The organism is Agromyces sp. PvR057 (assembly GCF_040547485.1).
GTDB lineage: Bacteria > Actinomycetota > Actinomycetes > Actinomycetales > Microbacteriaceae > Agromyces.
The window spans coordinates 1-110,940 of sequence record NZ_JBEPPT010000003.1; the positions used below are offsets into that span (position 1 = coordinate 1).

General features: G+C 71.4%; 108 protein-coding genes, 1 tRNA gene and 1 pseudogene (1 of these 110 only partly in view). 35 read left to right on the plus strand and 75 right to left on the minus strand.

Annotated features, from left to right (window positions below; all coding sequences use genetic code 11):
* The first annotated feature begins 660 nt into the window (after positions 1-660).
* A complete protein-coding gene (locus ABIC29_RS12680) occupies positions 661-1,254 on the plus strand; it encodes a nitroreductase family protein (protein ID WP_116079943.1) in 594 nt (197 codons plus the stop codon).
* A gap of 84 nt (positions 1,255-1,338) precedes the next feature.
* On the opposite strand, the gene ABIC29_RS12685 is transcribed toward ABIC29_RS12680, so the two are convergent.
* Positions 1,339-2,739 carry an MFS transporter gene (locus ABIC29_RS12685; RefSeq protein ID WP_354245875.1) on the minus strand — a complete coding sequence of 467 codons (1,401 nt, stop codon included), beginning with the start codon at positions 2,737-2,739 and terminating at the stop codon, positions 1,339-1,341.
* Positions 2,740-2,881: 142 nt separating this feature from the next.
* Between ABIC29_RS12685 and ABIC29_RS12690 the strand changes: the two genes are divergently transcribed.
* Entirely contained in the window at positions 2,882-3,388 is a 507-nt protein-coding gene (locus tag ABIC29_RS12690) for a MarR family winged helix-turn-helix transcriptional regulator (RefSeq protein WP_116079945.1), read from the plus strand.
* Between the two features lie 50 nt (positions 3,389-3,438).
* Here ABIC29_RS12690 and ABIC29_RS12695 read toward each other — a convergent pair whose 3' ends face one another.
* The 3 genes from ABIC29_RS12695 to ABIC29_RS12705 all read right to left on the minus strand — a co-directional run bounded on the left by ABIC29_RS12695 (position 3,439) and on the right by ABIC29_RS12705 (position 6,734).
* Positions 3,439-4,488 (minus strand): zinc-dependent alcohol dehydrogenase family protein, encoded by a 1,050-nt coding sequence (locus ABIC29_RS12695; protein WP_116079946.1) that lies wholly within the window; start codon positions 4,486-4,488, stop codon positions 3,439-3,441.
* Positions 4,489-4,538: 50 nt separating this feature from the next.
* The gene (locus ABIC29_RS12700; RefSeq protein WP_116079947.1) at positions 4,539-5,033 is read right to left on the minus strand and encodes an aromatic ring-opening dioxygenase LigA; all 495 of its coding nucleotides are present in this window, start codon (positions 5,031-5,033) and stop codon (positions 4,539-4,541) included.
* An 87-nt stretch (positions 5,034-5,120) separates the two neighbouring features.
* Positions 5,121-6,734, minus strand: coding sequence for a carboxylesterase/lipase family protein (locus ABIC29_RS12705; protein ID WP_354245880.1), 1,614 nt, complete (start codon positions 6,732-6,734; stop codon positions 5,121-5,123).
* Positions 6,735-6,817: 83 nt separating this feature from the next.
* Between ABIC29_RS12705 and ABIC29_RS12710 the strand changes: the two genes are divergently transcribed.
* Positions 6,818-8,080: an MFS transporter gene (locus tag ABIC29_RS12710; RefSeq protein WP_354245883.1), complete on the plus strand. Its 1,263-nt coding sequence runs from the start codon at positions 6,818-6,820 to the stop codon at positions 8,078-8,080.
* 63 nt (positions 8,081-8,143) lie between these two features.
* Here the strand turns inward: ABIC29_RS12710 and ABIC29_RS12715 are convergent, their stop codons facing one another.
* The 5 genes from ABIC29_RS12715 to ABIC29_RS12735 all read right to left on the minus strand — a co-directional run bounded on the left by ABIC29_RS12715 (position 8,144) and on the right by ABIC29_RS12735 (position 13,366).
* Entirely contained in the window at positions 8,144-9,349 is a 1,206-nt protein-coding gene (locus ABIC29_RS12715) for an RNA polymerase sigma factor (protein WP_199471130.1), read from the minus strand.
* Positions 9,350-9,520: 171 nt separating this feature from the next.
* Positions 9,521-9,943: a YciI family protein gene (locus ABIC29_RS12720; RefSeq protein ID WP_354245887.1), complete on the minus strand. Its 423-nt coding sequence runs from the start codon at positions 9,941-9,943 to the stop codon at positions 9,521-9,523.
* 136 nt (positions 9,944-10,079) lie between these two features.
* Positions 10,080-12,242 carry an ATP-dependent Clp protease ATP-binding subunit gene (locus ABIC29_RS12725; RefSeq protein WP_199471148.1) on the minus strand — a complete coding sequence of 721 codons (2,163 nt, stop codon included), beginning with the start codon at positions 12,240-12,242 and terminating at the stop codon, positions 10,080-10,082.
* 120 nt (positions 12,243-12,362) lie between these two features.
* Entirely contained in the window at positions 12,363-12,848 is a 486-nt protein-coding gene (locus ABIC29_RS12730; RefSeq protein ID WP_199471152.1) for a MarR family winged helix-turn-helix transcriptional regulator, read from the minus strand.
* Entirely contained in the window at positions 12,845-13,366 is a 522-nt protein-coding gene (locus ABIC29_RS12735) for a nuclear transport factor 2 family protein (RefSeq protein ID WP_158551702.1), read from the minus strand. The genes ABIC29_RS12730 and ABIC29_RS12735 overlap by 4 nt, the downstream gene beginning before the upstream one ends.
* 143 nt (positions 13,367-13,509) lie before the next feature.
* Between ABIC29_RS12735 and ABIC29_RS12740 the strand changes: the two genes are divergently transcribed.
* The 4 genes from ABIC29_RS12740 (at position 13,510) to ABIC29_RS12755 (ending at position 16,519) form a co-directional block, all read left to right on the plus strand.
* The gene (locus ABIC29_RS12740; RefSeq protein WP_116079952.1) at positions 13,510-14,538 is read left to right on the plus strand and encodes an LLM class flavin-dependent oxidoreductase; all 1,029 of its coding nucleotides are present in this window, start codon (positions 13,510-13,512) and stop codon (positions 14,536-14,538) included.
* 70 nt (positions 14,539-14,608) lie between these two features.
* A complete protein-coding gene (locus tag ABIC29_RS12745) occupies positions 14,609-15,028 on the plus strand; it encodes a pyridoxamine 5'-phosphate oxidase family protein (protein ID WP_116079953.1) in 420 nt (139 codons plus the stop codon).
* Between the two features lie 259 nt (positions 15,029-15,287).
* Positions 15,288-15,998, plus strand: a complete 711-nt coding sequence (locus ABIC29_RS12750) for a YceI family protein (RefSeq protein WP_116079954.1) — start codon at positions 15,288-15,290, stop codon at positions 15,996-15,998.
* An 80-nt stretch (positions 15,999-16,078) separates the two neighbouring features.
* Positions 16,079-16,519, plus strand: coding sequence for a nitroreductase family deazaflavin-dependent oxidoreductase (locus tag ABIC29_RS12755; protein WP_354245894.1), 441 nt, complete (start codon positions 16,079-16,081; stop codon positions 16,517-16,519).
* A 55-nt stretch (positions 16,520-16,574) separates the two neighbouring features.
* On the opposite strand, the gene ABIC29_RS12760 is transcribed toward ABIC29_RS12755, so the two are convergent.
* The 6 genes from ABIC29_RS12760 to ABIC29_RS12785 form a co-directional block, all read right to left on the minus strand.
* Positions 16,575-17,771 carry an FAD-dependent oxidoreductase gene (locus ABIC29_RS12760; RefSeq protein WP_354245897.1) on the minus strand — a complete coding sequence of 399 codons (1,197 nt, stop codon included), beginning with the start codon at positions 17,769-17,771 and terminating at the stop codon, positions 16,575-16,577.
* A complete protein-coding gene (locus ABIC29_RS12765; protein ID WP_354245900.1) occupies positions 17,764-18,501 on the minus strand; it encodes a methyltransferase domain-containing protein in 738 nt (245 codons plus the stop codon). Before ABIC29_RS12765 ends, ABIC29_RS12760 begins: the two co-directional genes overlap by 8 nt.
* Positions 18,502-18,541: 40 nt before the next feature.
* Complete coding sequence (locus tag ABIC29_RS12770; protein WP_116079958.1) at positions 18,542-19,684, minus strand: type III polyketide synthase; 1,143 nt, start codon at positions 19,682-19,684, stop codon at positions 18,542-18,544.
* 180 nt (positions 19,685-19,864) lie between these two features.
* Positions 19,865-20,233 (minus strand): SHOCT domain-containing protein, encoded by a 369-nt coding sequence (locus tag ABIC29_RS12775; RefSeq protein WP_354245903.1) that lies wholly within the window; start codon positions 20,231-20,233, stop codon positions 19,865-19,867.
* Positions 20,230-20,658, minus strand: a complete 429-nt coding sequence (locus ABIC29_RS12780; RefSeq protein WP_116079960.1) for a DUF6325 family protein — start codon at positions 20,656-20,658, stop codon at positions 20,230-20,232. The genes ABIC29_RS12775 and ABIC29_RS12780 overlap by 4 nt, the downstream gene beginning before the upstream one ends.
* 30 nt (positions 20,659-20,688) lie before the next feature.
* The gene (locus ABIC29_RS12785) at positions 20,689-21,789 is read right to left on the minus strand and encodes an AI-2E family transporter (RefSeq protein ID WP_116079961.1); all 1,101 of its coding nucleotides are present in this window, start codon (positions 21,787-21,789) and stop codon (positions 20,689-20,691) included.
* Between the two features lie 152 nt (positions 21,790-21,941).
* Here ABIC29_RS12785 and ABIC29_RS12790 point away from each other — a divergent pair, with 152 nt between their 5' ends.
* The gene (locus ABIC29_RS12790) at positions 21,942-22,343 is read left to right on the plus strand and encodes an SHOCT domain-containing protein (RefSeq protein ID WP_116079962.1); all 402 of its coding nucleotides are present in this window, start codon (positions 21,942-21,944) and stop codon (positions 22,341-22,343) included.
* Between the two features lie 88 nt (positions 22,344-22,431).
* On the opposite strand, the gene ABIC29_RS12795 is transcribed toward ABIC29_RS12790, so the two are convergent.
* From ABIC29_RS12795 to ABIC29_RS12810, 4 genes are all read right to left on the minus strand, one after another.
* Positions 22,432-23,562, minus strand: coding sequence for a DUF998 domain-containing protein (locus tag ABIC29_RS12795; RefSeq protein ID WP_354245908.1), 1,131 nt, complete (start codon positions 23,560-23,562; stop codon positions 22,432-22,434).
* Between the two features lie 163 nt (positions 23,563-23,725).
* Complete coding sequence (locus ABIC29_RS12800; RefSeq protein ID WP_116079963.1) at positions 23,726-24,217, minus strand: DUF2017 family protein; 492 nt, start codon at positions 24,215-24,217, stop codon at positions 23,726-23,728.
* Positions 24,214-24,504 carry an ATP-dependent Clp protease adapter ClpS gene (gene clpS, locus ABIC29_RS12805; protein ID WP_116079964.1) on the minus strand — a complete coding sequence of 97 codons (291 nt, stop codon included), beginning with the start codon at positions 24,502-24,504 and terminating at the stop codon, positions 24,214-24,216. Before clpS ends, ABIC29_RS12800 begins: the two co-directional genes overlap by 4 nt.
* 55 nt (positions 24,505-24,559) lie before the next feature.
* Positions 24,560-25,699: a class I SAM-dependent methyltransferase gene (locus tag ABIC29_RS12810; RefSeq protein ID WP_354246496.1), complete on the minus strand. Its 1,140-nt coding sequence runs from the start codon at positions 25,697-25,699 to the stop codon at positions 24,560-24,562.
* Positions 25,700-25,795: 96 nt separating this feature from the next.
* Here ABIC29_RS12810 and ABIC29_RS12815 point away from each other — a divergent pair, with 96 nt between their 5' ends.
* The gene (locus tag ABIC29_RS12815) at positions 25,796-26,506 is read left to right on the plus strand and encodes a hypothetical protein (RefSeq protein ID WP_116079966.1); all 711 of its coding nucleotides are present in this window, start codon (positions 25,796-25,798) and stop codon (positions 26,504-26,506) included.
* Between the two features lie 30 nt (positions 26,507-26,536).
* Here the strand turns inward: ABIC29_RS12815 and ABIC29_RS12820 are convergent, their stop codons facing one another.
* The 4 genes from ABIC29_RS12820 to dnaK all read right to left on the minus strand — a co-directional run bounded on the left by ABIC29_RS12820 (position 26,537) and on the right by dnaK (position 30,495).
* Complete coding sequence (locus ABIC29_RS12820; RefSeq protein ID WP_116079967.1) at positions 26,537-26,953, minus strand: heat shock protein transcriptional repressor HspR; 417 nt, start codon at positions 26,951-26,953, stop codon at positions 26,537-26,539.
* Positions 26,954-26,955: 2 nt separating this feature from the next.
* Positions 26,956-27,957 (minus strand): DnaJ C-terminal domain-containing protein, encoded by a 1,002-nt coding sequence (locus ABIC29_RS12825; RefSeq protein ID WP_116079968.1) that lies wholly within the window; start codon positions 27,955-27,957, stop codon positions 26,956-26,958.
* Between the two features lie 79 nt (positions 27,958-28,036).
* On the minus strand, positions 28,037-28,621 hold the full coding sequence (locus ABIC29_RS12830; RefSeq protein ID WP_116079969.1) for a nucleotide exchange factor GrpE: 585 nt from the start codon (positions 28,619-28,621) through the stop codon (positions 28,037-28,039).
* A gap of 8 nt (positions 28,622-28,629) precedes the next feature.
* Entirely contained in the window at positions 28,630-30,495 is a 1,866-nt protein-coding gene (gene dnaK, locus ABIC29_RS12835; RefSeq protein ID WP_116079970.1) for a molecular chaperone DnaK, read from the minus strand.
* 304 nt (positions 30,496-30,799) lie between these two features.
* Between dnaK and ABIC29_RS12840 the strand changes: the two genes are divergently transcribed.
* Together ABIC29_RS12840 and ABIC29_RS12845 are read left to right on the plus strand one after the other, a co-directional pair.
* Positions 30,800-31,993, plus strand: coding sequence for a GTP pyrophosphokinase (locus ABIC29_RS12840; RefSeq protein ID WP_354245915.1), 1,194 nt, complete (start codon positions 30,800-30,802; stop codon positions 31,991-31,993).
* Between the two features lie 90 nt (positions 31,994-32,083).
* Positions 32,084-32,842 carry a sulfite exporter TauE/SafE family protein gene (locus ABIC29_RS12845; protein WP_116079972.1) on the plus strand — a complete coding sequence of 253 codons (759 nt, stop codon included), beginning with the start codon at positions 32,084-32,086 and terminating at the stop codon, positions 32,840-32,842.
* 16 nt (positions 32,843-32,858) lie between these two features.
* Here the strand turns inward: ABIC29_RS12845 and ABIC29_RS12850 are convergent, their stop codons facing one another.
* A complete protein-coding gene (locus ABIC29_RS12850; protein WP_354245918.1) occupies positions 32,859-34,442 on the minus strand; it encodes an MFS transporter in 1,584 nt (527 codons plus the stop codon).
* Between the two features lie 66 nt (positions 34,443-34,508).
* Positions 34,509-35,249: a septum formation family protein gene (locus ABIC29_RS12855; protein WP_354245920.1), complete on the minus strand. Its 741-nt coding sequence runs from the start codon at positions 35,247-35,249 to the stop codon at positions 34,509-34,511.
* A 110-nt stretch (positions 35,250-35,359) separates the two neighbouring features.
* Here ABIC29_RS12855 and ABIC29_RS12860 point away from each other — a divergent pair, with 110 nt between their 5' ends.
* Positions 35,360-36,238 (plus strand): serine protein kinase RIO, encoded by an 879-nt coding sequence (locus tag ABIC29_RS12860; RefSeq protein ID WP_354245922.1) that lies wholly within the window; start codon positions 35,360-35,362, stop codon positions 36,236-36,238.
* A 314-nt stretch (positions 36,239-36,552) separates the two neighbouring features.
* On the plus strand, positions 36,553-37,947 hold the full coding sequence (locus tag ABIC29_RS12865; RefSeq protein WP_354245925.1) for an MFS transporter: 1,395 nt from the start codon (positions 36,553-36,555) through the stop codon (positions 37,945-37,947).
* A gap of 107 nt (positions 37,948-38,054) precedes the next feature.
* On the opposite strand, the gene ABIC29_RS12870 is transcribed toward ABIC29_RS12865, so the two are convergent.
* The 6 genes from ABIC29_RS12870 to ABIC29_RS12895 all read right to left on the minus strand — a co-directional run bounded on the left by ABIC29_RS12870 (position 38,055) and on the right by ABIC29_RS12895 (position 46,737).
* A complete protein-coding gene (locus ABIC29_RS12870) occupies positions 38,055-39,188 on the minus strand; it encodes an ABC transporter ATP-binding protein (RefSeq protein WP_116079976.1) in 1,134 nt (377 codons plus the stop codon).
* Positions 39,185-40,216: an ABC transporter permease gene (locus ABIC29_RS12875; RefSeq protein WP_116079977.1), complete on the minus strand. Its 1,032-nt coding sequence runs from the start codon at positions 40,214-40,216 to the stop codon at positions 39,185-39,187. The genes ABIC29_RS12870 and ABIC29_RS12875 overlap by 4 nt, the downstream gene beginning before the upstream one ends.
* A 1-nt stretch (position 40,217) precedes the next feature.
* Positions 40,218-41,198: an ABC transporter permease gene (locus ABIC29_RS12880; RefSeq protein ID WP_116079978.1), complete on the minus strand. Its 981-nt coding sequence runs from the start codon at positions 41,196-41,198 to the stop codon at positions 40,218-40,220.
* A complete protein-coding gene (locus ABIC29_RS12885; protein WP_354245930.1) occupies positions 41,195-42,331 on the minus strand; it encodes an ABC transporter ATP-binding protein in 1,137 nt (378 codons plus the stop codon). The genes ABIC29_RS12880 and ABIC29_RS12885 overlap by 4 nt, the downstream gene beginning before the upstream one ends.
* A gap of 146 nt (positions 42,332-42,477) precedes the next feature.
* A complete protein-coding gene (locus tag ABIC29_RS12890; RefSeq protein ID WP_354245933.1) occupies positions 42,478-44,133 on the minus strand; it encodes an ABC transporter substrate-binding protein in 1,656 nt (551 codons plus the stop codon).
* 48 nt (positions 44,134-44,181) lie between these two features.
* Positions 44,182-46,737 (minus strand): beta-glucosidase family protein, encoded by a 2,556-nt coding sequence (locus ABIC29_RS12895; protein WP_354245936.1) that lies wholly within the window; start codon positions 46,735-46,737, stop codon positions 44,182-44,184.
* 219 nt (positions 46,738-46,956) lie between these two features.
* Here ABIC29_RS12895 and ABIC29_RS12900 point away from each other — a divergent pair, with 219 nt between their 5' ends.
* From ABIC29_RS12900 to fdxA, 9 genes are all read left to right on the plus strand, one after another.
* Positions 46,957-47,595 (plus strand): TetR/AcrR family transcriptional regulator, encoded by a 639-nt coding sequence (locus ABIC29_RS12900; protein ID WP_158551703.1) that lies wholly within the window; start codon positions 46,957-46,959, stop codon positions 47,593-47,595.
* Positions 47,596-47,675: 80 nt separating this feature from the next.
* Positions 47,676-48,524, plus strand: coding sequence for a sirohydrochlorin chelatase (locus ABIC29_RS12905; RefSeq protein WP_354245940.1), 849 nt, complete (start codon positions 47,676-47,678; stop codon positions 48,522-48,524).
* A 157-nt stretch (positions 48,525-48,681) separates the two neighbouring features.
* Positions 48,682-50,475, plus strand: coding sequence for a nitrite/sulfite reductase (locus tag ABIC29_RS12910; RefSeq protein ID WP_116079983.1), 1,794 nt, complete (start codon positions 48,682-48,684; stop codon positions 50,473-50,475).
* Positions 50,472-51,215, plus strand: coding sequence for a phosphoadenylyl-sulfate reductase (locus ABIC29_RS12915; protein ID WP_116079984.1), 744 nt, complete (start codon positions 50,472-50,474; stop codon positions 51,213-51,215). The genes ABIC29_RS12910 and ABIC29_RS12915 overlap by 4 nt, the downstream gene beginning before the upstream one ends.
* Positions 51,212-52,135 carry a sulfate adenylyltransferase subunit CysD gene (gene cysD / locus ABIC29_RS12920; RefSeq protein ID WP_354245944.1) on the plus strand — a complete coding sequence of 308 codons (924 nt, stop codon included), beginning with the start codon at positions 51,212-51,214 and terminating at the stop codon, positions 52,133-52,135. The genes ABIC29_RS12915 and cysD overlap by 4 nt, the downstream gene beginning before the upstream one ends.
* On the plus strand, positions 52,135-53,487 hold the full coding sequence (locus tag ABIC29_RS12925) for a sulfate adenylyltransferase subunit 1 (RefSeq protein WP_354245947.1): 1,353 nt from the start codon (positions 52,135-52,137) through the stop codon (positions 53,485-53,487). Before cysD ends, ABIC29_RS12925 begins: the two co-directional genes overlap by 1 nt.
* 103 nt (positions 53,488-53,590) lie before the next feature.
* Positions 53,591-54,469, plus strand: a complete 879-nt coding sequence (cobA, locus tag ABIC29_RS12930; RefSeq protein ID WP_354245950.1) for a uroporphyrinogen-III C-methyltransferase — start codon at positions 53,591-53,593, stop codon at positions 54,467-54,469.
* Positions 54,466-55,893 carry an FAD-dependent oxidoreductase gene (locus ABIC29_RS12935; protein ID WP_354245953.1) on the plus strand — a complete coding sequence of 476 codons (1,428 nt, stop codon included), beginning with the start codon at positions 54,466-54,468 and terminating at the stop codon, positions 55,891-55,893. The genes cobA and ABIC29_RS12935 overlap by 4 nt, the downstream gene beginning before the upstream one ends.
* On the plus strand, positions 55,890-56,210 hold the full coding sequence (gene fdxA, locus ABIC29_RS12940; RefSeq protein WP_055853876.1) for a ferredoxin: 321 nt from the start codon (positions 55,890-55,892) through the stop codon (positions 56,208-56,210). Before ABIC29_RS12935 ends, fdxA begins: the two co-directional genes overlap by 4 nt.
* Here the strand turns inward: fdxA and ABIC29_RS12945 are convergent.
* Complete coding sequence (locus ABIC29_RS12945) at positions 56,179-57,558, minus strand: aminotransferase-like domain-containing protein (RefSeq protein WP_354245956.1); 1,380 nt, start codon at positions 57,556-57,558, stop codon at positions 56,179-56,181. The two genes, fdxA and ABIC29_RS12945, sit on opposite strands and share 32 nt — an antisense overlap.
* A 135-nt stretch (positions 57,559-57,693) precedes the next feature.
* Here ABIC29_RS12945 and ABIC29_RS12950 point away from each other — a divergent pair, with 135 nt between their 5' ends.
* Together ABIC29_RS12950 and ABIC29_RS12955 are read left to right on the plus strand one after the other, a co-directional pair.
* The gene (locus ABIC29_RS12950; protein WP_199471155.1) at positions 57,694-58,347 is read left to right on the plus strand and encodes a LysE family translocator; all 654 of its coding nucleotides are present in this window, start codon (positions 57,694-57,696) and stop codon (positions 58,345-58,347) included.
* A gap of 37 nt (positions 58,348-58,384) precedes the next feature.
* Entirely contained in the window at positions 58,385-58,633 is a 249-nt protein-coding gene (locus tag ABIC29_RS12955) for a hypothetical protein (RefSeq protein WP_116079990.1), read from the plus strand.
* Positions 58,634-58,684: 51 nt separating this feature from the next.
* On the opposite strand, the gene ABIC29_RS12960 is transcribed toward ABIC29_RS12955, so the two are convergent.
* The 5 genes from ABIC29_RS12960 to ABIC29_RS12980 form a co-directional block, all read right to left on the minus strand.
* Positions 58,685-59,509: an alpha/beta fold hydrolase gene (locus ABIC29_RS12960; protein ID WP_354245960.1), complete on the minus strand. Its 825-nt coding sequence runs from the start codon at positions 59,507-59,509 to the stop codon at positions 58,685-58,687.
* A 56-nt stretch (positions 59,510-59,565) separates the two neighbouring features.
* Positions 59,566-60,366, minus strand: a complete 801-nt coding sequence (locus ABIC29_RS12965) for an ABC transporter permease (protein ID WP_354245963.1) — start codon at positions 60,364-60,366, stop codon at positions 59,566-59,568.
* A 9-nt stretch (positions 60,367-60,375) separates the two neighbouring features.
* Positions 60,376-61,278, minus strand: coding sequence for an ABC transporter permease (locus ABIC29_RS12970; protein WP_116079992.1), 903 nt, complete (start codon positions 61,276-61,278; stop codon positions 60,376-60,378).
* Positions 61,278-62,459 (minus strand): ABC transporter substrate-binding protein, encoded by a 1,182-nt coding sequence (locus ABIC29_RS12975; RefSeq protein ID WP_116079993.1) that lies wholly within the window; start codon positions 62,457-62,459, stop codon positions 61,278-61,280. The genes ABIC29_RS12970 and ABIC29_RS12975 overlap by 1 nt, the downstream gene beginning before the upstream one ends.
* A gap of 70 nt (positions 62,460-62,529) precedes the next feature.
* Positions 62,530-63,597, minus strand: coding sequence for an ABC transporter ATP-binding protein (locus tag ABIC29_RS12980; protein WP_354245967.1), 1,068 nt, complete (start codon positions 63,595-63,597; stop codon positions 62,530-62,532).
* Positions 63,598-63,708: 111 nt separating this feature from the next.
* On the opposite strand from ABIC29_RS12980, the gene ABIC29_RS12985 reads away from it, so the two are divergent.
* Positions 63,709-64,518 (plus strand): FadR/GntR family transcriptional regulator, encoded by an 810-nt coding sequence (locus ABIC29_RS12985; RefSeq protein WP_116079995.1) that lies wholly within the window; start codon positions 63,709-63,711, stop codon positions 64,516-64,518.
* A complete protein-coding gene (locus ABIC29_RS12990) occupies positions 64,515-65,333 on the plus strand; it encodes a PDC sensor domain-containing protein (protein ID WP_116079996.1) in 819 nt (272 codons plus the stop codon). The genes ABIC29_RS12985 and ABIC29_RS12990 overlap by 4 nt, the downstream gene beginning before the upstream one ends.
* On the opposite strand, the gene ABIC29_RS12995 is transcribed toward ABIC29_RS12990, so the two are convergent.
* Complete coding sequence (locus ABIC29_RS12995) at positions 65,330-65,995, minus strand: TetR/AcrR family transcriptional regulator (RefSeq protein ID WP_354245971.1); 666 nt, start codon at positions 65,993-65,995, stop codon at positions 65,330-65,332. The two genes, ABIC29_RS12990 and ABIC29_RS12995, sit on opposite strands and share 4 nt — an antisense overlap.
* A 71-nt stretch (positions 65,996-66,066) precedes the next feature.
* On the opposite strand from ABIC29_RS12995, the gene ABIC29_RS13000 reads away from it, so the two are divergent.
* Positions 66,067-67,032: an alpha/beta hydrolase family protein gene (locus ABIC29_RS13000; protein WP_354245974.1), complete on the plus strand. Its 966-nt coding sequence runs from the start codon at positions 66,067-66,069 to the stop codon at positions 67,030-67,032.
* A gap of 43 nt (positions 67,033-67,075) precedes the next feature.
* Here the strand turns inward: ABIC29_RS13000 and ABIC29_RS13005 are convergent, their stop codons facing one another.
* The 8 genes from ABIC29_RS13005 to dcd form a co-directional block, all read right to left on the minus strand.
* Positions 67,076-67,636: a hypothetical protein gene (locus tag ABIC29_RS13005; protein WP_147309076.1), complete on the minus strand. Its 561-nt coding sequence runs from the start codon at positions 67,634-67,636 to the stop codon at positions 67,076-67,078.
* Positions 67,637-67,730: 94 nt separating this feature from the next.
* Entirely contained in the window at positions 67,731-68,570 is an 840-nt protein-coding gene (locus tag ABIC29_RS13010) for a PfkB family carbohydrate kinase (protein WP_354245977.1), read from the minus strand.
* Positions 68,571-68,623: 53 nt separating this feature from the next.
* Complete coding sequence (locus tag ABIC29_RS13015) at positions 68,624-70,183, minus strand: FAD-dependent oxidoreductase (RefSeq protein WP_354245980.1); 1,560 nt, start codon at positions 70,181-70,183, stop codon at positions 68,624-68,626.
* An 84-nt stretch (positions 70,184-70,267) separates the two neighbouring features.
* The gene (locus tag ABIC29_RS13020) at positions 70,268-71,224 is read right to left on the minus strand and encodes a DUF389 domain-containing protein (protein ID WP_116080002.1); all 957 of its coding nucleotides are present in this window, start codon (positions 71,222-71,224) and stop codon (positions 70,268-70,270) included.
* Positions 71,225-71,357: 133 nt separating this feature from the next.
* Positions 71,358-72,386: a helix-turn-helix domain-containing protein gene (locus tag ABIC29_RS13025; RefSeq protein ID WP_354245984.1), complete on the minus strand. Its 1,029-nt coding sequence runs from the start codon at positions 72,384-72,386 to the stop codon at positions 71,358-71,360.
* 150 nt (positions 72,387-72,536) lie between these two features.
* On the minus strand, positions 72,537-73,505 hold the full coding sequence (locus tag ABIC29_RS13030) for an alpha/beta hydrolase (protein ID WP_354245987.1): 969 nt from the start codon (positions 73,503-73,505) through the stop codon (positions 72,537-72,539).
* Between the two features lie 104 nt (positions 73,506-73,609).
* Positions 73,610-74,758, minus strand: coding sequence for a carboxylate-amine ligase (locus ABIC29_RS13035; RefSeq protein WP_354245990.1), 1,149 nt, complete (start codon positions 74,756-74,758; stop codon positions 73,610-73,612).
* Between the two features lie 82 nt (positions 74,759-74,840).
* Positions 74,841-75,446 (minus strand): dCTP deaminase, encoded by a 606-nt coding sequence (dcd, locus tag ABIC29_RS13040; RefSeq protein WP_116080006.1) that lies wholly within the window; start codon positions 75,444-75,446, stop codon positions 74,841-74,843.
* Positions 75,447-75,570: 124 nt separating this feature from the next.
* Between dcd and ABIC29_RS13045 the strand changes: the two genes are divergently transcribed.
* Together ABIC29_RS13045 and ABIC29_RS13050 are read left to right on the plus strand one after the other, a co-directional pair.
* A tRNA-Gly gene (locus tag ABIC29_RS13045) sits at positions 75,571-75,641 on the plus strand.
* An 82-nt stretch (positions 75,642-75,723) separates the two neighbouring features.
* Positions 75,724-76,020 (plus strand): hypothetical protein, encoded by a 297-nt coding sequence (locus ABIC29_RS13050; protein ID WP_116080007.1) that lies wholly within the window; start codon positions 75,724-75,726, stop codon positions 76,018-76,020.
* 33 nt (positions 76,021-76,053) lie between these two features.
* Here ABIC29_RS13050 and ABIC29_RS13055 read toward each other — a convergent pair.
* From ABIC29_RS13055 to ABIC29_RS13095, 9 genes and pseudogenes are all read right to left on the minus strand, one after another.
* Positions 76,054-76,461, minus strand: a pseudogene (locus ABIC29_RS13055) (RraA family protein); the annotation flags it as partial.
* Between the two features lie 293 nt (positions 76,462-76,754).
* The gene (locus ABIC29_RS13060; protein WP_354245994.1) at positions 76,755-77,696 is read right to left on the minus strand and encodes a hypothetical protein; all 942 of its coding nucleotides are present in this window, start codon (positions 77,694-77,696) and stop codon (positions 76,755-76,757) included.
* The gene (locus tag ABIC29_RS13065; RefSeq protein WP_354245997.1) at positions 77,693-78,193 is read right to left on the minus strand and encodes a hypothetical protein; all 501 of its coding nucleotides are present in this window, start codon (positions 78,191-78,193) and stop codon (positions 77,693-77,695) included. The genes ABIC29_RS13060 and ABIC29_RS13065 overlap by 4 nt, the downstream gene beginning before the upstream one ends.
* 121 nt (positions 78,194-78,314) lie before the next feature.
* A complete protein-coding gene (locus ABIC29_RS13070; RefSeq protein ID WP_116080011.1) occupies positions 78,315-79,463 on the minus strand; it encodes an alcohol dehydrogenase catalytic domain-containing protein in 1,149 nt (382 codons plus the stop codon).
* Between the two features lie 5 nt (positions 79,464-79,468).
* Positions 79,469-80,200, minus strand: a complete 732-nt coding sequence (locus tag ABIC29_RS13075; protein WP_116080012.1) for an HAD family hydrolase — start codon at positions 80,198-80,200, stop codon at positions 79,469-79,471.
* Positions 80,197-81,357, minus strand: coding sequence for a TIGR03364 family FAD-dependent oxidoreductase (locus ABIC29_RS13080; protein ID WP_354246001.1), 1,161 nt, complete (start codon positions 81,355-81,357; stop codon positions 80,197-80,199). Before ABIC29_RS13080 ends, ABIC29_RS13075 begins: the two co-directional genes overlap by 4 nt.
* Positions 81,354-83,165, minus strand: coding sequence for a PhnE/PtxC family ABC transporter permease (locus tag ABIC29_RS13085; RefSeq protein WP_354246004.1), 1,812 nt, complete (start codon positions 83,163-83,165; stop codon positions 81,354-81,356). Before ABIC29_RS13085 ends, ABIC29_RS13080 begins: the two co-directional genes overlap by 4 nt.
* Positions 83,162-83,992, minus strand: coding sequence for a phosphonate ABC transporter ATP-binding protein (gene phnC, locus ABIC29_RS13090; protein WP_116080014.1), 831 nt, complete (start codon positions 83,990-83,992; stop codon positions 83,162-83,164). Before phnC ends, ABIC29_RS13085 begins: the two co-directional genes overlap by 4 nt.
* Before the next feature lie 65 nt (positions 83,993-84,057).
* Positions 84,058-84,984 carry a phosphate/phosphite/phosphonate ABC transporter substrate-binding protein gene (locus ABIC29_RS13095; protein WP_116080015.1) on the minus strand — a complete coding sequence of 309 codons (927 nt, stop codon included), beginning with the start codon at positions 84,982-84,984 and terminating at the stop codon, positions 84,058-84,060.
* A 172-nt stretch (positions 84,985-85,156) separates the two neighbouring features.
* Here ABIC29_RS13095 and ABIC29_RS13100 point away from each other — a divergent pair, with 172 nt between their 5' ends.
* The gene (locus tag ABIC29_RS13100) at positions 85,157-85,906 is read left to right on the plus strand and encodes a GntR family transcriptional regulator (protein WP_354246008.1); all 750 of its coding nucleotides are present in this window, start codon (positions 85,157-85,159) and stop codon (positions 85,904-85,906) included.
* A 12-nt stretch (positions 85,907-85,918) separates the two neighbouring features.
* On the opposite strand, the gene ABIC29_RS13105 is transcribed toward ABIC29_RS13100, so the two are convergent.
* The 5 genes from ABIC29_RS13105 to ABIC29_RS13125 form a co-directional block, all read right to left on the minus strand.
* Positions 85,919-86,797 (minus strand): EamA family transporter, encoded by an 879-nt coding sequence (locus ABIC29_RS13105; RefSeq protein WP_116080017.1) that lies wholly within the window; start codon positions 86,795-86,797, stop codon positions 85,919-85,921.
* Between the two features lie 298 nt (positions 86,798-87,095).
* The gene (locus ABIC29_RS13110; RefSeq protein WP_116080018.1) at positions 87,096-89,414 is read right to left on the minus strand and encodes a heavy metal translocating P-type ATPase; all 2,319 of its coding nucleotides are present in this window, start codon (positions 89,412-89,414) and stop codon (positions 87,096-87,098) included.
* Positions 89,411-89,656, minus strand: coding sequence for a heavy-metal-associated domain-containing protein (locus ABIC29_RS13115; protein WP_116080019.1), 246 nt, complete (start codon positions 89,654-89,656; stop codon positions 89,411-89,413). The genes ABIC29_RS13110 and ABIC29_RS13115 overlap by 4 nt, the downstream gene beginning before the upstream one ends.
* Before the next feature lie 105 nt (positions 89,657-89,761).
* Positions 89,762-90,991, minus strand: coding sequence for a serine hydrolase domain-containing protein (locus tag ABIC29_RS13120; protein WP_158551704.1), 1,230 nt, complete (start codon positions 90,989-90,991; stop codon positions 89,762-89,764).
* Between the two features lie 113 nt (positions 90,992-91,104).
* Positions 91,105-92,406, minus strand: coding sequence for an ATP-dependent DNA helicase (locus ABIC29_RS13125; protein ID WP_354246011.1), 1,302 nt, complete (start codon positions 92,404-92,406; stop codon positions 91,105-91,107).
* A 235-nt stretch (positions 92,407-92,641) separates the two neighbouring features.
* On the opposite strand from ABIC29_RS13125, the gene ABIC29_RS13130 reads away from it, so the two are divergent.
* A complete protein-coding gene (locus ABIC29_RS13130) occupies positions 92,642-93,697 on the plus strand; it encodes a hypothetical protein (protein WP_354246014.1) in 1,056 nt (351 codons plus the stop codon).
* 102 nt (positions 93,698-93,799) lie between these two features.
* On the opposite strand, the gene ABIC29_RS13135 is transcribed toward ABIC29_RS13130, so the two are convergent.
* From ABIC29_RS13135 to ABIC29_RS13160, 6 genes are all read right to left on the minus strand, one after another.
* Positions 93,800-95,794 (minus strand): bifunctional copper resistance protein CopD/cytochrome c oxidase assembly protein, encoded by a 1,995-nt coding sequence (locus ABIC29_RS13135; RefSeq protein WP_199471158.1) that lies wholly within the window; start codon positions 95,792-95,794, stop codon positions 93,800-93,802.
* 173 nt (positions 95,795-95,967) lie between these two features.
* The gene (locus tag ABIC29_RS13140; RefSeq protein WP_055853964.1) at positions 95,968-96,255 is read right to left on the minus strand and encodes an HU family DNA-binding protein; all 288 of its coding nucleotides are present in this window, start codon (positions 96,253-96,255) and stop codon (positions 95,968-95,970) included.
* 317 nt (positions 96,256-96,572) lie between these two features.
* Positions 96,573-96,878, minus strand: a complete 306-nt coding sequence (gene rpsN / locus ABIC29_RS13145) for a 30S ribosomal protein S14 (protein WP_055853966.1) — start codon at positions 96,876-96,878, stop codon at positions 96,573-96,575.
* A gap of 2 nt (positions 96,879-96,880) precedes the next feature.
* Entirely contained in the window at positions 96,881-97,048 is a 168-nt protein-coding gene (gene rpmG, locus ABIC29_RS13150) for a 50S ribosomal protein L33 (protein ID WP_055853968.1), read from the minus strand.
* Complete coding sequence (gene rpmB, locus ABIC29_RS13155) at positions 97,048-97,284, minus strand: 50S ribosomal protein L28 (protein WP_116080025.1); 237 nt, start codon at positions 97,282-97,284, stop codon at positions 97,048-97,050. Before rpmB ends, rpmG begins: the two co-directional genes overlap by 1 nt.
* A gap of 224 nt (positions 97,285-97,508) precedes the next feature.
* Entirely contained in the window at positions 97,509-98,192 is a 684-nt protein-coding gene (locus tag ABIC29_RS13160; protein WP_354246019.1) for a YrhK family protein, read from the minus strand.
* A 260-nt stretch (positions 98,193-98,452) separates the two neighbouring features.
* Here ABIC29_RS13160 and gad point away from each other — a divergent pair, with 260 nt between their 5' ends.
* On the plus strand, positions 98,453-99,895 hold the full coding sequence (gad, locus tag ABIC29_RS13165; protein WP_116080027.1) for a glutamate decarboxylase: 1,443 nt from the start codon (positions 98,453-98,455) through the stop codon (positions 99,893-99,895).
* Between the two features lie 104 nt (positions 99,896-99,999).
* On the opposite strand, the gene ABIC29_RS13170 is transcribed toward gad, so the two are convergent.
* From ABIC29_RS13170 to ABIC29_RS13180, 3 genes are read right to left on the minus strand one after another with little or no spacing between them, the layout of a single operon-like run.
* Positions 100,000-100,893, minus strand: coding sequence for a glycine betaine ABC transporter substrate-binding protein (locus tag ABIC29_RS13170; RefSeq protein WP_116080028.1), 894 nt, complete (start codon positions 100,891-100,893; stop codon positions 100,000-100,002).
* Positions 100,894-100,945: 52 nt separating this feature from the next.
* Positions 100,946-101,914 carry an ABC transporter permease gene (locus tag ABIC29_RS13175; protein ID WP_354246023.1) on the minus strand — a complete coding sequence of 323 codons (969 nt, stop codon included), beginning with the start codon at positions 101,912-101,914 and terminating at the stop codon, positions 100,946-100,948.
* Positions 101,911-103,236 carry a quaternary amine ABC transporter ATP-binding protein gene (locus ABIC29_RS13180; RefSeq protein WP_116081994.1) on the minus strand — a complete coding sequence of 442 codons (1,326 nt, stop codon included), beginning with the start codon at positions 103,234-103,236 and terminating at the stop codon, positions 101,911-101,913. The genes ABIC29_RS13175 and ABIC29_RS13180 overlap by 4 nt, the downstream gene beginning before the upstream one ends.
* A gap of 664 nt (positions 103,237-103,900) precedes the next feature.
* Between ABIC29_RS13180 and ABIC29_RS13185 the strand changes: the two genes are divergently transcribed.
* Both ABIC29_RS13185 and ABIC29_RS13190 read left to right on the plus strand, forming a co-directional pair.
* A complete protein-coding gene (locus ABIC29_RS13185) occupies positions 103,901-104,671 on the plus strand; it encodes a phosphatase PAP2 family protein (RefSeq protein ID WP_116080030.1) in 771 nt (256 codons plus the stop codon).
* Between the two features lie 5 nt (positions 104,672-104,676).
* Positions 104,677-105,447 carry a phosphatase PAP2 family protein gene (locus ABIC29_RS13190; RefSeq protein ID WP_116080031.1) on the plus strand — a complete coding sequence of 257 codons (771 nt, stop codon included), beginning with the start codon at positions 104,677-104,679 and terminating at the stop codon, positions 105,445-105,447.
* A gap of 19 nt (positions 105,448-105,466) precedes the next feature.
* Here the strand turns inward: ABIC29_RS13190 and ABIC29_RS13195 are convergent, their stop codons facing one another.
* Genes ABIC29_RS13195 through ABIC29_RS13215 form a run of 5 tightly spaced genes read right to left on the minus strand, consistent with a single transcriptional unit; the run spans position 105,467 to position 109,531 of the window.
* Entirely contained in the window at positions 105,467-105,865 is a 399-nt protein-coding gene (locus tag ABIC29_RS13195) for a Fur family transcriptional regulator (protein ID WP_116080032.1), read from the minus strand.
* Positions 105,862-106,704, minus strand: coding sequence for a metal ABC transporter permease (locus ABIC29_RS13200; RefSeq protein ID WP_354246028.1), 843 nt, complete (start codon positions 106,702-106,704; stop codon positions 105,862-105,864). Before ABIC29_RS13200 ends, ABIC29_RS13195 begins: the two co-directional genes overlap by 4 nt.
* Positions 106,701-107,621 carry a metal ABC transporter permease gene (locus ABIC29_RS13205; protein ID WP_116080034.1) on the minus strand — a complete coding sequence of 307 codons (921 nt, stop codon included), beginning with the start codon at positions 107,619-107,621 and terminating at the stop codon, positions 106,701-106,703. The genes ABIC29_RS13200 and ABIC29_RS13205 overlap by 4 nt, the downstream gene beginning before the upstream one ends.
* A 49-nt stretch (positions 107,622-107,670) precedes the next feature.
* On the minus strand, positions 107,671-108,483 hold the full coding sequence (locus tag ABIC29_RS13210) for a metal ABC transporter ATP-binding protein (protein WP_354246031.1): 813 nt from the start codon (positions 108,481-108,483) through the stop codon (positions 107,671-107,673).
* 4 nt (positions 108,484-108,487) lie between these two features.
* Complete coding sequence (locus ABIC29_RS13215) at positions 108,488-109,531, minus strand: metal ABC transporter substrate-binding protein (protein WP_354246034.1); 1,044 nt, start codon at positions 109,529-109,531, stop codon at positions 108,488-108,490.
* 117 nt (positions 109,532-109,648) lie between these two features.
* On the opposite strand from ABIC29_RS13215, the gene ABIC29_RS13220 reads away from it, so the two are divergent.
* On the plus strand, positions 109,649-110,143 hold the full coding sequence (locus tag ABIC29_RS13220) for a GNAT family N-acetyltransferase (RefSeq protein ID WP_354246037.1): 495 nt from the start codon (positions 109,649-109,651) through the stop codon (positions 110,141-110,143).
* Between the two features lie 104 nt (positions 110,144-110,247).
* Here ABIC29_RS13220 and ABIC29_RS13225 read toward each other — a convergent pair whose 3' ends face one another.
* Positions 110,248-110,940: the 3' end of a dihydrolipoamide acetyltransferase family protein gene (locus ABIC29_RS13225; RefSeq protein WP_354246040.1), read on the minus strand. Its footprint extends 762 nt past the window's final position; 693 of the gene's 1,455 nt are visible here — the last part of the coding sequence; its start codon lies beyond the right edge, outside the window; it ends in the stop codon at positions 110,248-110,250.

The following is a 110,940-nucleotide window of genomic DNA, read 5'->3' on the forward strand; positions in this document are numbered from 1 at the left end:
ACGCTGTTGAGTTCTCAAGAAACGGACGCACCCGAACTCCCAACCCACAACCGTGAGCCACTCATTCAGGGCAACCTGTCAACCATACCACCACACGAAACCGCATCAGAACACAAGGCCCCGAACTACGATCACACTCCCAGAAACCAGCCCGAAGACCAGCAACAAGAAGAAGGTGGAGATCCGATCCTAGACTTGAAATCACCGAGTCGCAAACGCGCCTACGAGGTTATTTGGCTAGAACCTTCACCCGACAACCAACCAGAACCCGAAGCCCTACCTGGCCGCCGCGGCGACAAGAGAAAATCTACAATCCCCCACCCACCACACACAAATCCACCCCACACCCCGGGCGTGTCGCACCCCACCCAGCACCCCGACACGCGCGGAATCATCCCGGCCACGGGGCGTCCGTCCACCACTCCCGAAGACGAGCGAGCGTCGGAGCCACCCGCCGGCGACATCCACGGCCTCACCGTCGAGCAGCTGAGCCGCGCCGCCGGCCCTCGAACGACGTCAGCGTTTCCGAATGCGTCGAATGTGTCGCCGCGCTGCGTGCATTTCAAGGGCACGCGGAATACCTCCAGCGTCCATGCGTTTGAATGCACTGGGACGAAGGCGCCCCGGCATGTGTTCCCCCACGAAGAAAGCTGGTCCGCCATGACGCTCGTCACCGATCTCACGTCCCGCAAGGCCGACACCTCGGCCGCACTCATCGACCCCCTGGTCGACCGCTGGAGTCCCCGCGCGTTCGACCCGAACGCCGTCGTCGAGCCCGAGGCGCTGCGCACGATCCTCGAGGCCGCCCGCTGGGCACCCTCCGCCAACAACTCGCAGCCGTGGCGCTTCGTCGTCGCGCACCGTGGCACCCCCGAGTTCACGACCACGCACGACGCGATGCTGGGCTTCAACCAGGCCTGGGCCGACTCGGCCGCCGTGCTCATCGTCAACGTCGCCGAGATCGCCGACGCCGAGGGCAAGACCCGCCCGTGGGCGCGGTACGACCTCGGCCAGGCCGTCGCGCACCTCACGGTGCAGGCGCAGCACGAGGGCCTGCACACCCACCAGATGGGCGGCTTCGACGCCGCGAAGCTCCACGACGCGTTCGGCCTGGCAGACAACCTCGAGGTCGTCTCGGTCACCGCGATCGGCGTGCTCGGCGACGTCGACTCGCTGCCCGACGTGCTCCGCGAGCGCGAGGTCGCCCCGCGCGAGCGCAAGACGCTCGACGAGCTGGTGCTCGCCGGCGCGTAATCGCGGCACTCAGCAGGAACGGATGCCCCGGGGTCCAACCCCGGGGCATCCTGCGTCTCCGGCCGGAACGCCCGCGTGCTCCGGCTACGTGCGGACGAGGTCGACGGGCGTCGTCGGCGGCTCCTCGCGGGTGCGCGCGGCGTTCGTCACGACATCCGGGATCTCGCTGCTCGCCGAGGCGACCGCCATCGCGCGCTTGACCCGCCATGCGGCGAACACCGCGAGCACGCTCACGGCGAGGTGCATGCCGAGGAACACGTCGGTCAGGCCCGCGCCGAGCAGCACTCCGGCCACGAGCGGGCCGGCCGCCGAGAAGGCGGTCTGCAGTGCGGCGACGGTTCCGAGCGTCTGGCCGACCATGCCCTTCGGCGCGAGCTGCGCCGTCAGCGGGTTGAGCACCGGACTGTAGATCGTCTCGCCGACGGCGAAGATGCCGTAGGTCGTGACGAACAGCGCCGTGGCGATGGCGGGCGAGAGCTGCGCCGCCGACAGGATGAGCCAGGACACGACCCAGATGCCGCCGACCCCCATGAGCAGCACGGGTGCACTGCGCTTGGCCGTGAGCTTCACGACGATCACCTGCAGCGCCACGATGACGACGCAGTTGATCGCCGCCGCGAGGCCGATCGCCGACGGGTCGACGTCGAGCACGGTGATGCCGTAGGCGGGCAGCCCGGACTCGAACTGGGCGTAGAAGCCGAGGGCGAGCGCGATCGTGACGACGGCCGTCCAGCGCATCGCGGGCTGGGCGAAGATCACGCGGAGGGCGCCGCGCGAGCGCGCCGGGCCGTCGGGGCGTCCGTCGCCGTCCAGGTCGACCACGGCGATCGCGCCGGTCGCCGCATCGACGGCCCCGAAGGCGCCCGTGCCCGCTGGGACGTCGGAGGCCGCGGCGTCGGCCACCCGGGCGGCGGGCATGGCAGCAGCGCGTGCCAGCGGCATCCGCCCGGCGAGCGCGATGATCGCCGATGACAGGACGAACCCGCCCGCGGCCATCAGGAATCCGATGTCGAGCCCGTCGGCCCGGTCGAGGTCGACCACGAGTCCGGCGAGGAAGGCGCCGGCCGCCATGCCGAGCGCCTCGCCCGTGAACTTGTAGGCGAACACCTTGCGACGGTCGTCGCTCGACGACCAGGTCAGCGCGAGCACCTGCTTCGCCGGCACTGCAGCCGAGAGGCCGAGCCCGAAGACGAGCATGCCGGCGAGGAAGAGCGCCGGAACGTCGGCGAAGACGAGCGAGGCGACGCCGGCCGCGCCGATCAGCTGGGCGAGCACCGCCACGCGCACCGGGTCGAAGCGGTCGGCGAGGCGACCCGCGAGGGGTGCCGCCACGAGCGCGCCGATCGAGAAGAGCGATGAGGCGCCCGCGGCGACGAGTGCGCCCCAGTCCCGGGTGTCGGCTGCGTAGGCGTACTGGTACGGCAGCACGGCCCCCCAGCCGAGCGAGCCGATCGAGCTCGCGAGGATGAGCAGTTTCGCGCGCATGCATGCGCTCCTCTCATGAGTCGTCGTCGGAGCGACGGATGCCGCAGATCGACGTCGGCCGCGAGGCATCCGGAGTCCTTCGAACGTGAAGTATTCGATATCGAAATATTAGCAACCGAATGATGCGTGCGAGAATTCCCGTATGGCGAACCGCACCCCGAGCGCGCAGGAGCTCCATCGCCGCGCCGTCGCGACCTATGTCAAGGCCGGCGGCGAGGAGTCGGTGCAGCGGGTGATCACCGCCGTGCAGAGCCTCACCAAGAAGCTCGACCAGTGGTACGCCAGGCAGCTCGTCGACCTCGAGGTCACCGCGGGCGAATGGGCCGTGCTCACCTCGCTCGCGAAGGCCGGCGAAGCACTCACGCCCAGCCAGCTCGCCGAGCTGACGAACGTCGCCCCCTCGTCGATGACGCACCGCATCGACAAGCTCGTCGAACGGGGGCTCGTCGAGCGCACGCCCGACCCCGAGAACCGCACCCGGATCCACGTGAGCCTGACGGATGCCGGCTGGCAGCTGTTCAGCGTCGCCATCCGCGGCTCCGACGTCGTCGAGTCCGACGTGCTGCAGGACCTTAGCGATGCCGAGCGCGGCGAGCTCGCACGACTGCTCGAGGTCGTCATCGCGCGGCTCGACGACGTGGAGGCGTAGCCGGGGCTGGTCTCGGTACGGCGCGGGCGCCTACTCGACCGGCATGGTCGCTACGGCTGCAGCATCACCTTGATGGCGCGGCGCTCGTCCATGGCCGCGTAGGCCTCGGCCGCCTCCGCGAGGGGGAGCTTCAGGTCGAAGACCCGCCCGGGCTCGATCGCGCCGGAGAGCACGTCGGGCAGCAGCTCCTCGATGTACCCGCGCACGGGTGCGACGCCGCCGTTGACCCCGACGTTGCGGTTGAACAGGGGGCGCACCGGCAGCTCGGGCCCGCCGTTCGGCACGCCGACGTAGCCGACCATGCCGCCGGGGCGGGCCGATCGGATCGCCTGGTCCATCGACTCCTTGGTGCCGACGCACTCGAGCACGCGGTCGGCGCCGATGCCGCCGGTGAGCTCCTTGACGGCCGCGACCCCCTCGTCGCCGCGCTCGGCCACGAGGTGGGTGGCACCGAACGCCGTCGCGAGCTCCTGCCGGGCGGCGTGGCGGGACATCGCGATGATCGTCGTGGCGCCGAGGCGCTTCGCGGCGATGATCGCGCAGAGGCCGACCGCGCCGTCGCCGACCACGACCACGGATTCGCCGGGCTGCACCCCGGCCGAGACGGCCGCGTGGTGGCCCGTGCCCATCACGTCGCTGAGGGTGAGGAGCCCGGGCACCATGTCGGCGGTGACCTCTTCACGAACGGGGACGAGGGTGCCGTCGGCGATCGGCACGCGCACGCGCTCGCCCTGGCCGCCGTCGGCGAAGCCGCCGACGCGATCGTCACTTCCCCACCAACCGCCGTTCCTGCACGAGGTGCTGACGCCGTTGCGGCAGTTCACGCACGTGTTGTCGCACACGTAGAACGGTGCGATCACGAAGTCGCCCACGTCGACGAGGCTCACGTCGTCGCCGACGGCCTCGACCACGCCCACGAACTCGTGGCCGATGCGGTGCGGCTCCTCGGTCGGCGTGACCCCGCGGTACGGCCACAGGTCGGACCCGCAGACGCACGCGGCCACGACGCGCACGATCGCGTCGCCGCCGGTCGACAGCACCGGGTCGGGCACGGTCTCGACGCGGATGTCGCGGGCGGCGTGGATGACGGTGGCAAGCATGCGATCGAGCCTACGCCCGGCCGCCACCCACGCGAAGGATGGGCTCCGGGTCAGGCGGTCGTGCGCCGGACCGCCGGTTGCGCCTTGCCGAGCGCCGGGACGAGAATGCGGATCGCCCACCCGAACAGGATGAAGATCACCCCGACGCCCGCGGCGAACAACGCGACGCCGAACGACACCACCGAGGTGAACAGCGACGCCCGCAGGAACGACGCGTCCATGACGGTCGCGCGCACCGGGTCGTCCATGTCCATCTCGGCGTAGGTCTTGCCGTCGGCCATCTCGAGGGCGTGCGTGTTGATGACGCTCGCCTGCACGTACGCGTCGATCGGGCCATCGACCTGCTGGCCCGCGAGGATGGGCGCATCGTCGGAGATGGTGATGTTCTCCGCCCGCAACTGGGCCGAGACCGCCATCCACGCGATCACCGCGACGATGATCAGCAACGCCCCGCCGATGATGCCCGCGAGGCCGATCAACCGCAGTCCGCGATCCTGGCCCCTCGTCAGCACGACCGCCCCAGCTTCAACCACTGAATCCGACATGACGTCCCCCCGCCTTCGTTGCCCCCAGCGTAGTGATGCGCGAGAGCGGGCGACAAGAGCCCCGCCGCACGCATCGGGACGACTGCGTCACACATGCGGCACGAACTCCTGCCACGCGAGTCGCTTCTCGCGGCGCGGGTCGGCCTCGACGCGGTCGGCGGCGTCGAAGACGAGGGTGCGCCGCATCCGCTCGTCGTATCGCGGCCAGCCGTCGAGCGGCGCGCCGGATGCCGCGAACGCCGCCCAGTGCGACTGCATCCGCCGCCCGGTCGAGCGGAACATGCGCCGCCCGCCGAGCAACGTGAGCGCGGCGCCGACGGGCGTGTCGAACTTCTCGAAGAGCGCGAAGAGCTCGAGGCCGTGGGTCGCATCGAGCCCGAGCAGCCTGGCCGTGCGCGGAGCCGCGTCGAAGCGGTAGAACCAGGTCGGCGCGGACCGGGAGTGCCGCTCGCCGGCCTTCACGCTCGGGAACCAGAACGTGAAGTCACCGGCGAAGTCGGCGGCCGGCCGCCGCTCCGGGAGGTCGGGATACTGCCGCTTGATCGCCTTGCGCGACTTCTTGCGCGTGTTCGCGAAGATCGCCCGAATGCGCGGCTTCGTCGTCGGCAGGATGTCGATGCGCCCCTCGAACAGCGACCCCTCGCGGTCGTTCGTGCCGATGATCAGCGGCACCCGGTGCGCCGTGCCGTCCCGGAACGCGTCGAGCGGGCGCACGGGCAGGACGTCCCCGTCGATGACCGGCGCGAGGCTGATCGTGCCGGGGTTCTCGTCGGGCGTGCGCACGGTCAACTCGGTCGTCGCCCTCGCCAGCACCGACGGATCGGCCGCACGGAGCATCGCCGCCGCATCCTCGACCCCCTCGCTCTCGAGGTCGTCGTCGTCGACGAGCCGGCTGAGGATCGACACGTACTCGCCCGCCCACGTCGCGGCCATCTCGGGCAGGTACACGGCGTTCGCCGGGGAGCTCTGCGCGATCGCCCGCGCGAACAGGCCCTCGGCGCTCGGCACCGCCATGAGCGTCGTGACCGAGTTCGCGCCGGCCGACTCCCCGAAGAGCGTCACGCGGTCTGGGTCGCCGCCGAACGCCGCGATGTTGCGCCGCACCCACTCGAGCGCGGCGACCTGGTCGCGCAGGCCGACGTTCGCGTCGAACGGATGCCGCGGTCCGGCGTACGCGCGGAAGTCCAGCCAGCCGAGTGCTCCGAGCCGGTAGTTCAGGCTCACGTAGAGCACGCCGTGCCGGCGAACGAGCCGCTCTCCCTGCCTCGGATACTCCCGCGAGGAGCCCACGCTGTACGCGCCGCCGTGCACGAACACCATGACGGGAAGGCCGCCGCCGGCCACCGCACGAGCGGGCCGGGCGGCGTGCGTGGCGCCCGGGGCATCCGCTCGATCGCCGGGCCGGTCGGGGGCGATGACGTTGAGGCTCAGGCAGTCCTCGCTGCGGGGGAGGTGCGACGCGGCGCCGATGAACTGGCCGTGGCGGTTCTGCGGTGCGACCGGGCCGAAGCGGGATGCATCGCGCACGCCGCCCCACCCTTCGGCGGGCGCGGGCGCGAGGAACCGTCGCGGTCCGACCGGCGGCGCCGCGTAGGGGATGCCGCGCCAGGCCCGGACGCCGCGCTCGCGCACCCCGCGCACGGCGCCGAGATCGGTCTCGACGACCAGGTCGTCGACGCGGACGCCACCCCCCACGAGCATGCGGGGAGCCTACCCGCCGACGGTGAACGCTGCGCCTCCGGAGCACGAACACGGATGTCGGCGGCATGCGACAGGATGCTCTGGTGAACGGAATCCGCGGCTTCTGGCGCGCCCTGCCCACCGAGGGCCGGTGGCTGCTCTCGACCGTCGCGATCCAGACGCTCGGGCGCGGCCTGACGCTGCCGTTCACGATCATCTACCTGCACGAGGTGCGCGGGTTCGACCTCGGACTCGCCGGCACGCTCATGGGGCTCATCGCGGTCGTCGGGCTCATCGTCACCGGGCCGGGCGGCAGCCTCATCGACCGCTACGGCGCCCGCACGATCCTCATCATCGGGCTCGGCGCGATGATCGTCGGCTGCACGCTGCTCGCGTTCGCGACGGATCCAACGGTCGCCGCCGTCGGGCTCGTGCTCATCGGCGTGAACTTCGGCGTCTCGTGGCCCGGGTTCAACGCGCTCATCGCGAGAGTCGTCAGCGGCGACCTGCGACAGCAGTACTTCGGCGTGAACTTCGCGCTCGTGAACCTCGGCATCGGCATCGGCGGGGTCATCGGCGGCTTCTACGTGAACGTCGAGACGCCAGAGACGTTCACCGTGATCTTCCTCGTCGACGCCGCGAGCTGCCTCATCCCCATGGCGCTGCTGCTCGGGCCGCTCCGCCACGTGCGCACCCAGTCCGAGCCCTCGGCGGATGCCCCCACCACCGGCGGCTACCGGCAGATCCTCCGTCGGCCCGCCGTGATCTGGGTGACCCTGCTCACGTTCGTCGCGATGTTCGTCGGATACGGGCAGATGGAGGCGGGCTTCCCCGCATTCGCCCGCCAGGTCGCCGAGGTCTCGACCCGCACGGTCGGGTTCGCGTTCGCCGTCAACACGCTCGTCATCGTGCTCTTCCAGTTCGCCGTGCTGCGGTGGATCTCCGGCAAGCGGCGCACGCGCGTCATGTGGATCATGGCGCTCGTGTGGGCCGCGGCCTGGCTGCTGCTCGGCGCCACCGGGCTCGTGCCCGACACGATCGCCGCCGCCATCGGCGTCATCGCGTTCATGGGCGTCTTCGCGTTCGGCGAGACGCTGCTGCAGCCCACCGTGCCCGCGGTCTACAACGACCTCGCCTCCGACCACAACCGCGGTCGCTACAACGCGATCAACTCGGCGGCGTTCCAGGGCGGCGCGATCGCCGGGCCCGTCGCGGCCGGCATCCTGCTCGACCACGACCTGTCTGGCGTGTTCATCGGCCTCATGGTGGTCTGCTGCCTCGGCATCGGCGTCATGGCGGTCGCGCTCGAGCGCCGCATCCCGGCGAGCGCCAACGGCATCGTCGAGCCGCAGCCGGCGGCCGACTGACGGCGGGGCCGGCGGCGGCTCCGGTCTGCGGCTCCGGTCTGCGGCGCGCTCGGACTCAGGCGCTCAGAGCTTCGCGGCCTTCGCAAGCAGGCTGTCGCGCTCGCGCTCGTTGCCCGTCATGCGGGCGGCCCGCTCGAGTTCGACCCGCGCCTCGTCGACGCGCCCGAGGCGGGCGAGCAGCTCTCCGCGCACGGCCGGCAGCCCGGAGTAGCCGGCGAGGCGGCCCGCGGCCGCGAGCTCGTCGACGAGGAGCAGCGCCGACGCGGGCCCGGTCGACATCGCGACCGCCACCGCCCGATTGAGATCGACCACGGGCGAGGGCGCGATGCGTCCGAGCGCCTCGTAGAGCACGACGATGTGCGCCCAGTCGGTCGCGTCGACCGACGGTGCGATCGCGTGCTGCCCGGCGATCGCGGCCTGGAGCCCGTAGGTTCCGCGACCCCGGCCGAGGCGGTCGGCCGTGGCGAGCGCGTCGCGCCCGCGGCCGATCTGGGCCCGGTCCCAACGGGTGCGGTCCTGCTCGTCGAGCGGGATCGCCGATCCGTCGGGCGCCGTGCGGGCCGGGAACCGCGCCGCCGTGAACTCCATGAGCGCGACGAGCGACCACGCCTCGGGCTCGCGCGGCATGAGTCCCGCGACCACCCTGGCCATGCGCAGGGCCTCGTTCGAGACATCCGCCCGCACCCATTCGGCACCCGACGCGGGCAGGTACCCCTCGTTGAACACGAGGTAGAGCACGTGCAGCACCGACGCGAGCCTGGCCGGGTACTCGTTCGGCTCCGGTACCTCGAACGGCACGTTCGCGGCCGCGAGGGTCTTCTTCGCCCGCACGATGCGCTGCTGGATCGTCGCGGTCGGCACGAGGAACGCGCGCGCGATCTCCTCGCTCGACAGGCCGCCGACGATGCGCAGCGTGAGCGCGATCTGCGCCTCGCGCGACAGCACCGGGTGGCACGACACGAAGATCAGCCGCAGCATGTCGTCGTCGATCGTGTCGGGGTCCCAGAAGACGTCGGATGCCGCGCCGCCCCGCTCCTCGAGGTCGCGCGCCATGGCCGCGTACCGCTCGTCGAGCCGCTCGCGGCGCCGCCACCCGTCGATCGCGCGACGCTTAGCGACGGTGGTGAGCCAGGCGCCCGGATTGCCGGGTACGCCGTCGACCGGCCACTGCCGGAGAGCCTCGACGATGGCCTCCTGCGCGAGGTCCTCGGCCTGTCCGACGTCGCCGACGAACCGGGTCAGGGTCGCGACGATCCGTGCGGACTCCATGTGCCAGACGGCCGCGACCGCGCGACGGGCGCGAACGTCGGCGTCTCGCGCCGAGCCGGTCGCGTCCGTCGCGTCGGCCGCGCCCGTCGCGTCTGATGCGTCTGATGCGTTGGCAGCATGCGGAAGGCCTGCGGCTGCGGGTGAGCCCGCGGCATCCGTCGAGCCCATGGCTCAGCCGGCCCGGTTCTCGAACTCCTCGCGCCAGCCGGCCTCCTTCTGGATCCACTCGTTGTCCTGCGGGAAGTCCTCGAGTTCGTTCACGCGACGCACCTCGAGCTTCGAGCCCGGGCCCAGCGGGCAGCGCTTCGCCCACTCGGCGGCCTCTTCGGGGCTCGAGGCCTGGATGATCCAGAACCCGTTGAACAGCTCCTTCGTCTCGCCGTAGGGGCCGTCGGTGACGACCGGGGGCGTGGTCTCGAAGTCGACGACGAAGCCCTCCTTCGCATCGGAGAGCCCCTCGCCCGCGAGCAGCACGCCGGCCTTGATGAGCGACTCGTTGTAGGCGCCCATCGCGGCGATGACCTCGGCGAAGTCGAGGCTCTCGTAGGCCTCGACGGCCGCGTCGTTCGAGCGCATGATCAGCATGTACTTCATGGTGTTCTCCTCGTTCGGGTGCTTCATCGAGGGGGCCGAAGTGCCCGCCTCACTCAGGCGTCGAACGAGCGGATGCCGGATCGACACGTGGTCGAGAATTTCTCCGGCGATCCGCTCGGTCCGACCTTCGCGGCAGCTACCGCTCGGCCCGCTGCACCGTCAGTGCCTCGCCCGAGGGGTCGAGCGCCACGACGACGGCATCGCCGTCTCTGATGCCGCCCGCGAGCAGAGCCCTGGCGAGCCGGTCGTCGATCTCGCGCTGCATGAGGCGGCGCAGCGGCCGCGCGCCGTAGAGCGGGTCGTAGCCGCGCTCGGCGAGCCAGGCCCTGGCGTCGGGCGTCACGGCGAGCTCGAGGCGCCGCTCGTGCAGCCGCGCCGACAGGCGATCGACGTAGAGGTTCACGATCTCGGCGAGCTCCTCCTGGGTGAGGGCGGAGAACACGACGAGGTCGTCGAGCCGGTTGACGAACTCGGGCTTGAACGACTGCCGCACGGCCTGCATGACCGCCTCCTCCTTCTGCGCCCAGGAGAGGGTGGGGTCGACGAGGTACTGCGACCCGAGGTTGGAGGTGAGGATCATGATGACGTTGCGGAAGTCGACCGTGCGGCCCTGGCCGTCGGTCAGGCGCCCGTCGTCGAGCACCTGCAGCAGCACGTCGAAGACCTCGGGATGCGCCTTCTCGACCTCGTCGAAGAGCACGACGGAGTACGGACGGCGTCGGACGGCCTCGGTCAGCTGCCCGCCCTGGTCGTAGCCGACGTAGCCCGGGGGTGCACCGACGAGTCGCGAGACCGAGAACTTCTCGCCGTACTCCGACATGTCGATGCGCACCATGGCGCGCTCGTCATCGAAGAGGAACTCGGCGAGCGCCCTGGCGAGCTCGGTCTTGCCGACGCCGGTGGGGCCGAGGAAGAGGAACGACCCGGTCGGGCGGTTCGGGTCGCTGATGCCCGCGCGCGTGCGACGCACGGCATCGGCGACGGCCGCGACGGCGCGCTTCTGGCCGATGAGCCGCTTGCCGAGTTCGGCCTCGAGGTGCAGCAGCTTCTCGGTCTCGCCCTGCAGCAGTCGCCCGACCGGAATGCCGGTCCACGCGGCGATCACGGCGGCGATGTCCTCATCGGTGACCTGCTCGTTGACCATGCGCGGCTCGTCGGTCGCGACCGACTCTGCCCGCTCGGCCTCGACGAGGTCGCGCTGCAGGCGTGCGATCGTCTCGTACTCCAGGCGCGACGCGGTTGCGTAGTCGGCCTCGCGCATGGCGCGGTCGCGGGCGGTCACGGCCTCGTCGAGCTGCTTCTTCAGGTCGCCGACGCGGTTCAGCGACATCCGCTCGCGGGTCCACCGCGCCTCGAGGTCGGCGAGCTCGCGCTCCTTGCCGACGAGCGTCTCGCGCAGCTTCGCGAGCCGCTCCTTCGACGCGTCGTCCTTCTCCTTCTTGAGGGCGAGCTCCTCGATCTTCATGCGGTCGACCTCGCGCTTGAGCTGGTCGATCTCGATCGGGCTCGAGTCGATCTCCATCTTGAGGCGCGACATGGCCTCGTCGATGAGGTCGATCGCCTTGTCGGGCAGCTGGCGCGACGTGATGTAGCGATTGCTGAGGGATGCCGCGGCGACGAGCGCGGCATCCGTGATCGTCACCCCGTGGTGGGCCTCGTACCGGCCCTTGAGTCCGCGGAGGATCGCGACCGTGTCCTCGACGGACGGCTCGCCGACGTACACCTGCTGGAAGCGGCGTTCGAGCGCGGCATCCTTCTCGATGTACTCGCGGTACTCGTCGAGCGTCGTGGCGCCGATGAGACGGAGCTCGCCACGCGCGAGCATGGGCTTCAGCATGTTCGACGCCGCGACGGAGCCCTCGCCGCCGCCCGCGCCCATGAGCAGGTGCAGTTCGTCGACGAACGTGATGACCTCGCCGTCGGACTCGTCGATCTCCTTCAGCACGGCCTTGAGCCGCTCCTCGAACTGCCCGCGGTACATGGCGCCCGCGACGAGCGCGGAGATGTCGAGCGAGATGAGCTGCTTGCCCTTGAGCGACTCGGCCACGTCGCCGGCGACGATGCGCTGGGCGAGGCCCTCGACCACGGCGGTCTTGCCGACGCCGGGCTCGCCGATGAGCACCGGGTTGTTCTTGGTGCGACGCGTGAGCACCTGGCTGACGCGTCGGATCTCGGCGTCACGGCCGATGACCGGGTCGAGCTTGCCCGCCTTCGCGATCTCGGTGAGGTTGACGCCGTACTGCTCGAGTGCGGACTTCTGCTCCTCCTGCGAGTTCGGTGCGCCTTGCATGTTCGCCACTCATGACTCCCTTCGTTCCAAACTTGAGTGTACTTGACTCAACTTTGCGAAGCGGGGTGATATTCCGGCTCGTGCCTGAACCCCGGGTTTCACCGTAGACGGATGCCGCGGCGGCCGCCATCACTTCGCGGACGAGGGGATCGAGTCGCCGAGCAGGACGATCAGCAGCCGGCGGAGCTCGGCCTGCTCGCCGTCGTCGAGCCGGGCGAGCAGCACGTGCTGCGCCTCGTCGACGGCGGCGTCGAGCTCGGCGAGGCGATTCCGGCCGGCGGCTGAGATCGAGACGCTGTTGCGCCGTCGATCGCGCTCATCGGGGGAGCGGGCGATGAGGTCGGATGCCTCGAGGTCACCGAGCACCGCGTGCAGGTCGCTGCGATCGATGCCGAGACGGCGGCCGAGCTCGGCCTGGCTCACCGACCCGCCCTCGGCCAGGGCGTGGAGCACCGAGAAGTGATGCCTGCGCATGCCGTGCACCCCGAGCGCGTCACCCACGGCGCCGGCGCCCAGTACCGCCGCCCGGCTGAGCAGCCAGCTCGGCAGCTCCGCGAGACGACGAGGCGGCATCGACTGCACGCCCATGCCGTCGGCGGGAGTCGCCGGGCTCATGCGGAGGCCTCGGCGGTCGGGGCAGTCGCGGCGGATGCGTCGGTTGCGGAGGTCGGCGCGGTTGCGGAGGTCGGCGCGGAGGTACGCCAGGTCGGCGCGACCCGGAGCTCGGCGATGCGCCACCCGGAGGCCGTCTCGCGCACGCCGAATCGGTAGACCGCGCCGATCGCCTGCACGGGAACGCCGTCGGCGTGGGCGAAGTGGGCGGTGAGGTTGGCCCGGACCTCGGCCGTCCGGGCTCCCCGGGCGGACTCGCCCTCGTCGATGAGCACGTTCGTCATGACGTGATGCAGGCGCTCGAAGCCGATGTGGTTGCGCGTCGCCTGGGCGACCACGGCCTCACGGCCCTCGGCGGTTCCGCCGGGAGTCGTCGCGGTCGCGTCATCGGTGAAGAGCTCGCGCAGCACGTCGAAGCGATGCTCGTCGAGCGCGGCGCCGAGGCGCGAGACCATCTCGGTCAGCTGCATCCGGTCGTCGAGCGTGATGGGGGCGGTCGCCCCGCCGGTTGCCGTGCTCATGTGTCTCCCCTCCACGACCATTCGTTGGTCACCCCAACGTTGGTGTTCCCAACATAGAACCCAGTGCCGCTGGGCACAAGGGGCCCGACACGAGACATCCATGCGGAGGAATAGGAAGGGGAGCCGAGAGGTTGCCGCTTCACGTGGAACGCTTCGGAACCCTCTCCTTCGGTCACTACGGACACCTCGGCGGCGGACGGGAGCTCTCGGCGGCCGACTCGCTGCTGCAGGCCATCGACCTCGCGCAGGGCATGGACGAGCTCGGCGTCGACGGCGCCTACTTCCGCGTGCACCACTTCGCCCGCCAGCAGGCCTCGCCGATGCCGCTGCTCGCCGCGATCGCCGCCCGCACCCAGCACATCGAGGTCGGCACCGGCGTCATCGACATGCGCTACGAGAACCCGCTGCACCTCGCCGAGGAGGCGGCCGCGGTCGACCTCATCTCGGGCGGACGGCTGGCACTCGGCGTGAGCCGCGGATCACCCGAATCGGTCGTTCGCGGCTACGAGGCCTTCGGCTACACCGGCTCCGAGGATCCCCGCGGCGCCGACCTCGCGCGCGAGCACTTCGCCCGGTTCCTGCGGGCGATCGAGGGCGAGGGCCTGGCCGAACGCGACCCCGCCTCGCCGTTCGGGGGCGGACACGGGATGCAGCGCATCGAGCCGTACTCGCCCGGCCTTCGCTCGCGCATCTGGTGGGGCGCCGGCAACCGCGACTCGGCGGAGTGGGCGGGCCGCGCCGGCGTGAACCTCATGTCGTCGACGCTCCTCACCGAGGACCGCGGCATCCCGTTCGACGAGTTGCAGGCGCAGCAGATCCACGCGTTCCGCGAAGCGTGGCGCGAGGCGGGACACCCCGGCGAGCCGCGCACCTCGGTGAGCCGCTCCATCTTCCCCATCACGACGGCTGAAGACGAGCTGTACTTCGGCGGCCGGCAGGACGGCGACGGGGTCGGCATGATCGACGGCATCCGCTCGACGTTCGGCAAGACGTACGCGGGCACGCCCGACAGGCTCGTGGAGCAGTTGCAGCGCGACGCGGCGATCCGCGAGGCCGATACGCTCATGCTCACGATCCCGAGCCAGCTCGGCGTCGAGTTCAACCTGCGGCTGATCACGGCGTTCGCGAAGCACGTCGCACCGAGCCTCGGCTGGGAGCCGACGCACAGCTGACGGCCAGGGGCCGCGACGAATTCAGCACGCCCCTCTCGCGATCCTGCCGCGACAGGAGCACACTCGAAGCATGGCCGACGAACCCGACGAACGCCCTCCGACCCGTCACCTGACGGACGCGGAGTGCTGGCAGCGCATCACCGACGCCCCGTACGGCCGCATCGCCGCGGCTGCCGGCGGCGATGTCGACGTGTTCCCGGTGAACCACGTCGTCGCAGACGATCGCACGATCGTGTTCCGCACTTCTCCGGGCACGAAGCTGCTCGAGCTCACCATCCATCATCGCGTCGCCTTCGAGGTCGACGGCGCCGACGACCACGAGGCGTTCAGCGTCGTCGTGAAGGGCGACGCCGTCGAGTTCGATCGCCAGTCCGAGATCGCCGAGGCCGAGCGGCTCGGCGTCGAGCCCTGGGCTCCTGAGACGAAGGACCGGTGGGTGCGCATCACGCCCACCGAGGTGCACGGCCGGCAGTTCGAGCGCCGCCGCTAGAGCAGGCCGTTCCGCGAGCCTCGAGAAGGCACGGGCGCGAGGGGCGCGAGCGTTCCCCCCAAGGTTGCGCCCGTCGCCCGCTCGTGGCGCCAATCTGCGGCATCCGTCGTCGTCCTGGAACCCTTCGACCACGCCGCCATTACCGCATGCGCCCGCCCAGCGGAACCGGCGTCGGCATCTCATGGCGAATTCAATGCGTTCTCATACGAACGTCCGCCATGCTCGAGATCCGACCACGACGAACCCCCGGGGGCCCGCCATGCAGAAGCGCACGAAGATCATCACCGCCTCGATCGTCGCCGGGGTGCTCGTCCTCGGCGCGACCGCCGCGATCGCGGGCCCGATCATCTACCGCGACGTCATCGTGGGAGAGGCGGCCGCGGCCCCGACGGTCACGGTCACCCCGAACCCCGACGCGGGTTCGGGCGACGGCACGGACGCGGCATCCGACCTCACCGGCGACTGGACCGTCACGAGCGGATCGTTCGCGGGCTACCGCGTCGACGAGGTGCTGAACGGCACGGATGTCACGGTCGTCGGCCGCACCGAGCAGGTCACCGGCACGCTCGCCGTCGACGGCACGACCCTCGACTCGGCCGAGATCACCGTCGACGTCGCCTCGATCGCGACCGACAGCTCGAACCGCGACGACTACTTCCGCCAGAACGCGGTGCGCGTCGACGAGAACCCCACCGCGACCTTCGTGCTCACCGACGCCGTCGTGAGCGACGAGGCGCCGGCCGTCGGCGAGGTGCAGACGATCCAGGCGACGGGCGACCTCACGTTGGCGGGCGTCACCCGCACGGTGACCGTCGACCTCGAGGCCGTGCTGAACGGCGAGACCGGCCAGGTCGCCGGGAGCATCCCGATCACGTTCGCCGACTTCGGCGTCGAGGCGCCGAACCTGGGCTTCGTCTCGGTCGAGCCCGACGGGTTCGTCGAGTTCTCGCTCGAGCTCGCCCGCGCCTGAGGCCAGCGGGCGTCGGGCGTCGGGCGTCGGGCCTTCGGCCGCGCAGGGCGTAGCCTCGATCGGGAGACGAAGGAGAACGGATGCCGCTGCAAGGCGAATACGAACCGAGCACGTCGGGCTGGGCCCGCAAGCAGGCCGAGGCCTTCGAGGCCAGCGGCGGCGCGGAGGCGAACCTCCTGCGCGGGCGCCCCGTCATCGTGCTCACGAGCGTCGGTGCGAAGAGCGGCAAGCTCCGCAAGACGGCGCTCATGCGCGTCGAGCACGACGGCGAGTACGCCGTGGTCGCGTCGCTCGGCGGCGCCCCGAAGCATCCGGTCTGGTACTGGAACCTGCTCGCGCACCCGCATGTCGAACTGCAGGACGGCGCCGAGAAGCACGACTACGTCGCGCGCCAGCTCGACGGCGACGAGCGGGAGGCCTGGTGGGCGCGCGCGGTCGAGGCGTGGCCCGACTACGCGAACTACCAGGAGAAGACCGACCGGGTGATCCCGGTGTTCCTGCTGCAGCGCGTCGTCCTCTGATCCTCGCGAGGGAACGCGCCTCAGATGCCGGCAGCCACCGGCGTTCGACCCGCCGTCAGAGGCCGCGCATCGTGAACGCCCTCGCGAGCAGCGAGCGCAGCGGCGGCAGGTCGAGCGTCCGCACGGCCGCGTTGCGCACGCGGAGCCGCGCTCCCGAGGCGGGCGCGCCGACCGCCATGTTGAACGCCGCCCGGCGCACGGCCCGGCGCGCGGCCGACCGGCGCACGCGGTCGTAGACGTCGAACGCCTCGAACGGCGCACCGACGGCGAGCGCCGCGGCCAGGTCGTGATCCAGCCGCAGCGCATCGAGCCATCCGAGGTTCATGCCCTGCCCGCCGATGGGGCTGATCTCGTGCGCGGCGTCACCGGCGAGCGCGATGCGGCCGACGGCCATGCGGTCGGCGAGGTGCTGCCGCGCCTCGAACGCGCTCGGTTCGCTCGCCGCCGCGACGTCGAACCCGCCACCGGTGCGCGAGCCCACGATGGCGGCGAGCGTCTCGGGGGTCAGGTGCGCGGGCGGCCGCCTGACCCGGGCCACCCAGCGCCGACGACCGCCCGGCATGGGGAACGACTCGACGACCCCGGCAGGCTCGAAGTGCAGCAGCGCCGTCTCGGCCTCGCCCGTGTCGTCGCGCGTGTCGCACATCACGTACTGCGCCCGGCCCCGACGCGGCCGCCACCCGAGCTCGAGGGACGAGCGGATGCCGCTGCGCACGCCGTCGGCTCCGACGACGTAGCGCGCGGTCAGCCTGAGCGACGCCCCGTCGACGACGGCGTCGACCTGCACGTCGGCTCCGCGGTCGTGCACGGCCCGCACCTCGACCCCGCGTCGCATGCCACCGGGCCGCAGGTCGCCGAGACGGCGCTCCAGGATCGCCTCGGTCTCGAGCTGCGGCAGCGAGAGCACGGCCGACCCGCTGCCGCCACCGCCTCGCCCGCGGAACGACATCGTGCCGAGCGTGCGTCCGCCGCACGTCGCCCTGCCGTCGCGGATCGGCACCGCCGCCGCGACGACCTCGGTCTCGACGCCCGCACGGGCGAGTGCCCGGAGCCCCGGCGGGTGGATGCCGATCGCGCGCGAACGGCCGGTGCCACGCGACATCCGCCGCTCGAGCACCACGACGTCGATGCCGCGCCCGGCGAGGAGGCAGCCGAGCAGCAGTCCGACCGCGCCGCCGCCCACGATCACTACGTCGTGACGGGCCTCGACGGACGACCCGGCACCGCCCGCGCCCGCTGCCCGCTCAGGCATCGGGACTCCAGACGACCTCGAGCCGCGACGGGAAGCCGCGGCGCACGCGCCACCCGGGCGGCAGCACCGCGGCGAGCTCTGGCGCCGTGTGGCTGCGACGGATCGAGGTGAGTCCGTCAGCGCGGATGTAGGAGTCGGCGAGCAGGTTGCGCGTGAACGGCAGCGTGCCGAGCGCGAAGCCGAGGTAGCCCCACCGGCTGCGCCCGATGTCGCCGTGCACCGCGATGCCGCCGCCCAGGGCGAGCCGCTCCGAGTCGGCGAGCAGCTCCCCGGTCTGCCGTCCGTCGAGGTGGTGCAGCACGTGGTTCGACGTCACGACCTCGAACCGCTCGCCCGCCGCGGCCAGCTCACCGCTCGTCGTGCGGCGCAGCACGAGGCCGGGCACGGGCGGCCGGCGCGACGCCCACTCGTACGACCGGGGGTCGGGGTCGAGGGCCACGACCTCGAGTCGCAGGCCGTCGGCGCGCGCCCATCGCAGGAGCGCCCGCGGCACGTCGGCCCCGCCGGTTCCGACGTCGAGCACGCGACGCGTCTCGTGCCGGGACAGGCGCGGCCGGATCCAGCGGCGGTACACCGCGCGCTGGTTCGAGACCACGGCGTTGACCCGACCGAACTGCTCGTAGGTTCGCGCCAGCATGGCGGGATCGCAGTCGGGCGCGTCCATCAGTTCCCGTGCCTCGTCGTCCCGCCTGCCGAGCGACCTCACCTCCGCCCCCGCCCTGCGCGGCACGGCGAGTGCGCTCGGTCGACCGGCCCCCAGGGGAGCATGGTCAGATGCGAACCGTCATGAGCGCCGACTCGACGGTGAGTCCGGGGCCGAAGGCCATGGCCGCGACCCGGTCGCCGTCGGCGGCGGCATCCGACTCGAGGATGTTCGCCAGTACGAAGAGCACGGTCGCGCTCGACATGTTGCCGTAGTCGCGCAGGGTCTCGCGGGCGGGCACGAGCTGCGCCTCGGTGAGCGCGAGTCGGGCCTCGACCTTGTCGAGGATGCTGCGACCGCCCGGATGGATGGCCCAGTGCTCGACGGCGTCGCTCGCCGTGTCGTCGGCGAGCGCGGCGGTCAGCTCGGCGTCGTGTGCGAAGAGCGGTTCGAGCGCCCCCGTGATGTGCTCGCCGATGATCGCGGGCACCGCGTTCGACAGCACCATCTCGAAGCCGTGGTCGCCGATCTTCCACGCCATGTCGCCCTCGCCGACGGGCGTGATGCGCGTCGCGAAGCGGTCGAGCTCGAATGCCCGCTCTCCGGCTTCGGGATCCCGTGAGGAGACGATGCCCGCTCCTGCGCCATCGGAGAAGAGCGACGACGCGACGATCGTGTCTGGGTCGTTCGACGAGCGCAGGTGCAGCGTGCAGAGTTCGACGCTGACGACGAGCACGACCGCGTCGGCATCCGCCTGGCAGAGCTGGCGCGCCAGGCGAAGCGCGGGAATCGAGGCGTAGCACCCCATGAACCCGAGGTGGTATCGCTCGACCCCGGGGTTCAGGCCGAGGTCGCGCGCGACCATGAAATCGGGGCCCGGCGCGTAGAAGCCGGTGCACGAGACCGTGATGACATGCGTGACATCGGATGCCGCGACGCCCGGTGTCGCGGCGAGCGCCGCCCGACCCGCCTCGACGTAGAGGCGGGTGGCCTCGCCGGCATAGATCTCGTTGCGGGCCTTGGTGCCGGGCAGGAGCAGCTCGCCGCTCGCCTGGTCGAAGAAGACCGGGGTCTCGTCGCGGGGCTCGAGCGTCAGCTCCTCGAGCACGCTGTGACGCCGTTCGATGCCAGAGACCGTGAACGACGTGGTGACGATGCGCTGCGCCAACCTGCTGAGCCCCGGTTGGGCCGCGAACACGTCGCGAACCGCATCCTGCACGAGGACCGTGGACGGAACCACGGTCGAGACGCCCCTCAGCGTGATGGCCATGCCTCACCCTAGGCGCGGGACCGGATGCGGCAACAGGGCTCGCGCGAACCCCACGGCGGACTCACATCCTGGCCCGCGGCGCCGACGAGACCGGCCGGCGTGGAAACGGCGAAGCGCCGGTCACCCGTGGGTGACCGGCGCTTCACGCGTCTCGTTCGGCTCGAGCGATGAGCGATGGGCTCAGCCGAGCAGCTTGGCCTTGGCGGCCGCGAACTCGTCGTCGCTCAGGATGCCCTGCTCCTTGAGGGCGCCGAGCTTCTGCAGTTCGGCGACGATGTCGACGGCCGGTGCTGCCGGCGCCGGCGGCGCGGCCTGCTGCTGATACGCCTGCTGCTGGTACGCCTGCTGGGCCACGGCCTGCTGGGCCGCCGCATCGATCTGGGCCTGCTGCTGTTGCTGCTGGTAGGCCTGCGCGTCGGCCTGCTGCTGGTACTTGGCCTGCTGGCGGTTCTGCATGCCGCCGCTGACGGCGGTGGCGGTGCCCGCGACGACGGCGGTGCGAGCGGCGAGTCCGATGAGCCCCGGGCGGCCCATTCTTCTACCCATCATGCTTCTGCTCCTTCTACTTCGGCGAGGACCGCGTTGACGACCGGTGCGGGGATGCGCTCGGCCTGCAGCAGTTCGGCGCCGGATTCCGCGAACCGGGATGCGAGCTTCTTCGCCCACAACAGCTCGATCGCGACGAGTGCCGCCGAGCTGCCGACGGGGATCAGCTCGGCGAGTTCTTCGACGTCCTCGTCGCCGACGAGACCGGCCTCGAGCACCTCGATGTCGACCTCGATCTCGCCGCCGAAGTCCTCGAACTCGATGACGGTGATCTCGTCTTCGCCGCGCGAGACGAGCAGGAAGTCGAGGAGACGGATCTCACCGCCCTCGACGAGATCTGCGATCGCCTCGAGCGTGCGGCTGTCGGGCCGATCCCCCTCGAAGCCGATGAGATACAGATCGACCGGTCCGTATTCGAAGTCCGCCATTGGTTCCCCCTCCATGAGTGTTCCTGCAGACTATCCCCGCGATTCCGGCGGCGCTACAGGTGCGGGAAGGGAATCACCCGAGAGCCTCCTGAGCGTCGACGATCGTTCATCGGGCTCGAGGAACAGGGCCCGGACGAGCAGTGTGAGCGGGATCGAGAGGATCGCGCCGATCGGGCCGATCACCAGGGTCCAGAACACGACGGAGACGAACGAGAGCGTCAGGCTCAGCGACACCGCGTCGCTCACGAACTTCGGCTGCACGAGCACCTGCAGGGTCACGTTCACGACGCAGTACACGAGCACGACGACCAGGGCGAGCGGCCATCCGCCGATCACGAGCGCGAGCACCGCCGGCGGGATGAGCCCGATGACGAACCCGATGTTCGGGATGAAGTTCGTCACGAACGCGAGGATCGCCCACACGAGCGGGATCGGGATGCCGAGCCCCCACAGCACGAGCCCGTCGATCACCGCGACGATGAGGCCGAAGGTCGCGTTGACCACGTAGTACCGGCGCACCCCCGAGAAGTAGCGTCCGCCGATCACGTCGCCGTCGGCGGTGCCGAACACCGGCCTGGCCCGAGCGAACCGCGCCGCATCCGCCGACATGAAGATCACGTAGGCCAGCACGAAGAAGAACGCGGTCGCGACGTCGAGCAGTGCGCCGGCGAGGCTGCCCGCGAATCCGACGAGCTGGGCGGGGTCGAGCACCGAACCGAGGCTCGCCGTGGCATCCGTGGTCACGCCGGTCGACTCGACCCACGCGATCAGCGACGCCGCCGTCTGCTCGAGCTCGTCGAGGTAGTCGGGGAGGATCGACACGAACTGCGCGGATGCCACGATGAGCAGCACGGCGAGGGCCGCCAGGATCGCCCAGGCCAACGCCACGACCGCGCTCGTGGCCAGCCATTTCGACCATCCTCGGCGCTCGAGCGGGTACCGGATCGGATGCGCGATCGTCACCACCACGGCCGCGACGGCGATGGGGCCGAGCACGTCGCGCGCGAGCCAGACGCCGCCGAGGGCGATGACCACCGCGGCGAGCACGATCACCCTCCGGTGGCCGAGGGCGAACCCCGGCGCGGCCCTCTGGCGCTCGTCGGGCACGTGGTCTGCTGCGGCATCCGCCATGTCGGCCTCCTGCAGGTCACCCTACCGATCGGCCCGGGCGAACCGCCTGACACCAGCGCGTTCTCTGGACGAGTCCCTCGGAACGACGCTACATTCGGCTCAGGCGCTCGATCCCTGGGGGGCGCAGAAAACTCGAGAACGGAACAAAGTACATGGATTTCTGGTCAAACTTCTGGGACATCATCTGGTGGTTCCTCTGGATCTTCGTCTTCATCGCCTACCTGATGATCCTCTTCTCGATCGTGGGCGACCTGTTCCGCGATCAGAAGCTCAACGGATGGTGGAAGGCCGTCTGGATCATCTTCCTGATCTTCGTGCCGTTCCTCACGGCGCTGATCTACCTCATCGCGCGTGGGCAGGGCATGGCCGAGCGCTCGCAGCGTGAGGCTCGCCAGGTGCAGGCGGCGACCGACGACTACATCCGCCAGACGGCCGGCAGCGCGTCGAGCGCAGCGGACGAGATCGCCAAGGCGAAGGCGCTGCTCGACTCCGGCGCCATCACGGCCGAGGAGTTCGCGCACCTGAAGTCGAAGGCGCTGGCGCAGACCGCGTAACGACTCGCGCCGAACACGAACAGAGGGCCGGATGCCATGCATCCGGCCCTCTCCTCGTGCACGGGTGCGCAGGTCTCGAGACGCTGCGCTACCCGACCGACGGCAGGACCGCCGGCTCCGCCTCGGGATCACCCGTTGCGCCCGCCGTGCGGAGGAAGACGATGATCCAGCTGAAGATCAGGCAGCCCGCGACGAGCTCCACCGCGGTGAGGTTGTAGTACCCGGTCGCGAAGAAGACGGCGACCACGATGATGACGGCGACGTACACGTAGCCGAGCACGACGAACACCCTCGGCACGGTGCGGATGAACCGCGGGAGCCCGAGCACGATCACCGCGAAGCACACGGCCATGCCCGTCGCCACGGTGTTGTGGATCGCGAAGAACTCGTCGACCGGGAAGATGCCGACGCAGGCGAGGAAGATGCCGATCAGGATCAGCCCGAAGCGCACGATGTCCCGGCCGCGCCGGTCGGGCGGCGTCGACGCCGGCAGCGTCGCCGTCGCGTACCTCGCGACGATCGTGACGATCGCGCCCGCGATGATGAGCGTCAGGTTGAAGGCCTTCGCCGACAGGTCGTCGGTCATGCCGAGCGCGGAGAGGTTCTCCTCCCACCAGTGCGGGTCGCTCGCCGAGAGCATGCTCGCGAACGCGCCGACCACGAGGAACACCGCGAGCACGAGCGAGAGCAGCATCGGCGTCATGCGGGCGGCCGAGAGGAAGCTGACGTACGCGGTGAGCGCGAGCGCCACGCCCCCGAGCGCGGCGGCCGGCAGCGCGAAGACGACGGCGTCCGTGAAGCTCAGCTCGAGCACGGTCGAGAGCGCGAGCCAGCCGAGCAGCGCGATGACCCCGTGGGCGATCGCGAGGGACGCGATGTCGAACCAGTGCAGTCGAGCGCCGGGCACCGACAGCCCCTGGCCGATCTCGCGACGCAGGGCCGGGTTCGGCGTGCGGTCGGCGAGGTACCGCCCGAGCACGAACGCGAGGACCGCGGCGATCGCGCCGCCGACGCCCGCGAACGCGCCCAGCGATCCGCGCCCGGAGATCGGGAGCGACTGACCCCAGAACGCGAAGAGGCCGACGAGCGCGCCGACCACGAAGAATGCGCTTCCGACGAGGAGCGCCGCCGACTCGAGCGAGGACACGTTCGCCGCCGGGCTGCGCACCACCCGCCTGATCGATGCCGAATCCTCTGCTGCCGCCACGGTTCGCGTCACGTCTGCTCCCACCCCTCGGGCCACGGCACTCAGACTGGCGGCGCGGCGATTCGGGATCAGCATGGCACCGCCGGGGTCGCCGAGTCCACAGGCGCGACGAACGCACGCGGCATCCGGCGGGATGCCGACGGCGACGGCGACCGACACGGCCGACCGGCGCGCGTCAGGACGAGATCGGGTCGAGCACCTCGAGCATCGAGCCCTGCACGAACCCGGCCCACTCGTACGCGGCACGCAGGTAGTCGTCGCGGGTCTCGTCGGACTCGGTGTCGCCCTCCTCGATGACGCCCACCCGTTCGGCGAGGATCAACCGCAGGTCGGTGAGGAACGTGAGCCACCCCCACGCCTCGGACTCGTCGAGCTCGATCTGCACGACGCCCTCGCCCTCGTGGGATGCGGTCGCATCGCGCACGCGCTGCGCGGCCTGGCGCTTGCCGTCGACGAGGCTGTCGCGCGTGTACCGCTCGAACTCCTGCGAGGCGGCGTGGTCCTCGGGGTACGCGCTCGGCAGTAGGCGACCGAGCGCCGGGTCGTCGACCTCGCCCAGCAGCAGCACCGAGTCGACCTGGTCGGCGAGCTCGGACAGCAGCATCGCCTCTTCGGTCTCGAGCACGAGGCGCACCCCCTCGCCGTCGCTGCGCCCGGCGACGATCACTGCTCGGCCCTCGACACGGTGGCCTGCAGGCCGTAGCCGTGCATCGCCTCGACGTGGCGCTCCATCGCCTCCCGATTGCCGGTCGCGACGATCGCCCGCCCCTCGGTGTGCACGCAGAGCATGAGGCGTTCGGCCTCGGCGCGTGGGAACCCGAAGTAGGTGCGGAACACGAAGCTCACGTAGGTCATGAGGTTGACCGGATCGTCCCAGACGACCGTCTGCCACGGCACGTCGGCCGCGACACGCGTGATGGTGTCGAGGTCGAGATCTTCGAGCGTGGAGGTCACGCATCAAGACTGACACGACCGGGCGGATGACGCGAGTGCGCGTCGGCCGCATGGCTCAGCGGGAGCGACGGGAGGCCGTGACGGTGAACTTCGGATCCCGGGCGACCTGCCGCGTCGGCCCCACGATGCGCTCGAGCGCGGGCCGGTATCGCAGGTGCGAGTTCCACACGCACCACAGCTCGCCGCCCGGCGCCAGCACGCGGGCGGCGTCGGCGAAGAGGTGCTCGGCGATGCCCGTGTGCAGCGCGGCGTCCGAGTGGAACGGCGGGTTCAGCAGGACGAGCCGCTCGCTCGCGTCGGGCAGCAGTTCGAGCCCGTCGGCCTGCGACACCCGCACCCGGTCGGCCACGCCGTTCGTCTCGGCCGTCGCACGGGCGGATGCCGCGGCCGACGCCGAGCGGTCGGTCGCCGTCACGACGAGACCCGGCCTGGCCCGCGCGAGCCAGGCGGCGACCACGCCCGTGCCGCAGGCGAGGTCGACGGCCGACGCGGCATCCGGAACCGCATCGGCGAGGGAGCCGAGGAGCAGGCGCGTGCCGATGTCGACCGTGCTGCCCGCGAACACGCCGCCGTGCGCGGCGACGTCGACGCCGAGGTCGGCGTCGTGCTGCACCCGCGGCCACGCGGGCGCCGGCGGCCGGCGGAGTCCGCGCGGTTCACGGGGCCCGCTCGCGATCAGCACCCGGGACTTCTGCCGCGCATGCGACACGTCGACCCGATCGAACCAGGCGCCGAGCACGTCGTTCATGGCGAGCGCCATGTGCTTCAGGCGCCCGCCCGCGAACACGCGCACGTCGGATGCCGCGTGGCCGGCGAGCAGGGCGGCGAGCTCGTCGAGCCGATCGAGCGAGCGGGGCAGCCGCATGAGCACGACCCGGGCGCCCTGCGCGAGGTCGGGCGAGAGCGGGAGCGATCGCGGCATCCGCCCCGCCTCGAAGCCGAGCCGGGCGGCATTGCGCGCGAGCGCGCGTTCGCCCGTGACGAGGTCCTGGTGGACGCGCACCTCCGTCGCGCCGAGCGCTGCGGCGCCCAGCGCCAGCGCGCCGTACGCATCGTCGAGCACGAGCACCTCGCCGGGGGCGGCCGCGACGACGGCCTCGCGCGCCTCATCGAGGATGAGCCGGTCGGCGGCGTCTGACGCCTCGAGACCATGGCCCTCGACGTCGGGCTCGCGGCGCAGCAGTTCGAAGTCCATGCTCACCCGGCAAGGCTACGCGGAGCGGCCGGCCACCACCGGGCACGACCGAGCCTGAGTGCGGATCGCAGACTCGTTTGCTACTCTCGGGCCCGCATGGGGAACGCACAGTCGATCGGGGAGCGCAGGGCGGCACGGCAGAACGCCGGGCCGCACGTCAGGCGATCCGCCACCCGTCGAAGCCGGAGCTTCCGCCCGCTCGCCGCCTTCTCGACCCTCGTCGTCATGGGCATCGTCGCGACGCTCTCGCTCGTGCCCGCCGCCCCGCTCTCACCCGTGATGGCGGCGGGAACCGACAGCGTCGAACCCGCGCAGACCGTCGAGGTCGCCGAGGGCGTGCAGGCGCAGAAGGTCTCGCAGGAGTCGTACACTGCGGCGACCGGTGCGCAGACGCTCGTCGCCGGCGGCACCAATGTCGACTGGGCGAAGCTCGTGCTCATCGACGGCGACTGGCCCGTCACCGAAGAGAACATCACGTTCATGATGCGCTGGACCCGGCAGGAGAACGGCGCCGACAACTGGTGGAACCGCAACAACCCGCTGAACAACGGGCAGGGATCCGGAGGCGGATCGGGGCTCGGCAGCTACGTCGACCTGACCGAGGCGGCGTACTATGCGGCCCAGAACATCAAGTCCGGTCGGTACCCTGCCGTCGACGCGGCGCTCGCGCGCGGCGACTCGGCGGATGCCACCGCGCAGGCCATCTGGGCCTCCCCGTGGGCGTCGAGCCACTACGGGTACGGCACCCACTGGAGCTCCCGACCCTACGAGGTCATCGAGGCGCCTGCGGAGGCCTGGGGCCGGTGACGCGGAAGCCCGCTCCGAGCGACGCGCCGGTCAGCCGCGGTCGAGCGGACGCCAGACGACCATCGCCGTCTCGCGACGCACCCTGGTGCCCGCGCGGAGCGTGACGACCTCGCCCTGCGTGCCGGCGGCGAAGACGCGCCGGCCGGGGCGGTTCAGCATCTCGTCGGCGAGCATCGCCTCGAGTTCGCGCACGCGGGCGCGCAGCGTGGTGACCTCGTCTTCGAGGCCGAGTACGCGGCGGATGCCCTCGAGGCTCACGCCCTCGCTCGAGAGTTGGGCGATCTCGCGCAGCTGCACGACGTTGCGCATCGAGTAGCGGCGCGACCGCCCGGCCGTTCGGGTGGGCGAGACGAGGCCCATGCGGTCGTACTGCCGCAGGGTCTGCGGATGCATGCCGGCCAGCTCCGCCGCCACCGAGATGACGAAGATCGGGCTGGACTCGTCCATGCTCATCCGCGGGCCCTGGCGATGAGGTCGTCGCGAGGGTTCTCGTCTGGAAGCTCGGCCGCGAACTCCTCGAGCTTCTTCTGGGCGTCCTTCGAGAGGTGCGAGGGCACGACGATCTGCACGACGGCGAGCAGGTCGCCCGTGGCCTTCTTCGTCTCGACGCCGCGTCCCTTGACGCGCAGCACGCGTCCGCTGGGGGTGCCGGGAGCGACCCGCAGCTTGACCGGGTCGCCGCCGAGCGTCGGCACCTGGATCGTCGCGCCGAGGGCGGCCTCGGTGAACGTGACCGGCACGGTCACGCGCAGGTTGAGTCCGTCGCGCTCGAACACGGGGTGCTTGCGCACGGTGACCGTGAGCACGAGGTCGCCAGGGGGTCCGCCGTCGATCGAGGGCTGGCCCTTGCCCGCGACCCGGATCTTCTGCCCGTCGGCCACGCCCGCGGGGATGCGCACCGTGATGTTGCGGCCCTCGCCGGTCTGCAGCGTGAGCTGGTCGCCCTTGGTGGCGGTGATGAAGTCGAGGGTCGTCGTCGCGGTGACGTCGCGACCCTTCGTCGGGCCGCCCGCCCCGCGGAAGCCGCCGGTGGACTGGCCGAACCGGCCGTTGCCGAACAGGCCCCCGAGCAGGTCGTCGTAGTCGCCGCCCTGCTGGGAGTACTGCTGGCGACCGCCACGGCCGGGACCCGCGCCGCCGCCGAACATGCCGCCGAAGACGTCGTCGAAGCCGCCGTTGCCGCCGCCCGCGCCGGGCGCGGTGAAGCGCGCGCCGGAGCCCATGGCCCGCACGGCGTCGTACTCCTTGCGCTGCTCGGGATCGGAGAGCACCGAGTGCGCCTCGCTGATCTCCTTGAACTTCGCCTCGGCCTTCGCGTCACCCGCGTTCGAATCGGGGTGGTACTGGCGCGCGAGCTTGCGGTACGTCTTCTTGAGCTCGGCGTCGCTCACGTCTTTCGAGACGCCGAGCACCTTGTAGAAGTCCTTGTCGAACCAGTCCTGGCTGGCCATCGACACCTCGTCTCTCGAAGTCTGGTGGAAAGAGTACGCCGGTCGAGGAGCTGGTCGCTCCTCGACCGGCGCAGGGGGGTTACGCGGGCGTCTTGACGACGACCTTCGCAGCGCGGAGCTGCGTGCCGCCGAGGGTGTAGCCCGTCTCGACGACGTCGGCGACCGTGTCGACCTCGACGTCGGGCGAGGGCTGCTGGAAGATCGCCTCGTGCTTCTGCGGGTCGAACACGTCGCCCGGCTCGCCGAACTTCGCGAGGCCCAGCCGCTCGACCGACGCGCGCAGCTTCGCCGCGATCGTCGCGAACGCCGACTCGCCCTCGAGGTCTCCGTGCTTCTCGGCACGGTCGAGGTCGTCGAGCACGGGCAGCAGCACCGACACGGTCGCGCCGATCGCGCGCTCCTTCTCGAGCTCGCGGTTGGCCTCCGTGCGCCGACGGTAGTTGGCGTACTCGGCCGTGACGCGCTTGAGGTCTGCGAGGTGCTCGTCGGTCGGGTCCTCGACCTCGGCGTTCGCCGCGTTCAGGATGTCCTCGACCGTGAGCTCGCGCTCGTCGGCCTCGACCTCGCCGATCAGCTCCTCGGGGGTGACGGATGCCGCGGCATCCGTCACCTCGTCGGCGGCCTCGGGCTCGGGGACCTCGGGGTTCTCCTTCTCGTCAGCCATGTTCGGGCCTACTTCTTGTCGTCTTCGTCGTCGATGACCTCGGCGTCGACCACGTCTTCGTCGGACGCCTCGGCCTGCGGCTCGCCGGCGGCCGACGCGTCGCCGGCCGCGGCATCCGCTGCCTGCGACTGCGCGTAGATCGCCTCGCCGAGCTTGCCCTGCGACTGCGACAGCTTCTCGAAGGCCGACTTCACGGCCTCGTCGTCGTCGCCCGCGAGGGCCGACTTCAGCGCGTCGACGTCGCCCTGCACCTCGGACTTGACGTCGGCGGGGAGCTTGTCGTCGTTCTCCTTGATGAGCTTCTCGGTCGAGTAGGCGAGCTGCTCGGCGGAGTTGCGGGTCTCGGCGAACTCGCGGCGCTTCTTGTCTTCGGCGGCGTGCTCCTCAGCCTCGCGCACCATGCGCTCGATGTCGTCCTTCGGGAGGCTCGAGCCGCCCGAGATCGTCATCGACTGCTCCTTGCCGGTGCCCTTGTCCTTGGCGGACACGTGCACGATGCCGTTGGCGTCGATGTCGAAGGTGACCTCGACCTGCGGGATGCCACGGGGGGCCGGGGCGATGCCGGTCAGCTCGAAGGTGCCGAGCGGCTTGTTGTCGCGGGTGAACTCGCGCTCGCCCTGGAAGACCTGGATCGCGACCGACGGCTGGTTGTCGTCGGCGGTCGTGAAGGTCTCGCTGCGCTTGGTCGGGATGGCCGTGTTGCGCTCGATGAGCTTGGTCATGATGCCGCCCTTGGTCTCGATGCCGAGGCTCAGGGGGGTGACGTCGATCAGCAGGACGTCCTTGCGCTCGCCCTTCAGCACGCCGGCCTGGAGTGCGGCGCCGACGGCGACGACCTCATCGGGGTTGACGCCCTTGTTGGCGTCCTTGCCGGTCTCCTTCTTGACGAGCTCGGCGACCGCGGGCATGCGGGTCGAGCCGCCGACGAGCACGACGTGCGCGATGTCGGCGAGCTTGATGCCGGCCTCGCGGATGACGTCCTCGAACGGCTTCTTCGTGCGGTCGAGCAGGTCGGAGGTCATGTTCTCGAACTGCGCGCGCGTGAGGGTCTCGTCGAGGTTGGCGGGGCCGTTCTCGGTGAGCGAGAGGTAGGGGAGCTGGATCGAGGTGCTCATCGAGGAGCTGAGCTCCTTCTTGGCCTGCTCGGCGGCCTCCTTGAGGCGCTGCTTGGCGATCTTGTCGTTCGAGACGTCGACACCGGTCGACTCCTTGAAGCGCTTGATGAGCCACTCGACGATGCGCTGGTCCCAGTCGTCGCCGCCGAGGCGGTTGTCGCCCGCGGTCGAACGCACCTGGATGGTCGAGAAGTCGTCGTCCTTGCCCACTTCGAGGAGCGAGACGTCGAACGTGCCGCCACCGAGGTCGAAGACGAGGATGAGCTCGTCCTCCTTGCCCTTGTCGAGGCCGTACGCGAGCGCGGCCGCGGTGGGCTCGTTGATGATGCGGAGCACGTTCAGGCCCGCGATCTCGCCGGCCTCCTTGGTGGCCTGGCGCTCGGCGTCGTTGAAGTACGCCGGAACGGTGATGACGGCGTCGGTGACGGTGTCGCCGAGGTACTGCTCGGCGTCGCGCTTCAGCTTCTGCAGGATGCGCGCCGAGATCTCCTGCGGCGTGTACTTCTTGCCGTCGATCTCGTCGGTCTTCCAGTCGGTGCCGACGTGGCGCTTGACCGACGCGATGGTGCGGTCGACGTTGGTGACGGCCTGGCGCTTCGCGGTCTCGCCGACGAGCACCTCGCCGTCCTTCGTGAAGGCGACCACCGAGGGGGTGGTGCGGAAGCCCTCGGCGTTCGCGATGACGGTGGGCTCGCCACCCTCGAGCACGGCGACGACCGAGTTGGTGGTTCCGAGGTCGATTCCTACTGCACGTGACATGTGTATCTCTCCTTCTGCCAGGGTTTTCGCGGGCGGATGCCGCGTGCACCCGTTGGCTGTCGATTCGGCCGTTCTGGCCCGCAACCGAAGTCATCCTTCGGAACTTGAGTCCCGATGACTCAAGCCTTGCAGCGGCTGCTGACCGTGTCAAGTTGGCGCCCTCAAAGTTGAGTGCACTTGACTCAACTCACAGCGGACATCCAGTATTCCGGCGGCGCGGGCCGGGCGGCGGCACCCTGTCCTTCGCCGACGGAACCGGCGCGCGAGCGCACGCGCACCGGCCGAGACGCAATAGCCTGCCGGTGTGGACGCACGCGACCAGGACGAGCAGCTCGTCGCCGCAGAACTCGCCCGGTACGACCGCGAACTGCGGCGCTACCGGCGCCTCCGCAGTCGCATCGAGGCCGACTTCGCGCGGCGGCTCGAAGGCGCCGGATTCCGGTACTTCCAGGTGACCGCGCGCGTGAAGTCCCGCGAGTCGTTCGAGCGCAAGGTGCGCCGGGCGCCCGATCGCGAGGTCAGCGACATCCTCGGCGTCCGCGTGATCGCGCACTTCGAGGGCGACCTGCCCGCGATGGAGCAGGTCGTGCGCGAGGCGCTCATCGTCGACGACGACTCCTGGGTCGACAAGTCCGAACTGCTGCCGATCGACGCGTTCGGCTACCGGTCGGTGCAGTTCGTGGGGCACATCCCCGAGGCCACGGACCCGGCGGGCGGCGCTGCGGACCCGACCGGAGGAGCAGCCGAGACATCCGACGCCCCGCAGGTCGAGGTGCAGCTGCGCACCGCCCTGTCCGACACGTGGTCGGAGCTCGAGCACGACTTCCGCTACAAGTCGGCGCGGCAGCTGCCCCGCGAGGTCGACCGGCTCTTCGCGCTCTCGGCGGCGCTCCTCGAGCAGGCCGACGAGAACCTCGACCGCATCCGGCGACAGGTCGACGACGCGCGCACCGCCGGCCCCGCCACCCGGGGCGACGGCGGAGGCGAACGCGGCTACATCGGCCGGTTCATCCAGTACGACGGCGACTCGCGAACCCTCGACCAGATCGTCACGGCCGCACTCGACGTGCCGTTCGGCGTCGTGACCGGCTCAGGGCGAGAGCTGCGCAGCGTCGTCCGGGCCGCAGGCTGGCACCGGTACGAGGCGCTCGTCGACGGCTTCGCCGAGTACTCGGAGCTCGGACGTCGCCTCGCGATCGCCTGCGCACGCACGACGAACGACCTCCTGCTGTCCGACGCCGAGCCCCTGCGCCCCGCTCGCTCGTTCCGGGGCATCGGCACGTACTGGACCGCGCTGGCGGCGGCGCTGGTCGGCGGGGAGCCGATCCGCGAGAGCCGCGTGCCCGACGGGCGCCTCGCCGAGTTCCGCGTGGTCGCGACGTACCTCTACGAGAATCCGGATGTCTCGGCACTCGGCGTGCGCCGCCGCTACGGCGCGGTCGCCGCACCGGTCGGCACGCTCGACGACGCGGCCTTCGCGCCCATCGCGCTCGACTGAGCCGCCGCGTCATCGAGGGTCGCATGCGGCATCCGATGCCTCGTGCGCCTGATTGAATCGGGGGATGCCCCGCGCGAGACCGAACAGACGATGAACGCGCTCGAGTTCCTGGCCCTCATGGCCGGCGGCGTCGTGGCCGGGTCGATCAACGCCGTCGTCGGATCCGGCTCGCTCGTGACGTTCCCGCTGCTCATCGCGTTCGGCTACCCGCCCGTGCTCGCGAACGTCACGAACAACGTCGGCGTGCTGCCGGCCTCGCTCGCCGCGACGTACGCCAACCGGCACGAGTTCCGGGGCGAGTGGCGGCGGCTCGCGGTGATCCTCTGCTTCTCGGCCGCGGGCGGTGTCACGGGAGCCGTGCTGCTGCTCCAGCTGCCGAGCGAGGCGTTCGACGCGATCGTGCCGGCGCTCATCGTGCTCGCCCTGCTCCTCGTGATCTTCGGCCCGTGGATCAAGCGGTGGACGACGCGCCTGCACCGGGGGGCCGAGCACCACGGCCACCCGATCGCCACGGTCGTCGTGGCCGGGCTCACCGCGGTCTACGGCGGATACTTCGGCGCGGCCCAGGGCGTGCTGCTGCTCGCGCTGCTCTCGATCACGATGACCGGCGCCCTCTCGCGGGCGAACGCCTACAAGAACGCCATGGCCGCCGTCGCGAACCTCGCCGCCGCCGTGGTCTTCGTCGCGGCGACCGAGGTCGCCTGGCCCGCCGCCGCGGCGATCGCGATCGGCTCGTTCATCGGCGGCTCGCTCGGCGGCCGCTACGGGCGACGCATCCCGCAGACCGCGTACCGCGTGGTCATCGTCGTGATCGGGCTCGCGGCGCTCGCGTACTTCGTGCTCACGTAAGGCGCGCGGGAGCCGGTCAGCCGAGCATCGACCCCTCGGCCGACGCGTTCGGCGCGGGGTCGGGCAGCCGGCGCATCCGGAAGCCGTTCAGCACGCCGAGCAGCCCGGCGAGGATCGGCACGAGCAGCGCGATCTGCAGCGCGATGAAGCGCGAGTCGGTGTTGATGCGCAGCACCTCCTCCTGCACCTCGGGGGTCTCGTCGGCGAGGAGCGCCTCGAGCCCGGTGTTCGTCATGATCTCGGCGTCCTCCTCGAGCACGGTCGAGACCTGCTCCTGCTGCGCGTCGTCGAGCACGGTGCTCGAGTCGGCGCTGGCGGTGAACGTGAAGGCCAGGGTCGCGAGCATGATCGCGCCCGCGAACGCGAGGCCGAACGAGAGGCCGAACGACCCGGCGGCGGAGTTCACGCCGGCGGCCTCGCTGACCCGCTCGTCGGAGATCGGCGAGAGCGTGTAGTTGTTCAGCTGCGAGACGAGCAGGCCGAGGCCGCAGCCCGCGACGATGAGCGGCACCACGAGGTACCAGCCGGAGTCGGCGATGGGCACGATCGGCACGATGGCGGCGACGCCGATCACGACGAGCGCGAACCCTCCGAGGATGATGTTCGCCGGCCGTCGCTTGAGGCCTCGCCCCGCGAGCAGCGCGACGACGAACATGCTGAGCGAGAGCGGCGCGATCGAGAGTCCCGCCTGCAGCGCGTTGTACTCGAACACCATCTGCAGGTAGATCGGCAGCACGATCATCGTGCCGCCGAGCGCGATCTGCTGCAGCAGCTGCCCGCTCGCGCCCGCACGGAACATCTTCGACTCGAAGAGCGCGGGGTCGAGCAGTGTCGGCTTGCCTCGCCGCTTGCGGCTGCGCAACCAGAACACGAGCAGGCCGAGGCCGAGCACGCCGATGCCGATGATCAGGCCGACGTAGCCGCCGCCCTCCTGCCACACGAGGATGCCGGTCACGACACCGCCCATGCCGACGATCGAGAGCAGCGCACCGACGAGGTCGATCGAGCGGTCGCCGTGGTACGGCACGTCCTTCACGAGGCCGATGCCGATGAGCACGACGGCGATGATCGCGGCCTCGAGCGCGAAGCCGACGCGCCACGAGAGGAAGGTCGTGATGAAGCCGCCCAGCAGCGGGCCGACCGCGGCCGCGATCGCGGCGGACGCGCCGACCAGCGCGTACACGCGCTTCTGCTGCGCCCCCTCGAAGTTGCCGTGGATGAGCGACTGCATCGCGGGCAGCAGCAGCGACGCGCCGATGCCGCCGATGATCGCCCAGAAGATGATGATCGCCGTGAGGTCCTGGGCGAAGACCATCGCGATCGCGCCGACGGCGTAGCCGAGCAGTCCGAGCACGTAGGCGAGCTTGCGGCCGATGAGGTCGCCGGTCTTGCCGCCGATCAGGATGAACGCCGCCGAGACGAGCGCCTCGAGCGCGATCGCGCCCTGCACGCCGCTCACGGTGGTGTCGAGGTCGCGGACGACCGCCGAGATCGACACGTTCATGAGCGACGTGTCGACCACCAGTACGAACATCGCCATCGCGAGCAGGATCGCGAGACGGAAGTTGAACGGCGCCTGCGCGCCTGCGCCCCCAGCCATACTGCACTCAACCACACGCCGATCCCGCAGCGGAAGAGCCGAACCGCAGGTCGCGGGAATGGGCTCCTACGAGCCGGCGCCGGCGAGCGACCCGACGACGGAATCCGCGGGATACCAGACGAGGCAGGTGACCTTGCGATCTCCGTGCGCCTGCCAACTCTCGGCGGTGGGGTGGGTCGCGACCACCTCGTACACCGACTCGGAATACGGGATGCCGATGAAGTCGCCGAGTCGCGCCCGACAGGCCTCCGTCGCGAGGGCTTCCATCTCGAGTTCGCCCGGGTAGTCGACGCCGTCGAGCATGAACGTGGCGAAGGCCTCGTCGTCGTGCTCCACCTCGCAGGGGACGATCGACTCGGGTCCGCTCTGCCGATCCTTGCGCGCGTCGATGCACTGGCCGACCTCGGGATGGAAGGGCCTGTTCGCATCGGCGGGCGGAGAGGGCGCGGCGGCCGACTGCGGGGGCGTCGATGCAGACGGCGTTGCGGACGGCGCGTCCCGGTGCGCCACGGACGGCGACGGCGGCGGCGACGGATCGACGGCGGCCGAGCACCCCGCCGTGCACGCCGACAGCAGCAGCCCTGCCACGACCACGACCGCAGGGCGCCGGCGGTCTCCGAGGGTGGTCATCGTTCGGCCGTCCGTTCCCGGGTCTCGGCGAGGCATCCGTCGGGTCCGGCGGGTGCGGTCCGACCACCATAGGCGAGGGTCGCGGGAGCGTCGCTGGACAGCCGCGCGCGGGGCGCGTATGGTGTCGCAAGCCGCACCACGCGGCATCCGCCTCACCGAGTGAAAGGAGCGAGTCATGACCGACGCCTTCGTCGCGCGTTTCGCAGACCCCCTTTCCTGCGAGGCCTCCAGCCTGTAGCCGCAAGGCCGGGCACCCCGGTGGCCTCCATCTCATTCGGAGAACCACCGTGACCTTCCTCTCGTCTCTCGACGACCCCTCCGCCGCGGCGACCGCCTCGGCATCCGACCTGTCCTCCCTCGCGTTCCAGACCGCGGAACCGGGCGAGGGCCAACGCTGGTCGACCTGGCCGGCGACCACCCCCAGCGAGCGCGGCCCGATGCCGCGACCCGACTGGCTCGTCACCTCCGCCGCGGCGATCGACACCGAACTCGGCGTCGTGAAGACCGGCAAGGAGGGCGACGTGTTCCTCATCGAGCGCGCGATCCCGGATGCCGCGGCGGAGGTCGCGGGCAACCGCGTCGTGCTCGCGGCGAAACGCTACCGCTCGAACGAGCACTCCGACTTCCACCGCTCGGCCATCTACACCGAGGGCCGTGGACTGCGCCGCACCCGCGACGTGCGCGCCGTCGCGAAGGGCACCTCGTTCGGCCGCTCCGTCGCACGCGTGCAGTGGGCGAGCGCCGAGTTCGAGGCCCTCTGCCGCCTCACCGAGCTCGGTGCGGCCGTGCCCTACCCCGTGCAGGTCGGCCAGACCGAGGTGCTCATGGAGTTCATCGGCGACGGCCGGGTCGCCGCCCCCCGCCTCGCCCAGGTGCGGGCCACGCCGGAGGAGCTCCGCGACCTGTTCCACCAGGTGGTCGAGTTCATGCAGGTGCTCGCGGCCAACGGCCTCGCGCACGGCGACCTCTCGCCCTACAACCTGCTCGTGCACCACGGGCGCGTCGTGGCGATCGACCTGCCGCAGGTCGTCGACCTCGTCTCGAACCCGCAGGGGCTCGACCTGCTGCATCGCGACTGCGTGAACGTCTGCGACTGGTTCACGCGGCAGCGGCTCGAATGCGACGCCGAGGAGCTGTTCGGTGAACTCGTGGCCGTGATCTGGTGACGGATGCCGCGGCGCGGCGCCCGTGTCAGCGGGCCAGGCAGGTGGCGGATCCCGGTCAGGAGCATCGGGTTGCAGAACGCGACCCACACCTGCGAGCCGAACACGTGGGCGCCGTCGGGCGCGGCGTCGACGTCGATCGCACCCCACGCGACCGAACGGGTGCGCTCGACGACGGGATCCGGGCCTCGACGCGGAGTAGTGTTCCCCCAGATCACCGACGATCGAACGCCCGCCCAGCGTGCGGCACCGGTCGATGGGCGCCGCGCCGCGGCATCCGTCACCGGCCGTTCACCCGACCGAATGAGACTGCAGGCATGACCGACCCGACCGACCCAGCGCCCCGCAACTTCCCGCCGTCGCACCTCACGCCCCCCGACGGCGCCGCCGCGACGATCGGCGTTCCGACCGAGCAGGTCGAGGCGGTCTCCGCCGCCGGCGCACGCAAGGGACGCATCCTCGCCTGGGGCCTCTGGGACTGGGGCTCGGCGGCGTTCAACGCGGTCGTCACCACGTTCGTCTTCACGGTCTACCTGACGAGCGAATCGTTCGGCCCGACGGGCACGGTCGAGGCGCAGCTCGGGTGGGCGCTCGCGATCGCCGGCCTGCTCATCGCGGTGCTCGCGCCCATCACCGGGCAGCGCTCCGACACGAGCGGCCGACGCAAGTTCTGGCTCGCCGTGAACACCTACATCGTCGTCGCGATCACCCTCGCGATGTTCTTCGTGCAGCCGGCGCCCGAGTACCTGCTGCTCGGGCTCTTCCTCGTCGCGGCGGGCAACGTGTTCTTCGAGTTCGCCGGGGTGAACTACAACGCCATGCTCGTGCAGGTGTCGACGCCGCGCTCGATCGGCAAGGTCTCGGGCTTCGGCTGGGGCATGGGCTACATCGGCGGCATCGTGCTGCTGCTCGTCGTGTACTTCGGCTTCATCAGTCCCGAAGTCGGCCTGTTCGGAGTCACATCCGAGAATGGGCTCGACATTCGCGTGACCGTGCTCGTCTCGGCACTCTGGTTCGGGCTGTTCGCGCTCCCCGTGCTGTTCGCGGTGCCCGAGTACCGCAACCCCGCCGCGGTCGATCGCGGCAAGGTCGGGTTCTTCGCCTCCTACGCCCGGCTCGGGCGCGACATCAAGCGCCTCTGGACGGAGCAGCGCAACACCGTCTGGTTCCTGCTCTCGAGCGCCGTGTTCCGCGACGGCCTGGCCGGCGTGTTCACGTTCGGCGGCGTGCTCGCGGCATCCGTCTTCGGATTCTCGCCGGGCGAGGTCATCATCTTCGCGATCGCCGCGAACATCGTCGCCGGCATCTCGACCATCGCGGTCGGCACGCTCGACGACCGGCTCGGCGCGAAGCCCGTGATCATGACCGCCCTCATCGGCCTCATCGTGAGCGGCCTGCTGGTCTTCCTGCTGCACGACGGCGGGCAGATCGTGTTCTGGACGGCCGGGCTCGCGCTCTGCCTCTTCGTCGGACCGGCGCAGTCGGCGAGCCGCACGTTCCTGGCGCGCCTCATCCCCGCAGGGCGCGAGGGCGAGGTGTTCGGGCTCTACGCGACGACCGGACGCGCGGTCAGCTTCCTCGCGCCGACCGCGTTCGCGCTGTTCGTGACGATCGGCGGGGCGCCCTACTTCGGCATCCTCGGCATCGTGCTCGTGCTCGCGGTCGGCTTCGTGCTGATGCTGTTCGTGAAGGCGCCGCGCGCGGTCGGGTAGGCGATCGCACCGTACGGGACCGGCGCGGGCACGTCGCACCAGGGTTCGCGGTCTCGATGCGCCCGTCCGCCCGGATGCGCGAGGGCGCGCCGCGCCGCGCCCGCCGATCAGGTCTTCGAGAGCTCCGCGGGCACGGGCAGGGGCTCCTCGCCGACGGCGCGGACGGCGGCGGGGTCGTGCCGCAGGCACGCGACCGCGCGACGCGGGTCGTCGCCCGGCACGTCGGGATGCACGAGCTCGGGATTCACCTTCGCGCACGCGTCGAAGGCGAACTCGCAGCGCTCTGCGAAGGGGCACCCGTGGCCGAGCTTCGACAGGTCGGGCGGCGAACCCGGGATGCCGATGAGCTCGCGCCGCGGCCCGCGCAGTGGAGGGAACGAGTGCAGCAGCGCCGACGAGTACGGGTGACGGGGCCGGTTGTACACGTCGAGCGCCGCGGCATCCTCGACGATCTCGCCCGCGTACATGATCGCGATGCGATCGGCGATCTCGATGAGCAGCGACACGTCGTGCGTGATGAAGATGACCGAGAAGCCGAGACGGTCGCGCAGCTCCGCGATCTGCTCGACGATCTGGCGCTGCATGACGACGTCGAGCGCCGTGGTGGGCTCGTCCATGATGAGCACCTGCGGGTCGAGCGCGAGCGCCATGGCGATCATCACGCGCTGGCGCATGCCGCCGGACAGCTGGTGCGGGTACGAGCGCAGCCGGTCGGGCGCGATGCCCACGAGGTCGAGCAGCTCCGCGGCGCGTTCCAGCGCCTCCTTCTGCGTGGTCCTCGGCTCGTGGGCGCGGATGCCGTCGGCGATCTGGCGGCCGATGCGGTACACCGGGTTCAGCGAGTTCATGGCGCCCTGGAACACGATCGCCATGTCCTGCCAGCGCGACGCGCGCAGTTGCGTCTCGTTCAGGCGCAGCAGGTCGGTCTTCACGCCCGAGCGGTCGGTGAAGAGGACCTCGCCGCCCGTGATGAGCCCCGGCGGCGGGAGCAGCCGGGTCGCCGCGTAGGCGAGGGTCGACTTGCCGCAGCCGGATTCGCCGGCGAGGCCGAGCACCTCGCCGCGTCCGAGCGTGAGCGAGACCTGGCGCAGCACGTGCACCGGGTCGTCGTCGTAGCCGTAGTCGACCGAGAGGTTCCTGATCTCGAGCACGGGGTCGGCCGAGGGCGTGAGGCTCCGGGGGCGGCCGGCGGACGCGAGCGGGTCGCCGATGCCGCCGCCGAGGGGGCTGGTGATGGTCATGCGCGGTCCTCCTTGGCTTCGCGCACCACGGGGGTGAAGCCGATGCGGGGGCGGATGCCGCGCTTGCGCAGTGACCTGGCGTTCTGTGCGGTCGAACGCAGGCGCGGGTTGACGAACTCGTCGATGCCGAAGTTGATGAGCGTGAGGGACATGCCGAGCAGGGCGATGCAGAGGCCCGCGGGCACGAACCACCACCACGCGCCGCGCTGCAGGGCGAGCTGCGACTGCGCCTGGTAGAGCACGGTGCCCCAGTTCCACTCGCCGGTGTCGCCGATGCCGATGAACGACAGCGTGATGAGCGAGAGCACGGCGAAGGCGACCGTGCCCACGAAGCCCGACGCGATGATCGCGGTGAGGTTCGGCAGGATCTCGGCGGTGATGATGCGCCATGTGCTCTCGCCGTTGGCCCGCGCCGCCTCGACGAAGTCGCGCCGGCGCAGCGAGAGGGTCTGGGCGCGCAGCACGCGCGCCCCCCAGGCCCAGCCCGTGATGGCGATGACCACCGCGACCGTGACACCCCCGACCGACGGCAGCTGCCCGGCGATGATGATGATGAGCGGCAACTGGGGGATCACGAGGAACACGTTGGCGAGCACCGAGAGGCTCTCGTCGCCCAGCCCGCCGACGTAGCCGGCCGTGACGCCGATGACGACGCCGATCGCGGTGGCCAGGATGCCGGCGACGAAGCCGACCACGATGACGCCGCGCGTGCCCACGAGGATCTGCGAGAACACGTCCTGGCCGAGGTGGGTCGTGCCGAACCAGTGCTCCCACGAAGGCGGCTGCAGGATGTCGTCGCTGCGTGCGCTCGGATCGTAGGGCGCGATCCACGGGCCGATGATGGCGATGAGGAAGAAGAAGGCGAGGATCACCAGGCCGGCGACGGCCTTGGAGTTGCGGAGGAAGAGCAGCTTGCGCGGCTTGCCCCGACGCGGGCCGCGCGACGCCGCGACGGCGCCGGTCATCGGTGCCTGCGACGGCCTCGAGAGCTCTTCGCTCTCCTCGACGATGCTGGTGTCGATCGTCATCTCAACCCTCCTGACGGGTGCGCGGATCGAGCACCCCGTAGACGAAGTCGGCCACGATGTTGGCGAACAGCACCGCCACCGTGATCACGAGGAAGATGCCCTGCATGAGCGGGTAGTCCTTCGCGGCGACAGCCGTGAAGAGGTAGTACCCGATGCCCTGGTACGAGAAGACGATCTCCATGATGAGCGTGCCGCCGACGATGAAGCCGAGCGACAGCGCGAAGCTGGACACCTGCGGCAGGATCGCGTTGCGCGCGGCATAGCCGAAGAGCACGGTGCGCTCCGAGACGCCCTTGGCCTGGGCGACGGTCACGTAGTCCTCGGAGGAGACGGTGACCATCATGTTGCGCATGCCGAGGATCCAGCCCGAGATCGACGAGATCACGATCGTGAGGGCGGGCAGGGTGCCGTAGTAGATGACCGAGCTGATGAACTCCCACGAGAACGTCGGCACCAGCGAGCGGTCGTAGCTGCCGCTCGCGGGGAACCAGCCGAGCGTGACCGAGAAGATCGTGATCGCGATGAGCGCGAGCCAGAAGTACGGCACCGCCGAGAAGAACGTCGAGATCGGCAGCAGCGAGTCGGCCCAGGTGCCGCGGCGCCAGCCGATGCCCGACCCGATGAGGGTGCCGATCGTGAAGCTGATGATCGTCGCGATGCCCACGAGGCCGATGGTCCACGGGATCGCGCCGGCGATGACGTCGGCGACGGGCGTCGGGAAGTACGCGAACGACGTGCCGAGGTCGCCGTGCAGGATCAGCTTCCAGTAGTCGAGGTACTGCTGCCAGAGCGAGGTGTCCTTCTCGAGCCCGAAGAGCGTACGGAGCGCGGCCTCGGCATCGGTCGAGATACGGCCCTGGTTCTTCGCGATGAGCGCGCGCACCGGGTCGCCCGGCATGATGCGCGGGATGAAGAAGTTGATCGTGACGGCGGCCCAGAACGTGATCAGGTAGAAGCCGAGTCGGCGCAGGAAGAACCTCATGCCAGTGCCTCCGCGATGTCGCTGAGCTCGGGCTTGTCCGAGCGGTCGGAGTACCCCCAGCAGGCGGCCTCACGGCCGTCGCCGACGGGAAGGAGCGGGGGCTGCTCGGTGCGGCACAGGTCGGTCGCGAACGGGCAGCGCGGGTTGAAGCGGCATCCGTTCGGGGGCTTCACGAGGCTGGGGGCCTCGCCGCGTGCGCCGTGCGCGCGCGCCTCGAGGTCGTCGGGGTCGGGCGCCGAGCGCACGAGCAGCTGGGTGTACGGATGCTTGGGGTCCTGCGTGACCGCCTCGGAGTCGCCCGACTCGACGATGCGGCCCGCGTACATGACCATCGTGCGGTCGGCGAAGTAGCGCGCGGAGGCGATGTCGTGCGTGATGTAGAGGATCGAGATGTGCAGTCGGTCGCGGAGGTCCTGCAGCAGGTTCAGGATGCCGAGGCGGATCGAGACGTCGAGCATCGAGATCGGCTCGTCGGCGAGCAGCACCTCGGGATCCGCCGCCAGGGCTCGCGCGATGGCGACGCGCTGGCGCTGTCCGCCCGAGAGCTCATGCGGGAACTTGTCGATGTACCGCTCGGCGGGCTTCAGCTGCACGCGCTCGAGCAGTTCGACGAGGGCGTCCTCCATCTCGGTGCCGCGGAGGCGGCCGCGGTGGATGCGGAGGCTGCGCGTGAGCATGTAGCGCACGGTGTGCACGGGGTTCAGCGACCCGAACGGGTCCTGGAAGATCATCTGCACACGGCCGACGTAGCGGCGGAACGCGCGGCGGCCCTTGGCCGCGGCATCCTCGCCGTGCAGGAGGAGGCGCCCGCCCGTGGTGGGCATGAGCTGCGCGAGCAGGCGGGCGATCGTGGACTTGCCCGAGCCCGACTCGCCGACGAGGGCGAGCACGCGGCCGCGGCGCAGTTCGAAGCTCACGCCGTCGACGGCGTGCACGACATCGCGCGAGCCCATGCCGCGGAGCTTGAAGTGCTTCTGCAGCTCGACCGCCTGGAGCACGATCGCGCCGTCGGCGGGATCGGTCGCGGGCGTCGCGGCGGCTGCGTCGGCTGCGGCGGCTGCGTCGACGACGGATGCGTCGGACGCGCCGGTCGCGTCGGACGGGTTCGATGCCTCGGTGGAGGAGGAGGACATTCGGGTCACCTCTTGGTCGGAGCTCAACGTTGAGTGGGTGGTGCGGCGGATGCGCATGGCATCCGCCGCACCTCATCGTCACATCCTGCGGGAAGAGGGGGGCTTCCGGGATGATTCCGATGTTCCGGGCTCGCGCCCGGTCGGGGTCACTCGCTCGGGGTGAGCTTGGACAGGATGAGTGCCGCCTGCGGACCCGTCGGCTGCGGGTTCGCGTAGGGGTCCTCGCTGGTGGGGAACCCGGTGTAGTTCTGCGTGGAGTACTGCGCCACGGCAGGACGCGACCAGATCACGATGCCCGGGACGTCCTCGACGTAGTGCTTCTGCACGACGTCGAGCGAGGCCTGGCGCTCGCCCTCGTCGGTCGTCGACTTGAAGGTCGACAGCGCCTTGGTGACCTCGTCGTTCTTGTAGCGGCCGAAGTTCCAGTTGGCGGTCTCGCCGAGCGGCACGTACGAGGCGCCGTCCATGATGTTCGAGTACAGGTTCCACGGGGTCGAGCCGCCGTCGGTCCAGTGCAGCGACGCCTGGAAGTTGCCGAACGGGATGGTGTCGTTGAACCAGGTGTCCTGCACGATCGCGTCGACCGTGGCCTCGGCGCCGAGCGACTTGGCACCCTCGGCGATGATGCCGAGTGCGTCGAGGTAGTCGGTCCAACCGCTCGGGTTGGTCAGCGCGAAGGAGACCGGCTCGCCGTCGGGGTCGACGAGCTTGTCGCCGTCGTAGGTGTAGCCGGCATCCGTCAGCACCTTCTTGGCGCCGTCGACGTCGACCTCGAGCTCCTGGCCCTGGTACGCGTCGGAGATGAAGGCGTCGCCCGACGGCTGCGGCAGGCCGGTGACGCTCGTGATCTCGGGCCAGACGCCGTATCCCGCGGTGGCGGTGATGTCGGCGTGGTCGATGACCATGTTGAGCGCCTGGCGGAAGGCCAGGTCGTCGAACGGCTTCGTCTCGTTGTTCAGGTAGAGCACGTCGACGCCGAATCCGCCGCCGGCGACCTGGTTGAAGTGCTCGGGGTCCTTGGCGATGTACGTCGACTCGTAGTCGGGGATGAAGGTCCAGCCCCACTGCGCCTCGCCGGTGGTGAGCGCGGTCGTCAGGCCCGCGTTGTCGTTGTAGGCGTCGTAGCGGAGCTCGCCGACCTTCGACTTGCCGCCCCAGTACGTCTCGTTCGGGGTGAGCGTGACGGCCTGCGGGCTGAAGGACTTGAGCGTGAACGGGCCGGTGCCGACCATGTCGTCGTCGCTGAACGTGACGGCGTCCTCGCCCTCCCAGATGTGCTTGGGCACGATGAGGAGCCGGTACAGCTTGACCTCGTTGACGTACTGGCCGGTCGTGAAGTTCACGACGACCTTGCCGTCTTCGACGGTGATGTCGCCGTACTGGTCGGGGAAGTCGATGTTCAGCTCGGGGTTGTCCTTGCGGAGCTGGATCGAGAAGGCGATGTCATCGGCGGTGAAGTCCTCGCCGTCGGACCACTTCACGCCCTCGCGGGGCGTGATGGTCGCCTGCGTGTACTCGGGGTTCCACTCGACCGACTCGGCGAGCCACGGCGTGGGCGCCTCGGTCGGGTCGATCTCGTTGTTCTGCATGAGCGACTCGTAGACGACGAACGCGTAGCCGAGGGACAGCGATGCCGATCCGGTGGCGAGCGGGTTCTGGTTCGGCTGCTGGGGACCGTTCGGCATGCCGACGGTGAGCACCTTCGCGCCACCGCCTCCGCCGCTCGTGTCCGCGCTGCACCCCGTGAAAGCCAAGCCGGCGGCGACCAGTACGGCGCCCGCGGCGAGGATGCTCTTTCGCATTTCCATGCCTCCTTGCATTGTGTGTGGGTTGGTGCGTTTCGGTGGTGCTCAGCCTGTGACCGTGTGCACGGCTTCCAGGCGGAGATCTCGGGAGGACCGGCCCACGAGCACACCGTACGTGCCTTCGGGCAGGGTCCAGGTCGCGTCATCCGTCGACCAGGTCTCGAATGACCTGCGTGCGAGCGGGATGTCGAGGGTCGTGGTGCCGCCTGCGGCGACGTCGGCCACGGCGAATCCGGCGAGCCAGCGCACCGGGCGGGCGGCGTCGTCGGTCGAGAGGTAGACCTGCACGACCTCGCGGCCGTCGCGGTCGCTCGTGTTCGCCACGGTCACGCGGGCGGTCGCGAAGGCGTCGGCATCGGGGGTTCCGGATGCCGCGGCGACGAGCTCGAGCGCACGGTACTCCCATGCGGCGTAGCCGAGTCCGAAGCCGAACTCGCGGGCGGGTGTGCGGCCGAGGCGGTCCCAGCCGCGGTGGCCGACGTCGACGCCCTCGGCGTAGTCGATGACGCCGTCGACCGGGATGCCGTGCGGAACGGGCACGTCGGCCTCGTCGGCCGGAAGGGTCCAGGGCAGGCGGCCGCTCGGCTCGATCTCGCCGGTGAGCACGGCGGCGAGCGACGTCCCGGCCTCCTGGCCCGGCAGCCACCACCAGAGCACGGCGGCGACGTCGTCGAGCCACGGCAGCAGCACGGGGGCTCCGGCGTTCACGACGACGACCGTGGCGGGGTTCGCGGCGGCCACGCGCCGCACGAGCTCGTCCTGCCGGCCGGGCAACGCCAGGTTCGGCCGGTCCCAGCCCTCGGACTCGGTCTCGGAGTTCGTGCCGACGACCACCACGGCGAGGTCGGCGCGCTCGGCGGCGGCGACGGCCTGCTCGATCTCCTCGTCGATGCCGGGGCTCGGCTCGAGGTGGCGGAAGTGGAGGCGCACGAACCGCCCGTACGACTCGCCGTCGATGATCTGGGCGTCGCCCTCGATGCGCACGGTGCGGGCCTCGTCGGCCTCGATCACGGTCTCGACGTGCTCGGGGCTGGCGTAGCTGGAGTCGAGGATCACCTCGGCGCCGACGACGCGCTGCGACGTGCTGCGTTCGACCCCGTCGACGACGAGACGGTGCGCGCCGACCGGTCCGAGGTCGATGAGGTGGCGTCCGGCGCGCGTGAGGTGCAGGTCGGTGACCACGCGGACGGATGCCACGGCGTCGTCCTCGATCGGGAACCAGAGGGCCTCGGCATCCGGGAGCACCTGCGACCCGACCTGCTCGCCGTTCGCGTCGAGGTGCTCGACGAGGATGCCGGGCTCGCCGGTGGGCGTCGAGAGGAGTTCGGCGGGCACGAGCGGTGCGCGCAGGGTCGTGGCCCCGCCTCGCAGGAGGTCGACGGCAGCGTCGGGGAAGGCGGCGCGCAGCGCGTCGATCGGCTGGCTCACGTGCGGCGGGGTGACGAACGCGCTGCCGCCGCCCTGCGTGAACGGCTGCACGGCGTTGTGGCCGATGAGCGCGATGCGGCCGCGCAGCGCGGGGTCGATGGGGAGGAGTCCGCCGTGGTTGCGCAGCACGACCGTCGAGCGCGCCGCGGCCTCGGTGAGCAGGGTCACGACGTCGTCGCCGGCGGGGTCGTCGGTGGCCCCGGCGTCGTCGAACGGCAGCGTCTCGCCGGCGATGCCGCTGAGCGCGCCGACGCGGTCTGCGAGGCGGATGATGCGGGCGACCTTGTCGTCGATGGCCGACTCGGGCACGAGCCCGGACTCGACCGCGGCGAGCAGGCCGTCGGCCCAGGGACCGCCGGGGCCGGGCATGACGAGGTCGAGGCCCGCGACGGCCGGTTCGACGGCCGTCTTCGTGGCGAGCCAGTCGCTGATCACGACGCCGTCGAACTGCCATTCGCCCTTCAGGATGCCGCTGAGCAGGGGTTCGTGCGCGGTCGAGGTGGCGTCGACGCCGTCGCGGGTGAGTCCGTTGTAGGCGGCCATGATGGTCCAGACCCCCGCGTCGACGACGGCCTCGAAGGGGGCGAGGTAGACCTCGCGGAGCGTCTGCTCGTCGATGCGCGAGAGGTAGGAGGTGCGGTCGGTCTCGGTCTCGTTGCCGACGAAGTGCTTGACGCAGGCCGCGATGCCGCCGGCCTGGATCGCGTCGATGAACGCGACCGCGAGGCGGGCGGTGAGCAGCGGGTCCTCGGAGAGGCACTCGAAGTGGCGGCCGCCGACGGGGCTGCGCTGGAGGTTCACGACGGGCGCGAGGATCACGTCGACGCCCTTGCGCCTGGCCTCGCCGGCCATGAGCGTGCCGAGCCTGGCCTGCAGGTCGACGTCCCACGTGGCGGCGGTGGCCGAGGGGGCGGGCAGCTGGGCCGAGGGCAGTCCGTCCTCGCCGGTGCCGCGGACGCCGATGGGCCCGTCCGAGACGGTCATGGTGCGCATGCCGATCTCGGGGATCGCCCGGAGCGTCCAGGTCGCGGCGCCCGTGAGCAGAGCCACCTTCTCGGCGATGGGGAGCGAGGCGGCGAGCGTCGCCGGGTCGATCGCCGATCCGCCGACCGTGTCGGCTGCGGGTGCCCTGTTCGGGTCGAGGGCCCCTGGGGCGGTCGTCGTTGCGGTCACGCCTGAACTCCATCCATGCTCGTCGTTGAGTGACGTTGGACATCGTGACACACTTACTGACATGTAAGTAAGTGAGCGATGTCACGGTTCGGTAACGGCGGACGGTGGCATCCGAGAGACCCGAACATCGAGTGCTGCACTCGACATGCGACGCCGCACGCGGCATCCTGCACAGGAGCGGATGCCGCGAGTCGGCGCTGCGCGAGGAAGGAAACATCCGTGGTGGACACAACGCGAGCCGGGGCTTCGAAGCCCGCGGCCGAGCGCGTGCAGCGCCCTCAGGCGCGCACGACCGAACGCCGCGAGGCGGTGCTGAAGGCCGCCATGAACGTCTTCGGCGCCCGCGGCTACAACAAGGGCGCCCTCGTCGAGGTCGCCGAGCAGGCGGGCATGACGCATGCGGGGGTGCTGCACCACTTCGGCTCGAAGGAGGGGCTGCTCGTCGCGATGCTGAAGTACCGCGACGGCGAGGAGGTCGCCGGCATCCCCGAGCGCGCCCAGGTCGAGGGCCCGGCGTTCCTGCAGCACCTCGTCGACACCGTCGAGGAGAACACGCACCGACGAGGCGTCGTGCAGGCGTACTCGGTGCTCTCCGGCGAATCGGTGACCGACGGGCATCCCGCCCACGACTACTTCCAGAGCCGCACCGAGGGCCTCCGCACGAAGATCGCGGGCGTGCTCGGCGAGGTCTCCGGCAACACCGACGAGCAGGAGCTGCGCGACTCGGCGTCGGGCCTGATCGCGGTCATGGACGGCCTGCAGGTGCAGTGGCTGCTCGACCCCGATGCCATCGACATGCCGCGGCTCGTCGGGCGCGCCATGGACGAGGTCGTCGAGCGGCTGCGCGCGGCGGCCTGAGCCCACCCCCGAGATCAGGCGAGCGGATGCCGCGTGCCGGCGTCGCATCGCCGAAACACGGCCTGTGCGAGCATGGGCGCATGCCCGCAGGAACGCCCGCCCTCGTCGCCGTCTCGCACGGCACCAGCTCCGAGCAGGGACGCGCGGCCGTGCGCGGACTCCGCGATGCGCTCGGCGACGCGCTCGCACGACGCGCGGGCACCTCGGCGACGCCCTCGCTGCGCCTCGGCCACGTCGACGTCGAGCAACCCGACGTCCCGGCGACGCTGGCGACCCTCGGCGAGGGCGAACCGGCGGTCGTCGTGCCGCTGCTGCTCTCGGCCGGCTACCACGTGCACGTCGACCTCGCCGAGGCCGTCGAGGCCGAGACCGCGCGCGAGGTCGTGCTGGGCGGCGCCCTCGGTCCCGACGACCGGCTCGTCACCGTGCTCATCCGCCGCCTCGACGAGGCCGGCATCCGCGACGACGACGCCGTCGTGCTCGCGGTGGCCGGTTCGAGCGATCGCCGGGCCGTCGACGACTGCCACGACATGACCGCACGCCTGGCCGCGGCATCCGGTCGCCGGGTGTCGGTCGGATTCCTCTCCGCTGCGGAGCCGTCATTGCCCGACGCGGTCGCCGCGGCGCGGGCCGACGCCGTCGTCGCGCGGGCGCTCGACGTGCCGGGCGGCCCGCTCGGCCTCCCCGGCGTCTCCGACATCCCCGGGCTTCCCGGCGTGCGTCGCTCGAATCGGGCGACGGATGCCGCGGCGCCCCGTGTCGTCGTCGCCAACTACCTCCTCGCGCCCGGCTACTTCGACGATCTCGCCCGCGCGGCCGGCGCCGACATCGTCGCGCAGCCGCTGCTCCTCGCCGATGCCCCGGCCCCCGCCGAGCTCGTCGAGATCGTGCTCGACCGGTACGACGCGGCATCCGCCCAGTCGGCCTGAAAGCGGCACGAGCGCAAGAGTTCTCGCCCACTGTGACGCAATACGTCACGACGTGACCGGACGTGACGCGCGCGCCTGTCGGCCCTCAGGCCGCTCGCCTAGCTTCGAACGACGGCACCATGAGCGCACCCCGCGCGGCCGACGGAAGGAGGAGCCTGTGACGACCCCGACGACGGATGTCACGACCGACCCGGTCGCGACCACCCGCGCCGCCGAGCCCGGCACGCCTGCCGCGGCCACCGCGCCCGCAGAGCGCCCCGCCCGCCGGGTCGCCGGCCCGCGTCCCTCGACCCGTCCGAACGGCCAGTGGAAGATCGACGGCACCGCCCCGCTCAACGGCAACGAGGAGTGGAAGCAGGTCGACGACGGCCTGAGCGTGCGCGGCCGCATCGAGAACCTCTACTCCAAGGGCGGTTTCGCCTCGATCGATCCGACCGACCTGCACGGCCGGTTCCGCGTGTGGGGCCTCTACACGCAGCGCAAGCCGGGCATCGACGGCGGGCGCACCGCGACCCTCGAGCCGCACGAGCTCGAAGACGAGTACTTCATGCTGCGCGTGCGCATCGACGGCGGCCAGCTCACGACCGAGCAGTTGCGCGTGATCGGGCAGATCTCGATCGACTTCGGCCGCGACACCGCCGACCTCACCGACCGCCAGAACGTGCAGCTGCACTGGATCCGCGTCGAGGACGTGCCCGAGATCTGGCGTCGCCTCGAGGCCGTCGGCCTCGGCACGACCGAGGCGTGCGGCGACGTGCCGCGCGTCGTGCTCGGTTCGCCCGTCGCGGGCATCGCCGCCGACGAGCTCATCGACCCGACCGCGCAGATCGACGAGATCACGGGCCGGTTCATCGGCGACCCGACGCTCGCGAACCTGCCCCGCAAGTTCAAGACCGCGATCACGGGCCACCCGAGTCAAGACGTGGTGCACGAGATCAACGACGTCGCGTTCGTCGCGGTGCAGCACCCCGAGCTCGGCATCGGCTACGACCTCTGGGTCGGCGGCGGCCTCTCGACCGCGCCGCGCCTCGCCGAGCGCCTCGGCGTGTTCGTCGCCCCCGAGCGCGTGGCCGAGGCCTGGCACGGCGTCGCCCAGATCTTCCGCGACTACGGCTACCGGCGGCTGCGCAACAAGGCGCGCCTGAAGTTCCTGCTCGCCGACTGGGGCACCGAGAAGTTCCGCCAGGTGCTCGAGACCGAGTACCTCGAGTCTCCCCTTCCCGACGGCCCCGCCGCGCCGAAGCCACTCGCGCACGGTGACCACGTGGGCGTGCACCGCCAGAAGGACGGCCGCTTCTACGTCGGCGCCACGCCGATCGTGGGCCGGGTCTCGGGCCCGACGCTCGTCAAGCTCGCCGACCTCGTCGAAGCGCACGGCTCGGCTCGCCTGCGCACCACGCCGCACCAGAAGCTCGTGATCCTCGACATCCCCGAAGACCGGGTCGAGTCCCTCATCACGGGCCTCGACGAACTCGGTCTCTCGGCGCGCCCGAGCCTCATCCGCCGCGGCACGATCGCCTGCACCGGCATCGAGTTCTGCAAGCTCGCGATCGTCGAGACGAAGGCGTTCGCCACGGCCGCCGTGCTCGACCTCGAGCGCACGCTCGACGGCTTCGACCTGCCGCACCCGATCAGCCTGCACGTCAACGGCTGCCCGAACTCGTGCGCGCGCATCCAGACCGCCGACATCGGCCTCAAGGGCCAGCTCGTCATGAACGACGACGGCGAGCAGGTGCCCGGCTACCAGGTGCACCTCGGCGGCGGACTCGCGACGGCCGACCGTGAAGAGGCGGGCCTCGGCCGCACCGTGCGCGGGCTCAAGGTCGAGGCCGACGGCATCGCCGAGTACGTCGAGCGCGTCGTCAAGCGATTCCTCGACGATCGCGACGCCGTGGCCGACGAGACGTTCGCCGAATGGGCGCACCGCGCCGAAGAGGAGGTGCTCCGATGAGCGTCTCCCTCGCCCCGCGCGCCACGGCGCTGCGCACGCACGACGAGCTCCGCGACCTGGCCGAGCAGGGCGACCGCGAACTCCGCAGCCTCGCGTCCGACGAGGCATCCGCCTACGAGGTCGTCGCCTGGGTCGCGCGCAACTTCGACACGGATGCCGCGGCCGTCGCCTGCTCGATGGCCGACGCCGTGCTGCCGCACGTCGTGGCCCAGTCGCTGCCGGGCGTCGACGTGCTCTTCCTCGACACCGGCTACCACTTCACGAAGACCTACGAGACGCGCGACCGGGTCGCCGCGGCGCTCGACGTGCGCGTGGTCGACGTGCTGCCCGAGCTCACGGTGCCCGAGCAGAACGCGAAGTACGGGCTCGACCTGTTCGCGCGCGACGCCGCCGAGTGCTGTGCGATGCGCAAGGTCGCACCGCTGCACGAGGCGCTCACCGGCTACGAGCTGTGGTTCACGGGCGTGCGACGCGACGAGGCGCCCACCCGCACGAACACCCCGCTCGTGACGTTCGACGAACGCAACGGGCTGGTCAAGGTCAACCCGGTCGCGGCCTGGAGCTTCGACGACCTGATCGACTACTCGAGCGCCTTCGGCGTGCCCGTGAACGACCTGCTGACCCAGGGCTACCCGTCGATCGGCTGCGAGCCGTGCACCCGGCAGGTCGCCGAGGGCGAGGATCCTCGGGCCGGTCGCTGGGCGGGCCTCGACAAGACGGAATGCGGGTTGCACGTATGAGCGCCATCGACACCATCTCGGTCGAGACCGGCATCGACTCCCTCGACGCCCTCGAGGCCGAGGCGATCCACATCATCCGCGAGGTCGTGGCCGAGTTCGAGCGCCCCGTGCTGCTGTTCTCGGGCGGCAAGGACTCCGTGCTCGTGCTGCACCTCGCCGCGAAGGCGTTCTGGCCGGCCAAGGTGCCGTTCCCGGTGCTGCACGTCGACACGGGCCACAACTTCCCCGAGGTCATCGAGTTCCGCGACCGCACGGTCGAGCGCCTCGGACTGCGGCTTGAGGTGGCATCCGTGCAGGACTACCTCGACGACGGCCGCCTGGCCGAGCGCGCCGACGGCACCCGCAACCCGCTGCAGACGCAGCCGCTCCTCGACGGCATCGCCGCGGGCCGGCACGACGCGGTCTTCGGCGGCGCACGTCGCGATGAGGACAAGGCGCGCGCCAAGGAGCGCATCCTGAGCCTCCGCGACGAGTTCGGCCAGTGGGACCCGCGCAACCAGCGCCCCGAGCTCTGGGACCTCTACAACGGCCGCCACACGGTCGGCCAGCACGTGCGAGCCTTCCCCATCTCGAACTGGACCGAGCTCGACGTGTGGCGCTACATCGAGCGCGAGGGCATCGAGCTTCCGCCGCTCTACTACGCGCACGAGCGCGAGGTCTACCTCCGCGACGGCATGTGGCGCGCGATCTCCGACGTGTCCCCCGCGCGGGCCGACGAGACGGTCGAGCGGCGCATCGTGCGCTATCGAACGGTGGGCGACATGAGCTGCACCGGCGCGGTCGAGTCCGACGCGGCATCCGTCGCCGACGTGGTGCGCGAGATCGCCCTCTCGACGCTGACCGAGCGCGGCGCTACGCGCGCCGACGACCGCATCTCGGAGGCCGCCATGGAGGACCGAAAGAAGGACGGGTACTTCTGATGGGCGCACTGCTCCGCTTCGCCACTGCCGGCTCGGTCGACGACGGCAAGTCCACGCTCGTGGGCCGCCTGCTGCACGACTCCAAGGCGATCCTCGCCGACCAGCTCGAGTCGGTCGCGCGCACGAGCGCCGAGCGCGGCTTCGGCGGCGAGCCGGGCGCGATCGACTTCGCGCTGCTCACCGACGGCCTGCGCGCCGAGCGCGAGCAGGGCATCACGATCGACGTCGCCTACCGCTACTTCTCGACGGGCCGGCGCTCGTTCATCCTCGCCGACTGCCCCGGCCACGTGCAGTACACGCGCAACATGGTCACGGGCGCGACCACGGCCGACGCGGTCGTCGTGCTCGTCGACGCGCGCAACGGCGTGCTCGAGCAGACCCGTCGGCACCTCGCGGTCGTCGCGCTGCTGCGCGTGCCGCACGTGATCATCGCGGTCAACAAGATCGACCTGCTCGACTACTCGCAGCAGGCCTACGACACGGTGGCCTCGGATGTCGCCGCGCTCGCGCGCGAACTCGGACTTGCCGACACGCATGTGATCCCGGTCTCGGCGCTCGCGGGCGACAACATCGTCGACCGGTCGGCGAACACGCCCTGGTACGACGGCCCGAGCCTGCTCGAGCTGCTCGAGACCCTGCCGTCGCTCGACGAGCTCGAGACCGAGTTCGAGGCGCTGCGCATGCCGGTGCAGCTCGTGATCCGTCCGCAGGGCGCGCTGGCGCACGACGTCGCCGACGCCGAGGCGTTCCGCGACTACCGGGCGTTCGCCGGGCGCATCGCCTCCGGAACGGTGCGCGTCGGAGACCGGGTGCAGGTGTTCCCGGGCGGCGCGACGACGACCGTCACGGGCATCGACGCGGGGTCCACGACGGTCGACGCGGCATCCGCCCCTCGCTCGGTCTCGCTGCGTCTGGCCGACCAGCTCGACGCCGCGCGCGGTGCCGTCATCGTCGCCGAGGGCGCACTGCCCACCCCGCGCCGCGAGCTCGACGCCTCGGTGTTCTGGCTCGGCGCCACGCCGCTGCGCCCCGGAGCCCGCGTGCTCGTGAAGTCGGGCACCAGCACGGTGCAGGCGCTCGTCACCGACATCGTCGGGCGCCGCGACCTCGACACGCTCGCCCTCGAACCGGCCGGTGCCCTCGAGATCAACGACATCGGCCAGGTGCGCGTGCGGCTCGCCGCCGAGCTGCCCGTCGAGGAGTACTCGACGCACCGGCGGGCGGGGGCGTTCCTCGTGATCGACCCGCAGTCGGGCTCCACGCTCGCGGCCGGCATCGTGACCGAGGCGCCGCACGCCTCCCCCGAGGCCGTCGCCGAGGCCGAGGCCGCCGCCGCGTGGGTCTCCGTATGAGCGTCGACGCCAGAGCCCGCACGCGGGCGATCGCGGGCGTCGTCGGCGGACTCGTGCTCGCGGCCGCGATCGTCGTCACCGCGGTGATCGCCGGAGGGCTGGCATGAGCACCCGCCCCACTCCCGACGGATCCCTCACGGCGCACGTCGCCGCCGCCCGCCCGCGCCCCGAGACCGGACGCGTGACGCTCGTCGGCGCCGGCCCCGGCGATGCCGGACTGCTCACCATCCGCGGCCTGCGGGCGCTCGAGGCCGCCGACGTCATCGTCGCCGACCGGCTCGGCGCACGCTCGGTGCTCGACGGGCTCGCCGCCGAGGGCGTGCTCCTCACGCCGGAGGTCGTCGACGTGGGCAAGCTCCCGGGCCACCACGCGGTGCCGCAGGACGCGATCAACGCGCTGCTCGTGTCGCTCGCCCGCGACGGCAAGCAGGTCGTGCGCCTCAAGGGCGGCGACCCGTTCATCTTCGGTCGCGGCGGCGAGGAGCTCGCCTTCTGCCAGGAGGCCGGCATCGCCGTCGAAGTGGTGCCCGGCATCACGAGCGCGATCTCGGTTCCGGCGATCGCGGGCATCCCGCTCACGCACCGCGGTCTCGCCACCACGTTCACCGTCGTCACCGGGCACGACCAGATCCAGTCACTGGGCGGCGGCCGCGACCACACGGTCGTGCTGCTCATGGGCGTCGGCACGCTCGCGAACTCCGCGATCACCCTGTCCCGCGGCGAACGCGGCGGCGAATGCCCCGTGGCGATCATCGAAGACGGCTACGGCTCAGGTCAGCGTGTCACAGTGGGTACGCTCGACACGATCGCACTGCAGGCGGCCCGCCGCGGCATCCGCTCGCCCGCAGTCGTCGTCGTCGGCGACGTGGTGACCCTGAGCCCCTACGCACCAGAAGCCATCACGTCCGCGGCCGGCACGCCGATCGCGACCACCTCCCCCGAGGCCCAGGCCTCAGCTGACCGAAAGACCACGCAGACATGACCCTCTCCCTCCGCGTCGCGATCATCGGCGCCGGCCCGGCCGGCATCTACGCCGGCAACATCCTGAACCGCCAGGTCACCGAGGCCGGCGGAGAGGTCGCGATCGACCTGTACGAGTCGCTTCCGGCGCCGTACGGCCTGATCCGCTACGGCGTGGCGCCCGACCACCCCCGCATCAAGGGCATCGTCAACTCGCTGCACGAGATGCTCGACGCGGGCACGATCCGGCTCATCGGCAACGTCGAGGTCGGCCGCGACGTCACGGTCGCCGAACTGCAGGAACGCTACGACGCGGTCATCTTCGCCACCGGCGCGCTGCGCGACGCCCCGCTCGACATCCCCGGCATCGACCTGCCCGGCTCGTACGGCGCCGCGGACTTCGTCGCCTGGTACGACGGCCACCCCGACGTGCCCCGCACCTGGCCGCTCGAGGCGCAATCGATCGCCGTCATCGGCAACGGCAACGTCGCGCTCGACGTCGCCCGCGTGCTCGCGAAGCACCCGAAGGACCTGCTGACGACGGATGTCCCGGCGAACGTCGTCGAAGGCCTCGAGGCCTCTCCCGTCACCGACGTGCACGTCTTCGGCCGCCGCGGCCCCGGGCACGTGAAGTTCACGCCCATCGAGCTGCGCGAGCTCGGCGAGGTGCCCGACGTCGACGTCATCGTCTACGACGACGACTTCGAGCGCGCCGCGAACGACCCGCACGCCGAGCAGCTGTTCGCGTCGAACAACCAGGTCAAGGTCATGACGCGCACGCTCAACGGATGGCGCAAGCCCGCCGGCCACGAGTACACCGCGTCGCGTCGCCTGCACCTGCACTTCCTGCACGCCCCCGTCGAGGTGCTCGGCACCGACGCCGTCGAGGCCGTGCGCTTCGAGCTCACCCGGCCCGTCGGCGACGGCTCGGTCGAGGGCACCGGCGAGTTCACCGAGATCCCCGTGCAGGCGATCTACCGGGCCGTCGGCTACGCGAGCTCGCCGATCGACGGCGTGCCGTTCGATGAGCGCAAGGCCGTCATCCCCAACGAGGGCGGCCGCGTGACCGATGCCTCCGGCGCCCACCTGCCCGGCGTCTACGCGACCGGCTGGATCAAGCGCGGCCCCGTCGGCCTCATCGGCCACACCAAGGGCGACGCGCTCGAGACCATCACGAACCTGGTCGCGGATGCCGCGGCGGGCTCGCTCCCGGCGGCCCTCGTCGACGCGGCCGACGGCGAGGAGATCTTCGCGCTGCTCGACTCCCGCGACGTGGCGTACACGACGTGGAACGGCTGGCTCACGCTCGACGCGCACGAGCGCTCGCTCGGCGAGGCGTTCGAGGCTCCCGATCACTACGGCGAGGTCGTCCGCGAGCGCGTGAAGGTCGTTCCCCGCGACGAGCAGGTCGAGATCTCGCGCGACGGGTCGCTGGTCGTCTCGTGACGTACGTCATCGCGCTGCCGTGCGTCGACGTCAAGGACCGCGCCTGCATCGACGAGTGCCCGGTCGACTGCATCTACGAGGGTGAGCGCTCGCTCTACATCCACCCCGACGAATGCGTCGACTGCGGCGCCTGCGAACCCGTCTGCCCCGTCGAGGCCATCTACTACGAAGACGACCTCCCCGACGAATGGGCCGACTACTACAAGGCCAACGTCGAGTTCTTCGACGACCTCGGCTCGCCCGGCGGCGCCGCCAAGGTCGGCGTCATCGCCAAGGACCACCCCGTCATCTCCGTGCTGCCCCCGCAGGCGCACTGAGACCGTGCACGATCGAGAGCCCGCGAGCGAGCTCCGAGATCGACGGCGCGCCGAGGCTGAGCCGCACCCCGCCCGCGCGCTGACGCAGGTCGGCCATCATCGTGTCGGGATCGGCCAGCAGCACTCCCGCGTCCTGCGCTGAGGCCGCGAGCGCCCGGGCGCGGTCCGGCGCCATCGGCAGGAACACGTGATAGCCCGTCTTCGGCGCGAGGAACAGGGCCGACCCGAACTGCTCGCGCGCCATCTCGGTGCGGCGGGCCCCCTCGTCGCGGATCGAGGCGCGCACGGTCGAGGCGATGCCCGCGCTCACGAGCTCGTCGAGCAGCACGCAGATCAGCGGCGACACGGGCAGGCCGAGCGCCCGCACCGCGTCGGCGACCCGCGGGCGGAAGGCGCAGGGCGGCTTGACCATGCCCAGCCGGATGGCGGGGCTCAACGCCTTCGACGCGCTGCTGACGTAGAACGTGCGCTCTGGGGCGAGTGAGACGAGCGCCGGGGCCAGCCGTTCCTCGGAGACCGCGTAGACGTCGTCCTCGATGATCAGGGCGTCGTGCGCACGTGCGACGCGCACGAGCTCGCGACGACGCGACGCGCACATCGTGGCACCCGTCGGGTTCTGCAGGGTCGGCGTGACGTAGATCACGGGGCGGATGCCGCTGCCGCGGGTTCGTGCGTCCGCCGACAGCATGCGGTCGAGCAGGTCGGGCCGCAGGCCCTGCCGGTCGATGGGCACGCCGTGCACCGGGTGCCCGGCCAGCCGAGCGTAGCTCAGCGCGCCGTGGAACGTGACCTCCTCGGTGTAGACCGCCACGGGTCGGCCGGGCGGCGAGACCGCCATGAGCACCGCGGCGATGCCCTGCTGGGCGCCGTGGGCGAGCACCAACTCCTCGGCGGGGATCTCGAGCCCGGTGGAGGCGAGCCAGGCGGCCGCCGTGCGGCGGTACTCGAGGCGGCCCCCCGGCGGCCCGCAGGCCGAGAGCACCTCGGCGTCGACCCGGCCGGCGCTCGCGGCCAGCGCATCGGCGATCACCCGGTCGGACAGCATGCGCGGGGGCATGTTCATCGCGAGGTCGACGCTGCCCGACGCGGGCTCGGCACGGTAGCTCACGAAGGTGCCACGGCCGTGCGTGCCGCGCACGAGTCCGCGCAGGCCCAGCTCGGCATAGGCCTTGGTCACGGTGCCGAGCGCGACGCCGAGCTCCTCGGCCAGGGCCCGATGGGCGGGCAGGCGCTCGCCCTCGGCGACGACGCCGTCGAGGATGTCCTCGGCGAGCGCCGAGACCAGTCGCTCGGAGGTCGGGCCCGCGGCACCCGCGAGTCGCGGCGTCCAGTCCGACGAGACGCGCATGGGCCCTCCAGGTCGACGGAAGCACGAAGTGTCGTGTGACACTTTGCAAGATCTGCCGCGAGTGTACCAAGGTGGTCGCACGCGCGGCAGGAGGCATCCGCTCTCCGCAGCTCGCGCGACCGAACGGAGGTCGCCATGCCGGTGGAATCGGGTGCGGTGCTGGGCATCGCCCTCGTCGCGCTCGCGATGGTGCTCACGCCGGGGCCGAACATGATCTACCTGGTCTCGCGGAGCCTCTCGCAGGGGTCGGTGGCGGGGCTCGTCTCGCTCGGCGGCACGGCCCTCGGCTTCGTGGTCTACATGACGATGGCCAACCTCGGGCTCGCGGCGGTGTTCGTCGTCGTGCCCTGGCTGTACACCGGGCTCAAGGTCGCCGGCGCGCTCTACCTGCTCTTCCTCGCGTTCCGGGCCGTGGCGGGCGGAGGCGCCGGACTCTTCGAGGTTCGCGACCTCGCGCGCGACTCGAGGGCGCGCCTGTTCTCGATGGGTCTGGCCACCAACCTGCTGAACCCGAAGGCCGCGATCATGTACGTCGCGCTCATCCCCCAGTTCATCGTGCCCGCCCACGGCGCCGTCATCGCCCAGGGCTTCCTCCTCGGCGGGGTGCAGATCGCCGTCAGCCTCGTCGTGAACGCGCTCCTCATCGTCGGCGCCGGTGCGATCGCCGCGTTCCTGCGCCGACGCCCCGCGTGGCTCGCCTGGCAGCGACGGGCCACGGCCGCCCTGCTCGCGGGGGTGGGCATCGCCCTCCTCATCGAGGCCCCGGTGCCCGCGACCGCCGCCCGCTGACCGACCTCCGACCGCGCCCGACGAAGGGACCTCCGACATGACCTGCACCGCCGCGACGACCGAACCGATGCCCGTTGCGCAGGTGTGCGCCGACCTCGCCGCGCGGCTTCCGCGCCACCGGGCGCGCACCCTCGACCTGTTCGCCCGCGCCCGGCTCGCGACCGTCGCGTTCCTTCGGGCCGTGCGGATGCCGCGAGCAGGCGCCCGGCGCGACGCGCGCCTCGATCCTGCCGACGCCCGAGCGGCCGTGGCGCACTACCTCTCGACGCACTGGGTCAACCGATAGCAGCGGATGCCGCGGGACGGCCCCTCTCCTCGACGCGCGGGGAGGGCGTGCTCAGCCTTCGAGCCACCCGTCGAGCTCGGCCCGGAACGCCTCGGGCTGCTCCACCCACGGGTAGTGGCCGCAGTCCGGGATCATCCGCAGTTCCGCGCCGAGCACGTCGGCGTAGGCCGCCACCGGCGCGACCCCCGAGAGGATGTCGGCGTCGCCGCCGATCACGAGGGTCGGGATGCGGGGGGCCGCGAGGATCCGGGCCGACGCGTCATCCGGCACACCCGTGAACCACGCCTCGACGGCCTCGAGCTCCCAGCCGCCGACGGTGCTGTGGGCGCGTTCGCGGGCGGTCCAGTGCGCGTATCCGGCGGGTGCCTCAACAGCACGGGCGGCATCCCACTGCCGTTGATCGACGGGCTGGGCTCCGGTGAGCGACTCGAGCGCCGCGATCACCGCGGGGTCGCCGCGGCGACCGCCGATCGCATCGCCGTCCCACGCGGCATCCGTGAGCCACGCTGCCGCCGGCGTGACGAGCGCGAGCCGCCGCAGCCGATCGGGGGACTGCGCAGCGGCCGCGAGCACGAGCCGGGTGCCGGCGGAGTGGCCGATCACGTCGACCCGCTCGAGCCCGAGGTGGTCGGCGAGCGCGATCAGGTCGTCGGCGTCGGCCCACCAGCCGTTCGAGCGCCCGCCGGAAGTCGGCGTGCCCCGCGGGTGCAGCACGACGATCGGGCGATCGGAGCCGGCGCCCGCGAGATTCTCGAGGTAGTCGACGCCGCGGCACGGACCGCCGGGCACGAGGAGCACCGGCGGCCGCTCGGAGCCGGCGGCGCCGATGGTGCTGAAGGCGAGGTCGGTGCCGTCTGCGGCTCGGAAGGTCTGCACCCGCCGACCCTATCCGGAGCCCCCGACGCCCGCCCGCGGCATCCGATCGGCGACGGCTACCGCTTCTGCTCGGCCGGGCCCGACAGCTTCTGCGCGATGTAGATCGGGATGATCGACACGAGCACGAGCACCACGGCGATGACCGAGACGATGGGCGCCTGGTTCGGCCGGAACATGTTGTTCAGGATGAAGATGGGCAGCGTCGTGACGCCTGAGCCCGCGGTGAACGTGGTCACGATGATCTCATCGAACGAGAGCGCGAACGCGAGCAGGCCTCCGGCGAGGAGCGCCGATCGCAGCTGCGGGAACGTCACGAGCCGGAACGTCGTCCACACGCCGGCGCCGAGGTCGGCCGAGGCCTCCTCGAGGTTCGTGCCCTGCCGCCGCAGGCGCGCGATGACGTTGTTGAAGACCGTGACGATGCAGAACGTGGCGTGCGCGATGACGACGGTCCAGACCGAGAGCGGCACGCCCATGATCGTGCGGAAGAAGTTGTTCAGCGCGATGCCGGTGATGATGCCGGGCAGCGCGATCGGCAGGATCACGAGCAGGCTGATCGCGTCGCGCCCGAAGAACTCGAAGCGCTGCAGCGCGATCGAGATGAGCGTGCCGAGCACGAGCGCGATGATCGTCGCGACGATGGCGACCTGCACGCTCGTGAGCACCGCCTCGAGCGCACCGGCGCTCTGGAACGCCTTCGTCCACCACTCGAACGTGAATCCGGGCGGCGGCCAGGTCAGCGAGGTCGACGTCGAGAACGAGTTCACGAGCACGACGAACAGCGGAACGTAGACCACCACGAGGATGATCGCGGTGATGACGCCGAGCGTGACGCGAGCGGGGCGGGAGAGGCGCATCCGTCTGCCTTAGAGGTTGTCGAGCGCGCCGGTGCGGCGCACGAGGAACAGGTAGCCGAAGATGATCACGATCGGGATGAGCGCGATCGCGGACGCCAGCGGGAGGTTGTTCGCGGCGCCCACGTTCGTGTACACGAGGTTGCCGAGCATCTGGTTCGCGCCGCCGACGATGTTCACGGTGATGTAGTCGCCGAGCGAGAGCGAGAAGCTGAAGATCGTGCCCGCGATGATCGCGGGCAGGATGAGCGGGAAGACCACGAGGCGCAGCGTCGACCACGACCTGCCGCCGAGGTCGCCGGACGCCTCGAGCAGCGAGTCCGGCACGCGCTCGAGCCCGGCGTAGATCGGCAGGATCACGTAGGGCAGCCACAGGTACGACAGCGTGATGATCGTCGCCGGGAGCCCGTAGCCGGGCGTGTGCCCGCCGAACGGCGCGAGCAGCCACTCGAGGATGCCGTCCTGCGAGAGCACCGAGCGCCAGGCGTACGCCTTCACGAGGTACGACGCCCAGAGCGGCGTGAGCACGAGGATCACGAGCACGCGCTGCATGCGCGGCGACGCGACCTTGGCCATGAAGAACGCGATCGGCAGCGCGAGCAGCACGTCGATGAGCGTCACGGCGAGCGCGACGCCGACCGTGCGCAGGGTCACCGTCTGGTACAGCGAGCCGGTGACGACCTCGATGATGTTGTCGAGGGTGAACTCGGTCGTGATCTCGCCCGTGAAGCTGTCGACCGACCAGAAGGCCGTGACGAGCAGCAGCGCGAGCGCGACGATGTAGACCACCACGAGCCAGAACAGGGGTGCTGCCAGCAGCAGCGCCAACCGCGTGCGCGGATGGGTCGAGAGGAAGGCGGAGCCCGCCCGCGCCGCTGAGCGACGCGGACGGGACTCCACGAGGGCCTGGGTCATCAGCCCTTGATCTCCTGCCACGCGGCCGTCCATGCGGCGTAGTCGGTGCACGTGACATCCGTACGACCGTCGAGGCACTTCTCGATCGGGGTCGACCAGTACCAGATCTGCGACGCGTAGTCGGCGTCACCCGCGTGGTACGCCTCGCAGTCGTCGCGGAAGTCGCACGCGGCATCCGACGAGGGGGCCTCGCCGAAGTACGAGGTCGCGGCGGCGTTGGCCTCGGGGCTGGCGATGTAGTCGAGCCACGCGTAGGCGCAGTTCGGGTTCTTCGCCTCGGAGGCGATCATCCAGGTGTCGGACCATCCGGTCGCGCCCTCTTCGGGCAGCACGACGTCGGTCGCCGCGCCTTCGCCCTCGAGCACGTTCTCGATGACCTGCCAGCTCGTGCCGACGACCGAGTCGCCGGTCGTGAAGGCCTGGATCTCCTTGAGGTAGTCGGACCAGTACTCGCCGATGCTCTCGCGCTGCGTCTTCAAGAGGTCGACGGCCGCGGCGAGCTGCTCCTCGTCGAGGGCGTAGGGGTTCTCGATGCCGAGGTCGGGTTCGTGGGCCATGAGGTAGACCGCGGCATCCGCGATGTAGATGGGCGAGTCGTAGGCGGTGACCTTGCCCGCGTTCGCGGAGGCCTCGTCGAACACGACGCTCCACGAGGTGGGCGCCGTCGGGAACACGTCCGTGTTGTACATCAGCAGGTTGGCGCCGTAACCGTGCGGCACTCCATAGGGGACGCCGTCGACCGAGTTCCAGGACTGGTCCTTGAGGAACGGGTAGATGCCCTCGTAGTTCGGGATGAGGTCGGTGTTCACGGGTGCGACGTCGCCCGCGGCGACGAGGCGCAACGAGGCGTCGCCAGAGGCGGAGACGACGTCGTAGTCGCCCGTCTTCATGAGGTTCAGCGCCTCATCGGACGTGCCGAACGTCTTGGTCGTGACCTCGCAGCCGGTCTCCTCGACGAAGGGGGTGACCCAGTCGACGTCGGGGTCGTTCGAGCCGTCCTCGACGTAGCCGGGCCACGCGAGGATCGAGACCTGGCCCTCGTAGTCGCCGAGCTCGGTCGCCGCCTCGCCGCCCGAGTCGCCGGAGCCGCTCGAGGTGCCGCAGGCCGTGAGCAACGCGACCGAGGTGATCGCGAGGCCGACGACCGCGCCACGGCGGGCCGTGTGCGGAATGCGCTTCATGGTTCTCTCCTTCTGTGTGGGACTGCAGGTGGTGCTGGGTGCGGTGCTTGGTGCTGGTCTGCGGTGCGGTTCAGGCGACGGATGCCGCGGCATCCGCTTCTCGGGGCGGAGCCGTCGGCGCCAGCTCGACGACGTCGGCGGCGTGCCAGCTCACGTGCACGCGATCGCCGCGATCGCCGGCGGCGAGCGCGTGGCGGTCGTTCTGGGCGAGCACGGTGATGCGGAGGCCGGCATCGAGGTCGACGACGGTGCGGATGCCGCTGCCGAGGTAGATGACCTCGACCACGGTGCCCGGCGCGCTGCGAACCCCGTCGCCGACCTCGGGCTCGGCGGTGACGACGAGCTTCTCGGGGCGCACGGAGTGCTCCCCGCCTCGGCCGAGGAGCGCCTGCGAGCGTGCGTCGTCGAACATGTTGGACGTGCCGACGAAGCCGGCGACGAACCTCGATCCCGGCCGCTCGTAGAGCTCGGCCGGGGTGCCCAGCTGCTCGATGCGGCCGTCGTTGAACACGGCGACCCGGTCGGAGAGGGTGAGCGCCTCCTCCTGGTCGTGCGTGACGAAGATGAAGGTGATGCCGAGGTCGCGCTGGATCTGCTTGAGCTCGACCTGCATCTGCTCGCGGAGCTTGAGGTCGAGGGCGCCGAGCGGTTCGTCCAGCAGCAGCACCTTGGGCTCGACGACGGTCGCACGGGCGAGCGCGACGCGCTGGCGCTGGCCGCCCGAGAGCTGCGACGGCTTGCGGTCGCCCATCTGCTCGAGCCGCACCGAGGCGAGCGCCCGGCGGGCGCGTTCGGCGCGCTCCTTCCTGCCGATGCCGCGTACCCGGAGTCCGTAGGCGACGTTGTCGAGCACGCTCATGTGCGGGAACAGTGCGTAGTCCTGGAACACGGTGTTGACGTCGCGATCGAACGGGGCGCGCTTGGTGACGTCTTCGCCGAAGAGCTCGATGGTGCCGTCGGTGGGCTGCTCGAACCCGGCGATGAGGCGCAGCACCGTGGTCTTGCCCGAGCCCGATGGGCCGAGCATCGAGAAGAACTCCCCGGCCGCGATCTCGAGGTCGACGTGGTCGACGGCGGTCACGGCGCCGAACTCCTTGGTGAGTCCGGTCAGCCTGATCGCCGGCTGGCTGTCGGTCATGCGTTGCTCCTTCGCGAGGCGTGTACTAAATCATATGAATCCAGATGTCTGCGTCCAGACCCGCGTGTTACGGTCATGTCACAGTCTTCGAATCGGATCCCGGGAGGGCGGATGCCGCACGCAGCCGGCCGCACCGACGCGACCCGAGCCGTGGTCTTCGCCCCGCTCGAGGGCGCCGGACGCGCCGCACTCGTCGAACAGCGCATCACCGACGCGATCGTCGCCGGCGTGCTGCGCGATGGCGAGCGGCTGCCGAGCGAGTCCGATCTCGCGCGGAGCCTCGGAGTCGCCGTCGTCACCGCACGCGAGGCGCTGGTCTCCCTGCGCGAGAACGGCCTCGTGCACACCCGGCGCGGTCGCGACGGCGGCAGCTTCGTCACGTTCGACCCCGACGCCACGACCCGGCTCGTGGAGTCCCGGCTGCGCTCGCTCAGCCGCGTGGAGCTGCGCGACCTGTCGCTGCACTACGCCGCGATCGCGGGCATGGCCGCCGAGGTCGCCGCCGATCGGGCGAGCGACGACGACCTCGCGAGCCTCGCCGACATCGACGCCAGGGCCGACCTCGCGACGGCCGGCGGAGCCCGCAGGGCGGTGGGCCGGTTCCACCTCGAGGTGGCTGCGATCAGCCAGTCCCCCCGCCTCGTGCAGGAGGAGCTCCGGCTGCAGGCCGAGGCGGGACCCTTGCTTTGGATGTGCCTGCGGGAGGAGGATGCTCGTGACCGCAGCCGCATCGCGCGGCTCGACGTGATCCAGGCGATCCGCGACGTGCAACCCGAACGTGCACGACGCGCGACCACCGAGCACATCGCCGGTGCGGTGCAGTGGCTGATCGACGAGAAGACGCGCATCGACCTGGCCGCGCACCCCGCCGGCGGCGCAGCATCATCCGTCGCGGACCCAGCGGAAGGACCACCCGCGTGAGCACCACCCTCGATCTCGCGGCCGAGCACATCTCGAAGCAGATCGCCTCGACCATCGAGCCCGTGCTCGCCATGGTCGACGGATGGCGCGGCGTGCTCGAGACCGAGCTCTCCGGCCCGTTCGCCGGCGCCCTCACCGGCTCGTCCGAGGCGGCGGCCGAGACGCTCGACCCCGTGATCGAGGCGCTCGTGGGTGGCGAGCTCGAACGCGACGGCACCCTCATCACGGGCGCCGGCTTCGTGGCCGCGCCCGGCTACCTCCGCGACGCGCAGTGGCACCTGGCCTGGTGGCTGAGCAGCGCCAACACCTTCGGCTCGCCCGGCACCGCGGTGCTTCGCCGCCTCGATGCGGTGAGCGACCCCGACTCCGAGCAGTTCCGCGACTACACGACCCTCGAGTGGTGGCGCGTGCCCGAGCGCACGGGGCGACGTCACCTCACGGGCCCGTACGTCGACTACCTCTGCACCGACGACTACACGGTCACCATCACGACGCCGGTCGTCGCCGACGGCGAGATGATCGGCGTGGTCGGCGCCGACGCCTACGTCGCCAGGCTCGAGCGCGAGCTGCTCCCGGTGCTGCGCGAGTGGAACGGCAACGGCACGCTCGTGAACGCGTCGGGGCGCATCCTCGCCTCGACCGACTCGCGTCGGGCGACCGGTGCGCTCCTGCGCCTCGACGGCCTCTCGGCCGCGCTCGCGCCCCTGCACGAGGAGCACTCGGCGCAGGCGACGCAGCTGCCCGGCGGCCAGCTCGTCGTGCCGTGCGGTGACACGACGCTCGCGCTCGTGGCCGAGGATCCTGCGGAGGGCTAACGCAGCGCGGCGCCGGGCTCGAGCACGAGCTCGGCGATCGCCGGATCGCCCCCGTACGCGATGAGACGCCCATGGTAGGCCTTACGGGCGCGCCCGTAGTGCACGGCGCTGTCGGCCTCGCGGATGACGGCCATCAGGTTCATCCACTCGAAGGTGCCCTGCAGTTCGAACGCGAGCTGGTCGGGGTCGTCGAGACCGGGCAGCTCGCCCTGCTCGACCGCGAAGCGGGCGGATGCCGCGAGGTAGCCGAGCCAGTTCTCGAGCTGGTCGGCGAGGGCGTCGCGCACGGCGCCCGGCTTGGAGTGGAAGTCGGCCGCGCTGGCCGAGAAGAAGCATCCGCCAGGAAAGACGCGGTCCTCCGAGTAGGCGACGACGCGGTCGAGCAGCGCGGTCAGGCGACGGATGCCGCGTGGCTGCACGCGTGCGGGCTCGATCACGGCCGCGGCGAACCGCTCTGCCGCTGCGGCGACGGTGGCGAGCTGCAGCTGCTCCTTCGACCCGAAGAGCGTCGCGATGCCGCTCTTGCTCACCTCGGCCTCGGCGGCGAGTCGCCCGATCGAGAGGCCGTCGAGGCCCTCCATCGAGGCGAGGTCGGCGGCGTGCGCGAGCACGAGACGCCGCGAGGCGTCGCCGCGGGCCCGTCTGCCGTCGATCATCGTCATGCTTGCAGTTTACGCACGAACGTTCGTATACTCTACGTACGAACGTTCGGAGAGTTTCTTGGAGGCAACCCGTGACCGCACCGGCATCCGACACCGCGTCGACCCCCGCCGTCCGCGCGACCGTCGCCCCGGCGGGCGCCCCACCCTCGGCGCCCCTCGCCTTGCGGGCGGTGGCCGGGGGCATCCGCCTCGCATCCTCACTCTCGCCCGAGCTCGGCGCGCGACTCGCGCTCCCCCTGTTCACGCGGGTCGGCCCCCGAGTCGCCGTGTCACCCGCGGATGCCGCGACGCACCTCGAGGCCAGGCGCGGCAGCGTGCGCATCCCCGGCATCCGCGGGTCGGGCGTCGACGTCGTCACCTACGAGTGGGGCGGCGGACCCGACACGATCGTGCTCGCGCACGGTTGGCAGTCGCGGGCGAGCGTGTTCGCGACGCTCGTGCGAGAGCTGCGCAGCGAGGGGTTCCGGGTCGTCGCGTTCGACGCCCCCGCGAACGGCGCCTCGGCCGGGCGCGGCACGTACCTCGTCGACCACCTCGACGTGTTCGCGGCACTGCAGCAGCGCCTCGGCCGCTTCCACGCCGTGATCGGCCACTCGTTCGGCGGGCTCGCGGCCCTCCTCGCCCCGGGCGAGGGCATCGACGTGCGGCGCATCGGCGCGGTCGCCGGCGCAGGCACCCCGCGCGTGTTCATCGACGGGTTCGGCGACCTGCTCGGCCTCGACGGCCCGACACGCTCGGCTCTCGCCGGCGGGTTCGCCCGCAAGCTCTTCCGCGGTGCCGAGGACCCGTTCGAGCGCTATTCGGCCCTCGCGCACCCCCTGCCCGATGGCGTGCCCCTCCTGCTCGTGCACGACCGCGGCGACCGGCGCGTGCCCTTCGCCGAGGCGCCGAGGCTGGTGGCCGCGAACGCGGGCCGCACCCGGCTCGTGCCCACCGACGGACTCGGGCACAACCGCATCCTGCGGGCCGACGTCACCCTCGATGCCGTGCTCGACTTCGTCACGGCTTCGGATGCCGCGCTCGTGCAGGCACCCTAGGCGAGGTCGGGCCGACCGCACCGGCTCGAACCGACCTCGCGCCTCAATTGAGCAGGTGGATGTCGATCGCCTCCAGGTAGCCGATGATCCCGCCCGAGAACAGGAACGAGAAGTTCAGGTGCGCCCCGGCGGCACCCGTCCAGACCGCCGTCAGGGTCGGGTGGTCCGAGGTCGTCGCCGAGAACCCGGTCTGGATGCCCCATGGGCCGTTCAGTCGGAGCGTCGTCTCGTGACCGCTGAATCGCACGGCCACGAGATAGGTGCCGTCGGAGGGAACGACGACGGCGCCGTACCCGATCGACGCGGAGTTCGGCGCGAAGTCCGACGACATGAAGACGAGGTCGTACTCGGTGTCCCATCGGCCGGGCTGGAACACGTCGATGCGACCGCCGTCGACCCAGGGGTGCCTGGCCGACAACGAGATGACGGGCGCGTCCAGGCCCTCGATGACCTGATCGTGCCGCTCCCGCAGCACCTCGCGCAGTCGTGAGGCCGAAAGCCCGCCGACGCGGCTCGCTCGACCGATCTTCGCCTCCCGGAGCCCCTCGAGGGTCCACTTCTCGACGACGGGTTCGAACTCGGCCCGGTTCGCATGCTCACTCATGATGCCTCCGTTCTCGGCGACCCGAGCCCATTCGGCCGGGCCGGTTGCGAGCGTAGGCTCCTGCCCGATCCGCGGCATCCGTGCCGCCACTGAGCTACTGGGCGTCGGACGAGCGCGGCGCCGGCGCGCTGAAGCCCCACGGCTGCGCTCCCGCGTACGTGGTCGCTCGCGCGCCGGCGGCGACGGCGTCGCGCAGGGCGTCCTCCCGGGTCGCGCCGGCGGCGAGACGGGCGACGAGGGCCCCGGCGAACGCGTCGCCGGCCCCCGTGGTGTCGACGGCCTCGACCGGATCGGGCGCGACGCGCGCCGCTCCCCATCGGGCCCCGGCCCCGCCGAGCGTCACGCAGGCGTCGGCCGGCTCGCCGAGGGCGGCCCACTCGTGCTCGTTCACGATGACGACGTCGGCCAGCTCGAGCAGGGCGGATGCCGCGGGCGAGACAGGGGACGGATTCAGCACCGCGAGCGCGCCGAGTGCCCGCGCACGGCGCAGCACCGCCTCGGCGACGGCGGGCGCGAGTTCGAGCTGGACGACCACGACGGCCGCGTCATCGGGGATCGCGTGCGCCGCGGCATCCGCCTCGACACCGCCGTTCGCCCCCGCGATCACGATGATGCTGTTCTCGCCCGACGCGGCGACCGTGATGAACGCCTGGCCGGTCGGCCGCTCGCCGTCGACCGAGACGGCCGACACGTCGACGCCGTGCTCGGCGAGGCGTTCGACGTAGCGCCGGCCGAGGTCGTCGTCGCCGACCCGGCCGATCAGCTGCACGTCGGCGCCCGCCGCGGCGGCACCGGCCGCGAGGTTCGCGCCCTTGCCGCCCGGCAGCAGCTCGACGCCGAGCCCGAGCACCGTCTCGCCCGGAGACGGATGGGCATCGACGCGCACCACCGAATCGACGTTGATCGAGCCGACCACCACGACGCGCGCACCCATGCCGGGAGCCTACCGGTGCGCGGTTCGCGGTCGCCGGGTCTCCACGAGCGGCCCTACGCGACGACCGGAACGTCTCGCGGCTCGATCGAGGTCGCGGTCGCGCCCTGGACCCCGCGGACCCGCAGGTCGCGCTTCGCGGGTCCCTCCAGCAGCGTTCCGTCGCTCGCGAACCGCGAGGCGTGGGCCGGGCAGTCCCAGGTGCGCTCGGCATCGTTCCACGAGAGCACCGCGCCGAGATGCGGGCAGATGCCCGAGACCTCGCAGGTGACCCCGTCGACGGTCGAGACGGCGGTCGGCACGGGGGCCAGCCCCGCGCGTCCGACGACGCCCGCACCCTCGCGCGGCGGCGGCTCCGGCAGCCGGTGCGCGAGGGCCCGCCCCCAGCCCACGGCGTAGTGCTTCGCGACGGCCGCGTTCATGCCGATGCCGACGCCGATCGCGACGGGCGTCGTGAAGCGGTGCCGGAGCGTCTGCGCCCAGTCGGGCAGGTCGCCGAGCAGGTCGGCGGCGAGCGTGATGCCGCACTGCACGGCGTTCGTCATGCCCCACTTGTCGTAGCCGGTCGCGAGGAACACCCGGCCGCGACCGCGCGGCAGCCATCCGACGAACGGCACGCCCTGCGGGGTCTCGTAGTCCTGCGCGCTCCAGCGGTGCGTCAGCGAGGCATCCGGCCACGTCGTGCGCGCCCATGCGTCGAGCGCGTCCACCCGGGACTGCGGCGACGGATGCCGGCCCACCTCGTGCCCGTAGCCGCCGACGAGGAGCAGCTCGGCCGCACCGGCGTCGAGATCGGGATCGGGTGCCGTGCGGATCGAGCGCGTCGGCGCGTCCACGCTGAGGTACATCGCCTGCGGCAGCGCGGCATCCGTTCGGTACGCGGCGGCGTAGGAGCGGTCGGCGCGCAGCTTCGCGAACGAGAGGCCGCGATCCAGGATCGGCGTGCCGGTCGCGAGGACGAGCCGATCGCACGTGAACTCGCCGCCGGTCGTGCGCACGCGCACCGGCGAGCCGACCCGCGCGCCGGTCATGCGCACCCCGGTGCGGATCACGCCGCCGAGGGTGCGGAGCTCCGCGGCGAGCGCGGCGAGCACCTCCATCGGGTCGAACTGCGCCTGATCTGCCAGCCGCACGGACGCGTGCACGGGGAACGGCACGTCGTCGGCCACGTCGGTCATCACGTGCAGGCCCGCCTCGCGCGCGACCTCGGCCTCGCGTTCGACGGCGTCGCGGCCGGCCGACGTCGCGGCGAAGCTCACCGCGTCGCGTCGCTGAACAGGCACGCCGCGTGCGGCGAGGTAGTCGAGCAGCCACGCCTGCCCGGCCAGGTTCGCGTCGACGTACGCCTGCAGCACCGCGGCCGAGGTGCGCCGCCGAACCCGCTGCAGGTGCGCGCCCTGCAGCACGCTGAGCTTCGCGGTCGTGTTGCCCGTCGCCACGGCGCCCACCTCGCGCGCCTCGAGCACCCCGACGCGCCGACCCGCCCGCGCGAGCAGCACCGCCGTGACGAGGCCGGTGAGCCCGGCGCCCACGACGATCTCGTCGAAGACGCGAGGCGACGAGCGGGAGTCGTCGGTCTCGATCGGGAGCGGGCGCGCGAGCCAGAGCGAGGTCATCTCCGCAACCTACGTCGGCGGCTCCGGGCCGACAACGGGGTGGCGCGGATGCCCCGGCTCGCGTATACGGGCGCTGACGACGTCCTAGCCGGCGGATGCCGCGCCGCGGCGCGCTGCGAGCCGTCGCCCGATGCGCCGGCCGACGTGCAGCTGCACGAACAGCGTCGCGACGCCCGCGATGAGGAGCCCGGCGAGGTTGAGGGCGAGCTGCAGGAGCGCCGACCGGGCCTCGTCCCAGGCGCCCACCGCGAGCGTCAGGCCGATCGTGCCGACGGCCGGCACCGTCGTGATCGAGATGAACACGCCCACGAGCGCCGAGGACTTCGAGGTCGTGAGCGAGAGCACGCCCGCGATGCCCGCGAGCAGCGCGATGACGAACGACCAGCCGTCGGGCGAGATGATGAAGTCGGTCATCGGCCCGGTCGTGGCCTGCTCGAAGGTGAAGAGGCCGAACGCGTACACGACGGCCCAGATCGCCCAGGCGATGAGCGCGCTGAGGGCGAACCCGCCGAAGAGCGTCATCGACGCCACGCCCGCGATGCCGCGCTTGCGCCGCACGATGGCGTAGCAGATGGCCGCGATCGGGGCGAACTCCGGCCCGACGACCATGGCCCCGATGATGAGGATCGGCTGGTCGAGGATCCTGCCGATGCCGGCGATCAGCGTCGCGAGCAGCAGGAAGGCGAAGAAGCTCCACGACGGACGCGAGTCCTCACGCGAGCTGTCGGCGAGCTGGGCCCAGAGCACGCCGTCGGCCGGATGCCCCGGGGCGGCCCGCTCGGCGGCCGACGCGGCATCCGAGACGACCGCCAGCGGGTCGCTGACGACGATCGACCCGACCGCGGGCACGCCCGCGTGCCGCAGCATCCGCATGATGTTGTTGGCGTTCTCGCGGGCGAGCTCGAAGAAGACGAGGTCGCCCTCGCCGTCGAGCGCGGCGCCGGACACGAGCGCCACGTTGCTGACGGTCGGCTCGGCGGCGAGCTGCGCACGGATCGTCTCGGCCAGCTGGTGCGGCGCGGTGACTCTGACGGTGAGCATGGCGGAACCCCTCCTCGCGCGGGTCTCCGCGCGAGGTCAACGATAGGGCGACGGGGTCTCGGGGCGCTCCGCTCCTCGACGGGCGAGGCCGCTCGACCGGCGGTCCCTCGACCGGCGGTTGCTCGACCGGCGCCTACTCGACCGGAGCGGCGAGTCCGAGGCCGAGGCGCTGCAGTGCGGCGAGCGCACGCGCCAGCGCGTACCGGGTGCGCCCCGCCGGCGTTCTCGGGTCGTATCCCAGCGTCGCGGCGAGGGCGTCGAGGCGCGCCTGCACGCTCGAGTGGTGCATGCCCAGGTGGGATGCCGCGGCGCGCACGCTGCCGGCATCGGCGACCGCGTCGAGCACCGACCGGGCCCGGGCGTCGAGCGAGGTCAGTGCGACCGCATCCGGGTGCGGCTCGTCCCGGCGCTCGGCGGCTTCGGCAACGAGGAGCAGCGCGCCGAGCTCGGCGGCATCGACGACCGGGTCGGCGGCGGTGCCGAGCCGCAGGGCGATGAGCGCCGAGGCGAACGACGCCGGCAGGCGGTCGGCCGGGCCCGCGACGCCGACGCCCGCGCGAACGCCCGCCGGCACCCGCGGACGCAACGCGCCGGCGGCGATCACGACCCGCGCGAGCCCGCGCGACGTGGCGACGATGGAGGTCGGTCCGTCCAGCGGAGAGGCGCTGTCGGCGCCGAGCACGACGGCACGCACCTCGCCCGCGGCGTCGAGCCGCAGCCTGGCGGCGGCCACCGCGCGCTCGGCCGCCGGGGCGCCGGCGCTCACGACGACCTCGACCGCGGCATCCGCCGTGTTGGAGCGCCTGGCCGTGGTGATCGCGACGCCGAGCGCGAGCCGTTCGAGCACCATCGCGTCGTTGGCATGCGCGGAGCCCGCCCGCTCGAGCCAGACGCGCGAGCCGTCGCTGGTGCGGCGTTCCGGCCAGTCGGATGCCGCGGCATCCGTCGCCGCCAGGTGGTCGCCGTCGGGCGTGAGCCGAAGCGTTCGCCCGCCGTTCGCGGCGGCGTACCCGGCGACCGCCCCGGAGAGCACGGCCGCTCCTCGGAGCAGCGAGTCGAGGCCGACGCCGCCCGCGACGAGCGTGTCGAAGTACGAGACGACCTTCAACGTGTCGCTCGCCTGTGGGTCGAGTGCGGTCAGCCGACCGACGAGTTCCTGCATGTTCCGGGCTCCATCGCGCGTGGTGCGCCCAACCCTAGTTCGGGCGCCTGCGAATCCCCAGCGCGCCGTCGAGCGCCGGGAGCGAGCGGAGGTTCCCCGCGGCCGCGGACGGACGGGCAGGCGTGCTGGCGCGTCCGCGACCGCGGAAGCTCAGGCGCCGAGGATGCGGGCGACCCAGTTCGTGCGGGCCTCGACCATCGACTTCGACAGCGCGGCATGCGGCGCCATCATGTCGAAGCCGTGGAAGCCGCCCGGCCAGACGTGCAGCTCGGCCTGGCCGCCATCGGCCCAGATCTGCGACGCGTACGCGACGTCCTCGTCGCGGAACACCTCGGCGCTGCCGCAGTCGATGAAGGCCGGGGGCAGGTTCGACAGGTCCGTCGCCCGCGACGGCGCCGCGTAGATCGAGACGTCCTCGGTGGCGCGCCGGTCGCCGAGCAGCGCGCTCCACCCGGTGACGTTGCTCGTGCGGTCCCACACGCCGACGCCGTCGATCTGCACGGTCGAGACGGTGGCGTCGCGGTCGTCGAGCATCGGGTAGATGAGCACCTGTCCGGCGAGCGCGGGGCCGCCGCGGTCGCGGGCGAGCAGGGAGACGCCGGCCGCGAGTCCGCCGCCGGCACTCGCCCCGGCGATGATGAGCTGGCCGAGGTCGATGCCGAGCTCGTCGGCGTGCTCGGCCGTCCAGAGGAGTCCGGCGTAGCAGTCCTCCACCGGATACGGATCGGGGAACTCCGGCGCGAGGCGGTACTCGACCGTGACGCACACGGCGTCGAAGCGCACGATCCAGTCGAGGACGCCGGCGATGCCGACGAACCGGTCGCCGATGATCATGCCGCCGCCGTGCGTGTGGAAGATGCCGGGACCGGTGCCCGTGCGCCCCTCGCGTTCGAGCACGGTGACGACGATCTCGTCGCCGGCGTGGCCGGGGATCGTCACGTCCCGGCGGGTGACGCCGACCTCGGCGAACAGCTCGTCGGTCGTGGCGACCACGGGCGCCTGGCGCATCAGGGGGATCAGCTCGGGCGTGATGGTGGTCGGCATGCTCTCGGCCAGGATGCCGAGCACGGCCTCCAGCTCGGGGTCGAACGGCGGTCGGGTCCTCGTCGCGGTCGTCATCGGTGAACTCCTCGATCGTGCGTCACCTCGTCGTGACGTCTCCTCCGATGATCCGCGCGGGCACGCGGCATCCGGAACCGACGATCGTAGCCGGATTCGGGCCATCACCCCGCCAGACGGCGGCCGGCGCCGCCCGGACCGGATGTCGCGATGCACGTCCGCACGCCGGCCATGCCGTGCTCGGCGTACGCGCGGCGCTGCCGATCGGCACCGGTGCCGCGTTCGAGCAGGGCGTCGATGGCCTCGGGGCATCCGTCGTCGTCGTCGTGCATCTCGAGGGCGGATGCGACCACCTCGAGCACCGGCGCCATGACCGCTCGGACCGGATCGGGCACCACGGCGGCGAGCCCGTGCCGTGCCGCCTCCCACACCGCGGCGTCGAGCACCTCGGGGGCGAAGCGGTCCTGCTCTGCATCCGTTCGACCCCGTTCGCTCAGGATGCCGCGGACGATCCTGCGGCAGAGCAGCGCGATCGCCACGGAATCCTCCGCGAGGAGCTGCGCGTCGGCGAATCGCATCTCGACCGTCGGGAAGTGATGCGAGAGGCGCAGCGTCCACGCGACGAGCGGCTTGTCGCGCGTGGCCCCGATGCCGATCAGGTCGCGGATGCGATGGTCGTAGTCGCTCATGTCGGCGAACGGCGACGGAATGCCGGCCGTGGTCCACCGCCGCATGACGACCGTGCGCCAACTCGCGAACCCGGTGTCCTCGCCGTGCCAGAAGGGGGAGTTCGCCGCCAACGCGGTGAGCACCGGCATCCACGCACGAAGGCCGTTGAGCACCTTGATGCGCTCGACGGGGTCCGGGACCCCGATGTGCACGTGCATGCCGCACACCTGATGGTCGTCGGTCATGGCGCCGATGTCGTCGCGGATGTGCTCGTAGCGGGGGGCCCGCGTCACCTCGGGCGCGCGTTCGACCTCGTACGGGGTTCCAGTCGCCGCAGCCACCACGCCGAGATCACCGGCCACTTCGGCGAGCGCCGTGCGGAACGCCTCGAGCTGTTCGAGGGCCTCGTCGGGCGCATGGCAGACCCCCGTCGCGATCTCGACCTGCGAGGCGAGGAACTCGGTCGTCGCCTGGTCGAACTCGGGCTTCAGCACCGCCAGGGCCTCGGTGCTGAGAGCGACGGGGCGCAGCGTCTCCGGTTCGAGGAGGACGAACTCCTCCTCGATGCCGAAGGTCGCGCCCCCGGGCACGATCGGGCGGTTCGCGCTCGGCGCGCGCTCGGCGCTGGACTCCGGTGTCGGCATGACCTATGCCTACCCGCTCGATCGCCCGGAAACGAGGGCTTGACGCCGAGCGTCCCGCAGTATGACGCCGGAAGACGTGCGCTCAGCGGCCGAGCGACCCCGCGTCGGTCGCGCCGACATCCGTGCGGTGGAAGTTGTGGAACGAACGCGACGCCGTCGGGCCGCGCTGGCCCTGGTAGCGCGAGCTGTACTCGGCCGAGCCGTAGGGCCGCTCACTCGGCGACGACAGCCGGAAGAAGCACATCTGGCCGATCTTCATGCCCGGCCAGAGCTTGATCGGCAGCGTCGCGACATTGCTGAGCTCGAGCGTGACGTGACCCGTGAATCCGGGGTCGATGAAGCCCGCGGTCGAGTGCGTGAGCAGGCCGAGGCGGCCGAGCGAGCTCTTGCCCTCGAGGCGCGCCGCCACGTCGTCTGGCAGGGTCACGGCCTCGTACGTCGACGCGAGCACGAACTCGCCCGGGTGCAGGATGAACGCTTCATCGGGCCGCACCTCGATGAGGTGCGTCAGCTCGGGCTGGTCTTCGGCCGGATCGATGAACGGGTACTTGTGGTTGTCGAACAGCCGGAAGTACCGGTCGAGCCGCACGTCGACGCTGCTCGGCTGCAGCATCGCCGGATCCGACGGTTCGAGGCGGACTCGTCCGAGCTCGAGTTCGGCCCTGATGTCACGATCCGAGAGAAGCACGGTGCCAGCGTAGCAACGCGGCTCGAATCCGCCGGCCGAGTTGCCGTCGTTCCGCCGGTCGAGTGGCGAAGCGTATCGAGACCATTGATACGATGGTCACCGCTGCATCCCTCGGATGCCGCATGCCGATGTAGTTCAATGGCAGAACTTCTGCTTCCCAAGCAGATAGCGCGGGTTCGATTCCCGTCATCGGCTCTCTCATCCGTCATCGAGCGCCGCCGGTGCGCCGGCCGGCCCGTCTGCACGGCGGGCCTGAACCCGTGGAGGAACCCGTCCGATGGCCACGCTCCCCGATGGCGAGAAGCCCCGAACCCCGACCCGCACCAGGTCGGTGCTCGTCGGAGCGCTCCTCGCGACGTTCGGCATCCTGATCGGACTCGGCGCGATCCTCGTGGCGAACCGGGTCGACGGAGACCTCGGCGCCACCATCCTCAGCGGCGGCCGCGGCAGGGACGCGGAGTGGCCGGCGTGGGTGGCGATGAGCGTCCTGATCGGCATCGGGCTGCTCGGAGTCGCTGCCGGGGTGGGCGTCGCCGTCATCGGCTGGCGGGCATCCGCCCCGAAGGAGAAGTAGGGCGACGTCGCCACCGGTCGACGTCAGCGCCCGTCAGGCGCCGTCGAGCTGTTGGAGGTACTTCGCCTTCCAGGCGGCATTCGGCGGGAACAGTCCGTCGATGGCGTGTCCGGCTGCGACCTGCTCGGCGACCCAGGCGTCCTCCCGCTCCTGCGCGGCCCCCTCGGCCGCGACCTCCGCGACGAGGTCGGCGGGAATGACGATCACGCCGTCGTCGTCGCCGACGATGACGTCGCCGGGGACGATCGCCGCGCCGCCGCACGCGATGGCGACGTCCGTCTCCCACGGCACGTGCCGCCTGCCGAGCACGGACGGATGCGCCCCACTGCTGAAGACGGGGATGCCGATGTCGGCCACCTGGGCCGAGTCGCGGACACCGCCGTCGGTCACGATCCCGCCGGCGCCGCGCACCTTCGCGCGCAGGGCGAGGATGTCGCCGACCGCGATCAACTGGCGGTCGGGAACGGCGGCCAGCAGCTCCGCTTCGGCGAGAACGGATGTCATGGGCGGATGCACTCCTCGAGACGCGTCATCGCGAACGGAAAGGTCTCCCGTGGCGCGGAGCGGGATGGCCCACCGCGTCGGTGGGCAGGGAACGGAACCCGCCCTGCGTCGCAGCCTGACACCTCTCCCGTCCCCCGTGTACTACCGAGTGGCACTGACGGACAGAGGAGCGGCCTCTCGCACGTGATGCACGGCGGCGTCCACCGATGCGCGTGGGACGACGGGGCGACTCAGCCGGCGGCCGCCCGGTTCGACGCCCGCGCGATGAGCAGCGCCGCGACGATGCTCGCCGCGATCATCCCGGCGCCGACGACGACGAACGCGACGGTCGGCGCGGAGGCCCACAGCAGGGCGCCCGCGACGGCCACGACGAGTCCGACCACCGCGAAGGTGCCGAGCGGCGCCCACACCCGCACCGCAGCCGCCGAGGCCGCAGCCGCGACCAGGAGCGAGCCGCCCACGACGGCGAGGAACGGACCGACCGGCATCGCCGGCGCGAGCGGAACCCAGATGAAGGCGAGGGCGGCGAGCGCCATCGTCCGCGTGCCGTTGCCGCCGCGCCCGGCATAGCCCGCGACCATCACGGCGATCACGGCGAGCAGGTGCGCGAGCACCATGCCGACGATCGTGACGGCCGAGATCATCGAGCCGAGGGATGCCGCGAGCAGGCCCCCGGCGATGAACGCGGCCCAGGCGACGACGAAGGCCCAGAACGCCGTGAGCAGCGAGCCGCGTGCGAGCACCCGCGCGTAGTCGACGGGCCCGAACCGCGGCACGTAGGGCGGGGCGCCGGGCGGCGCCGCAGGGCGGACGTCGACCTCGACCTCCGCATCATGGCGGGCGAAGTCGCCGCCCTCGAGCTGGGTGACGAGCGCGTTCTCGAGCACGGTGAGGGCGTTGCCCTCGTCGCGCGCCGACATCCGCTCGCCGAACCACGGGTCGTCTGCCGGGCCGTCGAGACGGACCGTCGGGTACTGGCCGTACACGCCGACGCTGCCGCGGTACGCCTCGAACGTGAGCACCCGCCTGCCCGTCGCGATGGTCTGGTCGATGACGCGCAACTGCTTGTCGTCGCGCAGGGCGAACGCGTAGGTGCGCGGCGTCTCGGTCGTGCGATCACGCAGCTCGCCCGCGATGCGGAGGGCGAGCGGATGGACGTCCGGTCGGGTCACGGGTTCTCCTGCCATGGGCCGTATCGGGCCTCGAGTGCCTCAGCGGGGAGCCGGATCTCGTTGTCGGCCCACGGGAGGCCGGCCTCGTCGGCGACCTCCTCGATCGGGAGGCTGCCGCTCGTGAGTTCGACCTCCACGGGCGCGGGCGCCTCGGCGATGTCGACGGTGATGCTCGTGGGCTCCGACGGCGAGGCGCGGTAGGCGGCTTCGAGCGCGGCCTCCACCGAGTCGGCCGCAGCATCGACCGAGGTGTCGTCGAGGTAGAGGCGAAGCCAGAACCCGCGCCCGGCGAGACCGCTCGAGAACGAGAGGTGCGTGTCGGCGATGTTGGCGTCGGCGGCGAGCACGGCCTCGGGCACCGCCTCCTCGAACGCGGCCTGGTCGGCAGCGCAGCCGGTGAGCGCGAGCGCACCCGCGGCGACGACCGCGACCGTGGCCGCGAGCGAGCGGATGCCTCGGACGGCCCTGGTGCGGAGGGGCGGGGCTCCGGTCGGCATGCGTGCACTCCAGGGTCGAGGGCGGCCGACGGTCGGCACGCCTCGACCACCCTACTGAGCGGGGCGGTCCGCAGGGCGTGGATTCGCGGCATCCGCCCCGCGACCGCGCCCGCCCAGCGGGTCAGCCGCGCGACCCGATCACGCCGACGCGCACGTGCGTGCCGGTCGCCGCATCCTCGAGCGCCCGATCGAGCTCGTCGAGCGGATAGGCGGTGCCGACGAGACGCTCGAGCGGCACGGTGCGGTACGAACGCTCCAGGAACTCCACGGCGCGCACCAGTTGCGCCGGCGTGTAGTTGTGCACGCCCGTCAACGTCACGAGGCGGCGCACGATCGACTCGGCGTCGACGGGGATCGCGGGCCCCGGCGACACGCTGCCGACGAGCACGACCGCTCCGCCCACCCCGACCCGCTTGATCACGGTCTCGACGGCGGCGGGGGCACCGGATGCCTCGATCGCGACGAGGATCTCGTCCAGGCCGCGCTGCGCCCGCACGGCGAGCACTTCGTCGAGGTGCTCCGGGGTGCCCTTGCGCGCCCTGGGGTCGGCGGCGATGGCCCCGAATCGACGCGCGAGCGACCGGCGCGAGGCATCCGGATCGGAGACGATGACCTCTGCGCCGGCCTCGACGGCCATCGCGGCCGCCGAGAGCCCGACCATGCCGCCGCCCGTGATGAGCACGAGCGCCCCATCGAGGTCGACGGTGGCCGCGGCCGCGTCGAGGGCGGCGACGGCCGTCGCGGTGGCGCACGAGGCGGCGGCGGCGACCTCGGCGGGCAGGTCGTCGCCGACGACCACGATCGACGAGCCGGCACGCACGTGCACGTGGGTGGCGAACCCGCCCGTGAGCTCCCATCCACGGGAGATGCGCTCGTGGCCGTACTTGGCGAGCGTGCGGCACTTCTGCGGGAGGCCGCGGGCGCAGCGGTCGCAGGTGCCGCAGCTGACCGCGACCGACCAGACGACCCGGTCGCCGAGCTCGAGCGGGGTGCCGTCGGCGCGAACCGCGTCGTCCCCCTTCGCCACGACGCGGCCGACCTGCTCGTGGCCGAGCACGAGCGGCGTCGGCGCCGGGCGATCGCCGCGAACGGTGTGCACGTCGGAGCCGCAGACGGTGGCGTACTCGACCTGCACGAGCGCGTCGCCGGGGGCCAGCCGCACGCCGGGCGTCGCCACCGACTCGTGCGGGGCGCCAGGCTCGTTCCACACCATCGCGACGGGGGCAGGCGCGACGTTCACGTCGAGGCCGGTCGGCAGGGTGAGCGTCATCCCGGTCACTCGCCGCGGAGACCGAGCAGGGCGGGGAGGTCGCGGATGCTCTCGATCACGGCGTGGGCGCCGGCGTCCTCGAGGGCCGCACGGTCGTGCGCGCCCGTGAGCACGCCGACCACGAGTCCTGCGCCGGCCCGCGTTCCCGCCTCGACGTCGCTGCGGGTGTCGCCGACGACGACCAGCGACGAGACGCTCGTCGCGCCCGATCGCAGCAGGGCCGTGAGCGGCAGGTCGGGGAACGGTCGCCCGCGGCCGGCATCGACCGGCGACAGCGCCAGCTCGGCGAGGCCGTGCCAGCCGAGCGCGTCGAGCACGGCGTCGCGCGTCGTCGGCGCGAACCCGGTCGTGAAGGCGACGGATGCCCCGGCTGCCCGAAGCTCGCGGATCACGTCGGCGGCGCCCTCGACCTCGGCGACGCCGTCGCGTGCGACGATCTCGGCGTAGGCGTCCTCGAAGGCGGCGTTGCCGCGCTGGGCGGCGTCCTCGTCGCCGTCGGCCAGCACCCGGAAGACCTCGATCTTGGACTGCCCCATGGTGTCGCGCACGTACTGGAGCGCACCCTCGAAGTCGTCGAGGGCGATGCCGCTGCGCTCCGCGGCGAGCGTGAACGCCTGCTCGACCGCGCCGCCGTCGATCACGGTGGTCCCGGCCATGTCGAGCACGACGAGCTCGACGGCGCCCAGGTCGCGGGAGGCGAGCGCGGCGGTGGATCCGAGGTTCGGTTCGATGGTCATGCGATGCCTTTCAGAGCGGGGATGGTGGCGCGTTCGCCGGTGAGACCGGCCACGAGATGCTCGGCGAGCCCCAGGCCGGTGGTCATGCCGATGCCGGTGGTCGCGGCGATGACGCCGACCCCCTGCTCGGGTCGTTCGATGAGGAAGTCCGACGGGCCGCTCGCGTACACGCCCTGCCACCGCTCGAGCACGCGCATGTCGCGGAACCCGAAGAGCTCCCGCGTCACGTCGAGCAGGGCGTCGAAAGCCGCCTCGTCCTGGAAGGGCGCGATCGTCGTGCCGCGATAGTGCGTGTCGCCCACGATGAGCGACCCGTCGGGCAGCTGGGTGTACATCTGGTTCAGGTCGAGCGCGGCGAGCAGCGGATCCTCGGCGTGCAGCCGCCGCTTCAGGGCGGCCGCGGCATCCGTCGCCGAGAACCCGCCGTACCGCACGAGCGACCAGCCCGTGAGGAGCGGTGCGTCGAGCGGACGGCTCAGCCCGGCCGAGACGCGCAGCATGTCGAGTCCGCACCGCTCGATGCCGTGCCGTTCGGCGAGCTCGGGGTAGAGGAGGTCGAGGTCGTGGTTCGCCGCGACGACGACCTCGGCGGCGTCGATCGGGCCTCGACTCGTCTCGACCCGGCCAGGGCGCACCCCGCCGACCGCCGTGCGGAAGCGGAACTCGACGCCGATGCGGGCGAGGTGCGCCGAGATCGCGCCGAGCGCCTGCCTCGGGTTCGCCTGCAGGTCGGCCGGCAGGTACGCCCCGCCGACGGCCACGCCGGGGGCGATCGGCAGCCGCGCGTCGGTCTCGGCTGCGGTGAGCAGCTCGACCTCGGCACCGCGGGCGGCCGCGAACTCCTCGAGCACGGCGAACTCGTCGTCGCGCCGCGCCGCGACGAGCGTTCCCGACTCGCGCAGCCAGACCCCGGCGTCGGCGGCCAGCCGCAGCCAGATCTCGCGCGACGCCATGGCGAGGTCGCGCGCCATGCCGTGCTGGGGCGTGAAGCAGAGGTGCCCGAAGTTGCGGATCGAGGATCCGCTCGGCTCGCTGCCGCGCTCGATCACGACGACCCGGAGACCGCGCCGCTGTGCGGCGAGGGCGGCGCCCAGCCCGATGATGCCCGATCCGACGACGGCGACGTCGTACCGCCCCGAACGCGTGCCGGCGCTCAACGGAACACCCGCCGCATCCACACGGCCAGGCCCTCGATGACGAGCACCGTGGCGAGGATCATGAGCACGATCGCGGTGACGACCGCGTAGTTCGACCCCTGTCCCGCGTTCAGCAGGTAGTAGCCGATGCCGCCGCCGCCGACGATGCCGAGGATCGTCGCCGCGCGGATGTTCGTGTCGAGCAGGTAGAAGCTGTGTCCGAGGAGCGCACGCGCGCCCTGCGGGAGCGTCGCCGAGGCGTACACCTGCACCCGCGTCCCCCCGGTGGCCGTGAGCGCTCGCTCCGGCCCGCTCCTGACCTCCTCGAAGGAGTCGGCGATGAGCTTGCCGAGCAGCCCGATGCCGCCGAACGCGAGGGCGATCGTGCCCGCCTGGCTGCCGAGGCCGGTGATGACGATGAGGACGATCGCGAGGATCACCTCGGGCACGCCGCGGATGATCACGAGCAGCAGTCGCATCGAGCTGCGAACGGTGCCGTTCGGCGCGACGTTGCGGGCGGCCAGCGAGCCGATGGCCACCGAGAAGACGAACGAGAGCAGCGTGGCGGCGAGCGCGATGCCGATCGTGACGCCCATCGCGCCGAACATGGTCTCGGCGTCGTAGCTGCCGAAGTTCGGCGGCCAGAACTGCACGGCGATCGCGGGCACCTTCGCCCAGAACGTGACGAGGTCGCCCCAGTGGATGTCGCAGACGAGCACGCTCCCGATGACGATGAGCACGGCGACCCATCCCCACACGGTGTTGCGCACACGGGCCCCCGTCCACGGGCGGCGCAGGGCGGACTCGAGGTCGGATGTCGCGGCGCGCCCGCTGCCGGCCGCGGCCACCGTCGCGGCATCCGCTCGCCCGACGGCCGTCGCGGCATCCGCAGGTCGGCTCGCACCGCCTGCCGAACGACGGTCGCGTGCGTTCGCGACGCCGCGCACGACCCGGTCGCCGAGGCCGCGGCCCGTGGGCGCGACGCCGAGCATGGCCTTGCGCACGGCGCTCGAGACGATCTCCATGACGACGCACAGCGCGAACATCACGAGGGCGATGCCGAGCCCGAGCGAGTAGTTCAGCGACTTGAAGGCGTAGCTCATCTCGAGCCCGAGGCCGGCGACGCCGACGTAGCCGAGCACGACCGAGCCGCGCAGGTTGATGTCGTTGCGGTGCAGCACGGTCGCGACCCACGAGGGCAGCACCTGGGGCAGGATGCCGCTGGTGAACTCCTGCAGCCTCGAGCCGCCCGCGGCGCGGATCGCGAGGCGCGGGCCCTCGTCGATCTGCTCGATCGCGTCGGCGAAGAGCTTGGAGATCATGCCGATCGAGTGGATGCCGATCGCGAGGATGCCGGGCAGCGTGCCGATCGAGAACATCAGCACGAACACCATGGCGAGCACGACGTCGGGGATCGCGCGGGTGAGCACGGTGATGAACCGGCCGAAGGCCTGCCAGCCGGCACCCGGGGTCGTGTTCGACGCGGCGAGGTAGGCGACGGGCACGGAGACGACGGCGGCGAAGAGCGTGCCGCAGAGCACGAGGCCGACCGTGAGCGCCGTGAGGTACAGGAGCTCGCCGGCCTCGGGGAACTCGATGGGGCCGACGCGCGCGAAGAAGCGCTCGGCATGGCCCCAGCTCTCGACCATGCCCGAGATCGAGATGCCCGATTCGAGCACGGCGTAGACGGCGACGCCGATGATCGCGACGAGGGTCGTGCCTGCGGCGATGCGCTCGGCCGAGAGGCGGCGCTTCGGCGCGCGTTCGGCGACGGATGCCCCGGGATCGGGTTCGGCCGGCGGCCGCAGCGGGGTGGTCAACGTGGTCATGAGCGCGTCGCCGGCCCCGTCTGGACGGCGGCGACGGCGAGTTCGGTCTCGATCGCCTGCAGCTCGGCCGTCGACGTCGCGACACGGCCGTAGACCTCCATGACCTCGGCCTTCGAGAGTCCGGCAGCAGGGGTGTCGAGCACGACCTCGCCGTGGCGGAGTCCGACGATGCGGTCGCCCCATGCGAGGGCGAGGTCGACCTGGTGCAGGCTGCAGACGACCGTGAGGCCGGCATCCATCGCGATCTCGCGGATGAGCGCCATGACCTGGTCGCTGGACTCGGGGTCCAGCGAGGCGACCGGCTCGTCGGCGAGGAGGATCTCGGGGTTCTGCATCAGCGCGCGGGCGATCGCGACGCGCTGCTGCTGGCCGCCTGAGAGGGTGTCGGCGCGCTGGTAGGCGCGATCGAGCAGGCCGACGCGGTCGAGGTGGCCGAGTGCCGTGAGCTTGAGCCGGCGCGGATAGGCCCAGAGCCCGAGCCGCGGCCCGCGGAGCTCGGCGAGCGCGCCGGTGAGCACGTTCTCGAGCACCGTGAGCGACGGCACGAGCTCGAACTGCTGGAAGACGAACCCGACCCGGCCGCGCAGGGCGCGGAGGCGCCGCCCGCTGAGGGACGGCACCTCCTCGCCGAGCACGCGCACCCGGCCCGAGGTGGGGCCTTCGAGCCCGACGACCTGCCGGAGCAGGGTCGACTTGCCCGAGCCCGAGAGCCCGAGCAGCACGACGATCTCACCGGGCTCCACGCGGAGGGCGACGTCGCGCAGTGCGACGGTGCGTCCGTACTCCTTGGTGAGGCCCTCGATGTCGATGACGGATGTCTGGCTCATGTCATGCTCCGGTTCGGTCGTTGCCGGGTCGGTCGTTCAGCGGTCGGTGGTGCAGCGGCCGGGCGTCAGCCCTGGCACTGCTCCGCGTTCGTCTTCTCGCAGATGTCGCGGATCGTGTCGTAGTACGCGTCGTCGACGGGCGAGGTGGCGTAGAACACGCTGCGGAAGCCGTCGGAGTCCGCCGAGTCGATGCCCGACGCGATGATGTCGTCGATGCTGACCTCGGCGAGGATGCCGGTGAGCTGCGTCTTCAGCTCCTCGGGGAGCGTGTCGGACACGACGATCGGGGCACCGGGGACCATCGTCTCGGCGACGACGGTGACCTTGTCGCTCTTGGCGACCTCGCTGTCCTCGGCGAAGCCGGCGTCGCACTCGACGCCCTCGCCGACCTTGGTCACCGAGACGTCGTGCTTGCCCGCGAAGACCGGCGTGACGTCGGTCTCGGGGTCGATGCCCTCCTCGAGCAGGTTGTACGACGGGAACAGGTAACCCGAGGTCGACGACGGGTCGACGAAGCAGACCTTCTTGCCCTCGAAGCCGGCGAGGTCGGTGATGTCGCTGCCCGTGGGCACGATCGCCTGCGAGTAGTAGCCGGGCTCCTGGCCCTCGGCCGTGATGATCGAGGAGACGGGCGTGATCGCGGCGCCGTTGTTCTTCGCGGTGACGTAGGTGAAGCCCGAGAACGACGCGACGTCGATCTTGCCGGCGACCGCGGCCTCGATGAGCGCGGCGTAGTCGGTCGACTCGTGGTACTCGACGGTCTTGCCGGTCTCCTGGGCGATGTAGTCCATGAGCGGCTGGTAGTTGGTCTCGGTGTCGACCGAGTCGGGAACGACGCCGAACACGAGCGTGTTCTCGTCGACGGCGAACGAGGCGGTCTCTCCGGACGTGCTGGTGCCGGCTTCAGCGGTGCTGGAGCACGCGGCGAGGGTGACGGCGAGCGCTCCCACGCCGGCGAGGGCGAGGAGGGAGCGGGTGAAGCGCGTGGACATGATGGCCTTTCAGGCAGTGGTTCCGGTTGGGGACGTCGGCAATGCTGCCATCCCGATTCGGGCTTATATACCTAACTCGGGCGCTATTCACGCGCTGTTCACGCTGGATGCCGTGAGGTGAACACTCTGCGATGGTGCAATGCGGTCGGAACTACCCAAGTAATATGCCTATGTGCCCACAAGTGTCTACAAGTCCATCGCCGAGGACCTCCGCCAGCGCATCGCGAGCGGACAGCTCGCGCCCGGCGACGACGTGCCCACCGAGGGCGAACTCGCGCTGCAGTGGAACACCTCGCGCGGGCCGATCCGCAACGCCCTCGCCGAGCTCCGCGCCGAGGGGCTCATCGAGACGACGCGCGGTCGGCCCAGCCGGGTCGTGCGGCGCAAGGCGCACCAGGCGGTCGACGTGTCGATCCCGTTCACGAAGTGGGCGCGCGAGATGGGGGCGACGCCGGGGGCGCACACGCAGGAGGTCTCCCTCCGGCGCGCCGACGACGACCACGTCGAGCTGCTCCGCATCGAGCCCGGCGACCTCATCGTCGAGGTGACGCGGCTCCGCACCCTCGACGGCCGGCCGACGATGCTCGAGCGGCTCGCCTTCATCGAGGACGTCGGTCGCGTGCTCTTCGAGGTCGACCTCGACACGGTCTCGATCACCGACTACCTGGCCGAGCGCGGGCACCCCTACGCCGAGGTCGACCACGAGATCGACGCCGTCGCCGCCGACGAGCTCGATGCGCGCCTGCTCGAGGTCGAACCCGGATCGCCCATCCTGCGACTGCGCCGCGTGACGCGGGGCAAGGACGGACGCGTGTTCGAGGCGTCCGACGACCGCTACCGCAGCGACATCGTGCGCTTCACCGTGTCGGCCTCCGGTCGCGCGATCTCCGGAGAGCACTTCATCCGCCCGGTCGGCGAGTGACCTCGGCGGCGATCACGCCGCGATCAGCACCACCCCCGCGACCACGACGACGGATGCGGCGATGCGCGCCCATCCGCGGCCCTCGCGCAGCACGAGCGCGCCGAAGGCGCTGACGAGCACCACGCTCACCTCGCGCATCGGCGCGACGAGCGCCACGGGCGCGAGGGTCACGGCGACGAGCACGAGGATGTACGACAGCGGCGACAGCAGGCCGAAGGCGAGGATGCGCGCCCAGTGCGTGCGGCCCACCGCGCGGAGCTCGCGGCGACGGCGCCCGAGCATGGCCGAGAACAGCACGAGCTCGCCGATCGTGCAGCCGACCATGAAGGCGACGGGCGGCACGTCCCAGGTGCGCACGACGTTCGCATCCCACAGCGTGTAGGCGGCGATCGCGACGCCGGTCGCGATGCCCCAGAGGATCGCGGGGTCCGGGCCGCGGCGGCGCGCATGCCCCGGCGCGGCCGACGAGCCGCGGTCGAGCAGCCCGATGCCGACGACGCCGGCGAGGATCGCGGCGATGCCGACGAGCGCCCAACCCGACGGCCGTTCGCCGAGGACGAGGACCGCGACCACGACCGTGATGAGCGGGCCGGAGCCCCTCGCGGTCGCGTAGACCGTCGAGAGCATGCCGGTGGCGTAGCCGCGCTGCAGCACGAGCATGTAGCCGCAGTGCAGCGCCGCCGAGACGCCGGCGCCGAGCGCGACGCCGCCGAGGTCCGCCGCGCCGAAGCCGCCCGTGAGCGGCACGATCGGAAGCCAGATGAGCGAGCTCGCGAGGGCGCCCCACCAGAGGAACGGCATGCCGATGCGGCTGACGCCGTGGGCGAGGATGTTCCACGCCGAGTGGCAGACCGCCGCGGCGAGGACGAGGACGAGAGCAGGAACGGACACGGTGACCCTTCGGTGCGTCGCGGGCGCGACGAACGGGGTCCTCCGGGCTTTTGTCCTGTCAGATGACGGCTGCCGCTGGCGACGGCCGTGGCGCCGCTCGGACCAGTCGGATCTCTCGACCCCGGAACCCTAGGCGCTGTCGCCGATCACGCTAGCACGCGGACCGGCGCCGGCCACGGCCGGGCCGGTGACGGCCGGGTGACGACCCGGTGACGGTTCGGCGACGACTCCGCGACGACGCAGGACGCCCCGGCCGAGTCCGACTCGACCGGGGCGCCCGTTCGCGAGGCCCCGCGCCTCAGCGCACCCCGCGGAACCGCCGCAGCCGCAGGCTGTTGCCCACCACGAAGACCGACGAGAACGCCATGGCGGCGCCGGCGACGAGCGGGTTCAGCATGCCGAGCATCGCGACGGGGATCGCCGCGACGTTGTACGCGAACGCCCAGAACAGGTTGCCCTTGATCGTGCCGAGCGTCCGCCGCGAGAGGCGGATCGCGTCGACGACGGCCACGAGGTCGCTGCGCACGAGCGTGAGATCGCTCGCCTCGATCGCGACATCCGTTCCCGTGCCCATCGCGATGCCGAGGTCGGCGGTCGCGAGCGCGACGGCGTCGTTCACGCCGTCGCCGACCATCGCGACGACGCGGCCCTCGGCCTGCAGCGAGCGCACGACCTCGGCCTTCTCGGCGGGCAGCACCTCGGCGCGCACCTCGTCGATGCCGACCTCGGCGGCCACGGCCCGCGCCACGCGGTCGTTGTCGCCCGTGAGCAGCATCGGCCGGAGTCCGAGCGCCTTCAGCTGCGCGATCGCGGCGGCGCTGTTCGGCTTCACCGTGTCGGTCACGCTCAGGATGCCGCGGGCCAGGCCGTCCCATGCGACGGCGACGACGGTGCCGCCGGCCGCCTCGAGCTCCGCCTGGCGCCGGCCGAGCTCCTCCGGCAGGGCGATGGCCCAGTCCTCGGCCAGCCAGCCCGTGCGGCCCACGAGCACGAGTCGCCCCTCGACGACGGCCTGCACGCCGAGCCCCTGCGTGGAGGCGAAGGACTCGACCTCCGGCAGCGCGCCCGCTGCGGCGGCGGCCGCCGCGATCGCGTGGGCGATCGGGTGCTCCGAACCGGACTCGGCGGCACCCGCGAAGCGCAGCACCTCGGCCTCGCCCTCGCCGGGCGCGGGAACGACCTCGGCGAGCGACATCCGACCGCTCGTGACCGTGCCGGTCTTGTCGAGCAGGATGGTGTCGACGCGACGCGTGGACTCGAGGATCTGCGGGCCCTTGATCAGGATGCCGAGCTGGGCGCCGCGGGCCGTGCCGACGAGCAGCGCCATGGGCGTCGCGAGTCCGAGGGCGCACGGGCACGCGACGATGAGCGTCGCGACCGCGGCGGTGAACGCGACCTCCGGGCCGTAACCGGCGAGCAGCCAACCGGCGAGGGCGGCGAGCGAGAGGCCGATGACGATCGGCACGAACACCGCCGACACCCGGTCGGCGAGGCGCTGCACCTCGGCCTTGCCCGTCTGCGCCTGCTCGACGAGCCTGGCCATGGCCGCGAGCTCGGTGTCGGCGCCGACCCGCGTCGCACGCACGACGAGGCGCCCGCCGGCGTTGATCGTCGCGCCGACCACGCCATCGCCCGGCGCGACCTCGACCGGCACGGACTCGCCCGTGAGCATGCTCGCGTCGACCGCCGACGAGCCGTCGACGACGACGCCGTCGGTCGCGATCTTCTCGCCGGGGCGCACCACGAACCGGTCGTCGACCACGAGGGCGGCCACCGGCATCCGCACCTCGACGCCGTCGCGCAGCACGGACGCCTCGCTGGCGCCCATCTCGAGCAGGGCCGAGATCGCCGCGGTGGAGCTGCGCTTGGCGCGCGCCTCGGCGTACCGGCCCGCGAGCACGAACACGGTCACGGCGGCGGCGACCTCGAGGTAGATCTCGTCGGCGCCCCCGCCCGGCGCCGTGAACAGCTCGAACGTCATGGTCATGCCCGGCATGCCCGCATCGCCGAAGAACAGCGCGTACGCCGACCAGGCGAGGGCCGCGAGCACGCCGACGCTGATGAGCGTGTCCATGGTCGCGGCGCCGTGGCGCAGGTTGATCCACGCGGCGCGGTGGAACGGCCATGCGCCCCACAGGGCCACGGGGGCGGCGAGGGCGAAGGCCAGCCACTGCCAGTTCGGGAACTGCAGCGCCGGGATCATCGACAGCGCCACGACGGGCACCGCGAGCACGGTCGACACGATCAACCGCTGGCGAAGGGATGCCGCGTCGCCGTGGTCATGCGCTCCCCCGCCGCCGTGCGATCCGCCGTGGCCGGCGCCCGCCTCGGCGTGCACGCCGTCGGTCACGCCGTGGCTGCCGTCCGCGCCGTGCGCGTGCGCCACCGGCGCCGCGACCTTCGGCACCGGGAGCTCGGCCGAGTAGCCGGTGGCCTCGACCGTGGCGATCGCCTGGTCGACGGTGACGCCCTCCGGCAGTCGCACCCTCGCCTTCTCGGTCGCGTAGTTGACGGTCGCCTCGACGCCCGGCATGCGGTTGAGCTTCTTCTCGATGCGCGCGGCGCAGGAGGCGCAGGTCATGCCGCCGACCAGCAGGTCGACCTGCTGGTCGGTCATGATGCGAGGTCGGCCAGTTCGTACCCGGCCTCGTCGATGGCGGATGCGACCCGGCCGGCGTCGAGTGCGCCCGCGCTCTGCACGGTCACGCGGGAGACGCCGCCGGCCACGAGGTCGACGTCGACCGAGGTGACGCCGTCGAGTCGCCCGAGCTCACCCGCCACGGATGCCACGCAGTGCGAGCAGGTCATGCCGGCGACGCCGTAGGTCGTGGTGGCGCTGGCTTCGTCGTGGGTGCTCATCTGGATCCTCCTGAAGTTCGGAACGGGTACCCCCATGGGGTATTCGTCTGAACATAACGGTACCCCACCCGGAGGTATTCCGCATCGGGTCGGGAATCCGTCGGGTCAGGCCGTGGGCTGCGGGCAGGCCGCGAGCTCGGTCATCTTCGTCGTCGCCTGCTCGAGCGACCACGGAAGCTCGACGAGCGGGGTGTCGGCCCCGGCCGCGGCATCCGCCTTCGACCCGATGGAGGCCAGCGCGAACGCCGCCTCTCGGGCGAACGCGTCGGAGGAGGTCGAGTTGTTCAGCACGAGCACGACGGTGAGTCCCGACGTGGGGTCCGTGAGCGCCGCGGTCAGCATGCCGGCGGTCTCGCTGACGTCGCCGAGCATCGGCCCGTACGAAGCGCCGCCGATGCCCGTGCCGTACCAGGAGGGCGCCGATCCGCCGACGGGCTGCACCGTCCACTGCTCGGCCCGCGTGCTCTCGGAGAGCAGCGCCCCGGTGGCGAAGGCCTCGCTGAGCACCTGCAGGTCGTGGAGCGTGGTCGTGGCCCCCGCGGCCTCTGCGCCCATGGAGCTCGACTGGTCGGACTGGTCGAGGCGCGTCGCGCAGTCGGGCCTGCCGTCGCCGCCGATCGCCGCCGCGTAGGCGCCGAGGAGTCCGTCGCCCGAGGCGTCTGGCGGTGGGATCGACGTGTCGTCGATGCCGAGCGGCTCGAACACGTACTGGTCGGCAAGGTCGGCCCACGACTTGCTGGTGCGGCGTTCGAGACCCATCGCGGCCAGCAGCACGCCGGTTCGCGACTCCCGCACGGCGGCGCCGGGAGCGCCCGTGCGATCGAGACCCATGCCCGCGGAGACGAGCTCGTTGTCGGACCAGGTGCGCTCGGGGTTCGAGACGAAGATGCCCTCGAGGTCCGAGTAGTAGTCGGCGATGCCGGAGGAGTGACGGCACAACTGCTCATAGGTGATGTCGCCGAGCGAGGGGATCCAGTCGACGTCCTCGCCGACCTCGTCGCTCAACTCGAGCTGCCCCTCGTCGACGAGCTTCAGCATGATCGCGCACGTCACCTCGGACGTGAGCGTGCCCATGCGGAACGGGGTGTCGAGCGCTGCCGGGGCCGCGCCCTCGTCGAACGAGACGGTTCCGGATGCCGCGGTCCACTCCCCCGCCCACGGCGCCCAGACGCCGGCGATGCCGCCGCTCGCCCCGCTCAGCGCGATGGCCTGGTCGAGCACGCCCTTGAGCGCGTCGCCCGTCTCGGTGGCGAGCGGGGCATCGACCGGATCGAACTGCGCGGCCGGATCGGCGGGGCCGAAGGAGCAGCCCTGCAGGCCGATCGAGAGCACCACCAACGTCGCGGCGGCGATACCCCATCGCCGTCGCCGATTCCCCCGGCGAGCAGTCACATGCCCCCCTAGCTGTGTCTCGTCGAGATTCTAACCCGGCGCAGCCGGGCAAACGATCAGGATGCCGAACCGATCTCGCGGTGGGCGCCAGACATGAACCGTTCGACCGAGGGATCGACGATGATGTCGCTCGGCCGGAGCGGCCGGCTGAGGTACAGCCCGTCGAGGGTCGTCAGTCGACTGAGCGCGACATAGGTCTGCCCCGGGCTGAACACGCGCGGCCCGAGGTCGACGATCGCGGTGTCGTAGCTGGCGCCCTGCGACTTGTGGATCGTCACCGCCCACGCGAGACGCAACGGGAACTGCGTGAACTCGGCCACGATCTGCCGCTCGAGCTTCTTGCGCGCCGGATCCCAGGAGTACTTGTACTTCTCCCAGGTCGCCGGTTCGACCTCGTGCTCCTCGCCGTCGACCGCGACCCGCAGTTCGCGGTCGAGCTCGGTGACCGTGCCGATCGTGCCGTTCACCCACCGCTGGCCGTCGGGGCCGACGGCGGTGTCGTTGCGCAGGAACATGACCTGGGCGCCCACCTTCAGCTCGAGGCGCTCATCGGCCGGGTACGCACGGCCGCCGAAGTCGCCGGCGACCTCGGCGGCGTTCGCCTTGGAGTGCCCTGGCAGTCGGTTCAGCTGGGTCGCGTTGATGCGGTTGACGGTGCCGTTGGTGGTGGCGAGCGTGATCGCGCCATGCTCGGGCAACGGCCGGCGGGCGCCGATGCCGTTGAGCACCCCCGCGATCTCGGCCGTGACCGCGCCGTGGCGCACCGCGTTCAGCATGTGCTTGAACTCGGCGTCGTGCTGGCGGTGCACCTCGCCCAGCTCGAAGATGCGCAGGTCGGTCTCGTGCCACACCTTCGCGTCGAAGAACCACATCGAGTCGTACGTGTCGGCGAAGTAGGCCCGTTCGTCGCCGTCGCCCGGAACGGGGGCCAGTTGGTACGGGTCGCCGAACAACACCACCTGCACGCCGCCGAACGGCTCGTGCCTGCGCTGCCTCGCCTGCCGCAGCGCACGATCCATGGCGTCCATCAGGTCGGCATTGACCATCGAGATCTCGTCGATCACGAGGGTGTCCATCGCGTTGAGGATCTTGCGCACGGCGTCGTTCTGGTCGATCTGGTGGTCGGCGATGACCCCGATCGGCAGCCGGAACAGCGAGTGGATCGTCTGCCCGCCGACGTTCAGCGCCGCGACGCCAGTCGGGGCGCAGATCACGATCTGCTTCTGCGTGTTCCAGTTCAGGTGGTTCAGCAGCGTCGACTTGCCGGTGCCGGCGCGCCCCGTGACGAACACGTGGTCGCGGGTGCCCTCGATCGCCTCGAAGACCGCGGTCTGCTCGCGCGTGAGAGAGGGGGGCACAGAGGTTCTCCGGCTCGTCGGATCTGGGTCGTCTGCTGGCGCCGGCCGGCGCGATCCCACTGTAACCGGGCGGCGCAGGTTCGGCGCCGCCCGCCCGTCGAGATGTGCACGGCCCATGCACGAAGGCCCGGCCTGTGGACGAGCGGATGCCGCGGCGCGCCCGCGGCGGCTCGCGCGAGCCCGGGCACGTGCACGCCTTCGTCCCGTGGCATGCGTCGCCGCCTAGACTGACGGGGTGACTGGCTCGGGGGTGCGGAAGGGTCGGCTCTCACCGCTGTCGATCGCCGGGTGGGCCGCGTTGGCCATGCTGCTCGCAGGGGCCTTCCTCGCCGCCCTCGGCGGACTCAACCAGACCACGTACGGCGCCGCGAACTTCGTCGAACGCTACCTCGACGCGATCGCCGACGACGACCTCGCCACCGCGATCACGACGCCGGGCGTCGCGCTCGACGACGACGAGCTCACCGCGAGGGGGCTGCCGACCGACATCTCGACGGCGATGCTGAGGTCCGGCGTCATCGAGGCCGGGCCCGAAGACGTCCGCGTCGTCGACGACGTCGTGAACGACGACGGAACGCACACCGTCACGGCCAGTTACCGTCTCGACACGTCGATCCTGCAGACCGAGTTCGCGGTCCGCCCCATCGAGCCGCTCTACGGGCTCCTGAACCGGTGGGAGTTCGTCGCGAGCCCGATCGCCGTGATCGACGTGACCGCCGCGCACAACCCGCTCTTCACGGTCGGCGACCTCACCCTCGACACCCGCGCCCTGAAGACCGGCGACGACCTCACCGCCTTCACGCAGACCGCGCCGTACCTCGCGATCGCCCCGGCCGCGTACGAGTTCGGGTACGCCGACACGCTCGTCTCGGCCGTGCCGGTCCCCGTGACGGCCGAGGCCGGCGGGCGCGTCGCCGTGACCGTCGACGCGCAGCCCACCGCCGACTTCGTCAAGCGCGTGCAGACCCAGGTCGACGCCTACCTCGACGCCTGCGCGACGCAGCCCGTGCTGCAGCCGTCGGACTGCCCGTTCGGCATCGAGATCGACGACCGCGTGCTCGGAGAGCCCGCCTGGTCGATCGTCGACTACCCCGACGTCACGCTCACGGCCGGTGAGACCGCGTTCGAGATGCCCCCGACACCCGGCACCGCCCACATCTCGGTCGAGGTGCAGTCGCTCTTCGACGGCGAGATCTCGCAGCTCGAGGAGGACCGGCCGTTCAAGCTCGCCCTCAGCGCCACGATCCGCCCCGACGACAGCATCGCGATCCAGCTCAAGCAGACCGACTGAGCCGGTGCGCGGTCGGGCCGGTCGGCGCGGCGCGCGTGATCCGAGCGCTCGGCGCGACCCGAGCGACCGGCGTGATCCGAGCGCTCGGCGCGGCCTGCGGACTCAGCCCTGCCGGTCGTGCTCGGCCATCGAGGCGAGGCGTGCGTTGTAGGCCTCGAGCTCGGCGTCGCCCGTGCGGTCGGCGTGGCGATCGTGACGCTTCGACTCCTTCTGGTCGCTGCGCGACCACTGCACCGCGACCGTGATCGCGAGCGCCACCGTCGGGATCTCGCCGATCGACCAGGCCAGGCCGCCGCCCATCTGCTGGTCGACGAGCGCATCGGTGCCCCAGCCCATTGCGCCGTACCAGTCGGCCAGCAGCAGGCCGGCGCTCGACATGATCGCGAGGCCGAAGAAGGCGTGCAGTGCCATCGTTCCGAGCAGCAGCACGAGGCGGAACGCGTACGGCAGGCGGTACGGCACCGGGTCGATGCCGATGAGCGACTGCACGAAGAGGTACCCCGTGATGAGGAAGTGCACGATCATCCACTCGTGCCCCAGGTGATCGACCATCGTCCAACGGAACAGCGGCGAGTAGTAGAACACCCACAGCGAGCCCGCGAAGAGCAGTGCCGCGACGATCGGGTTGGCGATGAAGCCCGCGAACCTCGAGTGCACGCCGAGCAGGATCCACTCCCGCCCGCCGCGGGAGCCGTCCTTGCGGGCCCTGATCGCGCGCGCCGCGAGCGTCACCGGCGCACCCGGCACGAGCAGCACCGGCACGGCCATCGTCAGCACCATGTGCGCGGCCATGTGCGCCGAGAACAGGTACTGCTCGTAGGCGTTCACACCGCCGTTCGTGATGTAGGCCAGCAGCAGCAGGCCGGCGACCCAGAGGATCGACCGGTACACGGGCCATGCGTCGCCACGGCGACGCAGACGCCAGACGCCGGCGAGGTAGAAGAAGATGCCGAAGCCGCACACCAGGATCCACAGCAGGTCGAGGTTCCACTCGGTGAAGTAGCGCCACATCTCGGGCCACGGCGGCAGCGGCTCGCCCGTGAGGATCTCGGCCGGGGTCTGCGCGATGGTGCCAGGCTGCTCGGCGACCGGGGTCGCGGTGCGCGCGAGCGCGGCGGCCACGCCCGACGCGATGCCCATGAACGCGAGCTCGGCGACCACGAGCACCCAGAACTCGGGCACGCGGGATGCCGGACGGCCCCCCTGACGGCCATCGGCCGCGCGCGACATCCGCCCGATGAGGTAGCGACGCTGGATCGCCCCGAACCCGCCGAGCGCGAGCAGGGCCAGCAGCTTCACGATCACGAGCACGCCGTAGGGGGTGGTCAGCTGGTCCCAGGTGCCGATGCGGAGCGCGGCGTTCGCGTACCCCGAGACCGCGACGACGACGAAGCAGATGAGCGCGACCGTCGAGTACCGCGCGAGCACGACGGGCAGCCGCGGGCCGTCGAGCTCGCGTCGCAGCAGCACGATGGTGAGCAGGCCGCCGAGCCAGACGGCCGCGAAGACGAGGTGCAGGCCGAGCGACGTGATGGCCGCGCTGTGGCCCGCGGTGCCCGCCGCATGGCCCTGCTGCGCCATCGGCACGAGCGCGACGACCGACAGCACCGTCACGAACACGAGCGCGGTGTGGTTGCGCACCGCGAAGCAGAGCACGGTCACGGCGGCGCCGACGAGCGTCGTCGTGAGCCACGACTGGCCGAGGGGGATCGTCGTGAGGAACTGCCCGAGCTGCGCACCGAACGTGTCGCTGAGGCTCAGCGGCACGCCCGTCACCACGAGGAACGTGAGCAGGCCCGTCAGCGCGCTGGCCACGGTGAACACCGCAGCGGATGCCGCGGCCGCATCGAGGGCGACGTCGAACTCGCGCTTCTTCGGGGTCAGCGCCCACACCGCGAGCACGAGCGCGCCGATCATGCCGGCGGCCCCGAGGTTCACGATGAGCTTCGAGATCGGCAGGCCCCAGCGGGCGACGGGTCCGGGATCCTGGATCAGCTGCGGCGCCGCTCCCCCGCCGTAGGCGAGCGCCGCGATCGTCGCCGCGACGGCGACGACGATGAGGACGGCAGGGCCGAACACGCGGACTGAGCGGGGCACCGGACAAGCCTACGCGGCGCGCGGCGCCCGCCCGGCCACAGGCGGTTACCGGCCGGGCCGGAGAGCGGGGCCGGTAGGCCGGGCCGGAGAGCGGGGCCCTGGGCGCGGGGCTTCGCCTGGAGGACGACGAAGGGCGCCCGGCCGAAGCCGGACGCCCCTCGGGGTCGCGAAGACTACTTCGCGGCGGCCTTGAGCTTGGAGCCGGCCGAGACCTTCACCGAGTAGCCGGCCGGGATCTGGATCTCGGCGCCGGTCTGCGGGTTGCGGCCGGTGCGGGCTGCACGGTGCGTGCGCTCGACGGCGAGCCAGCCCGGGATGGAGACCTTGGTGCCGGCGCCGACGGACTCGGCGAGAGCCTCGAAGAGCCCACCGAGAACGGCGTCGACGGTGGCCTGGCTCTGTCCGGTCGACGCAGCGACCTTCGCGACGAGCTCGGTCTTGTTGAGCGACTTGTCAGCCATTGAATGTCCTCCTCGGACGTTCGCTGTTCTGTACAGCAGTGAATTGAGTTTCGGGAACGATCGTTCAACCGCCCCCGTGGCCGATCGGGCCGCCTCGAATGTAGCAGAGAACCCCGGAAACTCGCGGATTTCCAGCCTTTTCGGGCACGGATGCCTCGGCGTGTCGCTGCATGACGACGCGGGCGGAGCGCCGATCGCACGTCGCTGGACGCACAGGTCGCCCGCCCGCGGCATCCGTCGCCCGCGCCCCGGGACGGCGAGAGGGGCGCCCCGGGAAACCCGGGACGCCCCTCTCGATGAAGCCGTGAGCTACGTGATTACCAGCTCGACTTGGTGATGCCGGGCAGCTCGCCACGGTGCGCCATGTCACGGAAGCGGACGCGCGAGACGCCGAACTTCGTGAGGACACCACGGGGGCGGCCGTCGATGGCGTCACGCGAACGCACGCGGATGGGCGATGCGTTGCGGGGCAGCTTCTGCAGGCCGACGCGAGCGGCCTCGCGGGACTCGTCGGTCCCGTTCGGGTCGACGAGGGCCTTCTTCAGTTCGAGGCGCTTGGCCGCGTAGCGGTCGACGATCACCTTGCGCTGCTCGTTGCGCGCGATCTTGCTCTTCTTCGCCATGTTTAGCGCTCCTCTCGGAAATCGACGTGCTTGCGGACCACCGGGTCGTACTTCTTGAGCACGAGACGGTCGGGGTTGTTGCGACGGTTCTTGCGGGTCACGTAGGTGAACCCGGTGCCGGCCGTCGAACGGAGCTTGATGATGGGACGGATGTCCTGCTGCTTCGCCATTAGAGCTTCACCCCACGAGCCTGGATGTCCTTGACGACCGATTCGATGCCACGGGCGTCGATCACCTTGATGCCCTTGGCGGACACGTTCAGGGTGACGCTACGACGGAGCGACGGCACGTAATAGGTCTTCCTCTGCACGTTCGGGTCGAAGCGGCGCTTCGTCCGGCGGTGCGAGTGCGAGATGTTGTGACCGAAGCCGGGAACGGCTCCAGTCACCTGGCACACTGCTGCCATTGGTCTTTCCTCCAATACCGAGGGGCGGACGCCCCTCCCAAGGTCTCTTGTCTGCTGACTTCCCACGCCGAAACCCGCGATTTCTCGCGCAGTTCGAAGGGGGATGGTCGCGGTCTGGGCAGTGGATGTACCCAGCCAAAGGAACAGCCTACCAGAGAGGCCGGTCACGGCCGAATCGGGCGGGCTGGGGGGCCACGCGGTCGAGCGGATGCCGCGCGACGGCGTCAGCCCGCCGGGTCCGCTGCCGAGTCGACCGCCCGACGCGACAGCAGCGCCGCCACGAAGAAGCACAGCGCGCCGACGAAGGTGCCGAGGTTCGCCCAGAACGCGCTCACCAGCGAGTCCGTCTGCGGCACCACGTACGCCCCGACCGCCGAAACGGCGAACGCGATCGACCCGAGCATGTTGAGCCACGTGCCGTGCCACGAACGGGCGTGCCGGTCCCAGAGCGTGCCACGCTCCCGGGTCGCGACCACGGCGAGGGCGCTCGAGACGAGGAAGGCCGCCGAGCCGTACGCGTCGGGTCGCCAGCCGGCCCCGAGACGGGAGGGGTCGGCCACCGCCGCGGCGAGCGCGGCGGCGGTGCTGAGGTTGAACAGCAGCGTGCCCGCGAACTGCACCGCGGCGGCCCACCAGTCCGAGCGGTCGGCGCGGTTCGTTCCGCGGCGCGGCACGTGGCGCCCGCTGAGGCTCAACTGGATGAACGCGGCGAGCGTGAAGAAGATCGAGCCGACGACGAACGTGACGCCGGTGCCGACCGGGCCCGCCCACGCGGCGTAGACGGGGATCGCGCCCACGAAGAAGCAGATCGACCCGATCGCGAATCCCCACGCCTCCCGGCGCAGTCGGAGCCCTCGACGCCCCGCGCCGGCGACGGTCGAGGGGCCGCCAGGGACATCCGCTCGCATGCGCTCCGCCCTTCGCCGTGCGGCAGCCGTGATGCGGCACGGCGCCGCTCCGATCGGCAGGGGACGGGGATCACCCGTGGCACCCTCGTCCAACCATAGCCACCGCCGCATGGCCGCGGCCGGGCCTCTTGACGACCCGCTGCGAGGGGGCCACACTCGGGGATTGGGCCGTCCATCGGGGGATCGACACCCTGCCTCTGCCGTTGTCCGGCGCGCTCTCGTCTCGTACTCGACGCCGTCAGACCACCGGGGGAACACTCATGACCGATCACCGACCACGTTCGAATCCGGGCAGCGAGCACGCGCCCGACCGCCCGGCCCATGGATTCTCGGGCATCGGCGACAGCAACCAACTGAACCCGATCTTCGCGCGAGAGGGCGAAGCCACCGACTTCCCGCTCAATCGACTGCCCGACGGCGAATCGCTGCCCGAGACCGCCTACCAGGTCGTGCACGACGAGTCCATGCTCGACGGCAACGCCCGCCTGAACCTCGCGACCTTCGTCGGCACGTGGATGGACCCGTTCGCGACGAAGCTCTACGCCGAGTCCGCAGACAAGAACATGGTCGACAAGGACGAGTACCCCCAGACCGCCGCGATCGAGACCCGCTGCTGGAAGATGATCGCGACCCTCTGGAACGCGCCCAGCGCGGAGGGCGCCATCGGCACCTCCACGATCGGCTCTTCCGAGGCCTGCATGCTCGGCGGCCTCGCGCTGAAGCGACGCTGGCAGCTCGCGCGCCGCGCGGAGGGCAAGTCGACCGAGAAGCCGAACCTCATCCTCTCGAGCGCGGTGCAGGTGTGCTGGGAGAAGTTCTGCAACTACTTCGACGTCGAGGCCCGGTACGTGCCGATCAGCGACGACCACAAGGTGCTCGACGGACACGACCTCGAGCAGTACGTCGACGAGAACACGATCGGCGTCGTCGCGATCATGGGCGTGACCTACACCGGCATGTACGAACCGGTCGCGCAGATCGCGGCGGCCCTCGACCGCATCCAGGAGCAGACCGGCCTCGACGTGAAGATCCACGTCGACGGGGCATCCGGCGGCATGATCGCACCCTTCCTCCAGCCCGACCTCGAGTGGGACTTCCGCGTCGACCGGGTCGTGTCGATCAGCACCTCGGCGCACAAGTACGGGCTCGTCTACCCCGGGCTCGGCTGGGTGGTCTGGCGCACGATCGAGGACCTGCCGAAGGAGCTCGTCTTCGACGTCACCTACCTCGGCGGGCACATGCCGAGCTTCGCCCTGAACTTCTCGCGCCCCGGCGCGCAGGTGCTGCTGCAGTACTACCTGTTCCTGCGCCTCGGGTGGGACGGGTTCCGCAAGGTGCAGCAGGCCTCGCAGGACGTCGCGGTGTACCTCTCGGGCGAGATCGGGCGGATGGACGCGTTCGAGCTCTGGAACGACGGCACCGACATCCCGGTGTTCGCCTGGCAGCTGAAGCCCGGCCACACCGACAAGTGGAACCTCTACCACCTGTCGGAGCGTCTGCGATTGAAGGGCTGGCTCATCCCCGCGTACCCGATGCCCGACGACATCTCCGACCTCGTCGTGCAGCGCATCGTGGTGCGCAACGGGCTGAGTCGCAACCTCGCCGAGTCGCTCGTGCTCGACATCCGGGAATCGGTGGCCTACCTCGACGCCCTCGATGCGCCGATGCCGGTCGAGGGCCTCGTCTCCACGTTCACGCACTGAGCGACGAGGCTGCACGACCTCAGCCGGACAGACGGATGCCGCGGGCAGCAGTCGCTGCGCCGCGGCATCCGTTCGATCGATCGACCGCTCGACCGCTCAGCGACTCATGGCGTGAGCGAGTCGACGTACTGCTGGTTCTCGGAGATCCACTGCGCGACGACGGGTGCGTAGTCGTCGGAGCCGTTCTCGTTGAACATGGCGTTCTCGAGCGAGTACAGCAGCTCGGAATCCATGGTGAAGGCCGTCAGCCAGCCCGCGAGCGTCGGGTGCGTCTCCTCGAACGATGCGGAGCCGAACGAGTGGATGCCCTCCGAACCGCCGAGCGCGCCCTCGGGGTCCTCGAGGTTCTTGATGGGGAACGCGTCGTACGCCCAGTGCGGGCTCCACAGCGTGACGGCGATGTTCTCGCCCTTGTCGGTCGCCGCCGTCAGCTCCGAGAGCATCGCGGGCGTCGAGCTGGTGAGGTACTCCATCTCGTCGAGGCCGTAGGCCGGGATGACGTCCTCGGTCGTGACGCGGTTCAGGCCGGAGCCCGGCTCGATGCCCACGAGGCGGTCGTCGAACAGGTCGGCGTTCGCGGCGAGCTCGTCGAGCGAGTCGATCGGGGCATCGGCGTTCACCGCGATCGTGAGCTTCGCGTCGCGGTTCCAGGCTCCGAGGTCGACGATGTCGTCGCCGTACTCCTCGACGTAGTCGGCGTGCGTGGTCGGCAGCCAGGTGTCGAGCGTCACGTCGTAGTCGTCGCTCGCGAGGCCGCTGTAGACGGGGGCCGGGTCGGCGTACTCGAGCGTGACGTCGTAGCCCTGCTCGGTGAGGATCGCCTTCCAGAGCTCGCTCGCGGCGACGCCCTCGTCCCAGCCGTTGAACACGGCGATCGTGACGTCCTTCCGGTCGCCGTTCTCGAGCGCCTCGGCGCTGCCGTCGGCCGAGCATCCGGTCAGGACCAGGGCGGATGCCGCGGTGAGCGCGAACGCTCCGGTGAGCATGGACTTCTTCATGTGTTTCCTTTCCTCCCGCGGGCTGTGGGTCGCGGGTTATGGGGAGCCGGGATCAGGCGGTGGTGACGGGCGCACGCCGGGGCGACGCGAACTCGCGCTCCGCCTCGGCCGCGGCATCCGCTCGGTCGTCGTCGTGGTCGGAGGTGCCGGTGCCCGTGCCGGTGACCGAGCCCGGCCCGGTGCGGGCGCGGAGCCCCCGACCCGCACCGAGCGCGCCGGTGATGCGGTCGAGGATGATCGCGAGGATCACGACCGAGAGCCCCGCCTCGAAACCGAGGCCGACATCGATGCGGTTCAGCGAGGCGACGACATCCCCGCCGAGTCCGCCCGCGCCGACCATGCCGGCGATGACGACCATCGAGAGCGAGAGCATGATGACCTGGTTGACGCCGGCCATGATGCTCGGCATCGCGAGGGGCAGCTGGATCTGGCGGAGGATGCGCGCGGGCGACGCGCCGAACGCGTGCCCGGCCTCGACGACCTCCTTGTCGACCCCGCGGATGCCGAGCTCGGTGAGCCGCACGCCCGGAGCCATCGCGAACACGATCGTCGCGACGATGCCGGGCACGACGCCGACGCGGAAGAGGATCAGCGCGGGGATCAGGTAGACGAACGCCGGCATGGTCTGCATGAAGTCGAGCACCGGGCGCACGATCCGCGAGGCGACGTCGGACCGCGCCGTCCAGATGCCGACTGGCACCGCGAGCGCGATCGCGATCGTGCTCGCCACGAGCACGAGGGCCAGGGACTCCATCGCGTGGTCCCACTGGTCGACCCCGACGATCACGAGGAGGCCGAGCGCGGTGCCGAGCGAGAGCTTCCAGCCCTTCACGAACCAGGCGAGCGCGGCGAGCGCGGCGATCACGATCCAGAACGGCGGCGTGATGAGCACGAACTCGACCGCGTCGTAGAACGCGAGGAACACGGTGCGCACGATCGAGAAGAACCACCCGAGCGTGTCGGTGAGCACGTCGATGAATCCCTCGGCGAGTTCGCCGAGCGGGAGGCGGAGGTCGCTCACGAGGCGCTCCCCTCGACGAGGGCGAGTTCGTCGACCGGCAGCGGGGTGTCCGGCGGCGCCGAGGCCGCGGTCTCCCGCAGCGTCGCGGTCATCTCGTCGGCCGACACGGTCGCCGGGGTCTGCAGCGCCTGCAGCTCGGCGGTGTCCGTCGGCACGTTGCCGAGCGCCGCGAGCAGCGTGACGCGCGGCACGGCGCCGAGCAGGCGGCCCTCGTCGTCGACGACGGCGAGCGGCAGCGCCTGCTCGACCGAGCTCTCGAGCAGGTCGGTGAGGTACACGTCGGGCCCGACGGCGGCGAAGTCGTCGGTGATCGCGCCCTCGAGCGACCGCTCGCCGCGACGCACGAGTCGGAGCACGTCCCGGTCGTGGGCGACGCCGACGAGCTTCCGTCCGGATGCCACGACGAAGACCATCGACGTCTGCAGGTCGCGCATGGCGCGAAGCGCGGCACGCGGTCCGGCCGACGCGGATGCCACGGCGCGCGGCGCCTCCATGACGTTGCCGGCGGTGAGCACGCGCGCGCGGTCGACGTCCTGCACGAACTGGGCCACGTAGTCGTCGGCCGGGTCCGTGAGGATCTCCTCGGCCGACCCGATCTGCACCACGCGTCCGTCGCGCATGACGGCGATGCGGTCGCCGAGGAACATGGCCTCGTTCAGGTCGTGGGTGATGAAGATGATCGTCTTGCCGAGCTCCTGCTGCAGCTCGACGAGCTGCTCCTGCATCTCGCGGCGGATCAGCGGGTCGAGGGCGCTGAACGCCTCGTCCATGAGCAGGATGTCGGCGTCGGCGGCCAGCGCCCGGGCGAGGCCGACGCGCTGCTGCATGCCTCCGGAGAGCTCGGACGGGAGCTTGTCGCCCCACCCGGCGAGGCCGACGCGTTCCAGGACGCGCCCGGCCCTGGCGCGGCGCTCCGCGAGGGGCACGCCCTGCACCTCGAGGCCGTACGCGGCGTTGTCGAGCACGGTGAGGTGGGGCAGCAGGGCGAAGTGCTGGAACACCATCGCGACGTGCTTGCGACGAACGTCGCGGAGCCGCGCAGGGCCGACGCCCGTGATCGACTCGCCCATGACGGTCACGGTGCCGGCGGTCGGCTCGACGAGGCCGTTGAGCATGCGGATGAGCGTCGACTTGCCGGAGCCCGACAGCCCCATGACGACGAAGATCTCGCCCTGGCGCACGTCGAAGTCGACGTCGATCACCGCGGCGGTGCCGAGGGCGGCGAGGTCCTCTCGGGAGGCGCCCGCGTTCAGGCGTTCGAGCGCCTCTGCGGGCTTTCGCCCGAAGAACCGGGTGAGGTTGCGGACCTCGAGGGCGTTCATGACCGAGGGGTCGATGATCCCGCGGGAAGCGGTGGTGCCGCGGGAAGCGGTGGTGCCGCGTGGGTCGGTGACAGCGGTGGTGCCGCGTGGGTCGGTGGCGCCGGGTGGCGCAGTGGTGCTGCTGCGTGAATCAGCGCTGCCGCGTGATTCGATGGTGCTGTGCTGTTCGGGCATCTCGAGGTGCTCCAATGGCACGCGCGGATTCCGCCGCCGGGTGCAGGGTGGCAGGCGGATGCGCGCGCGTCACGGCCGGGTTCTGGCGATCCGGGATCCGGGACTCAAGCGCCGACGGACGTCGGGCGAATCCCGGCTCCAGCGCGCGCCGCCATCGGGGCGGCGCACCACGCGCGGAACCGTACGACCCCCGTCATGGAAACCGCCGAAGCGGGCCTCCCAGGAGGGCGCGGACTGGGTGGGTCGGCCCGTGAGGGCCGTCATCAACCGTATGGCCGAGCGACGGAGCCCACCAAATCGGCGCCGACGAATGTGCGGCTGATCTGGGGTTTCAGATGACTCCGGATCGTCTGGGAGGCGGCTGCGGTGGTCGTTAGCATGTTGCGCCCGGTCGCGCAACGCCCGGGCCCGGGCTTCGCCGCGCCGCCGACCGGCCCTACGGTGAAGGAGCCGAGCCCGACTCCCACGGGCACCGGCTGGAGGGCCCCCCATGACCGAGACCGCCGAGCGACCCGGCCGGCTGCACCGCTTCCACGAGCGGTTCATCGTCGAGGAGCGCGTGCTCCCGGCATCCGCGAAACGCAACCTCTTCGTCATCGCGATCGTGCTCGTCGTCGCCGGCCTCGCCGCGTTCCTCTTCATCTTCGACTCGGTGCTCGAGGCCGACGACGTCTCGATGGTCGACGCACCGGTCGAGCACTGGCTCGACGGCAACCATGCCGAGTGGCTCACGACCTTCATGATCGTGCTCGCGACCGTCTTCGGTCCCATCGCGATGCCCGTCATCATCCTCGTCACGACGGTCACCTGGGGCATCCTGGCCAAGCATGCGTGGCGGCCGCTGCTGCTCGCCGGCGGAATGCTGCTCGGCGTCATCATCGTGCAGGTGCTCGCCCCGGTCATCTCGCGCGAGCGACCGCCGGTCGGCGACATGATGCTCGAGATCGACCACACGTCGTCGTTCCCGTCGGGGCACGTCATGGGCGTGGCCGACTTCCTCTTCATCACGACCTACCTCGTCTTCTCCCGGCACCGCAGGCCCGTGATCACGGTGCTCGCGTTCGTCGCGGCATCCGTCATCGTCCTGCTCACCGCTGCCTGCCGCATCTACCTGGGCTACCACTGGGCCACCGACGCGCTCGCCTCGATCGCCCTGTCGCTCGCGGTGCTCGGCATCGTGATCGCCGTCGACACCTGGCGCACGGTGCGCGTCGGCACACCCGCCGAGGTGGACGCCTCGGAGGCCGATCGGGAGGAATGAGCCCGATGGAGGAGCGGCAGCCCGGCGACGACCAGCGCCCGCATGTCGACCGGCGGGGCGGGGCCGGCGACCACGAGCCGTCCGCGCCCGCATCGGCCTCGACGGCGCCCACTGCGGTGCGCGTGGCCCGGTTCTGGCCCGTGGTGTCGGGCGGCGCCGCGCTCGCGCTGGTGACGGTGCTCGCCCTCGTGCTCGTCTACCGCGGGCAGGACAAGCCGTTCGGGTTCGAGGTCGAGTACATGGCCGGGCTCGCCGCGAACCGGGCCGAGTGGCTCACGACACCCGCACTCGTGTTCAACGCCATCGGCGGCGGGCTCCTGTCGACCTTCGCCGTGCCGGTGGCGATCATCGGCGGACTCCTGCTCTTCCGAAGGCCGTGGGCCGCCGGCTACTACCTCCTGGCGACCGTCGCGAGCGCGGCCTTGACGCGCGTGATCAAGGTCGTCGTGGCGAGGCCCCGCCCCGAGGAGATCCTGGTCCAGCCCGATTTCGGATCGTTCCCGTCGGGCCACAGCGCGAATGCGGCTGTGACCGCGGCGGCGCTCGGCCTCATCTTCATGCGAACGTGGGTCTGGGTGACGGGCGCCGTGTACACGGTGCTCATGATGTTCAGCCGCACCTACCTCGGCGCGCACTGGATCTCCGACACCATTGGCGGCCTGCTCGTGGGCGCCGGCATCGCCGTGATCGTGTGGGCGCCGTTCGCGAACCGGCTCTATCGAGAGCATCGGATGCCGCATCCACCCGTCTGGGTTCACCTGCGGCATCGCGCCTAGGGGTGCAGACGACTCGGGCCTACTCTGCCGCGACCAGCCTCGTGCAGTTCGCGCAGAGCCCGAACACGTCGACGACGTGGGCCGCACGCGTGAACCCGTGCTCGCCGGCGACGCGATGCGCCCAGGCCTCGACCTCGTCGGCCGCGATCTCGACGGTGCTCCCGCAATTGCGGCAGATCAGGTGGTGGTGGTGGCCGGTCGTGCTGCACGCGCGGTAGAGCGCCTCGCCGTCGGGCGACTGCAGCGAGTCCGCCTCGCCCGTGGTGGCCAGGTCGCCGAGCGCGCGGTAGACGGTCGCGAGGCCGATCGGCGAGCCGCTCGCGTGCAGCGTCGAGTGCAGCGCCTGCGCGCTGATGAACCCTTCGGTGCCGTCGAGGGCCTCCCGAACGGCTTCGCGTTGCCAGGTGTTGCGCTTCATGCGGTGCGTGCGTCCTCTGCCGTCTCCACGGGAATCGCGGATGCCCTCCACGGTAGCGCGCGCAGCTTGGAGCCGCCGAGCGCGATGACGAGGAAGGCGGTCGCCGTGAGCACGATGGCCGGGCCCGCGGCGATCGCGAACGCCCGCGAGGCGAGCACGCCGAGCACGCCGGAGGCCGCGCCGACCACCGGCGCGACCACGAGCATGCCGCGGTAGGTCGAGGTGACGATCCGCGCGGCCGCGGCCGGCGCCGCGATGAGCGCGATCGCGAGGATCGCCCCGACGGCCGGCAGCGCGCTCACCACGGTCGCGGCCGTGAGCCCGAGCACGAGCAGTTCGATCGGCCACTCCCGGTAGCCCGCCGCGCGGAATCCGCCCTGGTCGAAGGTCGAGAACACGATGCTGCGTCCGAAGAGCAGCACGAGCGCGAGCGCGACGACGCCGACCGCGGCGGCGAGCAGGATGTCGCCGTCGGTCACGGTGAGGATCGAGCCGACGAGCAGCGACTCCGGCTGCACCGGCAGGCTCGGCACGACCGCCGCGAGGATCGCCCCCGCCGCGAATCCACCCGTGAGCACGATGCCCGCGGCGACCTGCGCGCCCTGGTTGCGCACGCGCGCGATGCCCGTCATCACGAGTACGAGCACGACGGATGCCGCGGCGGCACCGAGCGGAACGCTCACGCCGAGCGCGGCCGCCGCGACGGCACCCGGGTAGGTGCCGTGGGTGAGCGCCTGGGCGAAGAAGGTGCGCTTGCGCAGCACCACGAGGCATCCGACGAATCCGCCGACCGCGCCGATCACGATGGCCGCGAGCATCGCCCGCTCGAAGTACGTCATGCGACCCGCTCCCCCGCCGCCGGGATCGACGACGTCGGCGGCGACGCGTCTCGCGACGCGGCGCGCCGAACGGCCGCGTCGCGAACGAGCCGGCCGAGCAGCACGACGCCGTACGCGAGCACGAACACGGCGACGATCGTGCTGCCCGCCGGCAGGTCGATGCCGGCCCCGACGCTCGCCGCGAACCCCGCGGCCAGGCCGAACCACGACGCGAGTGCGGCGAACAGCCCGGCGAGCGGGAACAACAGCCAGAGACGCCCGGTCAACAGACGGGCCACCGCGCCGGGCACCACGAGCAGGGCGAGCACGAGCAGCGATCCGACGGTGCTGGCGCCCGCCACCACGACGAGCGCGACGGCGACGTTCAGCGTGAGGTCGAGGGCGAACGCCGAGTTCCCGGCCGCGCGACTGCCCGCCGCGTCGAACGCGCGGAACACCTGCTGCTTCGCGGTCAGTGCCACGAGGAGCAGCGCGATCGCGGAGACCATCACGAGCGGTACGACGTCGGACGGCGGAATGGTGAGCACGCGACCGAACAGCAGTTCCTCGAGCGCGCCCGCGTAGTCGTCGCTCTTCGAGACGACGATGACGCCGACGCTGAACGCGGCCGTGAGCACGACGGCGATGCCCGCATCGGAGGCGATGCCCGAGCGCATGAGCCAGGTCAGCAGCACCGCCCCGATGAGGGCGGCCACCGCGGCGCCCGGGAGCACGCCCGACGCCCCGCCGACCGCGAGGCCGACCGCGAGGCCGGGGAAGACGGCGTGGGTGAGGCCGTCGGTGATGAACTCGAGGCTGCGGAGGTTCACGAGCACGCCCACGACGCCCGCGATCACCGAGAGCACGAGCATCACGACGAGCGCACGTGCCATGAACGGCAGCGTGAACGCCCCGAACAGGGCGTCGGCCAGGCTCATGCGCCGCCGCTCCCCCGCGGTGGACGGCCGCTGTATTCCGAATGCGGCATCAATGGCCCTCGTGACCTGGCACGACGAGCGTGTGCTCGTCGATCTCGACCTCGACGCCTTCGAAGCAGCGTTGCACGTTCGTCAGCGTGAGCGCGTCGGAGACGGGGCCGAAGGCCGTCTGGCGTCCGTTCACGAGCAGCACGAGATCGCAGACCTCACGTGCGAGTTCGAGGTCGTGCGTCGAGACGAGCACGGCGACCCCCTCGCCCTTCAAGCGGCGGAGCGTCGTGACGAGCGCGTCGCGGTTCGGCTGGTCGAGCCCGTTGAACGGCTCGTCGAGCAGGAGCAGGCTCGGATCCGCCGCGAGCGCCCTGGCGAGGAGCCCGCGCTGGCGCTGGCCACCCGAGAGGGATCCGAACCGCTTCGAGGCGAACTCGGCCAGTCCGACGGTCTCGAGCGCGTGTCGGACCGCCGCCCGGTCGGCCCGCCCCGGCCACCGCAGGAGGCCGAGCCGGCGGTACCTGCCCTGCATGACGACCTGCTCGAGGCTGATCGGGAAGTCGACGTCGAACTCCATGGTCTGCGGAAGGAACCCGACCATGCCGCGATCGGCATGCGATGCCCCGTCGGCGCCGCTCGACGTGCGGCCGCCGGCGCCGTCGGCCGATCGGCGGCCGAGGGCCATGCGCCCTCGCGTGAGCGGCACGAGGCCGAGCACGCCACGAAGCAGGGTCGATTTTCCGGCGCCGTTCGGCCCGATGAGCGCGACGGCCTCGCCCGGCGCGATCGCGAAGTCGAGTCCGCTCACGCCGTCGCCGCCGGGGTACGTGAACGCGGCATCCTCGAAGGTCAGCACCGCGTTCGCACTCATGGGGTCATCCTTGCAGCGCGGCCGGGAGCGCGGAAGGCTCCACGCCCCACGACTCGACGATCAGCCTGGTGTTGTGGACCTGCGAACCCACGTACGTCTCCCCCTCGGTGCCCGCCTCGCCGAGCGAGTCGCCGTAGAGCGCGTCGGGGCCCGAGTACACGGTGACCCCCGCCTCGCGGGCGATCGCCTCGGCGGCCTTCGGCGACAGGGACGCCTCGGAGAACACGGCCTTCGTGCCGGTCGCCGTGATGGCCGCGACGAGTTCGTCGATCTCGGCCGCGCTCGGCTCGGCGTTGTCGTCGAAGCTCGGGATCACGCTGCCGACGAAGACGAGGTCGTACGCGTCGACGTAGTACGTGAACGCGTCGTGGTTGGTCACGAGCAGGCGCTGGTCCTCGGGCACCTGGCCGACGCTCTGCTCGATCCAGTCGTCGAGCGCGTCGAGCTTCGCGACAGAGGCGGAGGTCGCTGCGTCGAGCGCTGCGGGGTCGATGCCCTCGAGGCCGGCGAGCCCCTCGGAGATGTTCTCGACCATCCGCTCGGCCAGCTCGGGGTCCGTCCAGATATGGGGGTTACCGGCACCGTGGTCGTGGTCATGGTCGTCGGTCGTGGCATCCGTGGACGCGTCGTCGTGGTCGTCGTGGTCGTGCTCGTCGGTCGAGAAGAGCTCGATGCCGGTGCTCGAGTCGATGAGCACGCCGTCGAAGCCCGCGGCCTGCAGCGCATCGTCGAGCCACGACTCGAGGCCTGCGCCGTTCATGACGACCGCATCGGCGTCGGCGAGGGCCAGCAGCTGCGCAGCCGACGGGTCGAAGCTGTGGGCGCTCTGGCCCGGCGAGAGCAGCTGGGTGACCTCGACGTCGTCGCCCACGAGCTCGTTCACGAAGTCGCCGACCTGGGTCGTCGTCGCGACGATCTGCGGGCCGGTCGTGTCGCCGGATGCCGCGGGGGAGGCGCATCCGCTCAGCAGCAGCGTTCCCGTGCCGATCGTCGCGATGGCGGCGAGGATGGGGAGCGTGCGCGCGGAGCGTGTGGGGGAGTGCCTCATACGTCGAAGCTACGCTTATTGATAATGATTGTCAAAACCATGTGGAAGGTTGCACGTTCGTGAAATCTCCGTCACGGGCGCTCGCGCTTGTCGGTCGCCCATGCGAGCATGAAGCACGTGGATACGACGACCCCCTCACTCACGTTGCGTCCGTTCACCGTCGTCGACGCCGAGCGGCTGCTCTCCGGCGAGGTCGACCCGCGTGACGGCTGGGAGGGCGGCTATTCGTTCACCGAGGAGCCCGAACTGCTGCGCGAGTACGTCGCCGCGGTGCGCGCCTCCGGCGATCCGTCGCCGTTCGGCCCCTATCTCGTGCATCTCGTCGACGGCGAGATCACGGGTGCCGCCGTCGGCGGGGTCAACCTGTTCGGCCCCCTCAGCGACGAGGGCGCGATCGAGTTCGCCTTCGCCCTCGTGCCGGCCGCCCGCGGTCGCGGCCTGGCCGACCAGGTCGTGAGCGAGGCGCTCGTGCTGGCGCGCACCAACGGGGCGCGCATCGTCCGCGCCGAGGCCGAGATCGCCAACCTGCCCGCGCGTCGCGTGCTCGAGCGCTCGGGCATGGGCGAGAGCGCCCGCACCGACGAGTCGATCACCTACGAGATCCGGTTCTGAGGCTTCTCCGACCGGCACGCAGCAGCCCGGGCCAGTAGGCACGGCACCCCCACCGCCGGTCGAGTAGGCGCACCGGCGCCGCATCGAGACCAGCGACCAGCCGGCTACTCCAGCAGCAGCGCGGGTTCCTCGATGATCGACGCCACGTCGGCCAGGAACCGGCTCGCCACGTCGCCGTCGACGACGCGGTGATCGAACGAGGCGCCGATCGTCGTGACGAACCGAGGGCGGACCTCGCCGTCGACGACCCAGGGCTTCTGCCTGATCGTGCCGAGGGCCACGATCGCGACCTCGCCGGGGTTCAGGATCGGGGTGCCCGTGTCCATGCCGAAGACGCCGATGTTCGTGACGGTGATCGTGCCGTTCGCCATCTCGGCCGGCTGCGTGCGGCCCTCGCGGGCGACGAGCGTCAGTTGCTCGAGCGCGGTGGCGAGCTCGACCATGGTCATGGCCTGCGCCTCCTTGACGTTCGGCACGATGAGGCCGCGCGGCGTCGCCGCGGCGACGCCGAGGTTCACGTAGTGCTTCACGATGATCTCGGAGTCGGTCCACTGGGCGTTCACCGACGGGTTGCGGCGGACCGCCCAGATCATGGCCTTCGCCATGATGAGCAGCGGCGACACGCGCACGCCGGTGAAGTCGGTCGAGGCCTTGAGGCGCTTGACGTACTCCATGGTGCGCGTCGCATCGACGTCGACGAACACGCTCACATGCGGCGCGGAGTATGCACTCTGCACCATGGCCGTGGCGATGGCCTTGCGCACGCCCTTCACGGGGATGCGCTCCTCGCGGCCGGT

What these genes read in the sequence shown, in the direction of transcription:
- ABIC29_RS12770 (WP_116079958.1), bottom strand. Translation starts at nt 19,684, where the DNA reads ATGGCCATCACGCTGAGGGGCGTCTCGACCGTGGTTCCGTCCACGGTC.
- ABIC29_RS12730 (WP_199471152.1), bottom strand. Translation starts at nt 12,848, where the DNA reads ATGAGCCCGGCGACTCCCGCCGACGGCATGGGCGTGCAGTCGATGCCG.
- ABIC29_RS13020 (WP_116080002.1), bottom strand. Translation starts at nt 71,224, where the DNA reads ATGCTCACCGTCAGAGTCACCGCGCCGCACCAGCTGGCCGAGACGATC.
- ABIC29_RS12925 (WP_354245947.1), top strand. Translation starts at nt 52,135, where the DNA reads ATGGGCGCACTGCTCCGCTTCGCCACTGCCGGCTCGGTCGACGACGGC.
- cobA (WP_354245950.1), top strand. Translation starts at nt 53,591, where the DNA reads ATGAGCACCCGCCCCACTCCCGACGGATCCCTCACGGCGCACGTCGCC.
- ABIC29_RS12785 (WP_116079961.1), bottom strand. Translation starts at nt 21,789, where the DNA reads ATGGCGGATGCCGCAGCAGACCACGTGCCCGACGAGCGCCAGAGGGCC.
- ABIC29_RS13190 (WP_116080031.1), top strand. Translation starts at nt 104,677, where the DNA reads ATGGAGGAGCGGCAGCCCGGCGACGACCAGCGCCCGCATGTCGACCGG.
- ABIC29_RS12915 (WP_116079984.1), top strand. Translation starts at nt 50,472, where the DNA reads ATGAGCGTCTCCCTCGCCCCGCGCGCCACGGCGCTGCGCACGCACGAC.
- ABIC29_RS13075 (WP_116080012.1), bottom strand. Translation starts at nt 80,200, where the DNA reads ATGACCATCGAACCGAACCTCGGATCCACCGCCGCGCTCGCCTCCCGC.
- ABIC29_RS12935 (WP_354245953.1), top strand. Translation starts at nt 54,466, where the DNA reads ATGACCCTCTCCCTCCGCGTCGCGATCATCGGCGCCGGCCCGGCCGGC.
- ABIC29_RS13065 (WP_354245997.1), bottom strand. Translation starts at nt 78,193, where the DNA reads ATGCCGACCGGAGCCCCGCCCCTCCGCACCAGGGCCGTCCGAGGCATC.
- rpsN (WP_055853966.1), bottom strand. Translation starts at nt 96,878, where the DNA reads ATGGCGAAGAAGAGCAAGATCGCGCGCAACGAGCAGCGCAAGGTGATC.
- ABIC29_RS13160 (WP_354246019.1), bottom strand. Translation starts at nt 98,192, where the DNA reads ATGCGAGCGGATGTCCCTGGCGGCCCCTCGACCGTCGCCGGCGCGGGG.
- ABIC29_RS13085 (WP_354246004.1), bottom strand. Translation starts at nt 83,165, where the DNA reads ATGACCACGTTGACCACCCCGCTGCGGCCGCCGGCCGAACCCGATCCC.
- ABIC29_RS13025 (WP_354245984.1), bottom strand. Translation starts at nt 72,386, where the DNA reads ATGCAGGAACTCGTCGGTCGGCTGACCGCACTCGACCCACAGGCGAGC.
- ABIC29_RS12975 (WP_116079993.1), bottom strand. Translation starts at nt 62,459, where the DNA reads ATGAAGCGCATTCCGCACACGGCCCGCCGTGGCGCGGTCGTCGGCCTC.
- ABIC29_RS12850 (WP_354245918.1), bottom strand. Translation starts at nt 34,442, where the DNA reads ATGGCTGGGGGCGCAGGCGCGCAGGCGCCGTTCAACTTCCGTCTCGCG.
- ABIC29_RS12995 (WP_354245971.1), bottom strand. Translation starts at nt 65,995, where the DNA reads ATGACGATGATCGACGGCAGACGGGCCCGCGGCGACGCCTCGCGGCGT.
- rpmG (WP_055853968.1), bottom strand. Translation starts at nt 97,048, where the DNA reads ATGGCGAAGCAGCAGGACATCCGTCCCATCATCAAGCTCCGTTCGACG.
- ABIC29_RS12775 (WP_354245903.1), bottom strand. Translation starts at nt 20,233, where the DNA reads ATGATGGGTAGAAGAATGGGCCGCCCGGGGCTCATCGGACTCGCCGCT.
- ABIC29_RS13195 (WP_116080032.1), bottom strand. Translation starts at nt 105,865, where the DNA reads ATGAAGCGCAACACCTGGCAACGCGAAGCCGTTCGGGAGGCCCTCGAC.
- ABIC29_RS12705 (WP_354245880.1), bottom strand. Translation starts at nt 6,734, where the DNA reads ATGCTCGTGGGGGGTGGCGTCCGCGTCGACGACCTGGTCGTCGAGACC.
- ABIC29_RS13180 (WP_116081994.1), bottom strand. Translation starts at nt 103,236, where the DNA reads ATGAACGCCCTCGAGGTCCGCAACCTCACCCGGTTCTTCGGGCGAAAG.
- ABIC29_RS12820 (WP_116079967.1), bottom strand. Translation starts at nt 26,953, where the DNA reads ATGGACGAGTCCAGCCCGATCTTCGTCATCTCGGTGGCGGCGGAGCTG.
- ABIC29_RS12870 (WP_116079976.1), bottom strand. Translation starts at nt 39,188, where the DNA reads ATGACCATCACCAGCCCCCTCGGCGGCGGCATCGGCGACCCGCTCGCG.
- ABIC29_RS12680 (WP_116079943.1), top strand. Translation starts at nt 661, where the DNA reads ATGACGCTCGTCACCGATCTCACGTCCCGCAAGGCCGACACCTCGGCC.
- ABIC29_RS13015 (WP_354245980.1), bottom strand. Translation starts at nt 70,183, where the DNA reads ATGACCTCGCTCTGGCTCGCGCGCCCGCTCCCGATCGAGACCGACGAC.
- ABIC29_RS13170 (WP_116080028.1), bottom strand. Translation starts at nt 100,893, where the DNA reads ATGAAGAAGTCCATGCTCACCGGAGCGTTCGCGCTCACCGCGGCATCC.
- ABIC29_RS12830 (WP_116079969.1), bottom strand. Translation starts at nt 28,621, where the DNA reads ATGGCTGACGAGAAGGAGAACCCCGAGGTCCCCGAGCCCGAGGCCGCC.
- ABIC29_RS12985 (WP_116079995.1), top strand. Translation starts at nt 63,709, where the DNA reads ATGCCGCACGCAGCCGGCCGCACCGACGCGACCCGAGCCGTGGTCTTC.
- gad (WP_116080027.1), top strand. Translation starts at nt 98,453, where the DNA reads ATGACCGATCACCGACCACGTTCGAATCCGGGCAGCGAGCACGCGCCC.
- ABIC29_RS12690 (WP_116079945.1), top strand. Translation starts at nt 2,882, where the DNA reads ATGGCGAACCGCACCCCGAGCGCGCAGGAGCTCCATCGCCGCGCCGTC.
- ABIC29_RS12760 (WP_354245897.1), bottom strand. Translation starts at nt 17,771, where the DNA reads ATGCCTGAGCGGGCAGCGGGCGCGGGCGGTGCCGGGTCGTCCGTCGAG.
- ABIC29_RS13215 (WP_354246034.1), bottom strand. Translation starts at nt 109,531, where the DNA reads ATGAGGCACTCCCCCACACGCTCCGCGCGCACGCTCCCCATCCTCGCC.
- ABIC29_RS12685 (WP_354245875.1), bottom strand. Translation starts at nt 2,739, where the DNA reads ATGCGCGCGAAACTGCTCATCCTCGCGAGCTCGATCGGCTCGCTCGGC.
- cysD (WP_354245944.1), top strand. Translation starts at nt 51,212, where the DNA reads ATGAGCGCCATCGACACCATCTCGGTCGAGACCGGCATCGACTCCCTC.
- ABIC29_RS12955 (WP_116079990.1), top strand. Translation starts at nt 58,385, where the DNA reads ATGACCTGCACCGCCGCGACGACCGAACCGATGCCCGTTGCGCAGGTG.
- ABIC29_RS12875 (WP_116079977.1), bottom strand. Translation starts at nt 40,216, where the DNA reads ATGACGATCGACACCAGCATCGTCGAGGAGAGCGAAGAGCTCTCGAGG.
- ABIC29_RS12780 (WP_116079960.1), bottom strand. Translation starts at nt 20,658, where the DNA reads ATGGCGGACTTCGAATACGGACCGGTCGATCTGTATCTCATCGGCTTC.
- ABIC29_RS12810 (WP_354246496.1), bottom strand. Translation starts at nt 25,699, where the DNA reads ATGGACTTCGAACTGCTGCGCCGCGAGCCCGACGTCGAGGGCCATGGT.
- dnaK (WP_116079970.1), bottom strand. Translation starts at nt 30,495, where the DNA reads ATGTCACGTGCAGTAGGAATCGACCTCGGAACCACCAACTCGGTCGTC.
- ABIC29_RS13035 (WP_354245990.1), bottom strand. Translation starts at nt 74,758, where the DNA reads ATGCCGACACCGGAGTCCAGCGCCGAGCGCGCGCCGAGCGCGAACCGC.
- ABIC29_RS12945 (WP_354245956.1), bottom strand. Translation starts at nt 57,558, where the DNA reads ATGCGCGTCTCGTCGGACTGGACGCCGCGACTCGCGGGTGCCGCGGGC.
- ABIC29_RS13205 (WP_116080034.1), bottom strand. Translation starts at nt 107,621, where the DNA reads ATGAGCCTGGCCGACGCCCTGTTCGGGGCGTTCACGCTGCCGTTCATG.
- ABIC29_RS12855 (WP_354245920.1), bottom strand. Translation starts at nt 35,249, where the DNA reads ATGACTCGCTCCTTTCACTCGGTGAGGCGGATGCCGCGTGGTGCGGCT.
- ABIC29_RS12750 (WP_116079954.1), top strand. Translation starts at nt 15,288, where the DNA reads ATGCAGAAGCGCACGAAGATCATCACCGCCTCGATCGTCGCCGGGGTG.
- ABIC29_RS12735 (WP_158551702.1), bottom strand. Translation starts at nt 13,366, where the DNA reads ATGAGCACGGCAACCGGCGGGGCGACCGCCCCCATCACGCTCGACGAC.
- ABIC29_RS12790 (WP_116079962.1), top strand. Translation starts at nt 21,942, where the DNA reads ATGGATTTCTGGTCAAACTTCTGGGACATCATCTGGTGGTTCCTCTGG.
- ABIC29_RS12980 (WP_354245967.1), bottom strand. Translation starts at nt 63,597, where the DNA reads ATGACCGACAGCCAGCCGGCGATCAGGCTGACCGGACTCACCAAGGAG.
- ABIC29_RS12865 (WP_354245925.1), top strand. Translation starts at nt 36,553, where the DNA reads ATGACCGACCCGACCGACCCAGCGCCCCGCAACTTCCCGCCGTCGCAC.
- ABIC29_RS12970 (WP_116079992.1), bottom strand. Translation starts at nt 61,278, where the DNA reads ATGACCCAGGCCCTCGTGGAGTCCCGTCCGCGTCGCTCAGCGGCGCGG.
- ABIC29_RS13050 (WP_116080007.1), top strand. Translation starts at nt 75,724, where the DNA reads ATGGCCACGCTCCCCGATGGCGAGAAGCCCCGAACCCCGACCCGCACC.
- ABIC29_RS12720 (WP_354245887.1), bottom strand. Translation starts at nt 9,943, where the DNA reads ATGAAGTACATGCTGATCATGCGCTCGAACGACGCGGCCGTCGAGGCC.
- ABIC29_RS13115 (WP_116080019.1), bottom strand. Translation starts at nt 89,656, where the DNA reads ATGAGCACCCACGACGAAGCCAGCGCCACCACGACCTACGGCGTCGCC.
- ABIC29_RS12890 (WP_354245933.1), bottom strand. Translation starts at nt 44,133, where the DNA reads ATGCGAAAGAGCATCCTCGCCGCGGGCGCCGTACTGGTCGCCGCCGGC.
- ABIC29_RS12905 (WP_354245940.1), top strand. Translation starts at nt 47,676, where the DNA reads ATGCCCGCAGGAACGCCCGCCCTCGTCGCCGTCTCGCACGGCACCAGC.
- ABIC29_RS12695 (WP_116079946.1), bottom strand. Translation starts at nt 4,488, where the DNA reads ATGCTTGCCACCGTCATCCACGCCGCCCGCGACATCCGCGTCGAGACC.
- ABIC29_RS13005 (WP_147309076.1), bottom strand. Translation starts at nt 67,636, where the DNA reads ATGAGTGAGCATGCGAACCGGGCCGAGTTCGAACCCGTCGTCGAGAAG.
- ABIC29_RS12715 (WP_199471130.1), bottom strand. Translation starts at nt 9,349, where the DNA reads ATGGAGTCCGCACGGATCGTCGCGACCCTGACCCGGTTCGTCGGCGAC.
- ABIC29_RS12700 (WP_116079947.1), bottom strand. Translation starts at nt 5,033, where the DNA reads ATGTCGGATTCAGTGGTTGAAGCTGGGGCGGTCGTGCTGACGAGGGGC.
- ABIC29_RS12885 (WP_354245930.1), bottom strand. Translation starts at nt 42,331, where the DNA reads ATGTCCTCCTCCTCCACCGAGGCATCGAACCCGTCCGACGCGACCGGC.
- ABIC29_RS12880 (WP_116079978.1), bottom strand. Translation starts at nt 41,198, where the DNA reads ATGAGGTTCTTCCTGCGCCGACTCGGCTTCTACCTGATCACGTTCTGG.
- ABIC29_RS13030 (WP_354245987.1), bottom strand. Translation starts at nt 73,505, where the DNA reads ATGACGACCGCGACGAGGACCCGACCGCCGTTCGACCCCGAGCTGGAG.
- ABIC29_RS13095 (WP_116080015.1), bottom strand. Translation starts at nt 84,984, where the DNA reads ATGTCCACGCGCTTCACCCGCTCCCTCCTCGCCCTCGCCGGCGTGGGA.
- ABIC29_RS13185 (WP_116080030.1), top strand. Translation starts at nt 103,901, where the DNA reads ATGACCGAGACCGCCGAGCGACCCGGCCGGCTGCACCGCTTCCACGAG.
- ABIC29_RS13210 (WP_354246031.1), bottom strand. Translation starts at nt 108,483, where the DNA reads ATGAGTGCGAACGCGGTGCTGACCTTCGAGGATGCCGCGTTCACGTAC.
- ABIC29_RS12950 (WP_199471155.1), top strand. Translation starts at nt 57,694, where the DNA reads ATGCCGGTGGAATCGGGTGCGGTGCTGGGCATCGCCCTCGTCGCGCTC.
- ABIC29_RS12745 (WP_116079953.1), top strand. Translation starts at nt 14,609, where the DNA reads ATGGCCGACGAACCCGACGAACGCCCTCCGACCCGTCACCTGACGGAC.
- ABIC29_RS12825 (WP_116079968.1), bottom strand. Translation starts at nt 27,957, where the DNA reads ATGGCCAGCCAGGACTGGTTCGACAAGGACTTCTACAAGGTGCTCGGC.
- ABIC29_RS12755 (WP_354245894.1), top strand. Translation starts at nt 16,079, where the DNA reads ATGCCGCTGCAAGGCGAATACGAACCGAGCACGTCGGGCTGGGCCCGC.
- ABIC29_RS13110 (WP_116080018.1), bottom strand. Translation starts at nt 89,414, where the DNA reads ATGACCGACCAGCAGGTCGACCTGCTGGTCGGCGGCATGACCTGCGCC.
- ABIC29_RS13070 (WP_116080011.1), bottom strand. Translation starts at nt 79,463, where the DNA reads ATGACGCTCACCCTGCCGACCGGCCTCGACGTGAACGTCGCGCCTGCC.
- ABIC29_RS13140 (WP_055853964.1), bottom strand. Translation starts at nt 96,255, where the DNA reads ATGGCTGACAAGTCGCTCAACAAGACCGAGCTCGTCGCGAAGGTCGCT.
- ABIC29_RS12965 (WP_354245963.1), bottom strand. Translation starts at nt 60,366, where the DNA reads ATGCGCCTCTCCCGCCCCGCTCGCGTCACGCTCGGCGTCATCACCGCG.
- rpmB (WP_116080025.1), bottom strand. Translation starts at nt 97,284, where the DNA reads ATGGCAGCAGTGTGCCAGGTGACTGGAGCCGTTCCCGGCTTCGGTCAC.
- ABIC29_RS13200 (WP_354246028.1), bottom strand. Translation starts at nt 106,704, where the DNA reads ATGACGTACTTCGAGCGGGCGATGCTCGCGGCCATCGTGATCGGCGCG.
- ABIC29_RS12815 (WP_116079966.1), top strand. Translation starts at nt 25,796, where the DNA reads ATGGGGAACGCACAGTCGATCGGGGAGCGCAGGGCGGCACGGCAGAAC.
- ABIC29_RS13010 (WP_354245977.1), bottom strand. Translation starts at nt 68,570, where the DNA reads ATGGGTGCGCGCGTCGTGGTGGTCGGCTCGATCAACGTCGATTCGGTG.
- phnC (WP_116080014.1), bottom strand. Translation starts at nt 83,992, where the DNA reads ATGAGCCAGACATCCGTCATCGACATCGAGGGCCTCACCAAGGAGTAC.
- ABIC29_RS12845 (WP_116079972.1), top strand. Translation starts at nt 32,084, where the DNA reads ATGAACGCGCTCGAGTTCCTGGCCCTCATGGCCGGCGGCGTCGTGGCC.